At 71.9% G+C, this 111,299-nt stretch carries 114 protein-coding genes, 1 tRNA gene and 1 pseudogene (1 of these 116 running past the window's edge); 47 read left to right on the top strand and 69 right to left on the bottom strand.

Going from position 1 to position 111,299, the window contains the following annotated elements:
* The 3 genes in view from ACFFCA_RS03205 to ACFFCA_RS03195 are tightly spaced (at most 48 nt apart) and all read right to left on the bottom strand, a layout consistent with a single transcriptional unit that may run on beyond the window.
* Positions 1-1,057: the 5' end (the start) of an ABC transporter ATP-binding protein gene (locus ACFFCA_RS03205; protein ID WP_375481741.1), read on the bottom strand. The gene continues 2,714 nt to the left of window position 1, outside the view; only the first 1,057 of its 3,771 coding nucleotides appear in the window; its start codon is at positions 1,055-1,057; the stop codon falls past the left edge of the window.
* A 48-nt stretch (positions 1,058-1,105) separates the two neighbouring features.
* On the bottom strand, positions 1,106-1,726 hold the full coding sequence (locus ACFFCA_RS03200; protein WP_375481739.1) for a uridine kinase: 621 nt from the start codon (positions 1,724-1,726) through the stop codon (positions 1,106-1,108).
* Positions 1,723-1,956, bottom strand: a complete 234-nt coding sequence (locus tag ACFFCA_RS03195) for a mycoredoxin (RefSeq protein ID WP_375481737.1) — start codon at positions 1,954-1,956, stop codon at positions 1,723-1,725. Before ACFFCA_RS03195 ends, ACFFCA_RS03200 begins: the two co-directional genes overlap by 4 nt.
* Positions 1,957-2,080: 124 nt before the next feature.
* Between ACFFCA_RS03195 and ACFFCA_RS03190 the strand changes: the two genes are divergently transcribed.
* Together ACFFCA_RS03190 and ACFFCA_RS03185 are read left to right on the top strand one after the other, a co-directional pair.
* On the top strand, positions 2,081-4,087 hold the full coding sequence (locus tag ACFFCA_RS03190) for an ATP-dependent helicase (RefSeq protein ID WP_375481735.1): 2,007 nt from the start codon (positions 2,081-2,083) through the stop codon (positions 4,085-4,087).
* Positions 4,084-4,509 (top strand): ASCH domain-containing protein, encoded by a 426-nt coding sequence (locus ACFFCA_RS03185; protein ID WP_375481733.1) that lies wholly within the window; start codon positions 4,084-4,086, stop codon positions 4,507-4,509. The genes ACFFCA_RS03190 and ACFFCA_RS03185 overlap by 4 nt, the downstream gene beginning before the upstream one ends.
* Here the strand turns inward: ACFFCA_RS03185 and ACFFCA_RS03180 are convergent.
* A complete protein-coding gene (locus ACFFCA_RS03180; protein WP_375481731.1) occupies positions 4,499-6,121 on the bottom strand; it encodes an MFS transporter in 1,623 nt (540 codons plus the stop codon). The two genes, ACFFCA_RS03185 and ACFFCA_RS03180, sit on opposite strands and share 11 nt — an antisense overlap.
* 177 nt (positions 6,122-6,298) lie before the next feature.
* On the opposite strand from ACFFCA_RS03180, the gene ACFFCA_RS03175 reads away from it, so the two are divergent.
* The 3 genes and pseudogenes from ACFFCA_RS03175 to ACFFCA_RS03165 all read left to right on the top strand — a co-directional run bounded on the left by ACFFCA_RS03175 (position 6,299) and on the right by ACFFCA_RS03165 (position 7,378).
* Positions 6,299-6,658 carry a hypothetical protein gene (locus ACFFCA_RS03175; protein ID WP_375481729.1) on the top strand — a complete coding sequence of 120 codons (360 nt, stop codon included), beginning with the start codon at positions 6,299-6,301 and terminating at the stop codon, positions 6,656-6,658.
* Between the two features lie 184 nt (positions 6,659-6,842).
* Positions 6,843-7,139, top strand: a pseudogene (locus ACFFCA_RS03170) (WhiB family transcriptional regulator); the annotation flags it as partial.
* Between the two features lie 59 nt (positions 7,140-7,198).
* Positions 7,199-7,378, top strand: coding sequence for a hypothetical protein (locus ACFFCA_RS03165; protein ID WP_375481805.1), 180 nt, complete (start codon positions 7,199-7,201; stop codon positions 7,376-7,378).
* A 72-nt stretch (positions 7,379-7,450) separates the two neighbouring features.
* Here ACFFCA_RS03165 and ACFFCA_RS03160 read toward each other — a convergent pair whose 3' ends face one another.
* The 3 genes from ACFFCA_RS03160 to ACFFCA_RS03150 all read right to left on the bottom strand — a co-directional run bounded on the left by ACFFCA_RS03160 (position 7,451) and on the right by ACFFCA_RS03150 (position 10,240).
* Positions 7,451-7,681, bottom strand: coding sequence for a hypothetical protein (locus tag ACFFCA_RS03160; protein ID WP_375481803.1), 231 nt, complete (start codon positions 7,679-7,681; stop codon positions 7,451-7,453).
* A gap of 76 nt (positions 7,682-7,757) precedes the next feature.
* Positions 7,758-9,062, bottom strand: a complete 1,305-nt coding sequence (locus tag ACFFCA_RS03155) for an ABC1 kinase family protein (RefSeq protein ID WP_375481797.1) — start codon at positions 9,060-9,062, stop codon at positions 7,758-7,760.
* Between the two features lie 86 nt (positions 9,063-9,148).
* A complete protein-coding gene (locus tag ACFFCA_RS03150) occupies positions 9,149-10,240 on the bottom strand; it encodes a hypothetical protein (RefSeq protein WP_375481727.1) in 1,092 nt (363 codons plus the stop codon).
* Positions 10,241-10,514: 274 nt separating this feature from the next.
* On the opposite strand from ACFFCA_RS03150, the gene ACFFCA_RS03145 reads away from it, so the two are divergent.
* Positions 10,515-11,063, top strand: coding sequence for a M48 family metallopeptidase (locus ACFFCA_RS03145; protein WP_375481725.1), 549 nt, complete (start codon positions 10,515-10,517; stop codon positions 11,061-11,063).
* 12 nt (positions 11,064-11,075) lie between these two features.
* On the opposite strand, the gene ACFFCA_RS03140 is transcribed toward ACFFCA_RS03145, so the two are convergent.
* Entirely contained in the window at positions 11,076-12,434 is a 1,359-nt protein-coding gene (locus ACFFCA_RS03140) for a zinc-dependent metalloprotease (protein ID WP_375481723.1), read from the bottom strand.
* A gap of 101 nt (positions 12,435-12,535) precedes the next feature.
* On the opposite strand from ACFFCA_RS03140, the gene ACFFCA_RS03135 reads away from it, so the two are divergent.
* Together ACFFCA_RS03135 and ACFFCA_RS03130 are read left to right on the top strand one after the other, a co-directional pair.
* A complete protein-coding gene (locus tag ACFFCA_RS03135) occupies positions 12,536-12,757 on the top strand; it encodes a hypothetical protein (protein ID WP_375481721.1) in 222 nt (73 codons plus the stop codon).
* Positions 12,758-12,779: 22 nt separating this feature from the next.
* The gene (locus tag ACFFCA_RS03130) at positions 12,780-13,871 is read left to right on the top strand and encodes a PDZ domain-containing protein (RefSeq protein ID WP_375481719.1); all 1,092 of its coding nucleotides are present in this window, start codon (positions 12,780-12,782) and stop codon (positions 13,869-13,871) included.
* Positions 13,872-13,934: 63 nt separating this feature from the next.
* On the opposite strand, the gene ACFFCA_RS03125 is transcribed toward ACFFCA_RS03130, so the two are convergent.
* A complete protein-coding gene (locus tag ACFFCA_RS03125; RefSeq protein ID WP_375481717.1) occupies positions 13,935-14,456 on the bottom strand; it encodes a PPA1309 family protein in 522 nt (173 codons plus the stop codon).
* A 151-nt stretch (positions 14,457-14,607) separates the two neighbouring features.
* Between ACFFCA_RS03125 and ACFFCA_RS03120 the strand changes: the two genes are divergently transcribed.
* The gene (locus ACFFCA_RS03120) at positions 14,608-17,568 is read left to right on the top strand and encodes a UPF0182 family protein (protein WP_375481795.1); all 2,961 of its coding nucleotides are present in this window, start codon (positions 14,608-14,610) and stop codon (positions 17,566-17,568) included.
* On the opposite strand, the gene ACFFCA_RS03115 is transcribed toward ACFFCA_RS03120, so the two are convergent.
* Positions 17,554-18,393 carry a hypothetical protein gene (locus ACFFCA_RS03115; RefSeq protein WP_375481715.1) on the bottom strand — a complete coding sequence of 280 codons (840 nt, stop codon included), beginning with the start codon at positions 18,391-18,393 and terminating at the stop codon, positions 17,554-17,556. The genes ACFFCA_RS03120 and ACFFCA_RS03115 overlap by 15 nt on opposite strands.
* Positions 18,394-18,516: 123 nt before the next feature.
* Positions 18,517-19,167 carry a pyridoxamine 5'-phosphate oxidase family protein gene (locus ACFFCA_RS03110; RefSeq protein ID WP_375481713.1) on the bottom strand — a complete coding sequence of 217 codons (651 nt, stop codon included), beginning with the start codon at positions 19,165-19,167 and terminating at the stop codon, positions 18,517-18,519.
* A 137-nt stretch (positions 19,168-19,304) separates the two neighbouring features.
* Between ACFFCA_RS03110 and ACFFCA_RS03105 the strand changes: the two genes are divergently transcribed.
* From ACFFCA_RS03105 to ACFFCA_RS03095, 3 genes are all read left to right on the top strand, one after another.
* Complete coding sequence (locus ACFFCA_RS03105) at positions 19,305-19,703, top strand: ATP-binding protein (protein ID WP_375481712.1); 399 nt, start codon at positions 19,305-19,307, stop codon at positions 19,701-19,703.
* Between the two features lie 82 nt (positions 19,704-19,785).
* On the top strand, positions 19,786-20,175 hold the full coding sequence (locus tag ACFFCA_RS03100) for a DUF805 domain-containing protein (RefSeq protein ID WP_375481710.1): 390 nt from the start codon (positions 19,786-19,788) through the stop codon (positions 20,173-20,175).
* Positions 20,176-20,294: 119 nt separating this feature from the next.
* Complete coding sequence (locus ACFFCA_RS03095; RefSeq protein ID WP_375481709.1) at positions 20,295-21,485, top strand: peptidase S8; 1,191 nt, start codon at positions 20,295-20,297, stop codon at positions 21,483-21,485.
* 85 nt (positions 21,486-21,570) lie between these two features.
* Here ACFFCA_RS03095 and ACFFCA_RS03090 read toward each other — a convergent pair whose 3' ends face one another.
* The gene (locus ACFFCA_RS03090; RefSeq protein ID WP_375481708.1) at positions 21,571-23,934 is read right to left on the bottom strand and encodes an FUSC family protein; all 2,364 of its coding nucleotides are present in this window, start codon (positions 23,932-23,934) and stop codon (positions 21,571-21,573) included.
* Between the two features lie 38 nt (positions 23,935-23,972).
* Between ACFFCA_RS03090 and ACFFCA_RS03085 the strand changes: the two genes are divergently transcribed.
* Entirely contained in the window at positions 23,973-24,368 is a 396-nt protein-coding gene (locus tag ACFFCA_RS03085; RefSeq protein WP_375481706.1) for a hypothetical protein, read from the top strand.
* Here the strand turns inward: ACFFCA_RS03085 and ACFFCA_RS03080 are convergent.
* On the bottom strand, positions 24,356-25,099 hold the full coding sequence (locus ACFFCA_RS03080; RefSeq protein ID WP_375481704.1) for an SDR family oxidoreductase: 744 nt from the start codon (positions 25,097-25,099) through the stop codon (positions 24,356-24,358). The genes ACFFCA_RS03085 and ACFFCA_RS03080 overlap by 13 nt on opposite strands.
* Before the next feature lie 62 nt (positions 25,100-25,161).
* On the opposite strand from ACFFCA_RS03080, the gene ACFFCA_RS03075 reads away from it, so the two are divergent.
* A complete protein-coding gene (locus ACFFCA_RS03075; protein WP_375481702.1) occupies positions 25,162-25,938 on the top strand; it encodes an SDR family NAD(P)-dependent oxidoreductase in 777 nt (258 codons plus the stop codon).
* Positions 25,939-25,955: 17 nt separating this feature from the next.
* On the opposite strand, the gene ACFFCA_RS03070 is transcribed toward ACFFCA_RS03075, so the two are convergent.
* The 10 genes from ACFFCA_RS03070 to ACFFCA_RS03025 form a co-directional block, all read right to left on the bottom strand.
* Positions 25,956-27,512 carry an MFS transporter gene (locus ACFFCA_RS03070; RefSeq protein ID WP_375481700.1) on the bottom strand — a complete coding sequence of 519 codons (1,557 nt, stop codon included), beginning with the start codon at positions 27,510-27,512 and terminating at the stop codon, positions 25,956-25,958.
* A gap of 83 nt (positions 27,513-27,595) precedes the next feature.
* On the bottom strand, positions 27,596-28,252 hold the full coding sequence (locus ACFFCA_RS03065; protein WP_375481699.1) for a hypothetical protein: 657 nt from the start codon (positions 28,250-28,252) through the stop codon (positions 27,596-27,598).
* 5 nt (positions 28,253-28,257) lie between these two features.
* The gene (locus ACFFCA_RS03060; protein WP_375481697.1) at positions 28,258-29,727 is read right to left on the bottom strand and encodes an FGGY family carbohydrate kinase; all 1,470 of its coding nucleotides are present in this window, start codon (positions 29,725-29,727) and stop codon (positions 28,258-28,260) included.
* The gene (locus tag ACFFCA_RS03055) at positions 29,724-30,785 is read right to left on the bottom strand and encodes a 2-hydroxyacid dehydrogenase (RefSeq protein ID WP_375481695.1); all 1,062 of its coding nucleotides are present in this window, start codon (positions 30,783-30,785) and stop codon (positions 29,724-29,726) included. Before ACFFCA_RS03055 ends, ACFFCA_RS03060 begins: the two co-directional genes overlap by 4 nt.
* The gene (locus ACFFCA_RS03050; protein ID WP_375481693.1) at positions 30,785-32,047 is read right to left on the bottom strand and encodes a sugar ABC transporter permease; all 1,263 of its coding nucleotides are present in this window, start codon (positions 32,045-32,047) and stop codon (positions 30,785-30,787) included. The genes ACFFCA_RS03055 and ACFFCA_RS03050 overlap by 1 nt, the downstream gene beginning before the upstream one ends.
* The gene (locus ACFFCA_RS03045) at positions 32,044-32,895 is read right to left on the bottom strand and encodes an ATP-binding cassette domain-containing protein (protein WP_375481691.1); all 852 of its coding nucleotides are present in this window, start codon (positions 32,893-32,895) and stop codon (positions 32,044-32,046) included. Before ACFFCA_RS03045 ends, ACFFCA_RS03050 begins: the two co-directional genes overlap by 4 nt.
* A gap of 81 nt (positions 32,896-32,976) precedes the next feature.
* Complete coding sequence (locus ACFFCA_RS03040; RefSeq protein ID WP_375481689.1) at positions 32,977-34,086, bottom strand: sugar ABC transporter substrate-binding protein; 1,110 nt, start codon at positions 34,084-34,086, stop codon at positions 32,977-32,979.
* Positions 34,087-34,241: 155 nt separating this feature from the next.
* Complete coding sequence (locus tag ACFFCA_RS03035; protein ID WP_375481687.1) at positions 34,242-34,874, bottom strand: histidine phosphatase family protein; 633 nt, start codon at positions 34,872-34,874, stop codon at positions 34,242-34,244.
* Entirely contained in the window at positions 34,871-36,358 is a 1,488-nt protein-coding gene (locus ACFFCA_RS03030) for an FGGY-family carbohydrate kinase (protein ID WP_375481685.1), read from the bottom strand. Before ACFFCA_RS03030 ends, ACFFCA_RS03035 begins: the two co-directional genes overlap by 4 nt.
* A gap of 124 nt (positions 36,359-36,482) precedes the next feature.
* Positions 36,483-37,280, bottom strand: a complete 798-nt coding sequence (locus tag ACFFCA_RS03025) for a DeoR/GlpR family DNA-binding transcription regulator (protein WP_375481683.1) — start codon at positions 37,278-37,280, stop codon at positions 36,483-36,485.
* A gap of 176 nt (positions 37,281-37,456) precedes the next feature.
* Here ACFFCA_RS03025 and ACFFCA_RS03020 point away from each other — a divergent pair, with 176 nt between their 5' ends.
* Together ACFFCA_RS03020 and ACFFCA_RS03015 are read left to right on the top strand one after the other, a co-directional pair.
* On the top strand, positions 37,457-39,100 hold the full coding sequence (locus tag ACFFCA_RS03020; protein ID WP_375481681.1) for a sodium:solute symporter family protein: 1,644 nt from the start codon (positions 37,457-37,459) through the stop codon (positions 39,098-39,100).
* A 12-nt stretch (positions 39,101-39,112) separates the two neighbouring features.
* Positions 39,113-39,409, top strand: a complete 297-nt coding sequence (locus ACFFCA_RS03015) for a hypothetical protein (protein ID WP_375481679.1) — start codon at positions 39,113-39,115, stop codon at positions 39,407-39,409.
* Here the strand turns inward: ACFFCA_RS03015 and ACFFCA_RS03010 are convergent.
* The 10 genes from ACFFCA_RS03010 to ACFFCA_RS02965 form a co-directional block, all read right to left on the bottom strand.
* Positions 39,406-40,587: an acyltransferase gene (locus ACFFCA_RS03010; protein ID WP_375481677.1), complete on the bottom strand. Its 1,182-nt coding sequence runs from the start codon at positions 40,585-40,587 to the stop codon at positions 39,406-39,408. The two genes, ACFFCA_RS03015 and ACFFCA_RS03010, sit on opposite strands and share 4 nt — an antisense overlap.
* Positions 40,584-42,023 carry a class I adenylate-forming enzyme family protein gene (locus ACFFCA_RS03005; protein ID WP_375481675.1) on the bottom strand — a complete coding sequence of 480 codons (1,440 nt, stop codon included), beginning with the start codon at positions 42,021-42,023 and terminating at the stop codon, positions 40,584-40,586. The genes ACFFCA_RS03010 and ACFFCA_RS03005 overlap by 4 nt, the downstream gene beginning before the upstream one ends.
* Positions 42,020-43,366, bottom strand: a complete 1,347-nt coding sequence (locus ACFFCA_RS03000; protein ID WP_375481673.1) for an MFS transporter — start codon at positions 43,364-43,366, stop codon at positions 42,020-42,022. Before ACFFCA_RS03000 ends, ACFFCA_RS03005 begins: the two co-directional genes overlap by 4 nt.
* 97 nt (positions 43,367-43,463) lie before the next feature.
* The gene (locus tag ACFFCA_RS02995) at positions 43,464-44,522 is read right to left on the bottom strand and encodes an alpha/beta hydrolase family esterase (RefSeq protein ID WP_375481671.1); all 1,059 of its coding nucleotides are present in this window, start codon (positions 44,520-44,522) and stop codon (positions 43,464-43,466) included.
* Positions 44,523-44,611: 89 nt separating this feature from the next.
* Positions 44,612-45,370 carry an SGNH/GDSL hydrolase family protein gene (locus ACFFCA_RS02990; protein ID WP_375481669.1) on the bottom strand — a complete coding sequence of 253 codons (759 nt, stop codon included), beginning with the start codon at positions 45,368-45,370 and terminating at the stop codon, positions 44,612-44,614.
* A gap of 137 nt (positions 45,371-45,507) precedes the next feature.
* On the bottom strand, positions 45,508-48,744 hold the full coding sequence (locus ACFFCA_RS02985) for a TIM-barrel domain-containing protein (RefSeq protein WP_375481667.1): 3,237 nt from the start codon (positions 48,742-48,744) through the stop codon (positions 45,508-45,510).
* Positions 48,741-50,012 (bottom strand): ROK family transcriptional regulator, encoded by a 1,272-nt coding sequence (locus ACFFCA_RS02980; protein WP_375481665.1) that lies wholly within the window; start codon positions 50,010-50,012, stop codon positions 48,741-48,743. Before ACFFCA_RS02980 ends, ACFFCA_RS02985 begins: the two co-directional genes overlap by 4 nt.
* Positions 50,013-50,058: 46 nt before the next feature.
* The gene (locus tag ACFFCA_RS02975; protein ID WP_375481663.1) at positions 50,059-50,535 is read right to left on the bottom strand and encodes a DUF4440 domain-containing protein; all 477 of its coding nucleotides are present in this window, start codon (positions 50,533-50,535) and stop codon (positions 50,059-50,061) included.
* Positions 50,532-51,737 carry a cysteine desulfurase-like protein gene (locus tag ACFFCA_RS02970; RefSeq protein WP_375481661.1) on the bottom strand — a complete coding sequence of 402 codons (1,206 nt, stop codon included), beginning with the start codon at positions 51,735-51,737 and terminating at the stop codon, positions 50,532-50,534. Before ACFFCA_RS02970 ends, ACFFCA_RS02975 begins: the two co-directional genes overlap by 4 nt.
* Before the next feature lie 56 nt (positions 51,738-51,793).
* Positions 51,794-53,794 (bottom strand): carboxypeptidase regulatory-like domain-containing protein, encoded by a 2,001-nt coding sequence (locus tag ACFFCA_RS02965; RefSeq protein WP_375481659.1) that lies wholly within the window; start codon positions 53,792-53,794, stop codon positions 51,794-51,796.
* A gap of 468 nt (positions 53,795-54,262) precedes the next feature.
* Here ACFFCA_RS02965 and ACFFCA_RS02960 point away from each other — a divergent pair, with 468 nt between their 5' ends.
* Positions 54,263-54,580: a hypothetical protein gene (locus tag ACFFCA_RS02960; protein WP_375481657.1), complete on the top strand. Its 318-nt coding sequence runs from the start codon at positions 54,263-54,265 to the stop codon at positions 54,578-54,580.
* Between the two features lie 10 nt (positions 54,581-54,590).
* Here ACFFCA_RS02960 and ACFFCA_RS02955 read toward each other — a convergent pair whose 3' ends face one another.
* The 9 genes from ACFFCA_RS02955 to ACFFCA_RS02915 form a co-directional block, all read right to left on the bottom strand.
* The gene (locus ACFFCA_RS02955; RefSeq protein ID WP_375481655.1) at positions 54,591-54,926 is read right to left on the bottom strand and encodes an STAS domain-containing protein; all 336 of its coding nucleotides are present in this window, start codon (positions 54,924-54,926) and stop codon (positions 54,591-54,593) included.
* A 57-nt stretch (positions 54,927-54,983) separates the two neighbouring features.
* The gene (locus ACFFCA_RS02950; RefSeq protein ID WP_375481653.1) at positions 54,984-55,301 is read right to left on the bottom strand and encodes an STAS domain-containing protein; all 318 of its coding nucleotides are present in this window, start codon (positions 55,299-55,301) and stop codon (positions 54,984-54,986) included.
* A gap of 63 nt (positions 55,302-55,364) precedes the next feature.
* A complete protein-coding gene (locus ACFFCA_RS02945) occupies positions 55,365-56,036 on the bottom strand; it encodes a 3-oxoacid CoA-transferase subunit B (protein WP_375481651.1) in 672 nt (223 codons plus the stop codon).
* Positions 56,033-56,725, bottom strand: coding sequence for a 3-oxoacid CoA-transferase subunit A (locus ACFFCA_RS02940; protein WP_375481650.1), 693 nt, complete (start codon positions 56,723-56,725; stop codon positions 56,033-56,035). The genes ACFFCA_RS02945 and ACFFCA_RS02940 overlap by 4 nt, the downstream gene beginning before the upstream one ends.
* Positions 56,722-57,921, bottom strand: coding sequence for a 4-carboxymuconolactone decarboxylase (gene pcaC / locus ACFFCA_RS02935; RefSeq protein ID WP_375481648.1), 1,200 nt, complete (start codon positions 57,919-57,921; stop codon positions 56,722-56,724). The genes ACFFCA_RS02940 and pcaC overlap by 4 nt, the downstream gene beginning before the upstream one ends.
* Entirely contained in the window at positions 57,918-59,132 is a 1,215-nt protein-coding gene (locus ACFFCA_RS02930; RefSeq protein ID WP_375481646.1) for a lyase family protein, read from the bottom strand. The genes pcaC and ACFFCA_RS02930 overlap by 4 nt, the downstream gene beginning before the upstream one ends.
* 4 nt (positions 59,133-59,136) lie before the next feature.
* Positions 59,137-59,724: a protocatechuate 3,4-dioxygenase subunit alpha gene (gene pcaG / locus ACFFCA_RS02925; protein ID WP_375481644.1), complete on the bottom strand. Its 588-nt coding sequence runs from the start codon at positions 59,722-59,724 to the stop codon at positions 59,137-59,139.
* Entirely contained in the window at positions 59,721-60,497 is a 777-nt protein-coding gene (pcaH, locus tag ACFFCA_RS02920; RefSeq protein WP_375481643.1) for a protocatechuate 3,4-dioxygenase subunit beta, read from the bottom strand. The genes pcaG and pcaH overlap by 4 nt, the downstream gene beginning before the upstream one ends.
* Before the next feature lie 59 nt (positions 60,498-60,556).
* Positions 60,557-61,318: an IclR family transcriptional regulator gene (locus ACFFCA_RS02915; protein WP_375481641.1), complete on the bottom strand. Its 762-nt coding sequence runs from the start codon at positions 61,316-61,318 to the stop codon at positions 60,557-60,559.
* A 94-nt stretch (positions 61,319-61,412) separates the two neighbouring features.
* Between ACFFCA_RS02915 and ACFFCA_RS02910 the strand changes: the two genes are divergently transcribed.
* Positions 61,413-62,609 (top strand): 4-hydroxybenzoate 3-monooxygenase, encoded by a 1,197-nt coding sequence (locus ACFFCA_RS02910; protein ID WP_375481639.1) that lies wholly within the window; start codon positions 61,413-61,415, stop codon positions 62,607-62,609.
* 22 nt (positions 62,610-62,631) lie between these two features.
* Here ACFFCA_RS02910 and ACFFCA_RS02905 read toward each other — a convergent pair whose 3' ends face one another.
* A complete protein-coding gene (locus tag ACFFCA_RS02905) occupies positions 62,632-63,354 on the bottom strand; it encodes an SDR family oxidoreductase (RefSeq protein WP_375481637.1) in 723 nt (240 codons plus the stop codon).
* A gap of 84 nt (positions 63,355-63,438) precedes the next feature.
* Here ACFFCA_RS02905 and ACFFCA_RS02900 point away from each other — a divergent pair, with 84 nt between their 5' ends.
* Positions 63,439-63,888, top strand: a complete 450-nt coding sequence (locus ACFFCA_RS02900; protein ID WP_375481635.1) for a MarR family winged helix-turn-helix transcriptional regulator — start codon at positions 63,439-63,441, stop codon at positions 63,886-63,888.
* A 46-nt stretch (positions 63,889-63,934) separates the two neighbouring features.
* Here ACFFCA_RS02900 and ACFFCA_RS02895 read toward each other — a convergent pair whose 3' ends face one another.
* Positions 63,935-65,053 (bottom strand): 5-methyltetrahydropteroyltriglutamate--homocysteine S-methyltransferase, encoded by a 1,119-nt coding sequence (locus ACFFCA_RS02895; protein ID WP_375481633.1) that lies wholly within the window; start codon positions 65,051-65,053, stop codon positions 63,935-63,937.
* A 396-nt stretch (positions 65,054-65,449) separates the two neighbouring features.
* Here ACFFCA_RS02895 and ACFFCA_RS02890 point away from each other — a divergent pair, with 396 nt between their 5' ends.
* Positions 65,450-66,385 (top strand): family 43 glycosylhydrolase, encoded by a 936-nt coding sequence (locus ACFFCA_RS02890; RefSeq protein ID WP_375481631.1) that lies wholly within the window; start codon positions 65,450-65,452, stop codon positions 66,383-66,385.
* 60 nt (positions 66,386-66,445) lie between these two features.
* Positions 66,446-67,471, top strand: a complete 1,026-nt coding sequence (locus ACFFCA_RS02885; RefSeq protein WP_375481630.1) for a hypothetical protein — start codon at positions 66,446-66,448, stop codon at positions 67,469-67,471.
* Between the two features lie 119 nt (positions 67,472-67,590).
* Here the strand turns inward: ACFFCA_RS02885 and ACFFCA_RS02880 are convergent.
* Positions 67,591-67,664, bottom strand: a tRNA-Met gene (locus ACFFCA_RS02880).
* A 170-nt stretch (positions 67,665-67,834) separates the two neighbouring features.
* On the opposite strand from ACFFCA_RS02880, the gene ACFFCA_RS02875 reads away from it, so the two are divergent.
* The 7 genes from ACFFCA_RS02875 (at position 67,835) to ACFFCA_RS02845 (ending at position 75,348) form a co-directional block, all read left to right on the top strand.
* On the top strand, positions 67,835-68,236 hold the full coding sequence (locus ACFFCA_RS02875; protein ID WP_375481628.1) for a molybdopterin-binding protein: 402 nt from the start codon (positions 67,835-67,837) through the stop codon (positions 68,234-68,236).
* 14 nt (positions 68,237-68,250) lie between these two features.
* On the top strand, positions 68,251-69,051 hold the full coding sequence (gene modA / locus ACFFCA_RS02870) for a molybdate ABC transporter substrate-binding protein (RefSeq protein ID WP_375481626.1): 801 nt from the start codon (positions 68,251-68,253) through the stop codon (positions 69,049-69,051).
* Positions 69,052-69,104: 53 nt separating this feature from the next.
* The gene (modB, locus tag ACFFCA_RS02865) at positions 69,105-69,875 is read left to right on the top strand and encodes a molybdate ABC transporter permease subunit (RefSeq protein WP_375481624.1); all 771 of its coding nucleotides are present in this window, start codon (positions 69,105-69,107) and stop codon (positions 69,873-69,875) included.
* The gene (locus tag ACFFCA_RS02860) at positions 69,845-70,939 is read left to right on the top strand and encodes an ABC transporter ATP-binding protein (protein WP_375481622.1); all 1,095 of its coding nucleotides are present in this window, start codon (positions 69,845-69,847) and stop codon (positions 70,937-70,939) included. The genes modB and ACFFCA_RS02860 overlap by 31 nt, the downstream gene beginning before the upstream one ends.
* A gap of 31 nt (positions 70,940-70,970) precedes the next feature.
* Positions 70,971-71,210, top strand: coding sequence for a MoaD/ThiS family protein (locus ACFFCA_RS02855; protein ID WP_375481620.1), 240 nt, complete (start codon positions 70,971-70,973; stop codon positions 71,208-71,210).
* Between the two features lie 143 nt (positions 71,211-71,353).
* On the top strand, positions 71,354-75,064 hold the full coding sequence (locus ACFFCA_RS02850) for an alkaline phosphatase family protein (RefSeq protein ID WP_375481618.1): 3,711 nt from the start codon (positions 71,354-71,356) through the stop codon (positions 75,062-75,064).
* Complete coding sequence (locus ACFFCA_RS02845) at positions 75,061-75,348, top strand: acylphosphatase (protein ID WP_375481616.1); 288 nt, start codon at positions 75,061-75,063, stop codon at positions 75,346-75,348. The genes ACFFCA_RS02850 and ACFFCA_RS02845 overlap by 4 nt, the downstream gene beginning before the upstream one ends.
* 38 nt (positions 75,349-75,386) lie before the next feature.
* On the opposite strand, the gene ACFFCA_RS02840 is transcribed toward ACFFCA_RS02845, so the two are convergent.
* On the bottom strand, positions 75,387-75,797 hold the full coding sequence (locus tag ACFFCA_RS02840) for a PPOX class F420-dependent oxidoreductase (protein ID WP_375481614.1): 411 nt from the start codon (positions 75,795-75,797) through the stop codon (positions 75,387-75,389).
* A gap of 52 nt (positions 75,798-75,849) precedes the next feature.
* Here ACFFCA_RS02840 and ACFFCA_RS02835 point away from each other — a divergent pair, with 52 nt between their 5' ends.
* The gene (locus ACFFCA_RS02835) at positions 75,850-76,455 is read left to right on the top strand and encodes an NADPH-dependent FMN reductase (RefSeq protein WP_375481612.1); all 606 of its coding nucleotides are present in this window, start codon (positions 75,850-75,852) and stop codon (positions 76,453-76,455) included.
* Positions 76,456-76,492: 37 nt separating this feature from the next.
* Here the strand turns inward: ACFFCA_RS02835 and ACFFCA_RS02830 are convergent, their stop codons facing one another.
* Entirely contained in the window at positions 76,493-76,915 is a 423-nt protein-coding gene (locus tag ACFFCA_RS02830) for a CoA-binding protein (RefSeq protein ID WP_375481610.1), read from the bottom strand.
* An 86-nt stretch (positions 76,916-77,001) separates the two neighbouring features.
* Here ACFFCA_RS02830 and ACFFCA_RS02825 point away from each other — a divergent pair, with 86 nt between their 5' ends.
* Genes ACFFCA_RS02825 through ACFFCA_RS02815 form a run of 3 tightly spaced genes read left to right on the top strand, consistent with a single transcriptional unit; the run spans position 77,002 to position 78,021 of the window.
* On the top strand, positions 77,002-77,520 hold the full coding sequence (locus tag ACFFCA_RS02825; RefSeq protein ID WP_375481608.1) for a YbaK/EbsC family protein: 519 nt from the start codon (positions 77,002-77,004) through the stop codon (positions 77,518-77,520).
* A gap of 26 nt (positions 77,521-77,546) precedes the next feature.
* Entirely contained in the window at positions 77,547-77,786 is a 240-nt protein-coding gene (locus tag ACFFCA_RS02820) for a hypothetical protein (protein ID WP_375481606.1), read from the top strand.
* 31 nt (positions 77,787-77,817) lie between these two features.
* On the top strand, positions 77,818-78,021 hold the full coding sequence (locus tag ACFFCA_RS02815; RefSeq protein WP_375481604.1) for a hypothetical protein: 204 nt from the start codon (positions 77,818-77,820) through the stop codon (positions 78,019-78,021).
* Positions 78,022-78,033: 12 nt separating this feature from the next.
* On the opposite strand, the gene ACFFCA_RS02810 is transcribed toward ACFFCA_RS02815, so the two are convergent.
* Positions 78,034-78,873, bottom strand: a complete 840-nt coding sequence (locus tag ACFFCA_RS02810; RefSeq protein ID WP_375481602.1) for an inositol monophosphatase family protein — start codon at positions 78,871-78,873, stop codon at positions 78,034-78,036.
* An 87-nt stretch (positions 78,874-78,960) separates the two neighbouring features.
* Here ACFFCA_RS02810 and ACFFCA_RS02805 point away from each other — a divergent pair, with 87 nt between their 5' ends.
* Both ACFFCA_RS02805 and ACFFCA_RS02800 read left to right on the top strand, forming a co-directional pair.
* A complete protein-coding gene (locus ACFFCA_RS02805; RefSeq protein WP_375481793.1) occupies positions 78,961-80,079 on the top strand; it encodes an aminotransferase class I/II-fold pyridoxal phosphate-dependent enzyme in 1,119 nt (372 codons plus the stop codon).
* Entirely contained in the window at positions 80,076-80,516 is a 441-nt protein-coding gene (locus tag ACFFCA_RS02800) for a PaaI family thioesterase (RefSeq protein WP_375481600.1), read from the top strand. Before ACFFCA_RS02805 ends, ACFFCA_RS02800 begins: the two co-directional genes overlap by 4 nt.
* A 15-nt stretch (positions 80,517-80,531) precedes the next feature.
* Here ACFFCA_RS02800 and ACFFCA_RS02795 read toward each other — a convergent pair whose 3' ends face one another.
* Entirely contained in the window at positions 80,532-81,374 is an 843-nt protein-coding gene (locus tag ACFFCA_RS02795; protein WP_375481598.1) for an MOSC domain-containing protein, read from the bottom strand.
* Between the two features lie 60 nt (positions 81,375-81,434).
* Between ACFFCA_RS02795 and ACFFCA_RS02790 the strand changes: the two genes are divergently transcribed.
* Complete coding sequence (locus tag ACFFCA_RS02790; protein ID WP_375481596.1) at positions 81,435-82,463, top strand: XdhC family protein; 1,029 nt, start codon at positions 81,435-81,437, stop codon at positions 82,461-82,463.
* On the opposite strand, the gene rsgA is transcribed toward ACFFCA_RS02790, so the two are convergent.
* Together rsgA and aroA are read right to left on the bottom strand one after the other, a co-directional pair.
* Positions 82,453-83,448, bottom strand: coding sequence for a ribosome small subunit-dependent GTPase A (gene rsgA / locus ACFFCA_RS02785; protein WP_375481594.1), 996 nt, complete (start codon positions 83,446-83,448; stop codon positions 82,453-82,455). The genes ACFFCA_RS02790 and rsgA overlap by 11 nt on opposite strands.
* A gap of 3 nt (positions 83,449-83,451) precedes the next feature.
* Complete coding sequence (gene aroA / locus ACFFCA_RS02780; RefSeq protein ID WP_375481592.1) at positions 83,452-84,744, bottom strand: 3-phosphoshikimate 1-carboxyvinyltransferase; 1,293 nt, start codon at positions 84,742-84,744, stop codon at positions 83,452-83,454.
* Positions 84,745-84,832: 88 nt separating this feature from the next.
* Here aroA and ACFFCA_RS02775 point away from each other — a divergent pair, with 88 nt between their 5' ends.
* Positions 84,833-85,879 carry a response regulator transcription factor gene (locus tag ACFFCA_RS02775; protein ID WP_375481590.1) on the top strand — a complete coding sequence of 349 codons (1,047 nt, stop codon included), beginning with the start codon at positions 84,833-84,835 and terminating at the stop codon, positions 85,877-85,879.
* A 36-nt stretch (positions 85,880-85,915) separates the two neighbouring features.
* On the opposite strand, the gene ACFFCA_RS02770 is transcribed toward ACFFCA_RS02775, so the two are convergent.
* Positions 85,916-87,862, bottom strand: a complete 1,947-nt coding sequence (locus ACFFCA_RS02770; protein ID WP_375481589.1) for a Xaa-Pro dipeptidyl-peptidase — start codon at positions 87,860-87,862, stop codon at positions 85,916-85,918.
* 106 nt (positions 87,863-87,968) lie between these two features.
* Entirely contained in the window at positions 87,969-88,727 is a 759-nt protein-coding gene (locus ACFFCA_RS02765; protein WP_375481587.1) for an SOS response-associated peptidase, read from the bottom strand.
* 124 nt (positions 88,728-88,851) lie between these two features.
* Here ACFFCA_RS02765 and ACFFCA_RS02760 point away from each other — a divergent pair, with 124 nt between their 5' ends.
* A complete protein-coding gene (locus ACFFCA_RS02760) occupies positions 88,852-89,364 on the top strand; it encodes a general stress protein (RefSeq protein ID WP_375481585.1) in 513 nt (170 codons plus the stop codon).
* 30 nt (positions 89,365-89,394) lie between these two features.
* Here ACFFCA_RS02760 and ACFFCA_RS02755 read toward each other — a convergent pair whose 3' ends face one another.
* Complete coding sequence (locus ACFFCA_RS02755; protein ID WP_375481583.1) at positions 89,395-89,793, bottom strand: VOC family protein; 399 nt, start codon at positions 89,791-89,793, stop codon at positions 89,395-89,397.
* A gap of 153 nt (positions 89,794-89,946) precedes the next feature.
* On the opposite strand from ACFFCA_RS02755, the gene ACFFCA_RS02750 reads away from it, so the two are divergent.
* Positions 89,947-90,585: an alpha/beta family hydrolase gene (locus tag ACFFCA_RS02750; RefSeq protein WP_375481581.1), complete on the top strand. Its 639-nt coding sequence runs from the start codon at positions 89,947-89,949 to the stop codon at positions 90,583-90,585.
* Positions 90,586-90,594: 9 nt separating this feature from the next.
* A complete protein-coding gene (locus ACFFCA_RS02745) occupies positions 90,595-91,077 on the top strand; it encodes a cation:proton antiporter regulatory subunit (protein WP_375481579.1) in 483 nt (160 codons plus the stop codon).
* Positions 91,078-91,101: 24 nt separating this feature from the next.
* On the opposite strand, the gene ybaK is transcribed toward ACFFCA_RS02745, so the two are convergent.
* The gene (ybaK, locus tag ACFFCA_RS02740; protein WP_375481577.1) at positions 91,102-91,578 is read right to left on the bottom strand and encodes a Cys-tRNA(Pro) deacylase; all 477 of its coding nucleotides are present in this window, start codon (positions 91,576-91,578) and stop codon (positions 91,102-91,104) included.
* A gap of 134 nt (positions 91,579-91,712) precedes the next feature.
* On the opposite strand from ybaK, the gene ACFFCA_RS02735 reads away from it, so the two are divergent.
* Both ACFFCA_RS02735 and rsrA read left to right on the top strand, forming a co-directional pair.
* On the top strand, positions 91,713-92,396 hold the full coding sequence (locus tag ACFFCA_RS02735) for a sigma-70 family RNA polymerase sigma factor (protein ID WP_375481575.1): 684 nt from the start codon (positions 91,713-91,715) through the stop codon (positions 92,394-92,396).
* The gene (rsrA, locus tag ACFFCA_RS02730) at positions 92,393-92,662 is read left to right on the top strand and encodes a mycothiol system anti-sigma-R factor (RefSeq protein ID WP_375481573.1); all 270 of its coding nucleotides are present in this window, start codon (positions 92,393-92,395) and stop codon (positions 92,660-92,662) included. The genes ACFFCA_RS02735 and rsrA overlap by 4 nt, the downstream gene beginning before the upstream one ends.
* A 3-nt stretch (positions 92,663-92,665) precedes the next feature.
* On the opposite strand, the gene ACFFCA_RS02725 is transcribed toward rsrA, so the two are convergent.
* Entirely contained in the window at positions 92,666-93,643 is a 978-nt protein-coding gene (locus tag ACFFCA_RS02725) for a D-alanyl-D-alanine carboxypeptidase family protein (protein ID WP_375481571.1), read from the bottom strand.
* Positions 93,644-93,748: 105 nt separating this feature from the next.
* Between ACFFCA_RS02725 and ACFFCA_RS02720 the strand changes: the two genes are divergently transcribed.
* Entirely contained in the window at positions 93,749-94,411 is a 663-nt protein-coding gene (locus ACFFCA_RS02720; RefSeq protein ID WP_375481569.1) for a response regulator transcription factor, read from the top strand.
* Positions 94,411-95,496 carry a sensor histidine kinase gene (locus ACFFCA_RS02715; protein WP_375481567.1) on the top strand — a complete coding sequence of 362 codons (1,086 nt, stop codon included), beginning with the start codon at positions 94,411-94,413 and terminating at the stop codon, positions 95,494-95,496. The genes ACFFCA_RS02720 and ACFFCA_RS02715 overlap by 1 nt, the downstream gene beginning before the upstream one ends.
* A 15-nt stretch (positions 95,497-95,511) precedes the next feature.
* Here the strand turns inward: ACFFCA_RS02715 and ACFFCA_RS02710 are convergent, their stop codons facing one another.
* The 3 genes from ACFFCA_RS02710 to ACFFCA_RS02700 are packed head-to-tail and all read right to left on the bottom strand — an operon-like array spanning position 95,512 to position 97,954.
* Positions 95,512-95,976: a tRNA (cytidine(34)-2'-O)-methyltransferase gene (locus ACFFCA_RS02710; protein WP_375481565.1), complete on the bottom strand. Its 465-nt coding sequence runs from the start codon at positions 95,974-95,976 to the stop codon at positions 95,512-95,514.
* Positions 95,977-96,002: 26 nt separating this feature from the next.
* Positions 96,003-97,727: a monocarboxylate uptake permease MctP gene (gene mctP / locus ACFFCA_RS02705; RefSeq protein ID WP_375481563.1), complete on the bottom strand. Its 1,725-nt coding sequence runs from the start codon at positions 97,725-97,727 to the stop codon at positions 96,003-96,005.
* Positions 97,724-97,954: a DUF3311 domain-containing protein gene (locus tag ACFFCA_RS02700; protein WP_375481561.1), complete on the bottom strand. Its 231-nt coding sequence runs from the start codon at positions 97,952-97,954 to the stop codon at positions 97,724-97,726. The genes mctP and ACFFCA_RS02700 overlap by 4 nt, the downstream gene beginning before the upstream one ends.
* A 148-nt stretch (positions 97,955-98,102) precedes the next feature.
* On the opposite strand from ACFFCA_RS02700, the gene ACFFCA_RS02695 reads away from it, so the two are divergent.
* The gene (locus ACFFCA_RS02695) at positions 98,103-99,617 is read left to right on the top strand and encodes a sensor histidine kinase (RefSeq protein ID WP_375481559.1); all 1,515 of its coding nucleotides are present in this window, start codon (positions 98,103-98,105) and stop codon (positions 99,615-99,617) included.
* Positions 99,618-99,704: 87 nt separating this feature from the next.
* Here ACFFCA_RS02695 and ACFFCA_RS02690 read toward each other — a convergent pair whose 3' ends face one another.
* Entirely contained in the window at positions 99,705-99,956 is a 252-nt protein-coding gene (locus ACFFCA_RS02690; protein ID WP_375481557.1) for a WhiB family transcriptional regulator, read from the bottom strand.
* A 307-nt stretch (positions 99,957-100,263) separates the two neighbouring features.
* Positions 100,264-101,214, bottom strand: a complete 951-nt coding sequence (locus ACFFCA_RS02685; RefSeq protein ID WP_375481555.1) for a diacylglycerol/lipid kinase family protein — start codon at positions 101,212-101,214, stop codon at positions 100,264-100,266.
* 54 nt (positions 101,215-101,268) lie between these two features.
* Between ACFFCA_RS02685 and ACFFCA_RS02680 the strand changes: the two genes are divergently transcribed.
* Positions 101,269-101,685 carry a hypothetical protein gene (locus ACFFCA_RS02680; protein ID WP_375481553.1) on the top strand — a complete coding sequence of 139 codons (417 nt, stop codon included), beginning with the start codon at positions 101,269-101,271 and terminating at the stop codon, positions 101,683-101,685.
* Between the two features lie 30 nt (positions 101,686-101,715).
* Here the strand turns inward: ACFFCA_RS02680 and ACFFCA_RS02675 are convergent, their stop codons facing one another.
* The 4 genes from ACFFCA_RS02675 to sodN form a co-directional block, all read right to left on the bottom strand.
* Positions 101,716-102,522, bottom strand: coding sequence for a SigB/SigF/SigG family RNA polymerase sigma factor (locus ACFFCA_RS02675; RefSeq protein ID WP_375481551.1), 807 nt, complete (start codon positions 102,520-102,522; stop codon positions 101,716-101,718).
* A gap of 31 nt (positions 102,523-102,553) precedes the next feature.
* The gene (locus ACFFCA_RS02670; protein WP_375481549.1) at positions 102,554-102,958 is read right to left on the bottom strand and encodes an ATP-binding protein; all 405 of its coding nucleotides are present in this window, start codon (positions 102,956-102,958) and stop codon (positions 102,554-102,556) included.
* A gap of 96 nt (positions 102,959-103,054) precedes the next feature.
* Positions 103,055-103,681 (bottom strand): histidine phosphatase family protein, encoded by a 627-nt coding sequence (locus tag ACFFCA_RS02665; RefSeq protein ID WP_375481547.1) that lies wholly within the window; start codon positions 103,679-103,681, stop codon positions 103,055-103,057.
* 22 nt (positions 103,682-103,703) lie between these two features.
* Positions 103,704-104,099, bottom strand: a complete 396-nt coding sequence (gene sodN, locus ACFFCA_RS02660; protein ID WP_375481545.1) for a superoxide dismutase, Ni — start codon at positions 104,097-104,099, stop codon at positions 103,704-103,706.
* Between sodN and ACFFCA_RS02655 the strand changes: the two genes are divergently transcribed.
* Positions 104,077-104,514, top strand: coding sequence for a S24 family peptidase (locus ACFFCA_RS02655; RefSeq protein ID WP_375481543.1), 438 nt, complete (start codon positions 104,077-104,079; stop codon positions 104,512-104,514). The genes sodN and ACFFCA_RS02655 overlap by 23 nt on opposite strands.
* A gap of 263 nt (positions 104,515-104,777) precedes the next feature.
* Positions 104,778-105,872, top strand: coding sequence for an NADP-dependent malic enzyme (locus ACFFCA_RS02650; protein WP_375481791.1), 1,095 nt, complete (start codon positions 104,778-104,780; stop codon positions 105,870-105,872).
* Positions 105,873-105,881: 9 nt separating this feature from the next.
* Here ACFFCA_RS02650 and ACFFCA_RS02645 read toward each other — a convergent pair whose 3' ends face one another.
* The 4 genes from ACFFCA_RS02645 to ACFFCA_RS02630 all read right to left on the bottom strand — a co-directional run.
* Complete coding sequence (locus ACFFCA_RS02645) at positions 105,882-106,421, bottom strand: LysM peptidoglycan-binding domain-containing protein (RefSeq protein WP_375481541.1); 540 nt, start codon at positions 106,419-106,421, stop codon at positions 105,882-105,884.
* 107 nt (positions 106,422-106,528) lie between these two features.
* Positions 106,529-106,705, bottom strand: coding sequence for a DUF6104 family protein (locus ACFFCA_RS02640; protein ID WP_375481539.1), 177 nt, complete (start codon positions 106,703-106,705; stop codon positions 106,529-106,531).
* A 26-nt stretch (positions 106,706-106,731) separates the two neighbouring features.
* Positions 106,732-107,727, bottom strand: a complete 996-nt coding sequence (locus tag ACFFCA_RS02635; protein ID WP_375481538.1) for a Gfo/Idh/MocA family protein — start codon at positions 107,725-107,727, stop codon at positions 106,732-106,734.
* A gap of 101 nt (positions 107,728-107,828) precedes the next feature.
* The coding region (locus tag ACFFCA_RS02630) for a multifunctional oxoglutarate decarboxylase/oxoglutarate dehydrogenase thiamine pyrophosphate-binding subunit/dihydrolipoyllysine-residue succinyltransferase subunit (RefSeq protein ID WP_375481535.1) at positions 107,829-111,299 on the bottom strand (3,471 nt) is incomplete at its 5' end.

Genomic DNA, 111,299 nt, shown 5'->3' with positions numbered 1-111,299 from the left:
ACCGCAGGTCGCCGAGCACGGGGGCGTCGGCGCCGAGCTCGACGGCGTCCGGGGCGTCGGCGATCGCGGTCGGGGTGCTCACGACCGAGAAGATCCGCTCGACCCCGGCCCGCGCCTGCTGGCCCACGGTGAGCACCGCGGCGAGCTGGCGGGCCGGCGACACGAACTGGCCGACGTAGGTGCTGAACGCGAGGAAGGTGCCGAGCGAGATGTGCCCGTGCAGGGCCAGCAGCCCGCCGAACAGCAGGATCGCAACCTGGGCGACGGTGGGGATGGTCTCCAGCAGCGGTTGGTAGCGGGCGTTAAGGCGGGTGGCGCGCATGCGGGCGCCGTAGAGGTCGCCGGCCGCGGCGGCGAGCCGTTCGAGCTCGCGGGTCTCCTGACCGAAGGCCTTGACGACCCGGACGCCGGTGACGCCCTCGTCGACGATCTGGGCGACGTCGCCCTCCCGCTGCTGGCCGTCCCACGTGGCCGGGAACACCCGCCGGCGCATCCGGTAGGACACGACGAACAGCGCGGGCATGACGACCAGCGCCAGCACGGCCAGCGGCGGCGAGAGCACGAACATGACGACCAGCGCCAGCAGCATCATGAGCACGTTGCCGGTCATCAGCGGCAGGAACTGCAACAGGCCCTGCACGAGCGCCGAGTCGGAGTTGGCACGCGAGACCAGCTGCCCGGTCGGCATCCGCGACAGCGAACGCTGGTCCATGGTCAACAGGTGGTCGTGCATCAGGTTGCGCAGGTCGAACTGCACGTCCAGGGCGAGCCGGCCCCCGCGGTAGCGCCGCACGTAGGCCAGCGCGAACGTGACGGCGGCCGCGGCGAACAGCACCACCAGCCAGGGCCACAACGCGTCGCGCTGCCGGACGACCACGTTGTCGACGATCTGCCGGCCGACCAGCGGCACCGAGATCTGGGCGGCGCTGCCCAGCACCGCCGCCACGAAGGCGAGGATCAGGTTGGTGCGGTGGCGCATGAGCTGGCGCCACAGCAGGCGGACCCACCCGGCGGCCTCCGCCCCCGGCTCCACCGTTCGCCCAGGATCGTTAGCCACGTTAACTAAGGGTACGTGGGTGGTGCGACAGCGGTTCGCACGATCGGGTCACAGGCCGCGGACGGCGGGACGCGCCGGATCCTCGACCTTGACGACCACGTCGGCGGTCGCGATCGGCTGCACCTCGTCGTCGTAGTCGACGTACGCGGCCAGCGTCCAGGCGTCCTGCTCCGGGGTGCGCCGGGCCCGGGCGGCGGGGGACGCGGTCAGGTGCACGACCTGGTCGAAGGGCAGGCCGTGGCCCAGCAGCAGGCTGCCGCTGACGACCAGCACCGTCCCCGGCTCCGCGTCACGCGCCGGCTCGCGGGTGGAGCGGTTGGTGGCCGGGTCCCGCAGGGACGGCAGGTAAGAACCGGACGTGACCAGCGGGTCGAGTACCTCGCGGCGCAGGGCCACGGTGTCCAGCCAGGCCCGGTAGGACTCGAGATCCTGGTGCCCGTACTCCAGGCGCAGCGAGGCATCCCGCCAGAACGTCTCGGCCCGCACGTGCACGCCGGGCCGACCGCGCACCCGCAGCGCAGCGACCAGCTCGTCCCCCCACGCGCCCGGCTCGGTGGACGGGTCGCCGTCGAGCGCCACCCGCAACGCGCCCGGGGAAGCGGTGAACCGGTCGGCCAGGCGGTCCACGACGGCGTCCCGCGCCAGCGGGACGTACCCCGGCGGCCTCAAACGGCGAGCTTGGCCTTGACCTGTGCGACGCTCGGGTTGGTCAGCGCCGTGCCGTCCTCGAAGACCACGGTGGGCACCGTCCGGTTGCCACCGTTGGCCTGCATGACGATCTCGGCGGCACCCTCGGTGCGCTCGATGTCGACCTCGTCCCACGCGATGCCCTCACGCTGCAGGCCGCTCTTGAGCCGCGCGCAGAACCCGCACCACGTGGTCGTGTACATGGTCATCATCGCCGGTGTCACCTCTCGTCGGAACTGTCCCGTGTGGCCAACGCCGCGGCGGAGCGCGCCATTCCGGCCCCACGAGGCGCCCGGTCGCCGTAACTGTCCGGGGCCGCTGGCAGTATCGGTGGACGTGGCTGACGGGGGAGCGGACCAGATCCTGGCGGGCCTCGACCCCGAGCAGCGCGAGGCGGCGGCCGCGGTCCGCGGCCCGGTCTGCATCCTGGCCGGCGCCGGCACCGGCAAGACGCGCGCCATCACCCACCGCATCGCCTACGCCGTCCGCAGCGGCGCGGTCGAGCCCAACCAGCTGCTGGCCGTCACCTTCACCGCCCGCGCCGCCGGCGAGCTGCGCACCCGCCTGCGCACGCTCGGCGCCCACGGCGTGCAGGCCCGCACCTTCCACGCCGCGGCCCTGCGCCAGCTGCAGTACTTCGCCCCGCGGGTGCTCGGCGGCGGCATGCCCGACGTCGTCGACAACCAGCTGCGCCTCGTCGGCAACGCGGCCGCCCGGCTGCGGATGCGCGTCGACCGCACCGAGCTGCGCGACCTCACCGGCGAGATCGACTGGGCCAAGGCGGTGCTCGCCACCCCGAAGTCCTATCCCGCGCGGGCCCGGGCGGCCAGCCGCGAGACGACGTCGACGCCCGAGACCATCGCCAAGCTCTACGCCGAGTACGAGGCCACCAAGACGCGCTCCGGCCAGATCGACTTCTCCGACCTGCTGCTGATCATGGCCGCGGCGATGGAGGAGCACCCCGACGTCGCCGAGCAGATCCGCAGCCAGTACCGCCACTTCGTGGTCGACGAGTACCAGGACGTCTCGCCGTTGCAGCAGCGCCTGCTCGACGCCTGGCTGGGCGACCGCACCGACCTGTGCGTGGTGGGCGACGCGAACCAGACCATCTACTCCTTCGCCGGCGCCACGCCCGAGCACCTGCTGGGCTTCCGTCGCCGCTTCCCCGACGCGGTGCTGGTGCGCCTGCACCGCGACTACCGGTCCACGCCGCAGGTCGTCGAGCTCGCCAACCGGCTCGTGGGCGGCGGCGAGTCCGGCGTCACCCTGGTGGGTCAGCGCGACGAGGGCCCGATCCCCACCTTCGCCGAGTTCGACGACGAACCCGCCGAGGCCGCCGACGTCGCGGCGCGGTGCAAGGCGCTCGTCGCCGCCGGTACGCCGGCGGCCGAGATCGCGATCCTGTTCCGCATCAACGCCCAGTCCGAGGTGTACGAGGCGGCGCTGACGCGCGAGGGCGTGCCGTACGTGCTGCGCGGCGGCGAACGCTTCTTCGACCGCGCCGAGGTCCGCGAGGCCCGGTTGCTGCTGCGCGGCGCGGCGCGCAGCGGCGAGGTCGGCGACGACGCGCTGCCCGACGCCGTCCGTGGTGTGCTCGGCAGCCTGGGCTGGTACCCCGACAACGCCCCTCCCGGCGGCGCCGCCCGCGAGCGCTGGGAATCGCTCGCCGCACTCGTCACCCTCGCCGACGACCTGCTGGCCACGGTGCCGGACGCGACCCTCGAGACCTTCGTCGGCGAGCTCGACCAGCGCGCGAACGCGCAGCACGCGCCGACCGTGCAGGGCGTCACGCTGGCGTCGCTGCACTCGGCGAAGGGCCTCGAGTGGGACGCGGTGTTCCTCGTCGGCCTCACCGACACCACCGTGCCCTACCAGCACGCCACGACGCCCGAGCAGATCGCCGAGGAGCGGCGGCTGCTCTACGTCGGCATCACCCGCGCCCGCGAACGCCTGGCCCTGTCCTGGGCGCTGGCCCGCAGCCCGGGCCAGCGACGGGGCCGCAAGGCCAGCCGGTTCCTCGACGGTCTGCGCCCCGTCACCGGAGCCCGGGTCTCGCCGAAGCGGGCGAAGTCTCCGCGTCCCGAGGCGGCCGACGCCGAGCTGTTCGGCCGGTTGCGCGAGTGGCGCAAGCTGCAGGCCACGGCGCAGAGCGTGCCGCCCTACGTGGTGTTCAGCGACGCGACCCTCGTCGCCATCGCCGACGCCCGCCCGAAGAGCCGCGCCGGTCTCGGCCAGATCAGCGGCGTCGGGCCGACCAAGCTCACCCGCTACGCCGACCCGGTGCTGGCGGTCCTGGCCGGCGCCGACCCGGCTGCCGTCGATCCGGTGGAGGTCGTGACATGACGGACGGAACCCTGCGCTTCGGCTACGACGGCGACGGCGGGCTGGGGGACCGGCTCGTGGACGCCGTGGTGCGCGGGGACAAGACCGCGACCTCCTCGCTGGCCGTCGAGTACCTGTCGGGCGAGCCCCTACCGCGCGTCGGGGAGGTCCTCGCCGTGCTGGACTCGGCCGGCCGCGAGCGGGCGACCGTGCGTACGACGGCGGTGACGATCACGCCGCTGCACCTCGTCGGCGACGACGTCGCCTTCGCCGAGGGCGAGGGTTACGCCGACGCCGCCGACTGGCGCCGCGGGCACGAGCGGTTCTGGCTCGACATCGTCGACCTGATCCGGGCCGACGCCCACGACCCCGCCTGGGAGCTGCGGGACTCGGAGCCGGTCGTCGTGCACCACTTCGAGGTCGTGTCACCCGTTACGGGCTGACCGCCTCGTCGTCGGGTAGTGCATCGTCGTCGGGTAGTGCATCGTCGTCGGGCAGCGTCGCATCGTCGGGCAGCGTCGCATCGTCCGGCAGCGCGGCCGGTTCGCGCACGAGGGCGGCGACCGCCCCGGCGGCGAGCGTCAGCACGACGGCCACGAGCAGGGCGAGCCGGACGCCGTCCAGGAACTCGGCCACGAAGGGCCGGAACGCCTCGGTGCGGACGAGCTTCTTCAGGTCGAACCCACCGCCACCGCCGCCGGTCTGCAGCACGCTGATCGCCTTGTCGCGGCCGCCGACGAACTTCAGCAGGAACGGGTCGAGCTTGTCCACGGCCGCGGTCAGGTGGGAGTTCACGATCGCGCCCAGCGCAGCCACGCCGACGACCGCGCCCAGCTGCCGCGCGGTGTTGGTGGCCGAGGCCGCCATCCCGGACCGACGGGCCGGGATGTGGGTGAGCACGGCCGAGGTGAGCGGAACGACGGTGATGCCGAACCCCAGGCCGGCGAGGGCCAGCGCGAGGGCCAGGAGGCCGAACGTCAGGCCGGACCCCGCGCCCAGTTCGGCGCGCGCCAGCAGCATGCCGGCGGCGCCGAGCACGCACCCGACCACCGTCGGCGGGCGCGCGCCCGCGCGGGCCACCCAGGGCCCGGCCACGACGCCGCCGACGGCGATCGCCACGGCCATCGGCGCGAACATGCCGGCGAGCCGCTGCCCGGAGTAGCCGAGCCCGATGTCGAGGTACAGCGCGGTGAAGAAGAAGATCGCGAAGACGCCGAAGTAGACGGCGAAGGCGGCGAACAGCGACGACGACACGATCGGTGTCCGCACCGCCCGCAGATCGAGCATCGGGGTGCGAGCCCTGAGCTCCACGGGCACGAAGGCGACCAGGCAGAGGCCGCCGGCCACGAACAGCGCGACCACCCACCAGGTCGGGTAGCCCTCGTACTCGCCGGAGATCGCCGCGAAGATGATCGCGCCCAGTCCGGCGGCACCGAGCAGCACCCCGGCCACGTCCACCGCCCCGGGTTCCGGGTCGCGGCTCTCGGGCACGACCAGGGCCACGGCGACGAGCAGGACGAGCGCGACGACGAGGTTGAACCAGAACACCGAGCGCCAGCCGTCCGCGCCGACCAGCAGGCCGCCGACGACCGGGCCGAGCGCGAGGGCGAGCCCGGACACCGCCGACCAGGCGCCGAGGGCCCTGGCTCGTCGGCCGCGCTCGGGGTAGAGCTGCCGGATGACGGACAGGGTTCCGGGTTCGCACGCCGCGGCGCCGAGCCCCATGACCGCACGTCCGCCGATCACCAGCCCGATGCTCGAAGCGACCGCGCACAGGACCGAGCCCACCGCGAACACCACGATGCCGGCGAGCATCACCCGGCGCCGTCCGAGGCGGTCGGCGAGCATGCCGCCGAGCAGCATCAGGCTGGCGAACACGAGGGCGTAGGCGTTGATGACCCACTGCAGCGGGATGACGCCGGCCGAGATGTCGGACTCGAGATCGCCGAGCGTGACGCTGACGACGGTGGTGTCGAGGAAGGTCAGGAACAGCACGGCCAGGACGGCGCTCAACGCCGCCGGCCGGGAGGCGCGGAGGGCGCGGACCTCGATCACGTCGCACAGTGTGGCGCAGGCGGCGCGACGGCGCCGGACGGAGCGGTCGTTGCGACGGCAAACGTCTCGTCGGTTCCTGCCCGATAAATGAGTTGCGGCCCGTCAGCGGTCGCCGATAATCTTCGGCCACACATTCCGGGACGGGCGCCTTCGTGCGCTCACGAGAGCAGAGAGGCGGTGACCGACGTGGAGATCGTGAATCCGACCCAGGTCGCGACGCCCTCTGCCTGCATCGCCGGCAGCGGACTGCCCCTGGCCGCCTCGCTGAAACTGGCCGCCTCGCTGAAACTGGCCGCCTCGCTGACGCTGGCCGCCTCGCTGACGCAGCGCCCGACGTGGGCCGCCGTCTCGCTCGCCGAGGGTGGCAGTGGCATGCCTCGCGTCCGCATCAATCCGTTCCACAACTACACCGACGTCCCGTCCGCGGACGGTCGTGGCGGCAGCGCCGTCAGGAACCACGACGTCACCACGATGCCGGCCGCCGCAACGGCCGCAGCCGCCAAGCAGGGCGCCCCGCCTCGAGGAGAACCACGCTGACCGTCGTCAGCGACCGGCACTCCTCGAGGCCGCGGCTCCCTACCTGGGAACCGCGGCCTCGTTGTTTGTCCGGACCTGTCGTGAGACCGGAGCCCATGTCAGACCCGCAGTCCAGCATCACCCGTTACCAGCACACCGAAGAAGGAGGTGACCCGACGTGTTGACCAGCTGCACCGATGAGCTCGTGCTCGACCCGATCGCGGTCGACGCGCTGGACCCGCTCTCGAAGCAGTGTCCGGACGACCTGCCCTGCCGGGTGGAGAACGCCGAGCTCTGGTTCGCCGAGACCCCGGCCGAGCTCGAGCGCGCGAAGTCGTTCTGCCACCAGTGCCCGGCCCGCCTCACCTGCCTCGAAGGCGCCATCGAGCGTCGGGAGCCCTGGGGCGTGTGGGGCGGCGAGATCTTCGAGCGCGGCACGGTCATCGCCCGCAAGCGGCCGCGCGGACGCCCGCGCAAGGCCGACAGCACCGAGGTCGCGGCGGGATCGCCGCGACACCGGTCCACCACCGAACTGCACACCAACTGTCAGGGAGCATCGAGATGTACACCATGCACGAAGCCCTCGCCCGCGAGCGAATGCACGACGGGCAGCGACGCAGCCGGGAGGCGGGCGTGGCCCGCGAGCTGGCCGCCCAACGGCGCTGGCGCCGCCTGTCGCGTTTCGCACGCGCCGCCGAGCGTCGCCACGGGCGTCAGGCCGACTGGGCACTCGCCCGATGAGTCCGACCCGGTCGCCGGATCAGCCGATCCGGTGGCCGGGTCGTGCTGCGTCGCGGGGCCGTCCCAGGCCGCTCACCACCACTGCTGGTCGAGCTTGGCCTCGATCGACCGGACGAAGCGCCGCGTACACGTCGGGCAGACCCACCGGGGCCGCGTTCCCTCGCTGGTCTCGATCATGTCCGCCGACCAACCGAGCGGCGGGTCACCGTCCGTCCGAGGGTCCGCCACCGACCCGCACAGCGAACAGGACGGGGGAGTGCCGCCGCAGACGTCGGCACCGACGGTTTGTTCGAGACTGCTCATTCTTGTCATTCCAGCGTGGCTCGCCGTCCACGTAAAGGCCCCATAGGGGTGGGATCGCCGGCGCCCCGGGCTGCGCTCAGTCGTCGGTGAACCCGGGCGACCACTGCTCGGCCAAGGCCCGGTAGGGCGCGGTCGCGCCCAGCTGGCAGAGCACGCCGATCGAGCCCAGCGTCACGCGGTGGATCAGGAAGTAGTCGGGCGGCAGGTTGAGCAGGCGGCCCACCCGGGCCTGCTCGCTGCGCGGGTCGCCGATGCGCGCTGCCTGCTCGCGCATCCACTCACGGGTGAAGGTGAAGGTCGGCTCCCGCAGCGGTTCGAGGATCGGGCCGAGGTAGTCCATCACCTGGTGGGCCGTGATATCGACGTCGGGACGCACGAAGCCGAGCCCGCGGAGCACGGCCAGCGCTCCCTCCTCGTCGCCGTCGACGGCCAGCCGGGTCAGCCGGCCCAGCGCCGGCGGGTACCCGTCGGGCAACCGGGCGACGGCGCCGAAGTCGATGACCCCGAGCCGACCGTCGGCCAGCATGCGGAAGTTGCCGGGGTGCGGGTCGGCGTGCAGCAGGCCGGCGCGGCTGGGGGCGGAGTAGTGCAGCAGCGCGAGCAGCGAGCCGGCGCGGTCGCGTAGCTCCTGGTCGCCGTCGCTGATCACCGCGGAGAGCTGGGTGCCGTCCATCCACTCGCTGACGACGGCCTTCGGGGCGCTGGCCACCACGCGTGGCACAGCGATGTCCGGGTCGTCGGCGTAGGCGGCCGCGAAGGCACGCTGCGACTCGGCCTCCAGGGTGTAGTCGAGCTCCTCGAGCACCCGGTCCTTGAGCTCGGCCAGCAGCGGCTTGACGTCGAGCCCCGGTGAGATCCGGCCGAAGAGCCAGGCGAAGCGGGTGAGTTGTGACAGGTCGGCCATCAGCGCGGGGCCGGCGCCGGGGTACTGCAGCTTGACGGCCACCTCGCGGCCGTCGCTCCACACCGCGCGGTGCACCTGGCCGATGCTGGCCGCGGCAGCCGGGGTCTCGTCGAAGTCCTGGAAGCGGCTGCGCCAGCTCGTCCCGAACTGCTCGTCCAGCACGGTGCGCACGGTGGCCGCGGGCATCGGCGGTGCGGCCTCCTGCAGCTTGGTCAGGGCCGCACGGTAGGGCGCGGCGTGCTCCTCGGGCAGCGCGGCCTCGAACACCGACAGCGCCTGGCCGAACTTCATGGCGCCGCCCTTGAGCTCACCGAGAACGTTGAACAGCTGCTCGGCGGTGCGGGCCTGCAGGTCGGCCTGGACCTCCTCCTGAGAGCGCCCGCTGATCCGCCGGCCCAGGCCGAGCGTGGCTCGTCCCGCGACCCCGAGGGGCAGCGAGGCCAGCTTCGCGGTGCGCGACCCCCGCCGCTGCGGGATGTAGGGCCGATCGGAGCGCTGGCGGCGTTCGGGGCGCTGGGCCCGCCCGCGTCCGGGACGGCCGTCGTCGCCGGCCGGGTGATCAGTCACTGCCCCATTCTGCCCAACCGCCCGAGCCCGCAGTCGCAGGCCGGGTGCGGCGACCACGAACGGCGCCGCGCGCGCCAGTCCGGGGGGTGCAGCTCGAGGGTGCCGTCGATGCTGGCGGGGTCTGCGCCGTCCAGGAAGGCCAGCACCTGCAGGGCGGCAGCGCCGACGGCGAGGGTCGAGACGATGACGTCGCTCGGGTGCCCGTACCGCCGGGGAACGGCCAGTTGCGCCGACAGGACGGGCCACGCCGGGTCGCGATCACGACGGTGCAGGTCGGCGCAGCGCAGGCAGCTGGTCAGCCCCGGCAGCACGAGCGGGCCGACCACGGCGTGGTCTACGCCCACCGCGAGGCGCAGATGCGCCGCGCGGTCCGCGTGCAGGGCCGCCCGCCGGTCGTCGTCGACCGGACCGGCCTGGGCGAGCACGGTCAGGTCGGGGACCTCGTCCGGGGGCAGCGGCGTGACATCGGCGTCGGGCGCGGCTCGCAACACCGCATCGACGGCGGCCACCTGCAGGTCGGTGCCCTCCGCGCCGGGGTCGACGCCGCCGGGTACGGCGTGCAGCAGTCGGACCGTGCCGTCGACCGCACAGCGCACCCGCCCGACCCCGGCTGCGGCCAGCAGGGCGGCGAGGTGGACGGTGGCCGCCGTGTTCCCGGCCACCACCACGGAGCAGTGCCGACGGGCGTGCAGCAGCTCCGCCGCGCTCTCGCCGTGACGGACGGCCAGGGCCGCGAGCTGGCCGGCCAGGCGAGGCGTGGGCGGCGTGCGCAGGCCGTCGTCCACACCGGTCCGGGTCCACAGGAACCCGTCGTCGACGAGGGTGTCGAGCGCCTCCAGGACGTCGGGCGCGAGCTCGGGCAACGCGACCTGCGGTCCGTGAACCGGGCCGCCGAGGCCGACCGGGTCGTGGCCGATCGGTTCGTGGCCCGTGACCAGGTGGCGGACGACCGGTCCGGGCAGGTTCTCGACCACGGCACGGCGGTGTCCGAGCTCCAGGTGGATGGAGTCCGCCGTCCGCCAGAGCAGTCGGGCGGCCGGGCTGAGCTGGAAGCCGGCCGGGGCCGCGGCCGCGTCGGATCGGGTCACGCCGCACATCGTGCCGGGTCGCAGCACCGTCCGGGCCGTTGTCCACAGGCCGATCGAGGGCGGGCCACCACGCAACATTCCGATCACGCACCGTCACCAGGGATAACCCTAAAGTCAATATTCACATCTGTGGACAGCGGTGTGTACAAGTCGGACACCTCGGGCGTCCGGGTTCCCCGCGGTGTCGGAAGGTGTGGCTAGCGTGTGCACCATGCGCCGCGGGGGAGATGTCGTGCGCAGCGGAAGAGATGTCGTGCGCAGCGGAGGAGATGTCGTGCGCAGCGGAGGGGAAGTCGTGCGCGGCGACGACGGGGACCGGGTCGAGGTGCGCCGCAGCGCCAAGCGCCGACGTACGGTCTCTGCCTATCGCGACGGTGAACGGGTCGTCGTCCTGATCCCGGACGGGTTCACCGCAGCCGAGGAGCGGGAGTGGGTGTCGCGGATGGTGGCGCGTGTCGATCGCGCGGCCGGGGATGCGCGCGGCGACGACGCGGAGCTCACGCGGCGGGCCGTCGAGCTGTCGACGCGTTACCTCGACGGGCGGGCCCGCCCCGCCCGGGTGCGCTGGGTCGCCCCGATGCGCAGTCGGTGGGCGTCGTGCACGCCGGACGACCGGACCATCCGGATGTCGCGGCGCCTGCTGGCCATGCCGGGGTGGGTGCAGGACTACGTGCTGCTCCACGAGCTGGCCCACCTCATCGAGCCGGGGCACGGACCGCGTTTCTGGGCACTGTTGGCCGCCTACCCGCGCACCGAGCGGGCACGCGGTTTCCTCGACGGCGTCAGCGCCGCGGCACAGCGTCCGCTCGCCGACCAGCGCTGATCGGGAGACCCGTCAGACGTCGCCTGGCTTGTCCCTCGGCTCGTCGTCGGACTCGTCCTCGGGCTTGCCCTCCGGCCCGTCTCCCGGCTCGTCCGTGGGCTCGGCGCCGGCCCCGGAGTCACCGAGCAATGCGCTGAGGTCGTCGGGGGCGACGAAGTCCTCCTCCGACATGATCTTGTCGCTGAACCCGAGCGGGTCGTCGAGGTCGTCGGTGGTGGGCAACAGGTCCGGGTGCACCCAGATCGCGTCGCGGGGGCCGACGCCCCGCTTCTCGGTGACGCTCGACCACAGGGCCGCGGCGTCGCGCAGGCGGCGGGGGCGTAGCTCGAGCCCGACGAGGGTGGCGAACGTCTGCTCGGCCGGGCCACCGGAGGCACGGCGGCGCCGGGTGGCCTCGCGCAGTGCGTCGGCACCGGGCATCCGGTCGGACGCGGCGGCGGCGACCACCGTGTCGACCCAGCCCTCGACCAGGGCCAGCAGCGTCTCCAGCCGGCGCAGGGCCTGCTGCTGCTCGGGCGTCTCCTGCGGCGCGAACAACCCGCCACCGAGCGCGTCCTGGATGCCCTGGGGGTTCATCGGGTCGATGGTGCGCATGGCCTCCTCGAGGGAGGACATGTCCAGGGTGATGCCGCGCGCGTAGGCCTCGATCGTGTCCAGCAGGCGCTGGCGCAACCACGGCACGTGACCGAACAGGCGCTGGTGCGCCGCCTCGCGCAGGGCGAGGTACAGGCGCACCTCGTCGGCGGGCCGCTCGAGGCCCTCGCCGAAGGCGGCGATGTTGGCCGGGACGATGGCGGCGACCCCGGCGGGGCCGATCGGGATGCCGATGTCGGTGGCCGACACGACTTCACGGGCCAGCCCGCCGAGCCCCTGGCCGACCTGCGCGCCGAACATCAGGCCGCCGACCTGCTGCATGATGCCGGCCAGCGGGTTGCCCTCGCCCCCGAGCATCTGTAGCTGGTCCTCGGGGATCGCCGCCGACATGGCCTCGACCACGCGGGACGCGACCGGTTCGCACAGCGCGGACCAGACCGGCAGGGTCTTGTCCAGCCACTCGGTGCGCGACCACGACTCGATCGTCTGCACCCCGGAGGGGAAATCGGTGACGTCGTCGAGCCACAGATCGGCGAGACGGACGGCTTCCGAGACACCCAGCCGCTCGGCGGGGCTGACGATCGCGTTGCCGCCGCCGCCCTGCGCGATGGTCGTGGCGGCGAGCTGCTTGGCGAGGTCCCAGTTCACCGGACCGCCGGACCAGGACAGCATCTTCTGCAGTTCGGCGAAGAACGGCATGCCACCCATCGGGTTCTGCGGGTCACCGTCGTCGCCGGAGTCGCCGCCGCGTCCGAAACCGAAACCGAAATTGCTCATGGGGTCCACGGTAGTAGCGACGAACACCCCCTGTGCGCGGTTCCGGAGCAGCCCCGCGTTGCGCCCAGGGCGAACGGCCACTCGCCGGTAGCGTCGCGCCCATGGGCTGGGCTCTCTGGTTGGCCGTGCCGGTCGCGGTGACCGTGCTGGCCGCGCTGTGGTCCTGGCTGCGCTCCCGGCCGCGCCGGTTGCCGGACACCGCCGAGTCGATGCGGGCGCACAGCGCCTACCTCGACGCCCTGGGCGCGACGACCCGGGCCGGGACGCCGCCGGTGCCCGCGTCCCCCGAGGCGGTTGCGCCCCGGGCCGACGAGCCCGGCTGACCGCCCCGGTTACGCTGCCCGGGTGGCTCGCCTACCGCTGCCCTCGGCCGAGCGCGTTCCGGGTGGTCGTGCCTGGGCCGCGCTGAGCCGCCGCGTCCGCACCCTGGTCGTGGCCGGCGTCGTGTTCATCGTGCTGTTCGTGCTGGCCCTGACCCTGCCGGTGCCCTACGTGATCCTGTCGCCGGGTCCCACGTACAACACCCTGGGCAGCGACGAGCAGGGCAACTCGATCATCAAGATCGTGGGACGCACCCCGAACCGCACCGACGGGCACCTCAACCTCACGACGGTCAGTGTGACCACGCAGTCCATCAGCGCCTTCCAGGCGTTCGCGGGCTGGCTGGAGCACGACGAGGTGGTCGTGCCGCGCGCGTCGGTCTATCCGCCCGGCACGTCGCAGAAACAGACCGACCAGCAGAACACGCAGGACTTTCTGAGTTCCCAGGACAGCGCGACGCAGGCGGCCCTGTGCGAGCTGAAGTACCCGCGCGGGTTCGGCGTGGTCGGTGTGCTGGGCAAGGGCCCCTCGGACGGCAAGCTGCGCTCCGGCGACCGGCTGGTGTCGGTGGCGGGCCGGCCGGCCACCAGCGCGAAGGCGTTGACCGCAGTGCTGAGCACCTTGAAGCCCGGCACCCCGGTTCCGGTGGCGGTCGTGCGTCAGGGCAAGAACGTGACGACCGACGTCACCGTGACCACGCCGCCGAAGAACGCGAAGGGCGCACGGCTGGGCATCACCGTCGCAGACACCTGCCTCGCCCCGTTCACGGTCGACCTCGGGCTCGGCAACGAGATCGGTGGGCCGTCGGCCGGCCTGATGTTCGCGCTCGGCATCATGGAGAAGGTCGGCAGCGTCGACCTGACCAAGGACCGCTTCATCGCCGGCACCGGGACGATCGACGGCAGCGGCAAGGTCGGTCCGATCGGCGGTATCCAGCTCAAGATGATCGCGGCGAAGCGGAAGGGCGCGAGCGTGTTCCTCGCACCTGCGGGCAACTGCAGCGACGTCCGCAAGGCGACGCCGAAGGGTCTGGACGTGGTCAAGGTCGATTCGCTGCACGGCGCGGTCCAGGACCTGCTCGCCATCGAGAAGGGTCAGCCCGTCCCGCACTGCTGACGCGCGTCGGCAATGCCTCGTCGCGAGCCGTCAGCGCAACGTCGTAGCAGCGTCAGCGCGACATCAGCGCAGTGTCGCGAGCAACGCCTCGACGAGGTTGGGGGCCAGGTCGGCACCGGTCAGCCGGTCCTCATCGGCCTCCGCGGAGCCGTCGACCGAACGCAGGCGCAGCAGCGCCGCGCTCGACCCGTCGCGCAGCACGCCGACCGCGAGGCGGGCCTCGCGACGCTCGGGGTGCGCCGCGGCCGCGTCGGCATCGCCGTCGGCCACGGACGCCTCGGCCGACGGCGGCAGGATGACGATCTCCTGCGTCACCGCGCACCCGACGACGGACGCCGGCCACTCCAGCCCGGCCAGCACCTCGTCCAGCGGCTGGTCGGGCAGGTCCTGCTGCTCGATCGGCGTCAGCGTCTGTGGCGGCAGTCGGTCGATGCCGAGCCGTGCCGCGGTCTGCGGATCGTCGATCGCGAACTGCCCCGAACTCACCAGGGCGAACAGCGCGGGGCCGCGGTCCCAGCCGGCGGCGTGCACGTGCTGCTCGATCTCCGCCGTGGCCTGCTCGAGGACGCTGAGGAATTCGCTCATCGGGAAAGTGTGGTGGACGCCGGGAGGACGTGTCCGACCACCCCGACAGGAACCACGTCGACGGCCGGTACGTTGACTCGGAAGTGTCCCCGGGTAGCGATACCGGTACCCGTGATCAGCCTGTGACCCACCGAGGAGTTCGCCCGTGGCGATGCGGCAACCCATCCCGTCCGTGCTGTTGTCACGGCGGGCGAAGATCGCGCTGTCGGTCGTCGCGATCCTCATCGTCCTGCTGATCCTGCTCGTCAAGTTCGCCGGCGTCTACGTCAACTACCTCTGGTTCGGCTCCGTCGGCCATCGCAACATCTACGCCACGATGTTCTGGACGAAGGTGGTGCTGTTCTTCGTCTTCGGTGCGCTGATGGCGCTGATCATCGGCGGAAACCTGGTCGTCGCCTACCTCATCAGGCCGCCCTTCCGGCCGATGTCCCCGGAGCAGCAGAACCTGCAGAACTACGCCCTGATGATCGAGCCGCGTCGCAAGCTCGTGCTCATCGGCATCTCGCTGGTCGCGTTCGTCGCGGCGGGCGCGGCGGCGCAGGGTCGCTGGCAGCAGTGGCAGCTGTTCCTGCACGGCGGGTCGTTCGGGCAGAAGGACCCGCAGTTCCATCTCGACATCGGCTTCTACGCCTTCGACTACCCCGCGTACCGGATCCTGCTCAGCTTCGGCTTCAGCGCGATCATCTTCGCCCTCATCCTCACCGTCGCCGTGCACTACCTGACGGGTGCGATCCGGCTGCAGACGCCCGGCCCGAAGATCACGATCGCGGCGCGGCGGCAGATCACCGCGCTGGTCTTCGTCTTCATGGCGCTGAAGGCCGTGGCCTACTGGCTCGACCGCTACGGGCTGGTGTTCTCCGACCGCAGCAAGTTCACCGGGGCGTCCTACACCGACGTGCACTCGGAGTTGCCGGCCAAGACCATCCTGTTCTGGATCACCATCGTGCTGGCCATCGGGGTGCTGGCGAGCATCTGGCTCAAGAGCGCGCTGCTGCCGGGCATCGGTTTCATCGTGCTCATCATCTTGTCGATCGTCATCGCCGGCATCTACCCGGCCATCGTGCAGCGGGTGTCGGTCAAGCCCAACGCCAGCGACAAGGAAGCGCCCTACATCGGACGCAACATCGACGCCACCCGTGACGCGTACGGCATTCAGACGGAGAACGCCGCAGGTACGACCGGCTCGGTCAAGTACGTGCAGTACTCGGCCACGGCCAAGCCGGCGGCCGGCGCCGTCACGACGTCGAACACGACAGTCGACAACATCCGCATCCTGGACCCGAACGTCCTGGGCCCGACGTTCACCAACTTCCAGAAGATCGCCCAGCCCTACGGCTTCAGCAACAAGCTCAACGTCGACCGGTACACCGACCCGCAGGGCGCCGTGCACGACTACGTCGTCGGTGTCCGGCAGCTCGAGCCGGCCAACCTGGGCGGGAACCTCAACAACTGGATCAACCAGTACACCGTGTACACGCACGGCTACGGGTTCGTCGCCGCGCAGGCCGACCAGGACGTGACCAACGGCGACATCCCCTACTCCGAGGGCAACATCCCGCCGTCGGGCGACCTCGACCTGAACACCTCGACGCCACAGGTCTACTTCGGCCAGGGCATGAACCCGTACGCGATCGTCGGCGACAAGGACCGCAAACGCGAGTACGACGGGAACGCGGGCAACAACACCTACACCGGCAAGGGTGGGGTGTCGCTGTCCAGCCCGTTGGCCAAGCTCGCCTTCGCGACCAAGTACCGCGAGACCAACTTCCTGCTGAACGACGCGGTGAGCGCCAAGGGCGCCAAGGTCATCCTCAACCGCGACCCCAAGGCGCTGGTGCAGAAGATCGCGCCGTTCCTGACGCTCGACGGTGCGCCGTACCCGTTCGTGAACCAGAAGACCGGCCACATCATGTGGATGATCGACGGGTACACGACGATGGCCAACTTCCCGTACTCCGAGCGGCAGTCGCTGTCGAAGCTCACCGGTACGTCGTTGCGGCCCAACCAGCCCGACCGCCAGATCAACTACATCCGCAACTCGGTGAAGGCCACGGTCGACGCCTACGACGGCACCGTGAAGCTGTACGCCTGGGACAAATCCGACCCGATCCTCAAGGCGTGGCGCAAGATCGTCCCGGGGTTGATCACGGACAGGGACGAGATGCCGGCGGACGTGCTGGCCCACGTGCGGTACCCGCAGGACCTGTTCAACACCCAGCGCGCCCTGCTCGCCCAGTACCACATCAGCAACCCGGTCGCGTCGTACAACGGCAAGGGCCGGTGGGCCGTGCCCGAGGACCCGAACGCCCCGGGGGCCGACCAGCCGGCCTATTACGTGCTCGCGAGTCCGCCGGCCGGGTCGAGCACGACGGCCTCCAGCGGTGACGCCCAGTTCCAGCTGACGTCGCCGATGGTGGTGAGCAACGCGCCCAACCTCGCCGCCTACATCACGGCCGACAGCGACCCCGGGCCCAACTACGGCAAGTTGACGGTGCTCGAGGTGCCGGGCAAGTCCGCCGTCCAGGGGCCCAGCCAGGTGGCCAACGTCTTCAAGAGCGAGCCGGTCATCTCGCGCGACATCTCGTTGCTCAACTCCGGCCAGTCCACCGTGACCCACGGCAACCTGCTGACCCTGCCCCTGGGCGACTCCTTCCTCTACGTCGAGCCGCTCTACGTGCAGTCGACCAGCCAGAGTTCCAGCACCTACCCGACGCTGGGCCGCGTCCTGGTCACCTACGGCGACAAGGTGGGCTACGGAGCCACGCTCTCGGCGGCCCTGACCGACATCCAGAAGGGCCGGACGCCCGGTTTCTCGGTGAGCAACGATGCCTCCGGCTCCGAGTCGTCGACGCCGACGTCGGGCGGGTCGTCGTCGAGCACGCCGTCGTCGACACCGTCCTCGGGTACGCCGTCGTCCGGCACGACGACGGCGCCGACCGTCGCGTCGGTGCAGGCGCAGCTCAACCGCGCCTACGCCGCGCTGGCCAGCATCCCGGCGACGGACACGGTCAGGGCGGCCGCGGCACAGCAGAAGGTCAACCAGCTGGTGAAGCAGCTGATCGGCCTGGGCGGACTGCCTACGGCCACGCCGAGCGCATCACCCAGCAAGTAGGTCCTCGAGCGGTACCCGGGCGGCCTCTGCGGCCGGCCGGGTGACGAAGCACTCGGCGTGGAACCAGCCGTCGGCCTCCTTGCCGGCCGGGTCGAGGCCACGGTCGCGCACGGTCTCGACCGCGACGCGCTGTTCCTCGGCGTCGGCGAAGCGCCGTTGCAGGAAGGTGCGGCCCGGCACCTGCTCGGTGACGAGCCCGGCCCGGCGCAGCACCTGCTCGATCGGGGTGTAGTCGAAGACGCGCAGGACGAACACCGCCAACCAGAGGTCGTCCGGCCGGTCGACGGCGTCGAGGATCGCGTCGAACGTCGCGGCGCCGACGTAGCCCACGCCTCCGGTACAGGTGACGAGCCCGACGTCGCGCAGCCCGGCCCGTAGCGCGGGTGAGGCGGCGTCCTGTTCGAGGTTCTCGGCCCAGCCGTCGGTCACCAGGCCCACCTCACGGGCGTAGCCGATGGCGTGCGGCGCGGCGTCGAGACCACGGACGTCCAGCTGCGGGGTACGCCGGCGCTCCGCGAAGAAGGCCCGCTCCGACGCGATGAACGCACGAGGCGACAGGTCGGCCGCGGCGGCGGCCGTGGCCCGTGCGCTCATCTCGTCCAGCTCAACGTCGAAGCGCAGCAGTCCGCCGTTGATGCCGTAGGAGCAGCACAGGTCCAGGACGGGCCGGGTTCGCCCGCTGCGTGTCGACGCGCCCGCCAGCGTGCGCAGGACCGGCATCGCCTGCTGGGGGATCTGGTAGTCCAGTGGGCTCAGCTCCGCGAAGTACGCGCGGGGGTCGTCCCGGTCGTAGATCGAGGAGAAATCGGCCTTGGTGTCGGACATCAGGCTCTGGTCTGCGGACACAACGCTCCTGGGGTCGATCGAGACGACGACTGTAGCGCCGCTTACGGGCAGCTTCAGCATTGCTTGTCTCGGTAGACGACGCCAGTCGGGCCGGCTCGACCGTCAGGGGCGGTACAGCCGCTCGGCGTAGGCGCTGCCGTAGTACTGCTCGAGGTCGGCCAGCGACGCCGACGGCCGCTCCAGGGCCTGCGCGATGCGTGCGCGCGGAGCCACCGCATCGGGGCGCCAGGTGTCGGGCTGCCACAGGGAGGACCGCAGGAAGGCCTTCGCGCAGTGGTGGAACACCTCCTCGATCTCCACGACGACTGCGAGCACGGGCCGGTGTCCCTTCACGACCAGCCGGTCGAAGAACGGGGCGTCGCGCACCAGGCGGGCGCGCCCGTTGATCCGCAGGGTGTCGCCACGGCCCGGGATGAGGTACACGAGGCCGACGTGCGGGTTGCGCAGGATGTTGTGGAAGCCGTCCGCGCGGCGGTTACCGGGTCGTTCCGGGATCGCGATCGTGGTGTCGTCCAGCACCAGCGTGAACCCGGGCGGGTCACCCTTGGGCGAGACGTCGCAGCGGCCCTGCTCGTCCGCGGTGGCCACGAGACAGAAGGGCGAGGCCGCCAGCCAGTCACGGTCCAGCTCGGTCAGGCGGGTGCGTTCCTTGTCGCGGGCCGGAGCCGCGACCTCGCCCAGCAGCGCACGCAACTCCTCCTCGGAGCCGATCTCGGCGCGTGGGTCGGACGGGCGTCGGGAGTCATCGGTCACGAACGTCATCGTCGCACCGCTGTCACGAGCGAAACCCGACGTCGCGTCCGATCCGCCACTCTGGTGGTGCTTTGCGGTTGAAGGAGGCCGCCGTTGGGCACCACAGGGAGCATGGCAGCCCGAGCGGTGGACGGCTCGTGACCGGATCTTCGCCGGTCACGACCAGCATCGAACTCCCACCGTCCCTGGACGCCGCGGCTTTCGCCCGTCGCTACCTCGCCGACAACGCCGGCGATCTGGACGACGACCTGCTCTACGACGCCCAGCTGCTGGTCACCGAGCTGGTCGCGAACGCCGTGAAGCACGGTCAGCCGGCCATCACCTTGCAGCTGCGCCTGCACCCGCCGGGGATCGGGGTGTGGGTGCACGACGACGGCTCCTCGCTGCCTGTCGTCCCCGGCCAGGCCGCCCCCGACCAACCGCACGGGCGCGGGCTGCGCATCGTGTCGACGCTGGCCACCGAGTGGGGCGTCGAGACCTCGCCGGAGGTCCCCGGGAAGACGGTGTGGTTCCAGCTCCGCGGCGCGGACGCCTGACCGCAGTACGCGCAGGGCTCGCCTCGGCGCCGACGATCTGCCACCATCTGGCGACCACACCCCAAACTGAGGGATCGTCGCCATGAACATGGGCCAGGCAGTCAGCAGCGTCTTCCACAAATACGCCGTGTTCTCCGGACGCGCCCGTCGCTCGGAGTACTGGTACTTCTTCTTGTTCAACGTCATGGTCTCGGTCGTCATGGCCGTCATCGACGCGGTGATCGACTCGCGTATCCCTGGCCTGCTGGTCTCCCTGGCGCTGTTGCTTCCCGGCCTCGCCGTGCTCGTGCGCAGGCTGCACGACACGAGCCGCACGGGCTGGTGGTTCTTCATCGTGCTGGTCCCGATCGTGGGCGTCATCGTGCTCATCGTGTTCACCTGCCAGGACAGTCACGGCGACAACCAGTACGGGCCGTCGCCGAAGGCCATCGGTGGCCCGCAGGCCTACGGCCAGCCCGGATACGCGTCCTGATCGTCCCAACTGTCCGGTTCTTCCCAGGAACAACCTGACGGTAGAACCCTCTGGACGGGGGCACCGGGAGGCACGCACGGTAACCACGCGCACACAGCGCGGTACCGACCGGAGGCCCCATGATCTCAGTCCGCAGAGCCGTCACGTCCGCGCTGGTCGCGGGCAGCGGTGTCGTTCTCGTCGCCGCGGCGGTGTCCACCCCCGCGTCGGCGGCCCCCACGGGCGCCCACGGCAGCGAGCGCACCTGCAGTGCGACACCGGCGCGTGGACACGCCACCTGCTTCGCGCGGGTCGTGACGTCGGCGAAGAACACGCCGATGGCCGGCAAGCGCGCGGCGGCGTCCACGCCCAGCGGTTACGGCCCGTCCGACATCCGCTCGGCCTACAACCTGGCGTCGGCCTCCAGCGGCGGCAAGACCGTCGCGATCGTCGACGCCTACAACGACCCGACCGCCGAGGCGGACCTGGCGTACTACCGCTCGCAGTACGGGCTTCCGGCGTGCACCACGTCCAACGGCTGCTTCTCGAAGGTGAGTCAGACCGGCACGACGAGCTACCCGAAGACCGACGCGGGGTGGGCCACCGAGATCAGCCTCGACCTCGACATGGTGTCGGCCGCCTGCCCGGACTGCCACATCCTGCTCGTCGAGGCGAAGTCGACCTCGTTCTCCGACCTGGGTGCGGGCGTCAACTACGCCGCATCGCGGGGGGTGGCGGCCATCAGCAACAGCTACGGCGGCAGCGATTCCTCCTCGAGCAGCGCCTACAACCACCCCGGCATCGCAATCACCGCGTCGACGGGTGACGACGGGTACGGCGTCGAGTCACCGGCCAGCTTCGACAGCGTCGTCGCGGTCGGCGGTACCAGCCTGTCCAAGGCGTCGAACAGCCGCGGCTGGACGGAGCAGGCGTGGAGCGGTGCCGGCAGTGGTTGCTCGACGCTGAACGCCAAGCCGTCGTGGCAGACCTCGGCCACCCAATGCAGCGGCAAGGCCAACGCCGACGTGTCGGCCGTCGCCGACCCGAACACCGGCGTCGCCGTCTACGACTCGACCCCCTACCAGGGCGCGTCGGGGTGGCAGGTCTACGGCGGCACGAGCGCGTCGTCGCCGATCATCGCGAGCGTCTACGCCCAGGGCGGCAACCTGTCCGGCTACCCGGCCAGCTACACGTGGTCGCACACCTCGTCGCTGAACGACGTGACGTCCGGCAGCAACGGGAGCTGCTCGCCGGCCGTGCTGTGCACCTCGCGCACCGGCTGGGACGGCCCGACCGGCCTCGGCACCCCGAACGGGGTGGGCGCCTTCTAGGGATGTCATACCGACGACGGGGCCCCGGCAGCGCGCTGGGGCCCCGTCGTCGTGTCCGGGCCGTTCGGGTCCGGGTGCAGTCAGGTCACCGACGCTCGGGGGCGGCGCCGGTGGTGGGTCGGCCGATGAGGTCGACGGTGTCGTGGTCGCGGACGTCCATGCCCAGGGCGAGGGCGAGACGGGCGAGCGATCCGTCGAGCATGGTCAGGTCGCGCAGCGCGGACAGGGCCGACGGATCCGCGGTCACCGGCGACGTCCGAACCGCGATGTCGACGGACGCGGCAGCGCGCATGTAGACGCCCTGCTGACCCGTCTCGACGCGGCGCTCGATCGCCGCCGCGGACGCGCGCAGGTCGCGGACGGCGGGCCGCAGTTCCGGGACGTCGGACAGCTGCACGGTCTGCACCGCCTCGGCCATCGACCGGGCGTAGAACCGGGCGGCGGAGCTGACGGCGCGGATCTCGGCGAGCTGGGAGGAGTTACGGCCGAAGGTGGCGTGCCGCAACGGCTGGGCGGTGGCCTCGAGGGCGGCCCAGGACGCGTCGAGCGCGCGGATGGCCGGGCGCAGGTTGCGGGGCTCACCGCCGAGCAGGCGGTCGAGCGAGGCGTCGAGCAGGGTCGACAGCGCACGGAACCAGAGCAGCACGGCGGTCGTCAGGACGCGCTGCGGGCGCAGCGGCAGCACGACCAGCACGGTGACCACGACCGCGCCGACGCCGACCGCGGTCTCGGCCAGGCGCAGGACGAGCAGGTGCCAGCTGAACTCGCCGAGCTGGTAGTAGAGCAGCGACAGCATCATCGTGATGCCGATGACCATGAAGGTGTAGTTGACGCGGATCAGGTAGATGCCGAGGAACAGCACCACCAGCACGATCGGCAGCGCGGCCCACACGTTGCCACCGGTCACGTGCACGAGCAGGTCCCCGACGACGATGCCCACTGCGGTGCCGGCGACGCGGAACAACGCCTTGCGAACCTGCTCGCCGGTGTTGGTGGTGGCCATGAACGCCAGGAAGGCGGCCAGCACGGCCCAGTACAACCGGAACCCGTTCAGCGCGTCCCCGGCGACGACGGCGATGGTCGACGCGATGGCGATCTGGATGCTCGACCGCAGGTAGGGCGGCAACGTGGCGTGTTCGAAGCGCCCGCGGCCGGGAGTGGTCGACGCCTCCGCGCTCACTGGCACCGAGCCCGGGAGGAACCCGTTGGTGAGTTCCACGGCGGGCGTGTAGGTGGCGATCGTCCCACCACGCCGGCGGTCCTCGATCGCCGCGTGCAGCCGCTCCCGCGAGGACGCGTACTGCTCGATCGAGAGGGCGAGCCGCCGCACCAGGGTGGTGACCCGGTCACTCGAGCCGGAGCTGTCGCGCAGCGTCGCGGCCAGCGCCTGCGCCCGCGTCCAGTCGCCGGTGCGCGCCGCGGCCAGGGCCCGGATCGACGTGCCGCGCAGGTCGCTGTCGTCGGCGGTGAGCGCGTGGCCGAGTGCGGCCGAGAACCGGGCGCAGTTGGTGAGCGACAGTTCCGCCGTGAACAGCTCCTGCGCCTCCAGTCGCGCCGAGTTCGGCGAGGTGATCACCAGCTGCGCGTCCACGATCAGGGTGGACTCGTTGAACCGCACCAGCTGGCGACGGATCCGGTCCTCGTCGCGCCGGACGTCCCGCGGCCCCGGCGGTGACCGGTGGCCGGTCGGTGCCGCCGCGACGGCCTGCGCGCTGAGCTCGAGCAACCGATGGGCCCGGGCCCGCCAGGAGCGACGCATCCGGTCCAGGGTGCCCTCGTGGTCGGTGCGCAGGACCACGAAGCGGATCAGCAGCGAGGCGACGATGCCGAGGCCGACGTCCGCCGCCAGCCAGCCGAGGTCGCTCACCGTCAGTTCGCGGTGCAGGAAGAAGCCCAGGAACCCGCCGTTGAACGCGACCAGGCCCGACGCGAAACCCCGTGGGCCCCAGCGGCGGACGTAGACCGCGAGGGTCATCAGCACGACGAGGAACACCAGCGACGGGATGCGGTACGCACCGAGCGCCAGGCCGGTGGCCATCGCGCCGAGCAGCGGGAACGGCAGGATCAGCGTCGACACGAGTTGCTGCGCCGGCGTCGCGTCGTTGACCGCGAAACCGGCCATCATGGCCACGATGCCGCCGACGAGGATCTCCACGATGAGCAGTGCGTGGTTCGTCGCGCTGACGACGGCGGCGGGGCCCGCGCCCGCCGGCAGTTGCAGCGCGCCGGTCAGCCGCACGAAGCCGTAGACGAGCCCGACCGCGACGAGGATGCCGAGCACCGCCTGGCCAGCGGTGCGGAGCTGACCCAGTCCCGGGTCGGCCCCGGCCAGGCGGTCGACGGCGTCGCGGAGCCAGCGGCGCGCCGTCCGATCGGGCGGACGGTCGACGAGGGCATCGTCGCGGAGTCCCAGCTGTGCGCCGGGACGTGGGGACAGGGACCTCGACACTCGATCCATCATCCACCCCGCCGGTCTAGCGTCGGCACATGGACGAGACGACGCGGCAGCAGCTCGGCGAGGTGCGCGGCGGTACCGGGTCGGCGCCGGTACTGGCCGCGACCTGGCGGGCGCTGCTGGCACACGACCCCGACGTCGGCGTGGCCGCCGCCTTCGACCTGTTGGCGGGGGAGCCGCGGGTCAAGCCGTCGCGGTCCCTCGTCGTCGACCCCGGGGACGCCGCCCGCCGGCGGTGGGAGCTGCGGGTCGCCGCCGCGGTGGCGCTGCTGGGCGCGCCCGTCGTCGCCCGGGTCTTCGACGAACTGCGTGACGAGCTCGCCGCCGATCCGCACCTGGCCGCCGAGGCGCTGGCGGGTGTCGCGCCGAACCGGGCGCTCGACGCGCAGCAGCAGGCGGCGCTCGCCGCCCTGGCTCAGCCGGGCTGACGCGCCAGCCACTGGTCGAAGGTCTCGCTGCCGAGCACGGCGTCCGGGCCGGGCAGCAGCCCACCCGTCGCCATCGCGCGGCCGGCCTCGCCCGGAACCGGCACCGGCACGACGAGGCGGCGGGTGCCGCGGTGGCGCAGCAGGCGGCGGGCCAGGTCCGGCATCTCGTGGGTCTCCGGCCCGGCGAACTCCGGTGCCCTGCCCAGCGGAGCTCCCGTGGCGATCTCGACGAGCCGGTGCGCGACCTCCGCGGCGGCGACGGGAGCCGAGCGCATGCGTGGGACCGGCGCCACCGGGCCCTTGGTCTGACCCAGCAACTGGCCGGCGAACTCGTGGAACTGGGTCGCGCGCAGAACGGTCCAGGGCACCGGGCCGTCGGCCACGAGCTTCTCCTGCTCCAGCTTGCCGGCGTAGTAACCGTTCGGTACCCGGTCGATGCCGACGATGGACAGCGCGACGTGGTGGGCGACCCCGGCCCGCCCCGCCGCGGAGAGCAGGATCGGCGTGGCGGTGCCGAAGAACGCGACCGACTTCGCGCGGCTCGTGCCCACCGAATTGGTGACGTCGACGACCACGTCGGCCCCGGCGAGTGCCTCGTCCACGCCGGTGCCGCGCAGCACGTCGCTGCCCTTGGTGCGCGACAGGACGACGGTGTCGTGCCCCGCGTCGCGGGCCGCCTGCACCACGAGCCGCCCGACGAGACCGGTGCCACCGGCCACTGCGATCCTCATTGCTCGACTCTGACACGGGAACGGACGGAATACCCGGTCGGGGGCGCGCCGTTGGCCCGCGCATGACCCACAACCGTTACGAGTTCACCGACAAAGTCGTCCTGGTCACCGGCGGCGGCAGCGGCATCGGCCGGGCCATCGCACGTGCCTTCCTGGACAACGGAGCGCTCGTCGCGGTGGTCGGTCGGCGCGTGGACCCGCTCGAGGAGACACTGGAGGGCTTCGACGACGACCGCGTGCTGGCGCTGACCGCGGACCTGTCCGACCGCGACGCCGCAGGCTCGATCGTCGAGTCGGTCGTGGGGAAGTTCGGCCGTCTCGATGTCGTGGTCAACAACGCGGCCCGGTACGCACCGCAGGAGTTCACCGAGCTGGGTGCCGACGAGTGGGACGCGTTCCGGGCCACCAACATCGACGCGTTCGTCTTCCTGACCCAGGCCGCGCTGCCCGAACTCGAGCGCACGGGAGGGAACCTGGTCGCGGTGGGCTCGGTGTCCGGGCTGCGTGGCGATTGGGGCCAGGCCGCGTACAACGCCACCAAGGCCGCGGTGATGAACTTCGTCCAGTCGATCGCGCTGGACTGGGGAGCGCGCGGAGTCCGCCTGAACTCGGTGGCCCCCGCGTTCACGTTGACCGACGCGACGGCCGGCGTCGGCCGCGACGAGGCCTCGCTGCGGCCCTTCGTCAACCGCATCGCGCTCGGGCGACCGGGTGAGCCCGAGGACATCGCGCCGGCCGTGCTGTTCCTGGCCAGCGCCGACGCGGCCTACATCACCGGGGCGACGCTGACCGTCGACGGCGGCACCACGGCGTCCACCGGTCAGCCGCACGTCGAGTAGCGGCGCCCGTCAGCGGGTCAGCCGGTCGCGCGGCCGCGCAGCCGGGCGAGGACCGGGGGCGAGTGCAACGCCGGGCCGTCCCCGCCGAGCCAGTCGTCGATCTGTGGGGCGTGCCGTCGGGTGCCGCTGCCCAGGTAGACGGCCAAGGCGATCAGCAGGCCCAGGACGGCGATGAGCAGCGAGATGACCAAGGCCTCGCGGATGCCGGCCAGGCCGCCGATATGCGCGGCCAGCACGAGCAGCACCGGGGCGATGAGGAACGCTGCCTCGCTGCGCAGGAGCTCGATGAGCGCGAACGCCCGGCCGATCTTCTGCGACTCGACGCCCATCCCGGCGAGGAACAGCGCGGGCGCCACCGCCGATCCGGCGCCGAAACCGAGCAGCGCCGAGGCGATCGGGACGAGGACCGCCGGTGGCGCCGACCACGCGACAGGAAGCACGACGCCGATGCCGGCGATGACGGCCAGCAGGCCGGACGCGGCGAGCAACGGCAGGGCCGCGCGGGTGATGAGGTGCCGGAACAGGATCGAGGAGACCGCCACCCCGGCGACCAGGGGCAGCAGCTGCAGCCCGGCGGTCACCAGGCCAACCCCCCGCTGCTGCTGCAGCAGGGCGACGAGCGACAGGGCGGCCACGAACGCGCCGCCGCCGAGCATGGCGCCGATGGTGCCGGAGACGGGCAGGGCGCTGGACAGCGCACGCACCGGCATCAGCGGCTCCTCGCGGTGCCGGTACTCATAGACGATGAGGGTCAGCAGGGCGAGGACACCGACGGCGATGGGCCCCCAGAACCAGGGCGAGGCGAAGCCGACCGTGCCGGCCAGGGCACTGCCCAGGAACGGCAGGAAGGTAGCGGCCACGGCCAGCGGGAACACCGGCTTGTCGACGGGCAGCTCGGGGTTCATCGGCGGCCACGTCTCGTAGCCGAACCAGGCCGACACCCAGCCGAGGGCGCCGAGGACCGCGGCGCCGATCAGCAGCCAGCGCCAGGTGCCCGCTTGCGCGAGCACATCGCCGAGGAACGGCCCCAGGGCGATCGCGCCGAACAGGCCGATGTTGACGAACGCCACCGTGAGCGGCAGGCGGCTCGGTGGGAACCGCAGGATCAGCGGTGGCAGAGCAGCGACGAGCAGCAGCCCGGTGGCCATGCCCTGCAGGACGTGACCGATGACGTAGACCGGGGCGTTGGGGGCGAGCCCGGCCAGCAGCGAGGCCACGACGAACACGGCCTCGTAGGTCAGGAACAGGTGACGTTGCACGAAGCGCTGGGAGAGGTCCGCGGCCACCACCGCGCCGAGCGCGTAGCCGGCGTTCGACAAGCCGGACGCGACCTCGAGCGTGGTCGCCGAGGTGTGCAGGCTGGACCCGATCAGCGAGCTGACCGCCTCGGTGGCCGTCGTCAGCACGATGAACGGCGACAGGGCCAGCAGCGACAGCGCAACGGCGAGCGTGTACGGGGAGAAATAGCGGTGCCGCCAGTGCGTCACCTGGTCGGACGAGCCCGATGAGCCCGTCGCGGCCGTCGTTGGGTCGGCTGATGGCGGTACCCCGGCGGCGGTGATCGGTGTGGACACTGACGTGCGAACACCCGTGCGGGGCCTCTGCTTCCGCTTCGGCCGGACGGTGACCGATCGCACGCCGCCCGCCGGAGAACCGGTCAGCGGTGCAGCGCGGCCAACCAGCGCTGCACCGCAGGCCGGGCGAGTAGTCCGACCGCGTGCACGTTGCCGCCGATGACGACGACGAGCCGGTCACCGCGGTTGCGCTGGCTCTGCACGCCGAGCGGCGGCGGCACGCCGAACGTCGTGGGGTCGGGAATCACCGACGGCGGGGTCAGCACCGCCGCCAGCTCCGACCCGTCGGCCAGCAACACCGACACGACGAGCGCCTGGTGACGGTCGAGCACCACGGCACGGAACCGGCTCACGGTGCGCAGGGCACGCCGCGCGGCGGTCTCTACGCCCGCCGGTGCGTCGTCGACGGCGCAGCTGGCGCACACGCTGCGCGCGGCGGTGCCGGCCACGCCCTCCCACTGGCGTACCGAGGGCCGGGGAGTGGTGGTCGGCAGCTCGATCGGCGGGGGTGCCGGCGCCGACGGTCGGGCGGTCACCGTCGGATCGGCCGGATGCGCGTCGGTGGACGCGTGCCGGGTTGTGACGACGCCGACGACGACGAGCACGGCCGCGACGAGCACCGCGACGGCAGTCAGCACGCCGCGCCGTCGCCCCACCGGTGCGGTGTCGAGCAGGTCCGTCTCACCGTCCTGCGCGTCGTCGGCGTCGACGAACTCGATGCCCGGTTCGTCGTCGGACACGGGCGTCAGCCGCGCGCCGTCTGTTCGCCGGAGCGGAGCAGCTCGCGGGCCCCGACGAAGCGCTCGTAGGCGTCGTCGAAGTAGGCCGTCCGCTCGCGGTCGGGGGTGAAGGTCGTCCCGGTGCCGACCGCGGCCGCGACGGCCTGGTCGACGTCGTCGAAGCGCCCCAGGTCGGCCGCGCCGCAGATGACCGCCCCGCGTGCCCCGACCTCGCCCACGTCGGGCGTCGTGACCGGTACGCCGGTCGCGTCGCTGATGTTCTGGCACCACGTCGTGCTGGCCGAACCGCCGCCCGACAGCGCCAGCGAGTCCGGCAGGCCGGCGGCGGCGAGGCAGTCACGGACCACGAGCGTGAGCCCGTCGAGCACGCCGCGGGCGAGATCGGCCGGGGTGTGCCCGGTGTCCAGCCCGGTGACGGTGCCGCGCACGCGCGAGTCCAGGAAGGGACTGCGCTCGCCGGCGACCGACAGGTACGGGAGCACGAGCGGCGGCACGGTGCGCGTGGAGCCGCCGGCCAGCTCGACGACCGCACGTGCGTCGGCCAGGCCGAGCAGGCGGGCGGCCCAGTCCAGCACCTCGGTGCCGACCATGGTGGCGTAGGCGATGAGCCAGCGACCCGGCCCGGCGCCCGGCAGCGTCATGCCGTTGGGGGCGCGGTCCAGGCGCGGGTCGTCGGCCACCGTGCCGACGCACAACGTCGTGCCCAGCACGCCGAAGGACAGGCCGGTCGAGGTGGCGCCGGTGCCGATGGCCGTGGCCGGCACGTCGTAGGGCGCGATGCTCACCGGCGTGCCGTGGGCCAGGCCGAGCTGGTCGGCGACCGCGTCGAGCACCGGGGCGACGCGGTCCGCCCCGTCGACGACCTCGGGCAGCAGCCGCTCCAGGTCGGCGATGCCGAACAGGTCGAGCAGGGTGGGGTCGTAGGCACCTTCGGCGGCGTCGAAGAACGGGTTGGCGGCCTCGGTGGCCTCGAGCACGCGGCGTCCGGTGAGCCGCAGGTACACCCATGACCCGCAGCTCAGCAGCGTCGCCGCCGACTCCAGGGTCTCGGGCCGGTGGCGTTGCAGCCAGACGAGCTGGGCGTGGGCCAACCCCGGGGCGCCCTGGCAGCCGTTGCGGCGGAAGGCGGTGGTGAGGCGCCCGTCGCGTTCCCAGTCGCCGATGATGTCGGCGGCCCGGCTGTCGTTCCAGAGCAGCGCCGGCCCGGCGGGGCGGCCCGCGTCGTCCACGAGCCAGCAGCCGTCACCCTGCCCGGTGACCGAGACCAGCTCGACCGGGTCGGGGCTGCGGCCGGTGACGGCCGACAGGACACGTGCGGCGATCGTCCAGACCTCGTCCGGGTCCTGCTCGCGGGTGCCGTCCACGTTCCGGCGCACGACGCTGTCCTCGGCCTCGACGTCGGCCGCCCGCCACTGCTCGTCGAAGCGCACGGCCTTGACGCGGGACGTCCCGACGTCCAGGCCGATGACGCTCATGACCGCTGGGCGGCGTGCTGCTGCCAGTCCGGGTTGGCGCAGTGCTCGAGCACCCCGTCGCGGAGGTAGGTGGCGACCTCGTCGGCCACCCGCGCCGCCGACTCCGATGCCACCTGCTTCGACGCGCCCGCGAGGTGGGGAGTGGCGATGACGTCGGCCCGTGCGACGAGCGCGTCGCCGGCCACGGGTGGCTCGGGGTCGAACACGTCGAGCGCCGCTCCGGCGAGATGGCCGCTCTCGAGCGCACCCCGCAACGCGTCCTCGTCGACGAGCCCGCCGCGTGCGGTGTTGACGAAGTACGCCCCGGGCTTCATGGCCGCGAACACGTCCGTGCCGAACATCTTGCGGGTGTCGTCGGTGAGGCGGGCGTGCAGCGAGACGATGTCGCTGCGGGCGAGCAGTTCGTCGAGCCCGACCGGCTCCCACCCCTGGTCCCGCAGCGACTGCTCGTCGGCGAACGGGTCGTGGATCAGGACGTTCGCACGGAACGCGCTGACCAGCTCCGCGACGCGACGGCCCACCGCGCCGGCACCGACGATGCCGACGGTCGAACCGCGCAGCTCCGGGCCGGTGCGGTCCTGCCGGAAGAAGGTCGGGTCCCACTGGCCGGCGGCGAGCGCGCGGGAGCCACTGGCGATCCCCCGTGGCAGCGCGAGCATGAACCCCAGTGTGAACTCCGCCGCGGCCCCGAGGTTGCGCCCCGGCAGGTAGACGACGGGAACGCCCCGCTCGGTGGCGGCAGCGAGGTCGACGTTGACCGGCCCGCCGCGGGTGATGCCCACGACCTTCAGGTCGGTCGCCGCGTTCAGGACGGATCGCGTCACCGGCCCGAGGTGGGTCAGCAGCACGTCCGCGTCCTGCGCGAGGCGCGCGACGGCCGCCGGGCTCCCGGACGCCTCCGTAACCCCCTCGACGGGGCCGAACGGGTCGTCGGGCCACTCGGTCTGCAGGCCGGTGACGTAGGTGTCGCGCCCGATCGACTTCTTCGCAGCCAGGCCCAACGCGTCCGGTGTGATGAAGCGATCGCCGACGCACAGCACCCTGATGCGTTCGGCCATCACGCCGCCCCGTGGGCCGCACGCGAACGGCGGGCCAGGGAGTCGACGAGGACGGCGACCGCGAGCACGGCACCGGTGATCATGAAGCGCAGCGACGACGACAGGTTCAGCAGGGTCAGCCCGCTGGCGATGGCCTGGATGACCAGCACGCCGAGCAGCGCCGAGTAGGCGTTGCCGCGCCCACCGAACAGGCTGGTGCCGCCGATGACGGCGGCGGCGATCGCGTTCAGGTTGACGTCACCCGTGCCCGCCGACTGGCTGGAGGACGCGAGCCGCGCCGCGCCGAGGATGCCGCCGATGGCAGCGAACAGCGAGCAGAGCATGAAGCAGCTCAGGTAGATGCGGTCGACCTTGATGCCGGCACGGCGGGCCGCCTCGCGGTTGCCGCCGACGGCGGTCACCGAGCGTCCCCACTTGGTGCGGGTGAAGGCGTAGTGCATGACGATGACCAGCGCGGCGAAGACGCCGAACATCCAGGCGACGCCGCGGTCGCGGTCGAGGTACCAGACCACGAACTCGAGCACGACGAGCACGGCAACGCTCTGGGTGATCAGCACGCTGAGCGGCTTGGCCGACAGACCCGCACTGCGGCGGCGCGTGATCGTGCGCAGGCCGGAGGCGAAGATGCCGGCGGCGACGACCGCGGCGAGGATGTAGGCGACGACCGGCGGCATGAAGTTCAGCTGGCCGAAGTTGGTGACGGCCGAGCCGTAGGGCAGGTTGATGGAACCCTTCTGCCCGAGCAGGTTGAGCTGCAGGCCGAGGAAGGCCAGCAGCCCGGCGAGGGTGGCCACGAAGCTCGGCATCCCGAACCGGGTGAACAGCACGGCGTACACCGCACCGATGACCAGGCCGGACACCGCCGCGATGACGATCGCGAGCAGCACCGGCGCCCCGTGGTTGACCCACAGCACGCCGAGGATGGCCGAGGACAGGCCGCTCACCGAGCCGACGGACAGGTCGATCTCGCCGAGCATCAGCACGCACACGATGCCCAGCGAGATGACCCCGACCGAGCAGCTGTCGAACAGCAGGTTGACCAGGTTGTTCGCGGACAGGAAGACGGTGTTGAGGGCCTGGAAGACGATGCAGATGATGACCAGGCCGACGATGACCGGCAGGGCGCCGAGGTCGCCGGCACGCACGCGGCGGCCGAAGTTGCGCACCGCTCCGCCGACGCCCTGCGTGACCGCGACCCGCTCGTCGCTGCGGTCGAGCAGGGTCGGCGGCGGCGTCGCCTTGTTGGTGGTGACGTCGGTCATTTCTGAACCTCCACGTGGTCGTCGGGTTCGCCGGGATCGGACTCGGCCGCCGTCGAGCCGGCACGCCGGGCCGAGCGGCGCGACACCGAGTTGTCGGACGCGCCGGTGATGGCGCTGACCAGGGCCTCGTTGGAGGCGTCCGGGCCGAATTCGCCGTTGTTGCGCCCCAGGCGCAGGACGACCACCCGGTCGGCGACGGCGCGGACGTCCTCCATGTTGTGGCTGATCATGATGACGCCGAGGCCGCGGTCCCGGACCCGCTCGATCAGGTCGAGGACCTCGGCGGTCTGGGCGACGCCCAGGGCCGCGGTGGGCTCGTCCAGGATGATGATCTTCGGGTCGAGCAGCAGCGAACGGGCGATCGCCACCGTCTGTCGCTGCCCGCCGGACAGCGACGCGATGGGGGTGCGCACGCTCGGTATGCGGGCCGACAGCTCGTTGAGCAGCTGCCAGGACCGCTGCTCCATCTGGACCTCGTCCAGGTGCAGCGGCTCGAGCTCGTGGCCCAGGAACAGGTTCGCGACGACGTCGAGGTTCTCGCAGAGGGCGAGGTCCTGGAAGACGGTGGCGATGCCCAGGCCGAGGGCGTCGCGCGGGTTCGAGATCGTCACGGGGGCGTCGTGGAAGCGGATCTCGCCGCCCGCGTCGGGGGTGTGCACGCCCGCCAGCACCTTGACCAGCGTGGACTTGCCGGCGCCGTTGTCGCCGACCAGCGCGACGACCTCGCCCTCGTGCACGTCCAGCTCGATGTCGGTCAGGGCGGACACGGCACCGAAGGTCTTGGACACCCCGTGCAGCGACAGCACCAACGCGCCGCGCTCGGTGGGCTTCTCGGTGGTAATGCTCATCGACTCACTCCGTTCGTGGTGCCGAGCAGGGGTGGGTGTCCGCGTCCCCGCCGGGGCACGGCGGGGGCGCGGACACCGGTTCTAGGAGATGCCGAGCTTGCTGCAGCCGGCCGCGTAGCGGCCGCCGCACAGCTGCGACGCGGTGGCGATCGGCTTGCCGGCCACCTTCTTGTCGATGACCTCGGCCTTGAGGTTCTTCGCCGTGACCAGCGTCGGGGTGAACAGCTGGGTCGGCGTACCGAACAGCACTGCGTCGGCCTTGGGCTTCTTGCCCTGGATCAGGCCGTACGCCACCCGGGCCGCTGCGGCGGCGACGATCTCGCTGGGCTTGGAGATGGTGTTGTACTGGTCGCCCGCGATGATGAGCTGCAGTCCGGCCGTGGTGGCGTCGTTGCCGGTCACCGGCGGGACGGGGCTCACGCCCGCCGCCTTCAGCGCGGCGATGGCGCCGCCGCCCGTGCCGTCGTTGGCGGCGACGATGCCCTGGATCTGCTTGCCGAAGCGGGAGACCTGGCCCGACACCCACTGCTGGGCCTTGGACGGGTCCCAGTCCGGCGTGTCGTACTCGGCGAGCGTCTTGTAGCCGCCGGAGGCGAGACCCTCGTGGATGCCCTTCTTGATCAGGCCGGCGGCCGCGTCGGTCGGCGAGCCGTTGACCTCGAGCACGCCGCCCGAACTCGGTGACACGTTCTTGGCCTTCAGGTCCTGCACGAGCGAGGACGCGATGGCCTTGCCGATCGCCTCGTTGTTGAAGGAGACGTAGTAGTCGAGCTTGACCTTCGGGATGGGACGGTCGTAGGCGATGACCTTGACGCCCTGGCTCTTCGCCTGGCTCACGAGCGAGGCTGCGGCGGTCGAGTCGACGGGGTCGATGACGATGGCCTTGGCGCCCTGGGAGATGACGGAGTTGAACTGCTGCTGCTGCTTGGACGCGTCGGCGTCGGCGTTCTGGTACAGCGGCGTGCACTTGGGACAGATCTTCTTCAGCTCGGCGACGAAGCCCGGGCGGTCGTGCTGCTCGTAGCGCGTGGAGGCCTCGTCGGGCATGAGGAAGGCGATCTTGGCGCTCTTCGCACTGCCCTTCGAGCCGCTGCCGCCGCTGGACTTGGTCGAGCAGGCGGCGACGCCGCCCACCGCGACCGCCGTGACGGCGATCGAGCAGAGCAGGCGTTGCATTCGGCGGGTGATCATCGGTGCTCCTTCGGGTCGTGGCGGCCCGGACGGGCGGCCTTGCTCGTACGCGGTGCTGGGTCGTGTCGGGTCATGCTGGGTCGTGCTGGGTCGTGCTGGGTCGTGCTGGGTCGTGCTCGGTCGTGCTGGGTCGTGTCGTACGTCGGGCGCAGTCCTCACGGCGGCCCCACGGGTGCGTTGAGTCGCAGCAGGGCCGCCGGCCGGTCGGGATCGGCCGGCACGAGGACTTCGGTGACCGCGGCGTTCTCCAGCCGCGGGAACAACTGCCGGTACCGCTCGACGGGCAGGTCGAGCAGGGCGCACAGCGCCAGCCGCAACAGGGTGTTGTGGGCGACCACCAGCACCGTCCCGCCGGGGAACTGCTTGCACACACCGCGCAGCGCGGACTCCGCCCGGCGGGCCGCGTGGACCGGCGATTCCGACCCCGGGTACGGGTGGGCGGCGGGGTCGGCCCGGAACCGGTGCACCATGTCGGCGTCGAGGCTGAGCAGCTCGTCGACGGTGTGGCCCTCGGCGACGCCGAAGTCCACCTCGCGGAGGTCGTCGACGATCTCCAGCGGCAGGCCGAGCGCTGCGGCGCTGGGCCGCGCCGTCTCCAGGGCGCGGCGGACCGGCGACACCGCGACCGCGTCGAAGTGTTCGGTGCCGGCCCAGGCGGCGAGCTCCTGCGCCTGCCGTTTGCCGAACTCGGTCAGGTCGATGTCCGAGCTGCCGCCGGCGTAGCGGTTGTCGGCGTGCCAGATGGTCTCGCCGTGCCGGACCAGGACCAGCCGGGTGGAAGCAATCACCGGGCCACCTCGTCCTGTGGCGACGTGGTCGCCAGCACACTCGCCGCCAGGTCGTGGTCGAGCCAACCCCGGTCGGCGAGGCTCTCGACCAGCGCGCGGTAGCCCGGCTCGAGCGTGGCGGCGCGCTCGGCGTCCGGTTCGGAGCGCTCCACGACGTGGACCATCCGCTCGGCCGTGGCCGTCAGCTCGCCGGGTTCGGCGCCGGCGAGCACGGCCATCCCGAACGCGGCCTGCGACGAGGCCGGTCGCTCGGTCGGGCGGCCGAGGGTGTCGGTACGCAGCTGGTTCCACCAGGCGTTGCGGGTCGTCCCGCCGGTCAGGGCCACCGGGCCGGACGTCTCGGCGCCGCGGACCCGCAGGACGTCGTAGGCGAGCCGCTCCACGCGGGCGATGCCCAGGCACACCGCCGCGAAGCGGTCGACGTCGTCGTCGAGGGACGCGATGCCGAACCCCTCGGCGGCCGGGGCCACGAACGGGAAGCGCTCGCCGCGGCCGGCCAGCGGATAGGCGATGTCGGTGGGCAGAGCCCGTTGCGCGGCCTGCTCGGTGAGCCGGCCGAGGCCGGCGCCGTCGACACCGGGGAACGCCGCGTTCAGGGCCGAGGCGCCGGTGCTGGACGCGCCGCCGGGCAGCCAGCCACCGTCCGGGTGCCGGTGGCAGTACACCGCGCCGGCCGGGTCCTGCAGCAGCTGGTCAGTGGCGCCCTTGACGACGAGCGTGGTGCCGAGCGCGCTGCTCCAGCGGCCGGTGCGCAGCGCGCCGGCCGCGATCTGCGCGGCGCAGCCGTCGGTCATGCCGGCGCGGATGACCGTGCCCTCGCGCAGGCCGGTCTCGGCCGCCGCGGCGGCGCCGACCGTCGCGAGCACGGTGCCGGGCAGCACCAGGTCGGGCAGCAGGCCGGCCCGCAGGCCGAGCTCGTCGAACACCCCCTGCGGCCAGGCGACCGCGCGCAGGTCCGCTCCGGTCTTGAGCGCGTTGGAGGTGTCGGTGGCGACGGGTCGACCGGCCAGCCGGCCCACCAGGTGATCGGACTGGTGCACGATGCGGTCACGGCCGGCGAGGTCGCCGGAGCGCTGCAACCAGACGGCCTTCGGCAGGGCCCAGCTGGGCTGCATCCGGTAGCCGAGGGAGTCCCAGAGCTCGGCCCCGACGCGGGCGACCTCGTCGGCCTCGTCGGCGGCGCGGGCGTCGTCGTACATCAGCGCCGGCCCCGCCGCAGCGCCGTCCGGGTGCTCGACCAGCACCGTGCCGGACGTCGCGTCCACGGCCAGGGCGTCGACCCGGGCGCCCGGCCCGGCTGCGGACAGGGCACCGCGCACGGCGACGACCAGTGCGTCCCACCAGGAGGCCGGCGACTGGGTGTGTTCGCGGCCGGAGCGCGTGCCTGGCGTCAGCGCGGCCGCGGCCTCGCCGAGGACGGTTCCCGCGTCGTCGACGACCACGGCACGCACGCCCTGCGTGCCGACGTCGATGCCACAGAACACCCGTTACCCCCAGCTGCTATCTCAAGTTGAGTGATAGATATAACACTCATCTTGGGATAAGCAAAGGGGATGTTTCCCAGTCGTGACCTGGACGTTTCGAAGGGGGTCGTGCGAGGGGTGGAGCTCAGGACGCGCGGAGGACCTGGGCGACCTGGACGTCGTCGCACCGGCTGCGCAACATCTCGAGGTCGGAGTCGTCGATCCCGTCGTCGGTGATGACGGTGTCGAATTCGCCTACGTCGCAGAGCATGTGTGGGGCAGGGCGGCCGAATTTCGCATGATCGACCAACAGGACGCTGCGGGCCGCGTTGCGCATGAAGGCCCGTCGGGTCATCACCGTGGCCTCGGAGCGGTGCAGGCAGCGCCCGTCCATCACGGCGGTCGTGGACATGAAGAACAGGTCGGCGTGCATCGCGTCGATCGCATCGACCGTCTGGAGTCCCTGACAGGATTCCTGCCGGGAATGGTAAGTCCCGCCGAGCAGGTGCAGGTCGACCGACGTGGTGTCGCCGAACGCGCGCAGGGCAGGCAGGAAGTTGGTCGCGACGGTCATCGGCGAGTCGGCCAGCACGTGCGGCACGAGGCCCAGCACGGTGGTGCTGTCATCGAGGAAGATGGTCTGGCCGTGGCTCAGCAGCTGCGCCGCGACATCGCACATCGCCGCCTTCTCCGCGCCCATCGAGGTGGCGCGCTCGCGCACGCCGGCGTCGACCAGCGCCGAGGGGTTGGCCGTCGCGCCCCCGCGGATCTTGCTGATCCAGCCCTCGGCCTCGAGTGCGTCGAGGTCGCGATGCATGGTCATGAGGCTGACGTCGAACTCGCGCACCAGATCGTCGACGCGGGCGAACCCGGCGTCGAGCACGCGCCGCCGCACCAGCTCGCGCCGTGCGGCCGGCCCGCGTTCGACGCCCGGCTCACTCATCGTTCCATCGTTCCGTACGTCGGTGAGCGTGGTCCAGCGCGGGTCGCCGCGCGGTCCGCGCGCCTCCAGCCATCACCCCGACGCTTTGTCATGATTCCGCCGGACGTGTGATCACGGCCGCGACACCAGGTCATACCAGGGTCAACCACACCCGTTCATTCCTTGGAGGGCGCGTCATGCTGCGGCTTCACCCGAGTGTTCTCGACATCGTGCTGCTGGTCATCTACTTCGTCGCCATCCTGGGCATCGGGCTGGCGGCACGGCGGTCGGTGGGCACCAGTGCCGACTTCCTGCTCGCCGGCCGCTCGTTGCCCGCGTGGGTCACCGGCCTGGCGTTCGTCAGCGCGAACCTCGGCGCGACCGAGATCCTGGGCATGGCCGCCAACGGCGCGCAGTACGGCGTGGCCACGGTGCACTACTACTGGGTCGGCGCCGTCCCGGCCATGGTGTTCCTCGGCATCGTGATGATGCCGTTCTACTTCCGCGCGAAGGTGCGCTCGGTGCCCGAGTTCCTGCGCGTCCGGTACAACGACTCGACGCACGTGCTGAACTCCGTGGTCTTCGCGGTGTCCGCGGTGCTCATCGCCGGTGTCAACCTGTACGCACTGGCGATCGTGCTGCAGAGCCTGCTCGGCTTCAACCTCTACGTGGGCATCGTCATCTCGGCCGTGTTCGTGCTGGTCTACATCGGCGCCGGCGGCCTCTCCAGTGCGATCTACGGCGAGGTGCTGCAGTTCTTCGTCATCCTCGCCGGCCTCATCCCGCTGACGGTCGCGGCCGTCAAGAACGTCGGCGGCATCGGCGAGCTCAAGCACAAGGTCTCGGCGTCCGTGCTGGGCAACAACGGCATCCACGCCTGGCAGGGCACGGGCATCAACGCGCACCCGCAGAACCCGATCGGCGCCAATTTCATCGGCATCATCCTGGGCCTGGGCTTCGTGCTGTCGTTCGGCTACTGGACGACGAACTTCGCCGAGGTGCAGCGTGCGCTGTCGGCGAAGGACGAGTCCGCCGGCCGGCGCACGCCGCTGATCGCCGCCTACCCGAAGCTGTTCATCCCGGCCATCACCGTGATCCCCGGGCTGGTGGCGCTGGTGACGTTCAAGGACTTCGGCAAGGGCAACATGACCTACAACGACGCGATCCCCGCGCTGATGGGGCGATTGCTGCCCTCAGGAGTGCTGGGCATCGCGATCACCGGCCTGTTCGCGTCGTTCATGGCCGGCGTCGCCGCGAACGTCAGCTCGCTGAACACCGTGGTCACCTACGACCTGCTCGAGCCGTACCTGCGCAAGGGCCGCAGCGACCGCTACTACCTCAACGCCGGACGCCTGGTCACGGTCGGCGGCATCGTCATCGCGGTGTTCACGGCGATCCTCGCGTCGCACTTCAACAACATCATGACCTACCTGCAGTCGCTGTTCAGCATCTTCAACGCCCCGATCTTCGCCACCTTCATCCTGGGCATGTTCTGGCGCAAGACGTCGGCGTGGGGCGGCTTCTGGGGGCTGCTCGCCGGCGTGGTGAGCGGGTCGGTCACGTTCCTGCTGTTCCAGAACGACGTCTTCCACGTGGCGTCGGCGATCTACGCGACGTTCATCCAGGCCGGTGTCGCGTTCGGCGTCGACATCGTCGTCACCCTGGGCGTCACCGCCTTCACCACGCGGCCGGACCCGGCCACCCTCGGCGACATCGTCTACAGCCGGCGGCGGGGCAAGCCGCGCGAGAAGGCCCAGGCCATGCCGTGGTGGCAGCGCCCGGTCGTGCTCGGCTCCGGGGCCCTGGCCATCGGTGTCGTCCTGAACATCATCTTCGCCTAGGAGGGATCGGCCATGGCCGCGAAGGAGATCGACGAGTCGACCTCGAGTCGCATCTCGAAGCTGTTCGACATCCGGTTGATCGTGGGCGGGCTGCTCACCGTCTACGGCGTCATCCTGGTCATCAAGAGCTTCACCGACACCGATGCGCAGATCCGCAAGGGTGCGGGGCTGCACCTCAACCTGTGGACGGGTATCGGGCTGCTGGTGGTCGGGCTGTTCATGCTGGCCTGGATGCGCCTGCGCCCGCTGGAGCCGTTGAAGCCGGACGACCTCGGCGACGACGGCCCGCACGAGTCACGCGCGAACTAGGAGCGCTGGCTCGCAGCTGGTGTTTTGCGGCCCGGCAGCGTCGTCCGCGCCATCGGCCGGCCGGCGAGCACGAGGCTGAGTGGGCTGCGCCGCAGTACCTCGGCGATCAGCGCCGAGCCGACGACCGCGAGCACGTAGACGACGATGGAGCGCCACGGGTTCGGCAGCTGGGCCGCCCACGGGTCGCGGTACTGCACCACCAACCAGATGACGAGCGGGTGCGCGAGGAACACCGCGAACGAGCGGTCCGAGGCGACCGTGACCACCTTGCGCACCGTGCGGCCCTGAGGGACACGCACGTACCGCCGGCCGATGACCAACAGAGCTCCAATTACCGCCGTGACCCAGAAGAGCATGATGGGCTGAAGCACCGCCGATGCTTTGCTGACGGTTTCACCCCGGGCCACCTGCCACAGGTAGTAGGTGACGGTGATCGCTGCCGCCACCACGAACGCGGCGACGACCGCACGGGCGTGCGCGTCGAGCCAGGTGCGGACCGTGTCGATGTGCCACGCGACCACGGCACCGAACAGGACCCAGAACCCGTAGTTCCAGAACAACGCGCTCTCGTGCGCGTTGAACGCTGCGGCCCAGCCGGTGTACGGCCCATACCACTGGATCCGGGCGAGCAGCACCGCCTGCACCAGGACGGCAACCACGAGCAGCGCGACGTGATGACGGGCGGTACGGCGGATGAGCACGGCGATGAGCGGGAACAGCAGGTAGATCTGCAGCGAGACGAGCAGGAAATAGAGGTGGTAGTAGGACGTGCCGTAGGCCAGGTCGCGGACGACGCCCCACGGCCAGGCAGGTGTGCCGAACCTGATGCGGTCGATCCAGCAGTAGAACAGCGACCACAGCACGTAGGGGATGCCGACGAGCTGCAGACGGCGACGCCAGAAGTGCGGCACGTCGATGCGGCGACGGCCGTAGTTCAGGGTCAGGACGAAACCGGTGAGCCAGAAGAAGGCCTCGCGCGTGAAGTGCAGCATGATCAGGAAGCCGCCGGCCGTCTCGCCGCCGCTGCGGGTGGAGATGGAGACCGCGTGCACACCGATGACGCACGCGAAGGTGAGGACGCGCACCACGTCCAGCTCGTCGACGTGCTTCGGCCGCGTCGCTGTCCCCGTACCCTTGCCCGTCGCGGCCGCTGTGCCGGTCGGCGCCGCAGGGTTCATGTGCGCGACCGACGGCCCGCGTGCCCCGTCGCGGTCGGCACGGCCGCGCGACGGATCTTGCCCGTCGGCGTCCGCGGCAGGTCCTCGACCAGGTGGATGTCCACCGGCCGTTTGTGCCGGCTCAGTTCGCGCTCCGCGCGAGCGGCGAGGTCGGCGGCGAGGTCGTCCCGGTCCCCGTCCGCGTGGCGACGGACGACGTAGGCGACGGGGACCTCGCCCAGCGTGTCGTCCGGCCGGCCGATCACGGCGATCTCGGCAACGCGGTCGTCCTTCCGCAGCACGTCCTCGATCTCGGCCGGGTACAGGAGCTCGCCTCCCCGGTTGATCTGGTCGTCGGACCGGCCGGCGATGTAGAGCTCACCGCCGTCGGCGAAATAGCCGTCGTCGCCGGTGTCCAACCAGCCGTCGGCGTCGAAACGCTCGGCAGCGCGGCCGCCCTCGTAGCCACGGATCACACCGGGACCGCGGATCCAGATGCGGCCGATGCCGTCGGTGCCGACGCCGCGGACCTGCACGTCGGCCCCGGCCGGTCGGCCCACCGACCCCGTCGGTGTGGACGCGTCGAGCGCGCCGGCGGTGATCTGGCTGCCGGCCTCGGTCATCCCGTAGCTCTCGATCAGCGGCACCTCGAGGACGCTCTGGAGCCGGTCGCGGACCGTGCGGGGCAGCGGCGCCGACGCGGAGCGGATCAGCCGCAGCGTCTCCGGCCCCCGCTCAGGCAGTTCGCGCGCCAGGATGCCGAGCATGGCGGGCACGGCGTTGATCCAGGTGATGCGGCGTTCGGTCATCAGGTCCCAGAAGCCGGTGCGGTGGAAGCGGTCGTCGAGCACCAGGGTGGATCCCGTGACGAGGGTGCCCAGCACCGCGACGACCTGCCCGTTGATGTGGAACAGCGGGAGCGGGTTGTACCCCCGGTCGCCGGGACGCAGCTCGAGGTTCGTGGCCACCGCGTTCGCCGTCGCGAGCAGTTGAGCCGTGTCGAGCCGGACGATCTTCGGCGTACCCGTCGAACCCGACGTTTGCATGAGCACGCCGCCCGTCCCGCCCGTCGCCGGGTCCGAGTCGCCCGCCGCGTCCAGCTCCGACGGGTGCAGGACTGCACGGCCCGACCATCGGTCCGGCCGGTCGGAGACCACGAGGTCGCAGCGCAACGCCTCGACGTCGCGCCGTTGCGCGCTCACGGGTGCGTGCGGATCGAGTGGGGCCGACAGCCGACCGGCGGCCATGACCGCGAGGTGGGTCACGGCGAGATCGACGGCGTCCTCGATGTCGAGGGCGATGCGCGCGACCCCCGGTCTGGTGGCCAGCCCGCCTGCGACCCCGCGGAGGCGATCGTCCAGCTCTCGGTACCGCACGCGGCGCGCGCTGCGTGCGTCCTCGAGGAAGGTGTCCTCCGGGCGTGCGGCAGCCACCAGGGCGGTGAAGCTGTCGGTCACGCGGGTTCGCCCTCGCGGTCGGCGGGGGTCGGGGTGTCCGGCAGATCGATGAGCTGGGTGGTGCTGATGAATCGGACGCTGACGAGCCCGATCACGAGCAGGACGGCCGAGAAGGCCAGCGCGACCGAGTAGCCGAACTGGCCCGCGAGCAGCCCGAACACGGGCGCGGCAATCACGCCGGCGACGCCGAACCCGGTGTTGACCAAGCCGCTGGCGGCCCCGCTGTGGTCGGGGGCGACGTCCATCGGGATGGTCCACAGCGGTGAGTTGCACAGCTCGAGGAACAGGAACGCGACGGTCAGGCAGATGGTGACGCCGACGAGGCTGTGCACGAACAGCACCGGGAGGATGAACACCGCGGAGCCGGTCAGGCCGATCAGCAGGCCGGCCTTCCGCGCCCGCCCCAGGCTGTTGGTGCGGCGCAGCAGCGTGTCCGAGAGCGACCCGCCGATCCAGTCGCCGGCGACGCCGCCCAGCAGGACGACGGAGGCGAACACCGACGACGCACCCAGGGCCAGGCCGAAGTGCGACGAGAAGAACGACGGCATCCAGGTGAGGTAGACCCAGAGCACCCAGCCGTAGCAAAAGTCCGTGATCGTGACCGGCGCGAGGCGACGGGCGAGCTTGCGCCACGGCGGCTTGCGGTGGACGGCCGCTCCGTCGGCGCCGCTGCGCAGCTCCGACAGCTCGAGCCGGTTGACGTCCGGGTGGTCCCTCGGCCGGTCGCGGAAGTAGCCGAACCAGAGCACGCCCCAGACCACGCCCGTCAGTCCGGCGACCAGGAACGAACCGCGCCAGCCGACGTGGGGCAGCGAGATGAGCCCGGCGACGGCGAGCGGGGCCAGCGCGTTCGACAGCCGGGATGCGGCGTGGACGACGCCCTGGCCGAAACCTCGCCGGTCCTCCGGCAGCCAGGCCGCCATCGCGTGCGTGGCGGTGGCGAACGCCGCGCCTTCGGACAAGCCGAGCAGGAAGCGGACGGCCAGCAGCATGACCAGCCCGGTGACGAGCCCGGTGAGGATGGTGAACAGGCCGCACAGGGCGGCGACCACGCCGAGGGCCCGGCGCGCGCCGAACCGGTCACCGGCCCGGCCACCGAAGGTCTGCAGCACCGCGTACGGCAGGGCGAACGCGGAGGTGGCCAGCCCGAACTCGAAGGACGTCAGGTGCAGGTCGCCCACCAGGCCGTGCGGGCCGGCCGTCGCGATGTTGACGCGGTCGAAGTACAGGATGGCGTACAGCGCGCACAGCAACAGCAGGACGCGTCCGCGGACCCGGTGCCGGAGCGGGCTGGCGTGCTCGACGTGACGCTCGGTGGGGTTGGCGACCTGGTCGGCGGTCACGTCAGATGCGGGGTGTGGGTCGCGGACGCGTGATCGGCATCTCTCAGGGATACCCCAGCACCGACCGCCACAAGCTGTGGATTGTGTTCGAGCATTGTCAACGATGCCGCGACATCACGAACTGCTCGATCAGGGTCGCGAGGGCGATCGACCCGTCGACGCGGGTGGCGCCGCGGTAGTGGCCGCTGGCGGGCCAGCTGTGCCGGACGCCGGAGTACACGATGCGGCGCACCGCGGTCCCGGACCCGCAGCTGCGCCAGTCGACGACGTCGGCCAGCTCGTGCTCGACAGTCCGCGAGCTCGACGTGCAGTGGTCACGGCGGCGGAACGCGATGGCGGTGGCGTCCAGGAGAGGCACCGGTGGCGAGCTGTGTTCCGCCGAAGGCTCCTGGGTGTCGGCGTCGCCGACGGCGACTAGGGCCGAGATGGGTGCGGCCGGCGGGTCGCAGCCGTCACCGTCCACGGCCGCCATGGTGGCGACGGCGGCATACAGGTCCGACCGGCCGCAGGCGAGCGTGAAGGCAAGCTTGGCGCCGTTGCTGTGGCCCACGAGGTAGGTCCGATCGGCATCGGTGTGCCATGCGGTGCGCGCGTCGCGGGTCGCCGCAGCGACGAACCCTTCGTCGTCGAGCTTGCGCTGTGCGGCCTCGTGACAGCAGCTGTGGGCCGCGTCCACGTCCCACGACTCGTGATAGCCCACCGGGTAGACGGCTACCGCCTTGCCTTGCGAGACCAGCGGCAGAAAGCCGGTGCGCTCGCTTTCGAGGCCGGACGAAGAGTGGTAGCCGCTGAGTACGACGAACAGGGGTAGCGCCGCTCGTGCCCCGTGCGCAGCCGACGGCGCAGCAGCGAGGTACGCGCGCACCACCCCGTCCCAGCGCACCGTGCGCACCGAGAAGGCGACGCCGGGATAGGTCTTGCGCAGGGTGGCCAGCGTGACCGTCGACGCCGCGAACATCGACGCGCCGGTGACGTCGGTGTACGGGGTGACAGCCGGTGCCTTCGTGCCGGCGCTCGAGGTGGGCCGCGGGGAGACGGTGGGGCCGGATGACGCCGGCCCCCGCGTGGGGCTGGCCGAGCGCGTCGCGCCGGCGCGCGGGGACGAGCTGGACGACGAGCACGCCGCGGTGACCAGGAGCGCGATAACCGCGATCACCGCGAGCGCTGCTGGCGTGGTCCGGCGGGACGGTCCGGGGCGGGGGTGCACCCTTCCAGCATGCCCCGCGTTCGGCGGGGACCGACGGGTCACCCGTCGTCGGGGTCGTCGGCGCTGCGGAGGTCGGCGGTCACCCGCTCGGCGATGTAGCGGTACCCGGCGTCGTTCGGGTGGTCCGGAACGCGCCCCTCGTACGCGGGCGCGCTCGCCGGCGTCATCCAGTGCTCGGCGATGGGGTCCAGGTAGCGCACGTGCTCGTCGCGGCACGCCTGGCGCAGGCCGAGGTCGATGCCGACGACGTGCCCCGCCAGCGGGAACCGCGCGGGTATCGGGCCGAGCACGACGAGCCGGGCTCCGGCGAAGCGACGTTCGGCGGCACAGATCGTCGCCTCGGCCGTCGTCGTCTCGAGCCGGGGTGGCGCGTGGCGGTCGTCCCGGCCGCCCTGAATGAGGACGAGGTCCGGTGCCGGGCGGACCGGGATGTGGTGCAGCCGCTGCAGGAAGGTCCCCTGGTGGCGCGCCCCCGGGTCGACGAAACCGGTGCCGGGAACTCCGTACACGCGGGCTCTCTCGCCCAGCTGCGCGGCGACCTGCCGGGCGTACCCGTCCTGCGGATCGCTGGCGCCTACCCCTGCGGTGTACGACGCGCCCAGCACGATCATGTGGTGCGTCAGGGCCGGGTGATCGGTCGGCGCCGCACACGGTGCCGATGCCGAGTGCGTGCGCGCCGCGGCGAGCTGCGAGGAACCGTGCCTGCCGGCGACCGTGACCCACGTCCCGATCGTCGCGGCGAGCGCGACCGCGACGGCGGCCGCGATCCAGACGCGGCGGTGGGCCCTGGCTGACATGCCGGCCCTCCGGTCTCGCCAACGTGTCCGTCCTCAACGGTGCGAGGCACAGTGAACACGCGTCGGATCACGGAACGTTCACGATCTCAGCCAACCCGCATGTTCGGCGGGGGACGCGGTCGCGTCCCCCGCCGGGGTCAGCGGTAACTGACGCGGAGCTGGTCCCGCACGCTGCGCGCCGGCGCCCGCACCGTCAGGGTGTCGGTGCTGCGATGCCACGTCCAGTACTTCGCCGAGACCTTCCGTCCGTCGATCGAGACGGTGGTGGGGGCGTGGGCGTTCGTGAAGTTGACCGCCCAGGTGCGTGTCGCCGGCTGACCGCGGAACGACCCGACCGTCGGCGCAACGGTCACCGCATTGCCCTTCAGGGCGATGCGGGTGGTCGCGTGGCGCGGTGAGGTCGACGTGCCGTCGTCCTCGTACAGCGTGCTCGACCCCTTCGCGCCCTGCGCGACCGTGACGCTGGCCGCCGTCAGCGTGTTCTGCACGTCGTTGCTCACGTCCTTGGTGCGGGTGGTGACGATGCCGCCCGAGCGGACGAACACCGGCATGGACCCGAGGCCGGTGGTGATCTTCGCGGTCGTGCCGCCGCGGTAGGTCTTGCCGGTGAACCAGTCCGTCCAGCTGCTGCCGGCCGGGAACCACACCGAGGTGGTGGTGGTCGTGCCCGGTGTGGTGACGGGCGCGACGAGCATGTCCGGGCCGTAGAGGTACTCGGAGTCGGCCTGGGCGTACGCCTCCTGCTGCTCCGGGTACTGCAGGTACAGCGCCCGGGTGATGGGCATGCCGGTCGCCCGCGCCTGCTGAGCCAGCGTGTAGGTGTAGGGCATCAGCTTCTCGCGCAGGTTGAGGAACTTCTCCGCGGAGTTCTTCGCGTCGGTGCCGTACTGCCACGGCAGGCGGTCGCTGTGGTTGGAGTGCAGGCGGTCGATGGGCTGGAAGGTCCCGAACTGCACCCACCGGGCGTAGAGGTCGTCCGACAGCTTGGTCGACCCGGGCTCGCTGCCCGTCGTCTGCGTCCCGCCGGTGTGGCCGCCGATGTCGTGGCTGATCGACGGCAGCCCGGTGGCCGCCGACTCACCCGGGGTGTAGCCGACCTCGTAGGCCAGGGTCTGCCAGTCGGAGATGGTGTCGCCGGTGAAGTGCAGCGTTGTGCGCTTGTCGGCCCAGGGGCCGGTGGGCACCGGCGTCGCGTTGCCGTACCCGCCGTCCTCCAGCGTCCCGTAGGCACGCGAGAAGGCGAAGCCGCGGTCGACCGTCTTGTCGGTGTAGTCGGCGTAGGCCTGGTTGACCCACGCGTCGCCCGTGACGCCGGGCAGCGACGAGGTCGAGCCGTCGCAGCACCAGTCCATCCACCACAGATCGTTGCCGTCGGCCTGCATCTGGTCGTGCAGTGCGAGATAGGCCTTGAGCTGGTCCGGGTCGCCGAAGTCGAAGACGTAGCAGTTCGTGGCACCGCCGCCGCACGCTCCCGGCTTGAGCTTGCCCTTGGCGATCTGCTGCGCCTTGGCGAACTGCGGGTCGGACTCCTCGATGCTGGGGTGCAGGTTGAGCGCCGTGTGCAGGCCCTGCGCGTGCGCCCACGCGAAGTACGCCTTGGGGTCCGGGAACTTGCTGGGGTCGATCTCCCACCCGTTCCACTGGTTCGGCACCTTGAAGTCGGTGTCGGTGACGAGCACGTCCAGCGGGACGCCCTCACTGCGGAACTTCGGCAGGATCGTGTTCTCGTAGTCCGCCGCGGTGCGGTCGTAGTACTCCGAGTACCAGGTGCCGTACGCCCAGCGCGGCAGCAGCTTCGCCGGCCCGGACAGCGTCGACAGGTCCTGCAGGGCCTGCGCGTAGTCCTTGCCGTAGCCGAACACGTAGCCGTCCTGGTAGGGCTTGCCGTCGTGCGTCGGACGCTGCGTCACCGTGCGGGTTCTCGTGTCGTAGACCGCCGAGGGTGTGTCGTCGATGAGGGACCAGCCGTCCTGGTAGAGCAGGCCCGGGTTGGTGGGCGCCGACCCGTCGACCTGGTCCATGCTGCGGCGGTAACCACCGAGCGCTGCGTGCGGGTCGAGGACGGGGGAGCCGACGCGGGCCGCCGCGACGGTGTCGACGTTGACGTTGCAGCTGTCGTCGGTCGGGCAGCCGAGCGTCACCGAGTCGGTGCCCTTGGTGATCTGCACGGGGACCGAGATCGTGCGCCAGGCGTCCCAGCTGCTCGTGGGCGCCAGCGTCACCGTCGTCGGCTTCGCGGAACCGACCGCGACGGTCATCGTCCGCGACTGCACGGCCTGTGCCCCGGCAGCCGAGTTGGCGTAGCGCAGTTGCAGGGCGTACCGGCCGGTCCTCGGCACGCCGGTGACGCTCAGCTGGTCGGCGGCGCCGGCCTTCTCCAGCCCGCCCACGAACCCGTCACCGGAGTAGTTGTTGTGGTCGGAGGCGAGCTTCGCGCCACCCTGCAGCGCGCCGCTCTCGGCCTCGCAGACGGTGCCGAACGCGCACGGCGTGACGGTGGGCGCCGCGACGCCGGGGTAGTCGGCGCCCTGGGTCAGGACGGCCACGTTGTCGACGTTGACGTCACCGGAGTCTGTAGCGGCGCGGGAGATCGTCACGGTGTGCGTGCCCGCCGACAGTGCCAACGACGCGCGCGCGACCTGCCAGGTGTCCCAGTCGGCGGTCGGCGGCAGGCTCAGCGTGGTCGGGGTGCCGCCGTCGGCGGAGACGCTGAGCGTGCGCGTCTCGATCTTGCCGTCGCCGCCCTGGTAGTTGGCGTAGCGGGCGGCGATGTCGTAGGTGCCGGCGGCGGCGATCGTCGTGGTGAAGGTGAGTGAGTTGCCGGTCTGCTCGAAGCCGGCCACGAAACCGCGCCCGCTCGAGCCGGTGTGGTCGGTCGCGAGTTTCAGACCGGACAGCGTCAGGTCCTCGGCCTCGCACCGCACGCCCGCCGCGCACGTCTTCGGCGCCGACTGGGCCCAGGGTGCGGCCGTGACACGGTGCCCGCCGTCGTCCACGGACACGAGCAGGTTCTTGCTCGTGAACGGCCCGGAACCGACCTTGTAGCGCAGGCTCACCGCGTCGGTGTCGATGCGCAGCCACCCGCCGCTGACCTTCGAGACGAACCGCGTGCGCGGGAACGCGTTGCGGCCCACGACGTTGAAGGTGCCGGCGTTCAAGAAGTGCTTGTCGCCGGCGTACTCGGTGCGGATCAGCGTCGGGGACAGGACCTCGAAGCGGGCGTCGCCCGAGACGACGGCGCGACCGGCCGCGGAAGCGGGTGTCGCGCCGGACGCGGACGGCGTCGTGACAGCCGCCGCCACCCCTGCGCAGAGGGTGGCGACGGCCACCGCGGCCAGCAGGCGGCGGGCGCGGACGGGGCGACGGGTCTTCACGATGGCACTCCTCGAAGGGCGGGGCGGGTCAGTGGTGCGCGGAACGGGTCGGGACCGGGAGGCGGGGCGGACCGCAGGGCGGCGGCCTGTGAGCGGTCGGCGAAGCGGTGCGGTTCGGTCAGCACGACGGTCAGCGCCCCGACGAGCGAGGCACGCTCGCCGAACGGTGACACGCTCAGCTCGGTCGGTGGCCCGAACGGCAGGGCGTCCAACTCGCGTCGGATCGGGTCGACGAGCAGGTCACCCAGCGCTGTCAGCTCGCCGCCGAGCACCACGCGGGCCGGGTCCAGCACGACGACCACGTCGGTCAGCGCCCGAGCCAGCTCGGCGACACCGACGTCGACAACGCGACGCACGGCGGGGGAGGAGTGTGCGTTTCCGACGAGCTCGGCGAGGGAGCCGGCGACGCCGCTCCCGGCGAGGCGGCGCAGCATGCCGTCACCGCCCGCGTAGAGCTCGAGGCAACCGCGACGACCGCACCAGCACGGCTCGCCACCGGGGCGGGCGGTCACGTGACCGAACTCGCCGGCGTAGCCGTTGCGTCCGCGCACGATCGTCGTGCCGCGGGCGGAGCCGAGCCCGATGCGGCTCGCGACCTTGACGAACAGGACGTCGCCGCCGTCGGCGGGCGGGCGGGCGACGGCCTCGCCGAGCGCGCCGAGGTTCGCGTCGTTCTCGGTCACGACCGGGATGCCCCACCGGGTGGCCACCGTGTCGGCGAGGGTCGACTCGTTCCAGCCCGGCAGCACCCCGGGCACGGCCAGCCGGCCGCTGTCGGTGGCCACCGGGGCGGCGATGCTCACCGCGGCGCCGACCAGCTCGTCGGCGTCGATGCCGGCCTGCTCGACCGCTTCCTCGATGCTGCGCAGGACGATGCGCGTGCCGCTCGCCGCGGTGTGGTCGTGCGGCACGTCCACCCACCGTTCGGCGAGCACGCTGTGCGACAGGTCGCCGACCGCCACGGCGACGTGCCGGACGCCGATGTCGACCGCGATCGCCGTCCCGGCCGACGTGTCGAGGGCGACCTGGGCGGGTGGGCGGCCCTTGCCGCCGTCGCCCGCCTGCCGGCGCTGCGCGATGAGGCCCCGCTGCGCGAGCTCGCCGAGCACGCTGGACACCGTTGCCCGCGACAACCCGGTGTGGTGGGTCAGCTCGCTCCGGGTCGCCCAGCCGCTGCGCCGGAGCACCTGGACGACCCGGGCCCGGTTCGCCGCGCGGAGGGCGCCGCTGGTGGCGTGGACGGTACGGCGCTGCGCATTGTCGGACAAACCCGGACGTTGCACCCGGATACCGTCGTGCACCGAGCGCGTTCCGTCAATACTTCGACAGAATGTCGGATTCTGTCGGGCGGCTGACCGGCGGCAGCAGCCCCGGCCGGTCGTCGTCCCATGCGGCGGCGCTGATGCGCCAACCCGCACCGGTGCGGACGAACTGCAGCGACTTCGTCCCGGACCCCGGACACGGCTCGCCGTGCATCCGCCCGGTCTTGGTGTAGCGGCCGAACCAGTGCGCGACATCGCCGAACACGTCGACGCGACCGTCTCCCGCGGCCTCGGCGAAGTCGGTCAGCGTGCCGTCGACCAGCAGCTGCTGCCTCGGGGCGAGGAAGGACTCGACGTCGTGGACCGCCGGCTCCTGCCCGCACGTGCGGACGATGATCGCGGCCGGGAGCAGGACGGCGCGCAACGCGTCCACCCGGGTCGGCGCGCCCGGGCCGGAGGTGAACGCGGCGAAGAAGCACTGCACCAGGCGCAGGATCGCGTCGACGTCGCGGTCGGTGTCCGTGGTCATCGCGGTGAGCCGCCGAGGAAGTCGCCCAGGCCCGTCAGCAGGCGGTCGACGTCGGAGCGGTCGTTGTACGCCGAGATGCCGACCCGCAGCCCGCCGGCCTCGAGCCCGAGCCGCCGGGCCGGCTCGTAGGCGTAGAACGTGCCGGCCGGCGCGTTCACGCCCACGTCGGCCAGGTGGCGGTAGGCGTCCTGCGCGGACCGGCCCGCGAACGTCATCAGCAACGTCGGCGTGCGGCGTCGGGCCCGTGAGTGGACGGTGACGCCGTCGAGGCCGGCCAGCGCGCGCTCGACGTACTCCGACAGCGATCGCTCGTGCGCCTCGGCCGACTCCATCGCGGCGAGCACGCGCTCACGGCGGCCGCCAGCCATGGGGGTGAGCCCGGCGATGAAGTCGACGGCCGCGGTCGTCCCGGCCAGCAGCTCGTAGGGCAGCGTCCCGAGCTCGAAGCGCTCGGGCACGGCGTCGCTGGAGGGCAGCAGCTTGTCCGGGTGCAGCGTCTCGAGCAGGGCGGGGTCGGCCGCCACCACACCGCAGTGCGGGCCGAAGAACTTGTACGGCGAACAGGCATAGAAGTCGGCGCGCAGAGCCGCGACGTCGACGCCCGCGTGCGCGGTCAGGTGCACCCCGTCGACGTAGAACAGCGCTCCTGCGGCGTGCACCACCTCGGCGATGGCCGGCAGGTCGGGACGGGTGCCGATGAGGTTGGACGCTCCGGTCAGGGCGACCAGGCGGGTCCGCTCGCCGACCACCGCGCGTACCTGCTCGACGTCCAGTTCGCCGCTGTCGGGCTCGAAGTCGGCGAAGCGGACGGTCGCGCCGGCCCGCTCGGCGTGGATGACCCACGGGCGGACGTTGGCGTCATGGTCGAGGCGGCTGACGACGATCTCGTCGCCCGGCCCCCACGACGCGGCCAGGGTGCGGGCGAGGTCGAAGGTCAGCTGGGTCATGCTGCGGCCGAAGACGATGCCGCGCGGATCGGCGCCGAGCAGGTCGGCCATGGCCGCCCGGGCACCCTGCACGAGCTGCTCGGCGTTGCGCTCCGCCGGGGTCACCGATCCGCGGTTGGCGATCGGCAGGACCAGCGCGTCGTGGATGGCGCGCGCCACCGGCTCAGGGGTCTGGGATCCGCCCGGGCCGTCGAAATGGGCGGTGCCGGCCCGCAGCGACGGGAACTGGGCACGCACGGACTCGACGTCGATCATGCGACCACTCTGTCACTCGCGCCGACGACACCCCTGCCCACCAGCACGGCCCGGGGTCACCGGTGACGCGGGCGCCTCGAGGCGAGGAGGGTTCCGACGCCCAGGGCGAGCAGCCCCAGCGCACCGGCGAGCAGGGCGGCCAGCGGTCCGCCCGTCGCCGCCAGCGGTGAGCTGCCGGTGCCGCCCGGCCCGGCGCCCGCGCCGACGGGCGGCGGTGTCCCCGTCCCGCTCGTCGGCGGGGTGGTGTCGGTCGGCGGGGGCGTCGACGGTGGCGTGGTCGCCAGGCGGGTCAGCGTGAAGTCCACCCCGCCGCGCAGCTCGCCGGCGGCCGTGATGCTCTCCGTGCGGCTCGAGACGCCGTCGATGCGGTACCCGGCCGGTGGGTGCACCGTGATGGTGTACGTCCCGGCCGTGAGGTCGCCGAGGGCGAAGACGCCGTCGGTCCCGGTCCGGGCGTCGCGGTCGCCACCCGGGCCCGCGACGGTGACGGGCACGTCCGCCACCGGCCGGCCGTCGGACGTGACGGTCCCGGCGACGCTGCCCACCTTCGTCAACGTGAAGTCCTGGCCGGTGCGGTCGGTCGTGTCCACCACGACGCCCTCCCGGTCCTGGGCCGGCGCGTAGCCGTCCGGTGCGGTGGCCGAGATCGTGTAGGTGCCGGCAGGTACGCGCTCGAACTGATAATCGCCGGCCGTGTCCGTCACGGTGTGCGTCTCGTGACCGTCGGCGTCCGTGAGCGTGACGGGCACCGTGGCGAGCGGGCCGTCGGGGCCGGCGACGGCGCCGCTGACGCTGGGCTGCTCGAGCAGCGTGACGTCCTGATCCGGGACGGTGCGTCCCGCGACGATCTCGAACTGCGGCAGCGCCGTCGGGGCGGAGTAGCCGTCCGGCGGGGTGACGGCGATCTGGTACGGGCTACCGGGTCGGTTGTCGTCGAACAGGTAGCGGCCCGTCTCGTCGGTCGTGGTGGTCGTTTCGTGCCCGTCCGGGGCGGTGAGGGTGACGGTGACGTCCGGTACCCCGGCGCCGCCGCTGGTGACGGCCCCACCGACGGGTTCGGGGACGACGTCGCGCAGGGCGAAGTCGGCGACACCGTCGCCCGCGGACAGGTCGACAGCCCGGCGGGCGGCCCCGTCGACGGTGCATCCGTCGGTCGGTGTGGTCGGCGCCTCGACGGTGACCGTGTACCCGGGCTCGGCGGTGTAGCCGGGGAAGGAGTAGTTGCCGTCGGCGTCCGGTTGCGTGCTGGTCAGCTCGTCCCCGTCCGGGGCGAGCAGGCGCACCGTGGACGACCCCGCCCGGCACTGCGTGGTCCCGGTGACCGTGCCGGTGACGTCGTTCGCCCTCGACGCGAACCAGAGCTGGTAGACGGGGAACCCGGCACGCCGGGTGAACACGAACGTCAGGCTCGACAGTGCGCGGTCGGGCTCGAACCAGTCCGACGCGCCGTCGGTGTCGGCCGCGGCCGCGTTGCCGCGCAGCGTCGCCGTGCCGGCGTTCCAGCTCGGGAAGTCGGTGTCGCCGGCGTAGTTGAACGCCCCTCGCTCCCACCGGTCGACGTCGCTGGTGGGCACGACCTGCCCGTCCGCGTCACGGGCCTCGATGCGTACCTGGTCGGCGTCGACGTCGCCGAGCACGAAGCTCCATCCGGCGGCCGGCGTCGCCCCGGCGAAGGAGAAGGTCGTGGTCGACGGGGACGTCGCGTTGTCGGCGTAGGGCCGCAGGTTGAGGTAGGCGTTGTCCCGGCTCGAGCCGTACCGCGCCCCGGGCGGGGTCGCAGCGCCCAGGTAGGTCGACGCGCCGGTGGGCAGCTGGATCGGGCTACGGGAGTCCGAGGTCCACTCGGCAGCCGGGAAGCCCCGCGCCGGCAGTTGCATCGTGCCGCGGAAAGCGTGGGTGCTACCCGCCGGTGCGCTCCAGGTCGCCCACCCGGAGGAGGCCGGCGCGGCGGCCGTCGAGGACGGTGCCAGCACAGCAACGGTGGCCGTCGCGAGCCCGGCCGCGATCAGGACGCGCAGCGCGGAGACAGGGCGGGGGCATGACAGGAGCGCACGCATGGCACACACAACTCCACCTGTGACTGGGCCGGCCCCCGCCCGTGCATCGTGGCACGTTTCGCCCCGTTTGCCCATGCGGCACCCGCGGCCAGAACCCGCAGGAGCTCGCCCCCCGCGATGGCATCTTCGGCAGATGCAGCCCCTGCGGGTCCGTCCGTCTACCTTGCCGCACCCGGGGTGTTCTGCAAGTTGAAAGTGCAACAGTGTGTCTCAAGTTGCACATCCGGTTGAGCGGCGCATCCTGGTTGGAGGCGGTGGCGCCACTTCCTCCACCCGGGCGACCCGCCAGTGGGCGCCCCGCGACTCGTCTCCCCCCGTGACGAGACGCGGGGCAGCCTCGCCCCGGTGAGTCCTACGCCGGGACAGGCGTGATCGGGACGGCACACCGGTTAGTTGATCTTCGGTTCGCGGCATCCCGTCTGCACGGCGACGACGCCTCACGAGCTCCACGACGACGGGACGAGGGCCATGGCTGCACCTGCCGCCCCACGACGGATCCGGCCCACCGGTCGGGACGTCCGCCAGCACCTGATGGGCCTGACCGGTGGGCAAGAGGTGCGGGTGGTCCGTCAGGCGTACCGCATCCGTCAGGACGACACCGACGAGGTGTCGGTCTTCGCCAACGCCCGCGACTACTGGGTGGCGGCGCGGATCGGCGACCGCGTCTCGGTGTGGGCGTGCGGCAACGCGGCCGCCGCGGACGACAAGGCCGAGCGGCTGGCCGACGGCGAGGGCTGGACGTGGGCCGGCGGCGTCACGGACAGCACGGCCGTCGCCGCGGTCTGAGCGGCCCGGGTCAGGGCGTCGGGTTCGTCGGCGCGTCGACGAAGGTGAAGACTTTCTCGACCCCGCACACGCGCAGCACGTTGTGGACGCGGCGGTTGGCGCCGACGAGGGCGACCGCCGAGGCAGCCGGCCCGAGCTGACGCAGTTGCAACAGCAGCGCCACGCCCTGCGAGTCAAGGACCGTCGTGTCGGTCATGTCCACCACCACCTCGGACACCGTGCCGACGGACTCGAGTTCGGCGAACGTCACCGCGTCCACCGCGTGGGAGTCGATCTCGCCGGTCAGAACGACGCGCAGCGTTTGCTCGAGCTTGCTGATGGACACGGTGCCGGGTGAGGTCTGCATGCGCTGCTTTCCGCGTGTGGGTTGGGCGATCCGAGACGGGTGCCGCTCCGGCGCCGGTCAGACGTCGGTGTCGTCGATCACGAACTGGTCGAGCAGCGCAGTCAGCTCGAGCATCCGACGTACGCGGTCACTGGGGTTGCGTAGCCGCAACTGCGAGGTGCGGTCCCGGGCCAGGTCGTCCCGGGCACGCACCAGCATGCCCAATCCGACCGAGTCGATGAACGTGACCTCGGACAAGTCCAGGACGACGGCGGAGAAGCCGGCCTGGGCCTGGCTCAGAGCGGTGAGGTAGACGTCGTACGCGGTCTCGACGTCGAGCTCGCCGGACGCGGTGAGCAGGGCGTGGGCACCTTCGTCCTGCGTGGTCACCTTCATGCGCAACCTCTACCCAAAGTCGGGTCTCTCGGAGCAGGGGCGAGTGGTGCGGTGCTGTGTCGGTCAGACGGCGGGGAGCCCGAGCCGCCCCTGCAGCTCGGCAGCGGTCGAACCGTAGGTCTCGACAATCGAGACGCCGTCAGGGCCCGTCGTGAACACACCGTGATCGGTGTAGACGCGATCGACGCAGCCCACCCCGGTGAGCGGGTAGGAACACCTGTCCACCAGCTTGGGCGAACCGTCCTTCGCGAACAACGTCATCATGACGTAGACGGATCTCGCGCCGATGGCAAGATCCATCGCCCCGCCGACCGCAGGGATCGCCCCCTCGGCGCCCGTGTGCCAGTTCGCGAGGTCGCCGCGGAACGAGACCTGGAACGCGCCGAGCACACACACGTCGAGGTGGCCGCCACGCATCATCGCGAAGCTGTCGGCGTGGTGGAAGTACGCGGCCCCCGGCAGCTCGGTCACCGGGACCTTGCCGGCGTTGGTGAGGTCGGTGTCGACCGCGTCGCCGGTCGCGGCCGGGCCCATGCCCAGCATCCCGTTCTCGGTGTGCAGCACGACGCCTGCATCGGGCGCCAGATGGTCGGCCACGCCCGTCGGTTGACCGATGCCGAGGTTGACGTAGGCGCCGCGGGGTATGTCGGCGGCGACGCGCTGCGCGAGCTCTGCGCCCGTCAACGTCCGGCGGTCGACGTGCTCGGTGGCAGGGAGCGCCCGACCCGTGCTCACCGAGCACCTCGGACGGACAGCTGCCGGGCCTCGGCCTGCACGACCCGGTCGACGAAGATGCCGGGCGTCACGACGGCCTCCGGGTCCAGCAGGCCGGTGTCGACGATTTCGGACACCTGGACCACGACGGTGGTGGCGGCGGTGGCCATGACCGGCCCGAAGTTCCGGGCCGTCTTGCGGTACACGAGATTGCCCATCCGGTCGCTGCGGTGGGCCGCGATCAACGCGACATCGCCGCGGATGGGGTACTCCAGTGCGTACTCGCGCCCGTCGATGACGCGCGTCTCCTTGCCCTCGGTCAGCGGCGTCCCGACTCCCGTGGGGCAGAAGAACGCGCCGATCCCCGCTCCGGCGGCGCGGATGCGCTCGGCGAGGTTCCCCTGCGGGACGACCTCGAGCTCGACCCGTCCGGAGCGGTAGAGCTCGTCGAACACGTAGGAGTCGCTCTGTCGCGGGAACGAGCAGACGACCTTGCGGACGCGGCCCGCGGCCAGCAGCGCGGCGATGCCGACCTCGCCGTTGCCTGCGTTGTTCGACACGATGGTCAGCTCCTTCGCGCCCTGCCGGATCAGCGCCTCGATCAGGTCGAACGGCATGCCGGCGAGCCCGAAGCCGCCGACGAGGACGGTGGAGCCGTCCGCGACGCCCGCCAACGCGGCGTCGACGTCGTCATGGATCTCGGCACTCATGGTGTCCCGCCGTCCTCGTTCGCGCCAGCCTCGTCGATCTCGGCGAGCACGGCGGACGCGACCCGGAACGCCGTGTTGGCGTCGGGCACGCCGCAGTAGATCGCCGTCTGCAGGAGCACTTCCTTGATCTCGTCGCGGGAGAGCCCGTTGGTGAGCGCGCCGCGCACGTGCATGGCCAGCTCGTCGTGATGTCCCCGGGCGACCAACGCCGTGAGGGTGATGATCGACCGGCTGCGGCGGTCGAGCCCCGGACGGGTCCAGATGGTGCCCCAGGCGTACTGCGTGATGAGGTCCTGGAACTCGCGGGTGAACGGGGTGGCGTTCGCGATCGCGCGGTCGACCCAGGCGTCGCCGGCGACGGCGCGCCGCATCTGCAGGCCGGCGGCACGTGCCTGCGCCGCGGTACCGGACGCGCCGACCGCGGCGAGGTCGCCGGCGGCGATGAGCGCGGCGACGGTGACCGGGTCCTCGGCCGGGGCCAGATGGGCGACGGGCAGCTCGACCACGCGCGCGCCGTCGACCGCGGACGCGATCTCGTGCAGACCGCGCATCGGCGTGACCTGGTCATGGGTGCCGCCGACGAGGGTGCAGGGTGTGGCGATGCCGCCGAGCCGGTCACGCACGTCGAACGAGGCCAGGGCCTCGCACGCCGCGGCGTAACTCTCGTCGTCCGTCGCCGCGAGCGCGTCCAGCAGACCGCTGCTGAGGGCCGGCTCGCGGGCGGCGAAGCCGGGGCCGAACCAGCGGCCGGCTGACGGCTCGACCAGGACTGACGTGCCCCCCTGCCGGACCGTCGCCGCCCGCTCGAGCCACGATTCGGGTGTGCCGATGCGGGCAGCGGTGCAGGCCAGCGTCGCCGACCGCACCCGGGCGCCGTGCTCGAGCAGGAGCGCGAGCCCGACGGCTCCGCCGAACGAGTCGCCGGAGTAGGCGAAGTCGGCAGCCGGCCCGTACGCGGCGTCGACCGCCGCCACGACGCCGGACGCGACGTCGCCGACCGAGAACGGGCCGCTGCTCGGTGTTCCCCTGCCGTGCCCGGGCAGCTCCCAGCCGACGATCTCGAACCGGTCGGCGAGCTCTGCGGCGCAGCGTCCCCACAACGACGCGACAGACGTGCCCAGGGACGGCCCGAGCACGAGCAGCGGGCGGCCGGGGCCGGCCGTCGACAGGCGCACGATCGTGATGTGCGGGGTCATGCCGGCGCTCCGAGCCAGGCGCGAGCGCGAGCCAGCGCGGTGTCGATCAGCTCGTCGTCGTCACCGACCACTGCGTCGTCGGTGACGTCCACGCCCAGCGAGCCGCGCTCGGCGTCGATGCCGGGACGCGCGGCGGCGAGGTTCCTCGCCGCGGCCGCCGCGTCGATGTCCAGCCCGATCAGCAGCTCGGCCGCCTGGGACGCGGCGGCGAGCGCGTGCCGGGCCAGCAGCTGCAACGGCTGCCACTCGACGTGCCACGCGCCGTCCGGCCGCTCGTCGCGTACATCCGCTGCGGCGAGGTGCACCAGGGACCCCAAAGCGGGAGCGGTCAGCGCGGCACGTCGGATCAGGATCGAGAGCACCGGGTTCGACTTCTGCGGCATGGTCGACGACCGGCCGCGACCGTCGGCGGCCGCTTCGGTCAACTCTCCGATCTCGGGACGGGACAGCGTGAGCACGTCATTGGCGATGCGTCCGCAGGCGGTGGTCACCCCCACCAGGGCGTCGGCGATCGCGGTGACCGGGGCGCGGGCCGTCTGCCAGGGTGGGCCCGGGACCAGGGCGAGCCGACGGGCGAAGGCCTCGGCCAGCAGCGACGGCGTGGTGCCGGCGTCGGACGCGAGTGTCGCCGCGCCCGACCGGTTGCCCGCCGCACCGCCGAACTGCACGGGCAGCACGAGGGCGTCGAGCGCGTCCGCCGCGTCGAGCAGGCCCTGCGTCCAACCCGACACCTTGGCCCCGACGGTGATGGGCACGGCCGGCCGGCCCAGGGTGCGGCCGGCCATCGCCACGTGACGGTGCTCGTCGACGAGGTGCACCAGCGCCGCGAGCTGGGTGGCGAGCGCGCGGCGCAACTCCCCGCGGGTGTCCCGGGTGAGCAGGACCAGAGCCGTGTCGAGCACGTCCTGGCTGGTCAAACCCTTGTGGAGCCAGCGTGCGGCGTCGGCGTTGCGTGACGTGAGGCGGCCGCGGAGCAGCTCGAGCACCGGCAGGACCGGGTTGCCGCTGGCCTCGGACCGTTCGGTCAGCAACGGCAGGTCGGTCGCGTCGACCAGGTCGGCCAGCTCGTCGTGGGCCGACGCCGGCGCGATCTCGGTGTCGACGAGGGCGGCCAGCCAGGCCCGCTCGACGGCGACCAACGTCTCGACGAGCGACCGGTCGGAGAACAGCTCACCCGCGCGGTGGTCGCCGGGCCAGAAGAGCGTGCTCACCGGGTCACCGGCCGCCGCCGCCGGAACGGTCCGGCGGCAGTGGATTCGACGCCGCGTGGTCCAGGAACACCGTCTCGTGCTCGCCCTGCAGCACCACGTCGAAGCGGTACCCCTGGTCGTCGGCGGTGGTGACGAGTGTCGGGCGGCGATCCGCGGGCAACGCCGCCAGCAGCGGATCGGCGGTGAGGGCCGCCTCGTCGTCGGGCAGGTAGGCGCGGGTGAACAGTCGGTCCAGCAGGCCTCGGGCGAACACGACGACCGCGAAGAACGGCGCGCCGCCGTCGACCGCGCCCGGCCGCACCGTCGAGAACGAGTAGGTGCCGTCGGCGGCCGTGGCCGCGCGACCCCACCCGGTGAACGTCCAGCCGTCACGACGCAGCGAACCCGGTTCCGCCACGGGACGGCCTGCGGCGTCCGGCTGCCAGATCTCCAGCACGGCGTCCGGTACCGGGTCGCCGGCGCCGTCGAGCACCCGCCCGTGCAGCCGGATCGCACCCGCCGTGGCCGGCGGCACGAGGTCCGGCCCGCCGGCGTAGGGCAGGGCGTAGCCGAAGAACGGGCCGATGGTCTGACCCGGCGTGGGGATCGTCATCGTGACTCGTCCTCCGGCTCGGTCCAGGTGCGTGCGCTGCCGGTCAGGACGATGTCCCACCGGTAACCGGTGCACCATTCCTCGCGGGTCACGTCGTGGTCGTACGTCGCGATCATGCGCTCGCGCGACCGTGGATCGGTGACGGAGTTGAAGATCGGGTCGAACGGGAACAGCGGGTCGCCGGGGAAGTACATCTGGGTGATCAACCGTTCGGTGAAGTCGGTACCGAACAGCGAGAAGTGGATGTGCGCCGGTCGCCACGCGTTGGCGTGGTTGCGCCAGGGATAGGGGCCGGGCTTGACGGTGACGAAGCTGTAGCTGCCGTCGGGCCCGGTGATGGCACGCCCGGCACCGGTGAAGTTGGGGTCCAGGGGAGCCGGGTGCTGGTCGCGCTGGTGGGCGTAGCGGCCCGCGGCGTTGGCCTGCCAGATCTCCACGAGCTGGTTCGCCACGGGCCTTCCGTCGCCCGTGAGCACCCGCCCCGTCACGATCATCCGCTCACCCAGCGGCGGCCCCGCGTGCTGCACGGTCAGGTCCGCCTCGTCGTCGGCTACGTCGCGGTGCCCGAACACCGGAGCCCACAACTCGACGCCCTCGGGATCGGCGGTGACGAGGGGACGTGTCGGGTGACGCAGTGCGCTGCTGCGGTACGGCGGGTAGTCCAGGGCCGGCTGCGGGCCGTCGGTCCGGCCGGCCAGCTCGCCGATCTCGGCATTGATCGCGGCCTGGGTGGCGACCGCGCCACCCGAGGTCGTCGTGCTGGTGCTCGCCATGGCCAGAAACCTAGTTTCCCGGGCGCCGTCCGGCGACACCCGGCTCCTGCTGAGCGGGATCACGGGTCGACCAGGCTCCGACCGATGCCGCGCGCCGCAACCAGCAACGCCGACAGCAGACGCGGGCGGTGCCGCCCGAGCTCCGGCACGACCAGCCCGAGCGCAGCGACGACCGGACCGTCGCCGTGCGGCCCCCGCACGACGGGAACGGCGATCGAGCTCGCGCCGAGTGACATCTCCTCCGATGTCGTGGCGTACCCCTGCTCACGCACCCGGCGCAGCTGATCGCGCATGCGGCCGACGTGGGTGACCGAATGGGCGGTGACCCGGGTCAGCGACCGCAGCACCTCGTTGCGGACCTCGGTCGGGGCGTGGGCGAGCAGGACCTTGCCGACCCCGGTCGTGTGCAGCGGCAGCCGCCCGCCCGGGGTGTTCAACACCGCCACCGAGGAGTTGCCGGCGATCCGGTCGACGTAGAGCGCGTGGTGGCCGTCGCGCACCGCGAGCTGGACGGTGGCCCGGGTCGCCGCGTAGATGTCCTGCAGGAACGGTGCCGCAACGTCCCGCAGGCCGGTCTGCACCGGGGCGAGCAGTCCCAGCGTCCAGAGGCGCCGGCCGACGACGTACCGGTCGCCGGTACGGGCCAGCACGTCGACGGCCACGAGCTCGCCGATCAGGCGGTGCGCGGTGGACAGCGGCAGCGTCGCCCGGGCCGCGATCTCCGTCGCGGTCAGGCTCCGGTGGGACTCGTCGAACGCGTCCAGCACCGCGACGGCGCGGGAGAGCACCGTGCGTCCCGGCTCCGTTGCGTTGCCCGCCACGCCCCGCCTCCTCGGCTCGCCCGCCGGATCGATGATCCCACTGAGCGGCAGGAACCGGTCGACCGGCCGGACGCGGGATGGCTAGCGTCCTGGCATGGCAACGCCCGCAGTGGAAACGACCCAGGTGGCGATCGTCGGCGGTGGTCCGGCCGGGTTGATGCTGTCGCACCTGCTGCACGTGGCCGGGATCGAGTCGACGGTGGTCGACAACCGAACCCGGCTCGACATCGAGCGGACCGCCCGGGCCGGCATCCTCGAGGCCGACAGCGTGCGGCTGCTGACCGAGTCCGGCGTGTCCGACCGGGTGCTGCGCGAGGGCGAGCGTCACGACGGCATCTCGCTGCGCTTCGACGGCCGGCACCACCCCGTCGACTTCCGCGAGCTGGTCGACGCGTCGGTCTGGCTGTACCCGCAGACCGACGTGTTCGTCGACCTCGCGGCGAGGCGCGGGAGCGACGGCGGTGACGTGCGCTTCGGCGTCACCGACACCCGGTTGCTGGATCCGACCGGTGACCGGCCCGGTATCGCGTTCACCGATGCCGGCGGCGACGCTCGCGAGGTCCGGGCGCGTGTCGTCATCGGCGCCGACGGGTCGCACAGCATGTGCCGTCAGGCGATCCCCGAGCAGCAGCGCCGGCAGTTCACGCGCAAGTACCCGTTCGCCTGGTTCGGCATCCTCTGCGAGGCGCCGCCCAGTTACCCGGAGCTGGTCTACACCAACTCGCCGCGCGGGTTCGCGCTGATCTCGCAGCGCACGCCGACCGTGCAGCGGATGTACTTCGAGTGCGACCCCGACGAGGACGTCGACGCCTGGAGCGAGGACCGCATCTGGTCCGAGCTGCAGGCCCGGGTGGCGGGCGAGGACGGGTTCGAGCTCAACGAAGGCCCGATCACCGACAAGGCGGTGCTCCGCTTCCGCAGCTCGGTGTGCGAGCCGATGCGGTTCGGCAACCTGCTCCTGGCCGGCGACGCCGCGCACACCGTGCCGCCCACGGGCGCCAAGGGTCTGAACCTGGCGCTGGCCGACGTGCGCGTTCTCGCCGAGGTCCTGGAGCAGGCGTTGCGCACGAACGACGACGCGGCCCTCGACGCCTACGGCCCCCGCGCCCAGGCTCGGGTGTGGGCGGCGCAGCATTTCTCCTACTGGATGACGTCGATGCTGCACACCGTCCCGGGCGGCACCGCTTTCGACCGCGGTCGCCAGCTCGGCGAGCTGCGCAGCGTCGTCGGCTCGCGGGCCGGCTCGACCTACCTCGCCGAGGGGTACACGGGATGGCCGCGCGACACGTGACGCGTGCCGCGGACGTGCCTGATCAGCCGCGAAGCAGCGCGAGCGCGCTCTCGAGCTCACGGTCGTCGTGGACGGGGACGGTGCGGCTGCCGGCGACGCCCTGCAACGCGGCGGTGGCGACGGTTCCGACCTGGTCGGCGGTGATCTGTCCGTCGTTGCCGGCGCGCGTAGCCACCTGACCGAGCAGAAATGCGAAGACGCGGCGTTGTTCGGCGTATTCGGCGGCAACGACACGCTGCATCATCAGGATCGCGGCCTGCTCCATGCTGACCAGGCCGCTGCCGGGAACGGGTTGCAGGGCCGAGTCGCCGACAACCAGGATGTACGCGCCGCCGGCGCCCAGGCGCGGGAGGAACGCGCGCAGGACGGCCGCGTGGGCGGTCGCGAGACCGATGAACGCCTCGGCCCAGTCGGTTTCGCTCATCTCGGCCAGCGGTCCGCCTGCCCACCAGCCGCCGATGGGCGCGACCACCGAGTCGACCTGGCCGAGACGGCGCTCGATCTCGCCGGCGAGCTCGACGGCGCCGGCGAAGGTCGTGTAGTCGTGTTCGAACAGGTGCAGACGGTCGTCCTCGACGGGACCGAGGGCGTTGCGGAGTTCGGCGCTGCGCCCGGCGCTCCGGGTCGGCACGAGAACCTCGGCGCCGGTGGCGAGCAGTTGGCGGACCACGCCCTCGCCCACGCCACCGGTTCCGCCGGGGACGACGACGCGATGTCCTTGCAATACCAGCAGGTTGTTCGTCACAGGGCTTCCTCGTCCGTCGGGTAACTTGCGTTGGTGACACCAACGTACGCTTGATTGTTGGTCGTCCCAACGTAAGATGGCCTGGTGCCCGAACCCGCGAGACCGCCGGCCCGTCTACGAGCGTTGCTGAGCTGGCAGGCCAACAAGGTTGCGACGGTCGGGACGCGGCTGACCGCGCAACAGATGCCACTGTCGGCACGAACGGACTTCGCGGTCCTTGCAGCGCTCGACGAGTTCGGCACGATGAGTCAGGCCGACCTCGGCCGTCGACTGGGTCTCGACCGCAACGACGTGAGCGTGGTCGTCACCCGCTTGGAGGCCGACGCGAACGTGCAGCGGGTACCGGATCCGGCCGATTCACGGCGTAACCGCGTCGTCCTCCGTGCACGGGGCAGGCGCTACCTGGACGAGCTGCAGGAACGTGCCGACCTGGTTCAGGAGTCGCTGCTCGCGCGACTCGGGACCCGTGAGCGCGAGCAGCTCAGGTTGCTGCTCGATCAGGTACTGGACGAGCATCCCGGGTGGAGTGCCTGACCTCGCCCCGACGGTCCGGCACCCCGATGCGGGACTGAGCCCGGGCTCAGCCCCAGACCTCCTGGGCGACCTCGACGATCAACGCCAGCTTGGCGAACTGCTCGTCGCGGGTGAGGTCGTTGCCCTCCACCGTCGAGGAGAAGCCGCACTGCGGTGACAGGCACAGCTGCTCGAGCGGGACGTAGCGCGCCGCGTCGTCGATGCGCCGCTTCAGGTCGGCCTTGGACTCGAGCACCGGTGACTTGGAGGTCACCAACCCCAGCACCACGAACTTGTCCGGCGGGACGAACCGCAGCGGCTCGAACGTGCCGGAGCGGGCGTCGTCGTACTCGAGGAAGAACCCGTCGACGTCGAGCTGCGTGAACAGGGCCTCGGCGACGAAGTCGTAACCACCCTCCGCCGCCCACGAGGAGCGGTAGTTGCCGCGGCACATGTGCGTCGTCACCGCGAGGCCGTCGGGCCGACCGGCCAGTGCCGCGTTGATCTGGCGGATGTAGCGCTCGTGCTGGTGCTCGGCGTCGCGGCCCTGCGCCGCGATCTCGGCGCGTTGCGCCGGGTCGTTCAGATAGGCCAGGCTCGTGTCGTCGAGCTGCAGGTAGGTGCAGCCCAGAGCCGCGATCTCACGCACCTGGTCGGCATAGGCGGCGGACAGGTCGTCCCAGAACGCGTCCTCGTCGGGGTAGACCGCGGGGTCGAGCGAGGCCGGGCCGCCGCGGTAGTGCACCATGCTCGGCGACGGGATGGTCAGTTTCGGCGTGCCGGTGGTGACGGTCGACTGCAGGAAACGGAACGCGTCGCCGAAGATCGGGCCGTCGATACCAAGCTTGCCGTCCACCCGCAGCGCGGCCGAGGTGAAGTCGTTGTCCCCGGCGGTGTTGCGCATGTGCACCTTGATCATCTCGTCGGTGCGGGACACGCCCTGCAGCGCGTAGATGAAGTCCATGTGCCACGACGTGCGACGGAACTCGCCGTCCGTGGCGGTCTGCAGGCCCACGGCCTCCTGCTGCTGCACGACCTCGCGGATGGCGTCGTCCTCGACGGCGCGCAGACCGTCGGCGTCGAGGTGGCCTTGCCGGTGCTGCTCGCGCGCGTCGAGCAGGCCCTGCGGGCGCAGCAGGCTGCCGACGTGGTCGGCACGGAACGGCGGTGTCGTGCGCGGGGTCATCGCTCTCCCTCGGTACGGGTCGGTCGGGTCGTTGTGCAACACGTCTCGCACGGGACGTCCTACCCCGATCGAGAGGTCAGGAGCGTCCGTCCACGCCACCCGTGAACCTCCGGTCCCCTCGGACGTCCGACCGGCCTCGTCGCCCAGGTTGACCGATTGAGGCCAACTTTCGACCCATTTCTTGTTGAGGTGGGCGCGTAGCGCGAATTGTCGGACGAGATCGTTCGGACGAGGAGACGTTGCGTGAAACGAATTCGGTCGGGCCGCACCACGTGTGCTGTCGTCGTCATACTGACCGTCCTGTGCGGGTTGCTGGTCGGCGTCAGCGCGGCGGGGGCGAGCCCACGACCCGTCGGTGCTGTATCGTTGCGTGGTCACTCGCCGACCACGACGATCGTGGACGGCGACGCAGCCGGAGCGACCCTGCGTTTCGACACAGCGGGCAACGCCATCGACGCCCACGACGGTGGAACGGTGCGCTTCGGCGACACCTACTACCTGTACGGCACCTCCTACGGCTGCGGGTTCACCTGGCAGGGGCCGGGTTCGCCGTTCTGCGGGTTCCGCGTCTACTCCTCGACTGACTTGAGCCGCTGGACGGACCGGGGCGCGTTGTTCGACGCCCACACGCCGGCCTGGCAGCAGGCATGCAACGGATCGACCTACGGCTGCTTCCGGCCGCACGTGGTCTACAACGCCCACACCCGTCGCTACGTGCTGTGGTTCAACAGCTACGACAACACCGTCGACTATCACGTGTTCACCGCCGCCCGTCCCACCGGGCCGTTCGTCGAGGCGCCGAAGCCGACGCTGGCCATCAACAAAGCGGCGTCGCCGACCGGGGCCGACAACGGCGACGAGAACCTGTTCGTCGACCACGACGGGACGGCCTACCTCGCCTACACCGACTGGATCGGCGGGGGTGACCTGGTGGTGGAGCAACTGGACCGGACCTACACGTCCGGCACCGGACGCTTCGTCCGCCTCAACACCCGCAGTACGGAGGCCCCGGGCCTGTTCCGGCGGGGTGCCCGGTATTACCTCACCTACTCCGACCCCAACTGTGGTTACTGCGGCGGTACCGGTACCTCCTACCTGACCGCGAGCTCCCCGCTCGGCCCGTGGACCGGCTCCGGCACCACCCCGGACATCTGGCGGGTGGCGGACGGTGGACTCACGGTGAACGGCGGCGACATCGGGCTCAGCAAGGCCGGTCCGGACTGGACCGACTACACGATGAGCTTCGACACCACCCCCCTGCAGACGGGTGACGGCGGCACGTACGCCCAGGCCGGGTGGGTGTTCCGGGCCGACGGCACCGGAACCGGCTAGGCGTGGCTGCTCGGCAACTACCCCTACCCGGGTGCGACGTCGGGCAGCCTGACCAAACTCGTGTACGAGAACGGGCAGGTCGTCAGCACCACGGTCGTGCCCACGCCGTTCCCGATCGTCGGCGGCGATACCTACCACGTCGCCACCACCGCATCCGGGTCGACGATCCGTACCACGATCAACGGCGTCCTCGTGGACAGCACGTCTGACTCCACCTTCGGTGCCGGGCGGGTCGGCTTCCGGGAAGGTGACAGTGACGGCGAGAGCGCCCGGTTCGACAACGTTAGGGTCACCGCGCCGGACGGCCAGGTGCTGCTGTCCGACGACTTCTCCGGCGACCTGAACCAGTGGGCCCGTCCGGCCCCGATCGTCAAGGGCACGTCGATCTCGGCAACGTCGTGCGGCGGGCAGCCCGACGACGTCGCGACCCTGTCCGGTCCGAACGGCCCGCTCTACCTGTACACCTCCGACCGGTGGAACAACGGCGTACACAACCAATCGCCGGCCACCACCTACTGGGAACCGCTGCGGTTCACCGCCGACGGGGCGATCCGACCGTTGACGTGCGCCAGTACCTACCGGGTGGCTCTGCCGACCGGTGGCCCGGTGCGGCCCGCCACCGATCCCGGGTTCCACTCCTACTGCGACATCGGCGGCACCGTCGAGCGCATGCAGAGCTTCACTGCCACCCGCGGCGGCGTCCTCCGCGGCGTCGACGCCACCTTGTTCCAGGCCCGCCCCGCCGACCAGAACACGACCGGTCAGCCCGACCAGCCGCTGACTCTCCGCCTGGTCCGCCTGCAGCCCGACGGGACACCCGGCCGGACGTTGGCGACCCGCGCGGTGACTGCGCCGCAGGTGAGCTGGTCGCCGTCGTGGCTCGGGCTACCCGCCCACGTCCGCGTGCACCGCGGCGAGCAGTTGGCGGTGATCCTTTCGTCCACGACCGGCACCGGCTGTTACGGAGTCGCCTACTCCGACGACGGTCCCGCGGCGCTCGGACAGGAGTCCTACAGCTCCGACGGCGGCACCACGTGGCGCGTCGAGACCGGACGCCGGCTGCACGTGCGAGCCGTCATCCGCTGAACGTCGACCGCGACGGTGCCCGCAGCGGTCGGCGCTTCGAGTACGACGCTCCCTGACGACATCAGCCCCGCACCGGGAACGGGCGGGGCTGATCTCGAACTCTGCTGACGCGTGATTTGTAGCGGGGGCAGGATTTGAACCTGCGACCTCTGGGTTATGAGCCCAGCGAGCTACCGAGCTGCTCCACCCCGCGTCGGTGAAACCCACTCTACTGATCCGGGTCGCCTGCTCCAAATGCGCCCCGACGCACGCCTCCCGTCGCGGCGGGCGGTGCTGGTCGACCACCGCGTGCTACGGGCGCAGCTGCGTCCACTCGTGCCACGTGCAGGCGCACCTGCGGTGGTCTGCGGGTAAGGTCGCCGCATGCCGAGCTATCGCATCCGGGACGCGGCCGAGCTGCTCGGCGTCAGCGACGACTCGCTGCGACGGTGGGCCGACAGCGGCCGGGTCGCCACGTCCACCGACAGCGCAGGCCGCCGCGTGGTCGACGGTGCGGACCTCGCCGAGTTCGCCCGCGCCACCGCCACCCCCGTCCCCGAGGTCGGCCCCATCGACCGCGAGTCCGCCCGGAACCGCTTCGTCGGGCTCGTCACGCGCGTGCTGCGCGACGGTGTCATGGCCCAGGTCGAGGTGCAGTGCGGGCCGTTCCGGGTCGTGTCGCTGATGAGCCGCGAGGCCGCCGACGAACTGGGCCTCGAACCTGGGGTTACCGCAGTCGCGTCGGTCAAGTCCACCAACGTCGTCGTCGAGGTTCCGAAATCGTGAGAGGTCGAGTGAGCATGAAGCGTGTCGTCCTGGGGTTGTCCGCGGTGCTCCTGCTGGTGGCCGGGTGCTCGTCCAGCGGGAGCGGTGGGAAGTCGTCCGCCCCGGCGAGCGCCGCCGCGTCCGGCTCCGGGTCGTCGAGCACCGCTCTCTCGGGCAGCATCACCGTGTACGCCGCCGCGTCGCTCACCGAGGCCTTCGGCACGCTGAGCAAGCAGTTCCAGGCCGCCCACCCGGGCACCACGGTCAAGACCACCTACGGGGCCAGTTCCGACCTGTCCACGCAGATCAGCCAGGGCGCGCCGGTCGACGTGTTCGCCTCGGCCTCGACGAAGAACATGACCTCGCTCGGGTCGGCCGCGCAGAACCCGACCAACTTCGTCAGCAACACCCTCGAGATCGCGGTGCCGCCGTCGAACCCCGGCAAGGTCAGCTCGGTGAACGATCTCGCCAAGTCGGGAGTCAAGGTCGCGGTCTGCGACCCGGCCGTGCCGTGCGGTGTGGTCGCCGCCAAGGTCTTCACGAACGCCAAGATCAAGGTCAACCCGGTGGCGCGCGAGAAGGACGTCAAGTCGACCCTTGCCATCGTGCAGTCCGGGGAGGTCGACGCCGGCCTCGTGTACGTCACCGACGTGCGGGCGGCCGGCGCGAAGGTCAAAGGCGTCACCATCCCGAGCAGCGTCAACGCCAGCACCGAGTACCCCATCGCGACGTTGAAGTCGGCCAAGAACGCGGCGCTCGCGTCCGCGTTCGTGGCGTACGTGCTGTCCGCGACCGGCAAGAAGGTGCTCACCGCGGACGGCTTCAGCAACCCGTGAGCCGGGCCCGGGCGCGTGCCCGGGCCGCGGGCGGGCTCGGTACGCCGCTGATCGTGGTTCCGCCCGCCGTCCTGGCGGTGCTGTTCCTGCTGCTGCCCACGGTCGGCCTGCTCGTACGCACGCCGTGGCGCCGGCTCGGCTCGATCTACCGTCACCAAGGGGTCTGGACGGCCCTGCGCCTGTCCATCGAATCGTCGCTCGAAGCCACCGCCGTCGCCCTGCTCGTCGGCGTCCCGCTGGCCTGGGTGCTCGCCCGCCTCCGGGTGCCCGGCATGGGCATCGTGCGGGCGGTGGTGACCGTGCCGCTGGTGCTGCCGCCGGTGATCGGCGGCGTCGCGCTGTTCAACGCGTTCGGGCGCAAGGGCATGCTCGGCGGGTTCATCCGCGCCGTGTTCGGCCAGGACCTGCCGTTCACCTACGTCTCGGTCGTCGTCGCCCAGACCTTCGTCGCCATGCCCTTCCTGGTCGTCACGGTCGAGGGCGCGTTCCGCACGGCCGACCGCGGTCTGGAGGAGGCAGCGGCCACGCTCGGAGCCGGCCGCTCCCGGATCTTCCTGCGGGTGACCCTGCCGATGGTGCTGCCGTCGATCCTGGCCGGGGCGGTGCTGTGCTGGGCGCGGGCCCTCGGGGAGTTCGGCGCCACGCTGCTCATCGGCGGTAACCGACCCGGCATCAGCCAGACCTTGCCCACCCTGGTGCTCAGCGTGTTCAGCGACCAGCCGTCGGACGCGCCCGCGCTCAGCCTGCCGCTCATCGCGGTGGCGCTGATCGTGCTCGGGGTGATGCGCGACCGGTGGCTGCGCCCGATCGCGACCGCAACATGACGGACGGAGGCGCGGGACTGCTGGTCGACGGCCGGGTCCGGCGCGGTGCGTTCGACCTCGAGCTCGCGGTGGGGGCCGAGCCGGGGGAGGTCGTTGCCGTCCTGGGGCCGAACGGTGCGGGCAAGTCCACCCTGCTGCGCATCGTGGCGGGGCTGTTGTCGCTCGACACCGGCGAGGTGCGGTTGGACGGAACGGTGCTGGACGACGGGCGCCGCTTCGTCGACCCGCAGCGCCGCCGCGTGGGCGTCGTGTTCCAGGACCACCGCCTGTTCCCGCACCTGCGCGTGCTCGACAACGTCGCGTTCGGGCCGCGGTCCCGCGGCGAACGCGCCACGACGTCGCGCACGGCGGCGCAGGCCTGGCTCGACCGCCTCGGCCTGTCGGAGCTGGCGCGTCGCCGTCCCCGCGAGCTCTCGGGAGGTCAGGCCCAGCGCGTGGCGCTCGCCCGCGCCCTCGCCGGCGAGCCACGGGTGTTGCTGCTCGACGAACCGCTGGCCGCGCTCGACGTGCAGACCCGCGCCGAGGTCCAGGGCGAGCTGCGCGAGCACCTCGGCGCCTTCGCCGGGCCGACGCTGCTCGTCACCCACGACCCGATCGAGGCCCTGCTGCTGGCCACCCGCATCGTCGTCCTCGAACGCGGTCGGTTCGTGCAGCAGGGCTCACCGGCCGAGATCACCAGCCGGCCGGTGACGCCGTACGTCGCCAGGCTCGTGGGGATGAACCTCTACGTGGGGCAGGCGTCGGCCGGACGGGTCTCGCTCGACGACGGCGGCACGCTGGTCGCGTCCGACGCCCACGACGGCCGGGTGCTGGCGGCGGTCCGACCGTCCGCCATCACGGTGCATCGCGCGCGCCCGACCGACACCAGCGCACGCAACGTCTGGAACGGCACGGTCGCCACCCTGGCTCCGCTGGGCGACCGGGTGCGGCTCGGCGTCGACGGCGCCCCGCCGGCCGCGGTGGACCTCACCGCGGCGACCCTGGCCGAGCTGGCGCTCGCCCCGGGCCAGGAGGTCTGGCTGTCGGCGAAGGCGACCGACGTCACCGTCTACCCGGCGCCCTGAGCGCGGACGGCCGATCTGGCACGCTGGACGGATGCCCGCGCGCGTCACCGTCCGCTACTGGGCCGGGGCGAAGCGCGCCGCCGGCCGCGCGCAGGAACCCTTCGAGGTCGACACCCTCGCCGACCTGCGAGCGGCACTGCGGGCCCGGCCGGCCCTGGCCGCGGTCAGCGAGGTCGCGGCGTTCCTCGTCGACGGGGTGCAGGCCCCGGACGACACGCCCCTGCGCGACGACGCCGAGGTCGATGTGCTGCCGCCCTTCGCCGGGGGGTGACCACAGGGGGATCGGCGCACGGGGGATGAGCGCGGGCGGTCCGACACGACACGCGACGTTCACCGCCGGCTCATTGACGACGCCCAGCGCGCAGGCCAGGCTGACACGGCTGCCCACTTGTCACCATTCGTAGGGATCTGCCCGTGCTGCGTCGCCGTCTCGCCGGTCTGTTGTCGTCCACCTTGCTCCTGGGAGTCACTGCCGGGGCCGTCGCCGTCGCGACGCCCGCCGATGCGGCCCCGGCAGTCGCGAAGCACCACCCGGTGGTCATGTTCAGCTCCGACGGCATGCGCCCGGACCTGATGCAGCTGTTCGCCCAGGGCGGCTCCATGCCCACCTACGACAGCCTGATGCGGACCGGTGCCACCGGCGACAACGGGCTGACCCAGGGCTTCCCGCCCAACACCGGCCAGGGCTGGTACACGCTGGCCACCGGCGCCTACCCGGGCGTGCACGGCAGCACCAACAACACCTTCTACGACACCCGGCAGCCGTTCACGAGCTCGACCTCGTTCTCCTTCCACGGCAACGGCTCGGGCCCCGGCACCGACCCGACGAGCGTGCTCGAGGCGCAGTCCGTCGCCTCGTCGGCCGAGCTGGCCGGCAAGAAGGTCGCCCAGCTGGAGTGGACGGGTGGCCTGAACGCCAACATCAACGGCCCCACCGTCGACTACGACACCAATTACTCCAAGCGCGGCGTCCTCGAGTACCCGCAGAACGCGACGAAGCAGGCGTCCGCGGCGAAGTTCGGACTCGCCTACGAGACGGCGTCGTTCACGCCGGCGAACGGCTGGACGAACGTGCCCACCGGCTCGTTGGCCCCGCAGCAGACCACGCTGACCGTCGCCTCGACGTCGACGGCCGTCAACCCCGACCGCGTCTTCGACCTGTACGCGTACTCGACGAACGGGACGGCCTACAACCGCGTGATCGTCGTGCCGTCCGGGGCCGGCAAGGACGGCGCGAAGTCGGTCGGCACGCTCGTGCCCGGCCGGTACAGCGCTATCAAGCTCACCGGTGCCGACGGCCTCACCGGCACCGCCGCCGGCGAGAGCACCGGCTTCTACGTCAAGATCATGACGATGGCGAAGGACCTGTCGCGGTTCGGCCTGTACTTCACCTCACTCACCCGGCCGAACGCCCACTGCGCCACGGCCGCCTGCGCCAAGCTGCCCACCGGCGCGACCGGCGAGGACCCGCTGGCCAAGTACATCGCCGACCACCTGCCGCCCGCCGTGTTCGGCGACTTCGCCCCCGTCGAGGCGGGCCTGATCGACGAGGACACCTGGTACCAGCAGACCGTCGACCTCAACCAGGCCTACGACCACGCCGTCTTCGACTACGTCCTGAAGACCCTGCAGCCCGACACCGACGTGCTGCTGGCCGGCACCGACCAGACCGACGAGGTCAGCCACCAGATGCTGGGCCTGATCACGCCCAAGGCGCCGGACGGCACCCGAAACCCCTACTACGACCGTGTCGCAGGTGCCGGCGCGCGTGACCACCGCACCGCGCAACGGCTCGGCTACATCCGCGGCGCCTACCACTCGGCCGACGACCGGCTCGGCCTCGTCCGCTCGCTGATCGGCTCGGACGCCGACATCCTGGCCAGCAGCGACCACGGCTTCGCACCGCAGTGGTACGCCATCGACTCGGCGCTGCCGCTCAAGCAGCTCGGGCTGCAGGACGTCGAGCAGACCGGCAACTGCCGTCCGGCGAGCACCGGCACCACGATCGCCAAGTCGTGCGAGGCCGGAGGCACGGCCCAGATCTACCTGAGCGTGAAGGGTCGCTCGCCGGACGGCGTGCTCGACCCGTCGCAGTACACCGCGACCGTGAACAAGATCGTCGCCGCGTACAAGAACCTCAAGGACCCGACGACCGGCAAGTCCATCGTCGAGGCCGTGTTCACCAAGGCCCAGATGGCGAACGTCGAGGGCAGCGACTCGCTCAACCCGACCCGCACCGGCGACGTCGTCGTGGTGTCGAAGGTGCCGTACGAGTTCGACGGCGCCACCACGGGCACGCCCGTCGCGCCGTCGCTGTTCTTCGGCCAGCACGGGTACCTGCCCGACGACGTCGACCTGGCCCACAACGTCAACATGCACGCGACGTTCGTGGCCGGCGGCCCGGACGTCAGGCACGTGCCGTCGGTGCGGGGCGTGCGCGCGGTGGACCTCGCGCCGACGCTGGCGGTGCTCGGTGGCTTCGACCCGCCGCTGCAGGCGCAGGGCTCGGTGCTGACGTCCGTCCTGAAGGGCGGTGGCAAGTACCGCACCGGTCAGGTGCTCGGCATCAACGACGTGCACGGGAACATCACCGGCAAGGGGCTCTCCTACACCGACCCCTACACCGGTGTGAAGGACTCGGCCGGTGGCATCGCGACACTCGCCACGTACCTGACGCAGGCCCGCAGCACCGAGAAGAACACCGTGACGGTGCAGGCCGGCGACATGGTCGGCGCGAGCCCGCCCGAATCGGCCCTGCTGCGCGACAAGCCGACCCTCGACGCGCTGAACTTGATGGGCATCGACGTGGGCACCCTCGGCAACCACGAGTTCGACCGCGGCGTGCCCGAGCTTTTGAAGCAGGTGCAGGGCGGGACGTCCACGGTCGACCCCAAGACCACGTTCGCCGGGGCGAACTACCCGGTCGTCGACGCCAACGTCATCAGCAACAGCACGGGCAAGCCGCTGCTGCCGCCGTACGCGATCAAGAAGGTCGGCGGCGTGCGGGTGGCGTTCATCGGTGCCACCACCATCACCACCCCGTCGATCGTCACGACCGGCGGCACCGACGGCGTCCACTTCGTCGACGAGGCCACGGCGGTCAACAAGTACGTGAAGGCCCTGCAGAAGAAGGGCGTCCACTCCTTCGTCGTCGTGGTGCACGAGGGCGGGACGCAGAGCAGCTACCCGGTGGGCACTGTGAATGACCGCATCCACGACATCGCCGCCGCCCTGGACCCGGCCGTCAAGCTGGTGATCAGCGGGCACAGCCACACCGTCATCGACACCCGGGTCGGGCACGCGCTGGTCATTCAGGCGTCGTCGTTCACCCGCGCCTACGACGACGTACACCTGCTCCTCAACGCGAAGGCCGGCACCATCGCTGCTGCGTGGGGTTCGGTGCAGCCGGTCTGGAACACCGACCCGCCGGCGTCGACGGACCCAGCAGGGGCGACCGTCACGCCCGACCCCGCGGTGCAGAAGGTGGTCGACGCCGCCGTGAAGGCCACGAACCCGGTCACCCAGAAGGTGATCAACACGGCGGCCGCTGACGTGCCGTCGCAGCGGGAAGGCGGTCAGACCGCGGCAGGGGAGTCGCCGGCCGGTGACCTGATCGCCGACTCGCAGCAGGCGTTCGCCAAGACGCAGCTGGCCTTCGTCAACACGGGCAGCGTGCGGGCCGGACTGCTTGCCGGTCCGGTCACCTACGGCGACCTGTTCACGATGCAGCCGTTCCAGGACGACTACGTGGACACGTTCTCGCTGACCGGAACCCAGGTGTGGGCGCTGCTGAACCAGCAGCTCGCGGCGGGCACCGGCGGCATCATGCAGGTGGCCGGGCTGCACTTCACCTACACGGGCACGCAGGGCAGCGGGCACATCACCGGCGTGTGGCTCGGCAAGGCGGGTGACAACTCGCACCCCATCCCGAACGACACCTCGGCCTCGTTCACCGGCACGGCCAACTCGTTCATGGTCGGCGGCGGGGACGGGTTCACGGTGCTGGAGAAGGCGAGCAACATCGTGCAGCGGCCGGAGGCCGAGCTGCAGCCGCTGCTCGACTACGTCGCCGCCTTGCCGACACCGTTCACGTACACGACGGACGGACGGATCCGGCAGGGGTGAGCGACGAGACGACGCGGGTGCGCCTCCTGGCGTTGGTGCAGGGGCACGTGCAGGGCGTGGGCTTCCGCGACTGGACCCGCCGCACCGCGACGTCGCTCGACCTGACCGGCCGGGCGAGCAACCTGTCCGACGGTCGCGTCGAGGTGGTCGCGGAGGGGCCACGTACCGCGTGCGAGCAGCTGCTGGCCGCGTTGCGAGGAGGCCACACCCCGGGCCGCGTGTACGAGGTGTCCGAGCAGTGGTCCGAGGCCGGCGACGACCTGCACGGCTTCACCGCCGGCTGATCGCCGCCAACGGTCAACAGGCAGCGCTGAGCGGGCGGTCAGCCCGAGACGTTCGGCCCCGCCCGCTCGATCGCGAAGCGGATGACCACCCGGCGCTCGCGTTGCATGGCGGCCCGGTAGTCGTCCCAGTCGGGGTGCTCACCCGAGATGTCGCGGTAGTAGGCGACGAGCAGGTCCATCGCCTCGGGCAGCTCGACGATCTCGGCGGTGCCCTCGACCTGGACCCACTGACCGAAAAACCCGTCACCGAAGGCGCACATCGACACGTGCGGGTCACGCCGGACGTGTTTGACCTTCATCGCCGTCTCGCGGGTGGAGACGACGACCCGCCCCTGGCCGTCGACGGCGGCCACGACCGGCGACATGGCGGGCCGGCCGTCCTGGCGCACGGTTGCGAGCACCGCGCGATGGTTCGAGCGCAGGAATGTGCGAGCCTCGTCGGCGTCCATGTCGTCCTCCCGGTTGCGGGTGTGCCCTCGTCCCGACCCTAGAGTGGTGGCGATGAATGGCGAGAGTGCACCGGGCGTGGAGCTGCCGCTCGTCGTGGGGCTGGGCGGCTCACCCGGCACCAGCTCCGTGACCAACCAGCTGATGCTCGCCTGCCTGGCCAAGGCCGCCGACCTCGGCACGCGCACGGAGGTCTTCAGCGGCGACGAGCTCAGCACGCTGCCCATCTACGGAGCGACAGCCACGTCGGCGCACAACGACCTCGCGGACCGTGTCGTGGACGCGGTACGACGTGCCGACGCGGTGATCATCGCAACGCCGGGTTACCACGGTGGCATGTCCGGGCTGGTCAAGAACGCCATCGACCACCTCGAGGAGCTGCGTACCGACGACCGGCCCTATCTCGACGGGCGTGCCGTGGGCGTGATCGTCTCGGCGGGTGGCTGGCAGGCGGCCGGGGCGGCCCTGGTGTCGGTGCGCTCGGCGATCCACGCCCTGCGCGGCTGGCCCACGCCCTTCGGTGTCACCGTGAACTCGGCCGAGCAGCGACCCGACGAGCACGGGCACTTCGACGAGCGCGTCGACGGCGCGCTCGGCATCCTCGCCGGCCAGCTCGTCGAGTTCGTCGGCTGGCGTCGTGGCGCGTGGCCGAGGTCGTGACACGGCGTGTCACAACGGAGAGGTCAGGCGGTCCGGGTCACGCGGCGCTGGGCGCGTTCAGGCCGAGCCGGCGCTGCTCGACGATAAGGCACCGGTTCTCGACGTAGAGCAGGCCGGCGTCCTCGGCGATGGTGCGCGCCTCGTCGGAGGTGATGTGCAGCTGCAGCCACAGCGCCGTGGCGCCCGCCGCCACCGCCTGCCGGGCGACGTCGGGCGTGTGCTCGGACGGGCGGAACACGTCGACCAGCCCGACCTGTTCCGGTACTTCCGCCAGGGTCGGGTAGGCCGGCAGCCCGAGGATCTCGCCGCCGCGGGGGTTGACCGGGACGATCCGCCACCCGTGCTCGATCATGTGCTCCGGAACGTAGTGGGCGGGTTTCGCGGGGTCGTCGCTCGCCCCGACCACGGTGATGGTGTCGTAGCGCCGCAGGATCTGCTCGACCTTCGTGTCGGTGTCCATACCGGCCACGATACGTTTGTCCGTGAGCAACGCTTGCGGAGCGAGCAGGCGGCATGGCGCCCACGGGCGGCCGAACGGAGTGAGGCGTGAACGGACCCGGGACTCTCGACTGGGCGCCCGCCGGCCCTGACCTCGTCGCCGAACCCGTGGCCGCGGCGCTGGGCGGCCTGACCGCTTTCGCGGCGTCCATCGACCCCGATCTGGCCGACACCGCCGAATTCTGCGCCCGGTACGGCGTGGAGCTCGCCGACTCGGCCAACTGCGTGATCATCGCCGGTCGTCGTGGTGAGGTCACGCGCTACGCGGCCTGCGTGGTGCTGGCCACGACCCGCGCCGACGTCAACGGCGTGGTGCGCAAGCGCCTCGACGCCCGCAAGGCGTCGTTCGCCGCGATGGACGACGCGGTCGCCCTCACCGGCATGGAGTACGGCGGGATCACGCCGATCGGCCTGCCGCCCGACTGGCCGGTACTGATCGACGCCGCGGTGCTGACCCGTAGCTCCGTGGTCATCGGCAGTGGACTGCGACGCTCCAAGATCGCGCTGGCCCCCGACGTGCTGGCCGGGCTGCCCGGCGCTGAGGTGATCGAGGGCCTCGCCGGCTGATAGACCCGGCTGATAGACACGGTGTCATGAGTGCACCCCGAACCATCACGTGTGGCCAGTGCGGCGGGACCGCTTTCGCGCCGGGCTACCTCGGCAGTTCCGGACCGGATGACCGCGGTACCTACGAGCGGTGGTACGAGGGTGAACTCGAGCTGGGCATGATGGGCGGCGTCAAGCACGCGTCGTCCCGCGCTCGGTTTCAGGTCGTCGCGCAGTGCTGTCAGCAGTGCGGGCATCTGGAGCTGTTCCGCGACGCCCAGGACTAGACGGTCGGCCCACCTGGGTAGTCCTTCAGGCATGAGCGCACCCGAGAACCCCGGCCGGCACGACGATCCCGCCGGCGCCGATCCCGCCGGCAGTGGGTCCGTCGACGACGCGTCCGTCGACGACCTGCCCGGTGACACCGGCGAGCCGCTGGACGCCGACGAGGGCGAACCCGCGGTCGAGCCGTTCGGCGGCGACGACGACATCCGGTCCGGCCAGTACGGCCCGGGCGAGTAACGCGGCCCGCGCTCAGCTCGAGGGCGCGAGCGCGCCCAGCACCGCCTCGTGCAGCAGGCCGTTCGTCGCCACCGCGTTGCCGTTCAGCACCCCGTCGACGCCGTTCAGGCCCGTGAAGCGACCGCCGGCCTCGGTGACGATCGGCGCCAGGGCCGCCATGTCGTACAGGGCCAGCTCGGGCTCGGCGGCGATGTCGACCGCACCCTCGGCGACGAGCATGTAGGACCAGAAGTCGCCGTAGGCGCGGGTGCGCCACGCCTGGCGGAGCAGCCCCGTGAAGCCGCGGTGGCGGTCGCCCCACGCCTCGTCGCCACCGAAGGAGGAGTACGAGACGCTCGCGTCGTCGACCGACGCGACACGCGACACCGCCAGGCGTCGCGGCGGCGCACCGAACACCGAGACCCACGCGCCCCCGCCACGCACCGCCCACCACCGACGGCCGAGGGCGGGCGCCGAGACCACTCCGACCACGACCTCGTCGCCGTCCATCAGGGCGATCAACGTGGCCCACACCGGCACACCGCGCACGAAGTTCTTCGTCCCGTCGATGGGGTCGAGCACCCAGCGTCGCGAGCCGCGACCGACCGAACCGAACTCCTCGCCGAGCACCGCGTCGTCGGCGCGTTCGGCGGCGAGCCGCGCACGGACGGCCTGCTCGACGGCGGTGTCGGCGTCGCTGACCGGTGTCAGGTCGGGCTTGGTCTCGACGACGAGGTCGGCCGACCCGAAACGGGCGAGGGAGATCGCGTCGGCGTCGTCGGCCAGCAGGCGGGCGAGCGCGAGGTCGGCGGCGTGATCGGTGGCAGGGTCGTCGGCAGGGTCGGCGGCTGGGTCCTCGGCACGGGCGGGCACCCGTGCAGGCTAACGGTGGGTAACGTCGCCCCCGTGACGTCCCTCGGCACGATCTCGCTCCGCGGACAGGTCCCGCCGTTCCACGTCATGCGCGTGCTGGGCGCCGTGACGGCGCGTCGCGAGGCCGGCCTGTTCGTCGCCGACCTGTCGGCCGGTCAACCGTCCACGCCGGCCCCGGCGCCGGTGCGGGCCGCTGCGGCGCACGCCCTGCAGCAGGACCGCATCGGGTACACGTCCGCGCTCGGCATCCCGCCGCTGCGCCGGGCCATCGCCGCCCACTACCGCGACCGCGCCGGGCTCGACATCGACGCCCGCAACGTCGTGGTCACGACCGGCTCGTCGGGCGGCTTCCTGCTCGCCTTCCTGGCCGCGTTCGAGCACGGTGCGACGGTGGCCATGGCGCGTCCGGGTTACCCGGCCTACCGCAACATGCTGGCCGCGCTCGGCTGCCGGGTGGTCGAGCTGCCGTGCGGGGCGTCGACCCGCTTCCAGCCGACCGTCGCCCAGCTCGACGCGCTGGGCGCACCGCCCGACGGGCTGGTCGTCGCCAGCCCGGCCAACCCGACCGGCACCATGGTGGGGCCCGAGGAGCTCGCCGCCCTGACGGCGTGGTGCGACGCGCACGGCACCCGGTTGATCAGCGACGAGATCTACCACGGGATCAGCTACGCGGCTGCGCCCTCGTCGGCCTGGCAGTACTCGCGATCACCGCTCGTCGCAAACTCCTTCTCGAAGTACTTCTCGATGACCGGCTGGCGCATCGGTTGGCTGCTCGTGCCCGACGAGCTGCTCGACTCCGTCGACCGGCTGACCGCCAACTTCACGATCTGCCCGCCGACGCTCTCGCAGCATGCGGCGTTGGCCGCGTTCGACGCCTACGACGAGCTCGATGCCAACGTGGCGCGGTACGCGCGCACGCGCTCCGCCCTGCTGCCGGCCCTGCGCGCGGTCGGCCTGGACCGGCTGGCGCCCGCCGACGGCGCCTTCTACGTGTACGCCGACGTGTCCCGCTGGACGCGGGACTCGGTGACCTTCGTCCGGCGGCTGCTGGACGACACGGGCGTGGCCGTCGTGCCCGGCGTGGACTTCGACACCCGCGACGGTGGCTCGTTCGTCCGGATGTGCTTCGCCGGTGAGGAGTCGGAGATCCTGCAGGCGGTCGACATCATGGGCGGCTGGCTGGTCGGGGCAGGCGCGACGCGATGAGCGAGCCGCACCCGTCGCACTGGTTCCGCGAGATGGTCGAGAACGGCGGCCCGCGGCCGCCGGCCGTCGACACGCTGGGGTTCCGCCTGCTGTCGGTCGACGACGTCAACGGTGCGGTCGAGGGCACCTTCGAGGCGCGGCCCGAGTTCGCAAATATGCTGGGCGGCGTCCAGGGCGGGTTCCTGGCCGCGATGCTCGACGCGCTGATGAGCTGCGCACTGCTGGCGGTGCTGCCGGCCGAGCACTTCGCGCCGACCTTGCAGCTGAACCTCAACTACCTGGCCGTGGCGCCGCTCGGCACGCTCACCGGCCGCGGGCAGGTGGTACGTCGCGGCTCGTCCGTGGCGTTCCTCGCCGGCGAGCTCCACGACCCGGAGGGCACGACGGTCACGACGGCCACCGCCACGGCTCGCATCATCCGCGTCCGGCGCGACTGAACGTCACGCGGACGTTCAGCGCGGCGGCCCGTCCGGCGCCGGCTCGGCGTACAGCACCTCGACCTCGTCGCCGACGCGGATCGTCGCACCGGGGGAGTCGGGCACCAGGCTCATCCCGAACCACGTCGCGCCGTCCCACCGGCGATGCCGAGCCAGCGTCGCGATCGGCTCCTTGCCACGAGCCGCGGTGTCGGCGTCGGTCGTGGTCATCACGCACCGGTCGCACCCCTTGACGGCCCGGAACACCGCGTCGCCGATGCGCACCGACCGCCACCCGTCCTCGGCCCACGGCTCGCTGCCTCGCACGACCACGCTGGGCCGGAAGCGGACCATCGGCAGCGGGCCCTCGTCGCTGCGCGGTCCCTCCAGGATCAGGTCGTTGAGGGCGTCGAGCGATGCCGTCGTGGTCAGCAGCAGCGGGTAGCCGTCGGCGAAGGAGACGTAGTCGTCGGGCCGGGCGAACCTCGGGTTCGGATGCCGGCGCGTCGGGTCGTCGAGGTAGACCAGCCGGGCGGGGACCCCCAGCAGGTCGCCGAACCAGCCGTGGTCGTCGGCGAGCGTGGCCTGCAGCTCGCTCTTCCACACCCGCACGTCGACGAGCGGACCGTCGGCCGGGGCAACGTGCAGCGGCGCGGCGTCCGGGCCGGCGAACTCCAGGCCGCCGTCCGCGCGCAGCGTCGGTGTCACCAACAGCATGCGCGGGTACTCGCGCGCGGTGATCAGCGCGCCGTCGGCGTCCACGACCAGCCAGCGGCGGTCACCGGCCAGGCCCCACGGCTCGACGATCGACTCGGTCAGCGCCTGGCCGCGCAGCGATTTCACCGGGAAGCGGTTGATCTCGTCCAGGGTCAGGGCCACGGGCCCAGAATAGAGGCGCTACCCGACCCCGCCGCGCCGCCGTTGCGAGACGATGGGTCCGTGTACGACATCGCTGAACAGGTCCCCAGGTGGCTCGACGCCGGTCTCGACGTCCTCGTGGCCCAGGTGGTGGCCACGCGTGGCTTCAGCTCGCGCGACCCGGCGGCGGCCGCCGCGTGGACGCGCGACGGCGCCGAGCAGGCCGGGCAGGTGCTGCCGGGCATCCGCACCGCCGACCTCGTCGGTCGCGAACCGGGGCTGCACGAGATCTCGATCTCCGACGAGGACGCCGGGCGGGCCGGGCTGTCGTGCGGCGGCACGGCCGACGTGCTCGTGCAGCCCGCGTCGGCCCTCGGGGTCGACGTGTGGGACCGGCTGGTCGCCCGCGAGCCTGTCCTGATCGTGACGGCGGTGCGCACGGGCACGGTGGGTTCGGCGGGCACGGTGGGCTCGGCGGGCACGGTGAGCACCTACACCCCGCAGACGGTCCGGGACGCGCCCGGCGGCCAGATCCCGCGGCTGTTCGGACGTGGGGTCAGCGCCACCGCACTGCTGGGCGACGACGCGGTGGTGTCGCTGTGGCCGGTGCCGACGCTGGTCGTGGTCGGCGACGGCCTCATCGCCACCGCGCTCGCCGACACCGCCGCGCTGCTCGGATGGTCCGCGGAGGTCATCACCGACGTCGACGACGCCGTGCGGGCTGCCGGGCGCCGGTACCCCAGCGACGCCTACGTCGTGCTCTCGCACGCACGCGAGGTCGACGGCCCGGCGCTGGCGGCGGCGCTGGCGGGACGGGCGGGCTACGTCGGCGCCCTCGGGTCACGTCGCACGCAGGCCGCCCGCCGCCAGTGGCTCACCGCCCACGGTGTCGCGCCCGCCGACCAGGACCGCATCCACGGCCCGGCCGGTCTCGACATCGACGCGCACACCCCTGCCGAGATCGCGATCTCGATCGTGGCCGAGATCCTGGGCAGCCGCTCGCAGTCCTCGGGCGGTGCCCTGCGCGACCGACCCGGCCCGGTCCACACGGCCGGTGTCAACGCCCCGCCGCCGCGTTACCCCAGTTCCTCGCCGGCGGTCAGCGGCTGACGAGCAGCTGCCGGAACGCGGCGAGCCGGTCCGGCGTCGAGTGTCCTTCCGCGACCCACGCATCGAGGGTGCACCCGTCCTCGGCGGCCAGGTGCTCGCACCCGCGCGGGCACCGGTTCGCGCCGTCCTCGAGGTCCGGGAACGCCCACAGCAGGTCGTCGGGGCTGACGTGCGCCAGCCCGAAGGACCGCACGCCCGGGGTGTCGACGACCCAGCCGTCGACGTCCGGCAGTCGCAGGGCCACGGCCGACGACGACGTGTGCCGGCCCTTGCCGATGGCGCTCACCCGGCCGGTGGCGCGGTCGGCCGTCGGCACGAGCGCGTTGATCAACGTGGACTTCCCGACGCCCGAGTGCCCGACGAGCACGGACACGTGGCCGGTCAGCAGGTCCCGCACCTCGTCCAGCGGGCCGCCCCGTCGCATGACGACGGACGGCACGTCGAGCGCGGCGTACCGCTCGATCACCGGCTGCGGCGGGGCGAGGTCGGACTTCGTCAGGCACAGCACGGGTTCGATCCCGGCCGCCAGCGCCGCGACCAGACACCGGTCGATGAACCCGTACGACGGTTCGGGGTCGGCCAGCGCCGAGACGATGAGGAGTTGGTCGGCGTTGGCGACGATGACGCGCTCGTGCTCGTCGGAGTCGTCGGCGGTGCGGCGCAGCACGGTGTCGCGCTCGTCGAGGCGGACGATGCGCACCAGCGCGTCGGGGGAGTCATCGATCGTGCCGACCACGCCGACGCGGTCGCCGACGACGATGCTCTTGCGGCCGAGCTCCCGGGCCCGCATGGCCATGACCTCGGTGCCTCCGGTGGCCTGCGGCTCGTCGGCCAGCACGAGGTAACGCCCACGGTCGACCGCGACGACCATCCCGTCGACCGCGTTCTCGTGCGCCGGCCGCTGCTTCGACCGGGGCCGGGTGCCGCGGGGGTTGGCGCGGGAGCGGACGTCGTCCTCGTCGAGCTCACGCGGACGCCGGGCCACGCGTCACCCGCCCGCCGACGTCGGGCCGAGCAGGCCCGACCACATGCCGGGGAAGTCCGGCAGGGTCTTGGTGGTGGCCCCGATGTCGTCGACCTCGACGCCCACGACGGCCAGCCCCAGGACCGCACCGGCGGTGGCCATGCGGTGATCGGCGTAGGCGTGCCAGGTGCCGCCGTGCAGGCTCCGCGGGCGGATGGTCAGGCCGTCGGCGTGCTCGACGACGTCGCCGCCCAGGCCGGTCAGCTCGGCGTAGAGCGCGGCCAGCCGGTCGGTCTCGTGCCCGCGCATGTGCGCCAGCCCGGTGAGCACCGACTCGCCGTCGGCCAGCGCCGCCAGGGCGGCCAGGGTGGGCGACAGCTCGCTGACGTCGCGCAGGTCGGCCACCAACGGGGCGATGCGGCCGGTGCCGGTGACGACCAGTGCGTCCCCGTCGACCGTGACCTCGGCGCCCATCGCGGCGAGCAGGTCGCGCAGCGCGGCCCCGGGCTGGGTGGTGTGCTCGGGCCACAACGGCACGCGGACGGTGCCGGCCGTGACCAGGGCGGCCGCGAGGAACGGGGCGGCGTTGGACAGGTCGGGCTCGACGACGTGGGTGCCCGCCGCCGGGGTCCCGGGCGCGACCTGCCAGACGCCGGGGGTCGGCGAGGCGGCGTCGAGACCGGCCGCACGCAGCACGTCGAGGGTCATCTCGAGGTGCGGCTGCGACGGCACCGGGTCGTCGCCGACGTGGGTGATCTCGAGACCCTTGTCGTAGCGGGCTCCCGACAGCAGCAGCCCGGAGACGAACTGCGACGAGGCGGTGGCGTCGATCCGCACCGCGCCGCCGGGCACCGACCCGCGGCCGCGGACGGTGAACGGCATCCGTCCCGTCCCGGCGTCGTCGATGTCGGCGCCGGCCTGGCGCAGCCCGTCGAGCAACGTCGTCATCGGGCGCTCGCGGGCGTAGGCGTCCCCGTCGACCGCGACGTCCCCGTCGGCCAGGGCCGCCAGGGGCGGGACGAAACGCATGATCGTGCCCGCCAGCCCGGTGTCGACGCGCCCGCCGTGCAACGAGCCGGGCTCGAGGATCCAGTCGGCGCCGTCGTCGCGCACCACGACGCCGAGTGCCCGCAGGGCCGCGGCCATCAGCTCCGTGTCGCGCGCCCGCAGCGGAGCCACGAGGCGCGACGGCCCGTCGGCGGTGGCGGCCAGCACGAGCAGCCGGTTGGTGAGCGACTTCGAACCGGGCAGCACGATCCGGGCGTCGACGGGGTCCGTTGCGAACGGCGCCGCCCAGTTCGCCCCTGCAGTCGCCATCGGATCAGGGTATTCGGTACCAGGGCGCGCGGCGCACAGTTCTCGTGCGGGGCTTTCGCGCTCGCGCCCGGTCGGTCACCATGGCGGCGTGACGACGACGTACCGGCGCCCGCTGGCCGAACGCCTCGACGCGGCCACCGCGCACTGTGCCGACCTGGAGAGCCTCTCGCGGGCGGTGTTCGACACCGTGGCTCGCGACATCTCGTTCGCCTTCGCCTGCCTGGCCTCGACCGACCCGGCCACCGAGCTGATCGCGCGGGCTTTCAAGTCCCACCCGCTCGCCATCGGCGAGGAGGGTTTCGCCGCGGCCGAGTACGGGGGGCCGGACGTCAACCAGTTCGCCGAGCTCGTGCGCCGCCCCGTGCCGGTCGGCGCACTCTCGCACGACACCGGCGGCCACCCCGACTCGTGCCGTCGCATGCGCGAGTTCATGACGCCGCGCTTCGGGTTCACCGACGAGCTGCGGTTGGCGTGCCGTGCCCGCGACACGACCTGGGCGGTGCTGGCGCTCTACCGCGGGCCCGGCGAGGATGCCTTCACCCCGCGCGACGCCGAGGTGCTGGGCGCGGTGCACGAGACGATCGCCGTCGCCGTGCAGCGCACCCTGTTCACCGGACCCGCCGCGTCGCCCGGGGCGGGCGGGGCGGCCGTGCTGATCGTCGACGCCGACGACCGGCTCACCGACGCCACCGCGGCGGCACGCGAGCAGATCGAGGAGCTGGCGGCCTGGGACGAGGGCGTGCTGCCGACGAGCGTCACCGCGGTGGCCGCCCAGGCGCGTTCGACGGCACAACCGGCCACCACTCGCGTGCTGAGCCGCACCGGTCGCTGGCTCGCGCTGCGGGCGATGCCCCTGGACGCGACGTCCTCCGGTGCCGGGTCGGACCGGCGTTCGGTGGTGGTGACCGTCGACGCGGCCCCGGCGGCCGCCGTCGGCGAGCTGGCGCTGGCCGCCCGGGGCCTGACGGCCCGCGAGCAGGACGTCACCCGGCTCGTGCTGCAGGGCGCGTCGACGAAGGACATCGCGGCGGCCCTGCACCTGTCGCAGCACACCGTGCAGGACCACCTGAAGTCCGTCTTCACCAAGCTGCAGGTGAACAGCCGCCGCGAGATGATCGCCCGCCTCGTCCTCTGACGGGGCTGGGCCTCTGATGCAGCTGGACCTCTGAGCTCAGCCGAGCGGCACCTGTCGTGGCCGGGCGATCCGCGCGTGGGCCACGACAGCGGGTGCGCGACCGGTGGTCGCCGGCTTGTCCGAACCCGCCGGCAGACCCGTGACCCGCCCCTTGCCGCCGAAAACGAACGGTAGCGACAGAGCGCTGCGCGTCGGGTCGACCGTCACCGTCGCACCGGTCGGCGTGGGCGAGGTGTACTCGTTGTCGCTCTGGGTCAGCACCAGCGCCACCCGGTGGCCCTTCGCGAACACGGCGTCGGTCGTGTCGATGGGCACGGTGATCGTGTACCACCGGCCCGGCGTCAGCGGGGTCGTCCGGCGCAGTGACGTGTGGTGGGCCGCGTCGAGCCAGCCCCGCGTGATGATGTCGGTGTCTGAGGTGACGTAGTCCTGCGCGGTGTCGAAGTAGCAGGCGTCGTCGACCGCCGTCGACTCGCCCCAGCACGACTGCGTCGTCAACGTCGAGATGCCCTCACCGGGCGAGAGGTAGTCGACCCGCCGCTGGGTGCCGTAGTCGACGAGCCGCGCCGACAGCTCGGTCGTCGGCCGGTCGACCTTGATCCGCAGCGTCACCGACGGCGAACCCGCGATGTGCACCGCCCGCGTCAGGGCGCCGCTCTCGAACACCGCCCGCCCGGCGACGCTCGACTGCGGCGAGGCCACGGCCTGGTCCTCGGTCAGCGACGGCGCGTCGGTGAAGGTGCGCGGCGCGCTGCCGCCGAGCCTCGACAGCGACGTGCCGAAGGTCGCGGTCAGGCCGGGCCAGCTCGCCTGTGTCGTCCAGGTGCCGTCGGCGCGCTGCACGTCGGCCTGCGGCTTGTTCATGATCCCGTTCGGCAGGCCCTGCAGCCAGCGGTCGAACCACTGGTGCAGCGTCCGGACCCAGACCCCGCGCCGGTAGTCGAAGGGGTCGACGTGTCCGTCCTGGCTCAGCCAGATCTTGCGGGGCACCCCGTTCCTCGCTAGCCGCGGCCACCACTGGCCGAACTGGTTGGTGGTGACGTTCTGGTCGTTGAGGCCGTGGACGAGGAACACGCTGGCGCGGACCTTCGAGGCGTCCGGGCGGTAGTCACGTGCCTGCCAGAACGCGTTGAAGTTCCCGGTGGCGTCGTCGCTCGCCGCCTGCTCGGCGGCGTACCGGCTGTCGCAGACGCCCTTGGGCCGGCCGCCCGTGTAGGTCGCCAGGTAGTCGACGTAGTCCGTCGAGCGCAGCACCCCGCCGAAGCGGGTGTAGTCGTACCAGCTCGAGATGGCCGAGATCGGCACGACGGTGCTCAACCCGCGCACACCGGTGGCGGCGACGCCGTTCGCGATCGACCCGTCCCACGACTTGCCGATCATGCCGACCTTGCCGGTTGTCCAGTTCGCCGTGACCCGGTCGCCGGCCGAGTCGTAGCCGGGCACGCGGCCGTTGAACCAGTCGATGGCCGCTTTGGCGCCCAGTACCTCGTAGCGGCCGCCGACGTCCCCGCAGCCCGTCGATCGGGCGGTGCCGACGAGGTCGACACCGGCCACCGCGTACCCGCGCGGCACGAAGTAGTTGTCGTAGAACAGCGGCAGCTTCGCGATGGTCCCGTCTGCCTGGTAGGTCTTGAGTTCCGATTCGTTGCCGCGCCCGCAGCAGGTGAAGTACGGCGATGCGTCCATGATCACCGGCACCTTGACGTGCTGCCGGGCCGCCTCGGCCGGCCGGATGATGTCGACGGCGACGCGGTCGTCCTTGCCGTCGCCGTCGCTGTCGAACGGCGCCCGCACGTACACGGTCTGGTGGATCGCGTTCGCGTACGAGTAGGTCGGCACGGTCGAGGTGCCGTGCACGTAGGGCCGGTGGTCCGGGGACGCGCCCGCGGTCTGCGCTCGGCCGACCGCGACGGCGGCCAGGGTGGCGACGAGTGCGGCGACGACCGCGAGGACCGTCAGGGGACGCAGGGTGGAGACGCGCACGGCGGTGGCCTTTCGACACAGGACGGGCGACACAGGGCGGGCGACACAGGGCGGGCACAGGATGAAACAGGCGAAACCTACCTGTGTGTCGGCGCAGAGACCAGGGTCAGAGCTCGAGCGCTTGCTGCACGGGCTCGGCGATGGCCGGGGTCGAGGCCGGCGCGATGAGGTCCGGGCCGTCGTTGTTCACGTTGCCCACGGCCTTGCCCACCTCGTAGGGCTCGAGGCGGGCGGGGTCGAGCTCGTCGAGCAGCTGCTGGGCCACGGCGACGTCGCCCGTCGAGCAGTCCAGCCAGCGCTCGCGCAGCGCCCTGGGCAGGACGACGGGGTTGCGGTCGTGGATCTCGCCCAGCAGGTCCGTCGCCTGCTGGGTGATGATCGTGTACGAGCAGAGCCAGCGCTGCGGGTCGTCGTCGGCGCGGGTGCGGTCGCGCCACAGCTCGTAGAGCCCGGCGAAGGCCAGCAGCTCGCCGTCCGGATCGTGCAGGAAGTACGGGACCTTGCCGCCGTCGACCTGTTTCCACTCGTAGTAGCCCAGGGCCGGCACCAGGCAACGACGTGCCGCCGCGGCCTTCGCGAACGCCGGCTTGCTGGTGACCGTCTCGATCCGGGCGTTGATCATCCGGGCGCCGCCCCTGGCGTCCTTCGCCCAGCTCGGTACCAGCCCCCACCTCGCGGTGCGCAGCAGGTGGACCGCGGCTGCGTCGTCGTCGCTGCCGGGCGGGCGGCGTTCGACCACGATCCGCGTGGAGTCGGTCGGCGCCACGTTCCAGGACGCCGCGGGCGGGCCGTCGAGCGTTTCCTCGACGTCGAACTCGAGCGTCAGATCGGGGTCCGAGGCAACGCTGACGTAGCGACCGCACATGCCTCCAGTATCCGCCGTGGCGGTTGGGGGTGCCTCTCGAGCGGCACACAGGATGCTCACGGTCCCGGCACAGCCGGCGCGGGCATCGTCAACGGTGTCAGGACCCCACGAGGAGTTGATCGCCATGACCGCATTCGCGCCCAGGACCGTCCCGTTCCAGGCCCCGCCGCGGTTCGACGCCACCTACCTGGCGTGGAACACGGTGGCCAGCTTCGACGACTACGCCGATGCCCAGCGCGCCGTCGACACGCTGTCCGACGACGGGTTCCCCGTCGAACACCTGGACATCGTGGGCTCGGACCTGCGTCTGGTCGAGCGGGTCACCGGCCGGCTCACCAAGGGACGCGCCGCCGGCGCCGGTGCCCTGAGCGGGCTGTGGTTCGGCCTGTTCATCGGCCTGGTCCTCGGCATCTTCAGCGAGGGCCCGTGGGCCGGTCTGCTGCTCGTCGGCGCCGCGATCGGCGCGGTCTGGGGTGCCGTGTTCGGCTACCTCGGCCACGCCGCGACCCGCGGGACGCGTGACTTCGCATCGGCCCGCACCCTGACCGCGGCGCGGTACGACATCGTGGCCCGCAACGGCTACGCCGACGCCGCACGCAGCGGCCTCGACACCGGCGGGCTGCGCACCGCCGTCTGAGGCGGCCCGGGGGAGCCCCGCCGGCCGGTCTCAGCCGGCCGGCGGGGCGAAGAACTCCAGCGCGATGTTGTCGGGGTCGCGGAAGGACAGCCCGGAGCCGTAGTGCGCGTCCACGACGCCGCCGTGCTCCACACCCAGCTCGTCCAGCTTCGCCACCCAGCTGTCGAGCTCGGCCCGATCGGCGCAGGCGAAGGCGACATGGTCGAGTCCGGTGTCCGTCTCGTCGAAAGTGCTGCCGCCCCGGCCCGCCGGGTGGGTGTGCAGGCCGAACAACTGGCCCCCGCCGAGCGCGAACACGGTGTGGTGGAAGTTGCTGATCGACTCGTCCTCGTCCAGCACCGCGTCGGAGCCGAACAGGGCGCGGTACCACTGGGTGCTCCGTTCGAGGTCGGTGACGGTGACGGCGACGTGGGCGAGGGAGGGAAACATCGACGGTTCCTTCGGACAGGGATGCGGGACGGCTGCTGACCGCTCCAGTCTCGACGCGCTCTGCGGGCCGGTCGCCCGCCGTCCGGTGGGGACGCCGCCTACCCGGCCGGTGGGGTCGGCCCGGGGAGGTCGATCGCGGGGCATGCTGGGCGCGTGCCCCGCACCGAGCTGACCGTCGCGACGGCCGCCGGGCCGGCGGCCGTGGAGCTGAGCCGGCCACCCGCGGCGTCGGCGCTGGTGCTGCTGACCCACGGTGCGGGCGCCGGCGTGCAGACCGTCGACCTGCTGGCGGTCCGTGACGCGCTGGTCGCCGTCGGGGTCGCCGTCGGCCTGGTCACCCAGCCGTACCGCCTCGCCGGGCGCGGCGCGCCGCCGGCGCCGGCGCGGCAGGACCCGGCCTGGTCGGAGGTCGTGGCGGCCGTCCGGCGTCGCCGCGGCCTCAGCCGCGTCCCGCTCGTGCTCGGCGGGCGGTCCAACGGAGCACGGGTGGCGTGCCGCACCGCCCGCACGACCGGGGCCGGCGCGGTCGTGGCCCTCGCCTTCCCGCTGCACCCGCCCGGGCGTCCCGACCGCAGCCGGTTGCCCGAACTGCAGGACGCCGGCGTCCCCGTCCTCGTCGTACAGGGCGATCGCGACCCCTTCGGCATGCCGCCGCCGGGCGACGGCCGCCGGGTCGTCGTCGTTCCGCGCGGCGACCACGGCCTGAAGCAGGACCCGGCCGCGGTGGCCCGCGCCGTGACCGCCTTCGTCACCTCCGTTCTGGGGGAGTACAAGACGGCCCATTCTGATTAGGCTCGTCATATGGCCGTACGCGTGACCACGGAGGTCGTGCCCGGAGTCGGCCTGCGCCACGACCTCACGCTGGACGAGGGGCACAGGCTCGGCGTCGTCGTGCGTCGCGACGGGGGACACGACCTGGTCGTTGCCGGCGAGAACGGGTCCGAGGTCTCCGTGCGCCTCGGCCAGGCCGAGGCCGACGCCGTCGCCGAGCTGCTCGGCGGCCCGAAGGTGGTGAAGCGGCTGACGGCCCTGCAACGGGCCGCTGCCGGCGTGCTGACCGAGCAGCTGCCGATGCCGAAGCATTCGCCGTACTCGGGTCGTCCCCTCAGCGACACCAGGGCCCGTACACGCACCCGCGCCTCCATCGTCGCCGTTATGCGCGGCGGCGCGACCCAGCCCTCGCCCGCGCCGGACTTCGTCCTCGAGGGCGGCGACCTCGTCGTGGCGATCGGCACCCGCGAGAGCCTGGACCAGCTCGCCCACATCCTGGACGGGACAGGATGAGCCTGAACGGAACCGGCTGACGGTTCACCCCGTCGAGATGTCGGCGACCAGCGCGGACGTGACCCCGATGAGGTCGCCGGGCGCCAGTTCCACCTGCAGCCCGCGCTTGCCCGCGGAGACGAAGACCGTGTCGAACAGCCCCAGCGACTCGTCGACCACCACCCGTAGCCGGCTCTTCTGGCCCACGGGCGAGATGCCGCCCACCACGTAGCCGGTGGCCCGTGCGGCTGCGGCCGGGTCGGCGAGCTCGGCCCGCTTGCCGCCGAGCGCGGCGGCCAGGGCCTTCACGTCCAGCCGTGCGGCGACCGGCACCACCGCGCACGCCAGCGCTCCGTCGACCGAGGCGATGAGGGTCTTGAACAGCCGCTCCGGTTCGACGTCGAGGGCGGCGGCGGCCTCCTCGCCGAAGGCGGTGGCCCGGGGGTCGTGGTCGTAGGGATGCAGGGTGAAGACGATCCCCGCCGCGGTGAGGGCCGAGGTCGCGGGGGTGCCGGTCGCCACGGCGCTCAGATTAGCCGCGGTCCCGATCCGGCGACGGTCCCGATCCGGCGGCGGTCCCCAGCGGATTCCGGGTCGTCCGGAATGCGACCCGGGCCGGCGCCGTTCCACCAGGAGCCAAGGAGAGGATTTCTGCGATGGCGTTGTCGGTGCTGGAGCGACCCGTGAACGGTCGCACGCTAGGCTCGACCCCGGAACTGCGGAGCGATCCGCGCGAGGGGAGCACGGTGGCTGAGGAGACGGTCGAGGCTCGGCGAGCCCGCTTCGAGCGGGATGCGCTCCCCTTCCTCGATCAGCTGTACGCAGCGGCGATGCGCATGACGCGCAACCCCTCCGACGCCGAGGACCTCGTCCAGGAAACCTTCGTCAAGGCGTACGCGGCGTTCCACCAGTTCACCGAGGGCACCAACCTCAAGGCCTGGTTGTACCGCATCCTGACGAACACCTTCATCAACAACTACCGCAAGAAGCAGCGCCAGCCCCAGGAGTCCGGTAACGAGGACGTCGAGGACTGGCAGCTCGCGCGGGCCGAGTCGCACACCTCGAGCGGGCTGCGTTCCGCCGAGATGGAGGCGCTCGACCACCTCCCCGACTCCGACGTCAAGGACGCCCTGCAGGCCCTGCCCGAGGACTTCCGACTGGCCGTCTACCTGGCCGACGTCGAGGGCTTCGCCTACAAGGAGATCGCCGAGATCATGGGCACTCCGATCGGCACCGTCATGTCTCGACTGCACCGCGGACGCAAGCAGCTGCAGAACCTGCTCGCCGACTACGCCCGCGACCGCGGTCTGATCCGCACCGGCGCGGGGAGCGAGTCGTGAACTCAGGGATGGGCTTCGGGCCCGGCAACATCGACTGCAACGACGTGTTGAGCGAGCTGACGATCTTTCTCGACAACGAGACCGACGTGGCGACCAAGACCCGCATCGCCCAGCACCTCGACGCCTGCAGCCCGTGTCTCGAGCAGTACGGCCTCGAGAAGGACGTCAAGGCGCTGATCGGTCGCTGCTGCGGCGGCGACCGGGCCCCGGAGACGCTGCGGGCCCGGATCTCGGTGCGCATCACCGAGATCACCGTCGTCGAGTAGCGGTCACCCGCCGGCCGCAGGGCCGACTGTGCGCGCGAGCTGGCGCGCGGCCTGCAGCCCGGCCGTGATGTCGTGGCGCCCGTGCTGGCCCAGCACCACCCCGAGCATGTCGGTCACCCGCCCGCGCGCCACGCGCCACGTGCGGAACATGAAGCAGCCACCTGCAGCGTCGTCCGACCCGGTCTTGGTGCCGATGAATCCCTCACGGCCGAGCAGGGCGTCGGTGTTGCGGACCGAGCCGGCCACCGGGACCCGGTAGCTCGTCCGTGACACCAGATCGGCGAACACCGCGTCGCCGGCCACGGCGCCCGCGAGGGTCAGCTGGTCACGCGCGGTCGACACCGTGCGCGGGTCGTAGCCGCTCGGATCGGTGTAGCGCGTCTGGGCCATGCCCAGGGACCGCGCGACGGCGTTCATGCGCACGACGAACCCGGCCGTCGTGCCCCCGATGCGCCGCGCGAGCAGGACGGCGACGTTGTTCGCCGACGGCAGCAGCAACGCCGCCAGCGCCTGCCGTTCGGTGATGTGTTCGCCGGTCTCCACCCGCACCACCGACTCGTTGCGGGCCCGTCGGGCCCGGTAGTCCTGTTCGTCCGCGGCCGTCACGGTGTAGACCGGCCCTTGCTCGCCGTCGCGCAGCGGCTGCGCGCGCAGCACGACGTAGGCCGTCATGACCTTCGCGAGGCTGGCGATCGGCGCGGCGTTCTGGCCGGGACTGCTGCGGACGGTGACGGGGACACCCGCACCGCCGAGGCGGTACGCGGCCTGGCCGGATACCGGCCACCCGTCACGACCCAGGTAGGCACGGCGCAGATCACTGGTGCGGACCCGGTGCACCACCAGGGCGGCCACCCCGCCCGCGACCAGCAGCCCGACGACCAGCGCCGCCGTCAGTACGACGCGGCGCGAGCTGCGCGGCGTCGAGGACGGCGTCGGGGAGGGTGAGGCGGGCAGGTCTGGTCGGGGCAGCGTCGTGGTCATGCGGCCCACCGTGTCGGGCGGCCGTTATCGTCGACGTTCCGCCGACGCTTATGGCCCGCTTATGCCGCGTCGGCCAGGCTGCTCCGGGACGGGGGAGGGACGGGCGTGCGCGTACTGCTGGCCGACGACGAGCGGCTGCTCGTTGACACCGTCGCCGACGGCCTGCGCAAGCTCGCCATGGCCGTCGACGTCTGCTACGACGGCGAGGCGGCGATCGAGCGGCTCGGGGTGAATCGCTACGACGTCGCGGTGCTCGACCGCGACATGCCGCACCGGACGGGCGACGAGGTGTGCCGGTGGGCGGTGCAGTCCGAGGTGCGGGCCCGGATCCTCATCCTCACGGCCGCGGCGGGCATCCGCGACCGCGTCGACGGTCTGTCGCTCGGTGCCGACGACTACCTCACCAAGCCGTTCGCATTCGCCGAGCTCGCCGCGCGCATCCAGACGCTCGCCCGCAGGCCCTCGGTCGGCGCCGCCCCGGTGCTCGAGCACGACGGGATCGTCTTCGACATCCCCAGGCACCGCGCATTCCGCGACGGCCGCCTGCTCGACCTGACCCCGAAGGAGTTCGCCGTCCTGGGCGTCCTGGTGCGCTCGGCGGGCTCGGTCGTCAGCGCCGAGGAACTGTTGGAGAAGGCCTGGGACGAGTACGCCGACCCGTTCACGAACGCCGTGCGGGTCGCCGTCATGACCCTGCGCAAGAAGCTCGGCGACCCAGCGGTGGTGCACACCGTGCCGCGGGTCGGCTACCGCCTGGGCGCCGGCTGATGCGGCTGACCGCCCGGCGCCGGGTACTCATCGCCCTGCTCGTCACCTGGCCGTTCGCGTTCGTGTGGTTCGGGTGGATGGCGCTGATCGCGTACGCCCTCACCGAGCACTACCGCACCGGTTACGCCAGCTGCGGCGGCGGCCTGAACATCATCAACCTGCCGGGTGTCATCAACGGCTGCGACAGCGTCTTCAGCCCCGGCGTCGCGTACGTCGAGCTCGTCGTCATGGCGGCGATCGCCGCTGTCGTGGCGTACGCGATGGCCCGGTGGGTGCTCGCGCCCGTGCGGGCGATGGCGGAGACCGTCGACCGCCTCGGGCCCACCAGCCTGGGCCTGCGCCTGCGTCAGGGCGGCCCGGCCGACGAGACCCGTCACCTGGCCGACGCCGTGGACGCGATGCTCGACCGGGTCGCGGAGGGTTACGAGGCGCAGCGTCGGTTCGCCTCGACCGCCTCGCACGAGCTGCGCACGCCGCTGGCCACGCAACGCGCCCTGATCGAGGTCAGCCTCGGCTCCGCCCTGTCGGCGGACCAGCTCGAGCTGGTGTCGCGTCAGCTGCTCGCCACCAACGAGCGCAACGAGCGGCTCATCGACGGTCTGCTGACGCTGGCCGAGACCGAGCGCGGCCTGATGTCGCAGCAGGTCCAGCCGTTCGACCGGATCGTCCGCGACGCCGTCGAACTGCAGGCCGCCTACGCCAAGGAGCGCGGTGTCGAGCTGCGCACAGAGCTGCACCCGGTAGCAGTGCGCGGCGAGCTCCCCCTGCTGGAGCGGCTGGTGGCCAACCTCGTGCAGAACGCGATCAAGTACAACGTCGAGGACGGGTGGGTCGACGTCGCCCTCGACACGTCCGGCGTGCTCACCGTGGTCAACTCCGGGCCGGTCGTGCCCGCCGACCGGGTCGCGTCGTTGTTCGAACCGTTCCACCGGATGAGCGGCGAACGGCTCGATCACGGAGGAGGCGTGGGGCTGGGGCTGACGATCGCCCGGTCGATCGTCGCCGCGCACGACGGGGCCGTCGACGCGCGCGCGAACCCCGAGGGCGGGTTGACCGTCGACGTGCGCCTGCCCGGCGCGCGGTGATCGCTCCCGACCCGGTCAGACGCCGCCCGCGAAACCGAGCTGGCGCCAGGCCTCGTACGCGGCGATCGCCGCCGCGTTCGACAGGTTGAGCGACCGCCGGGCCGCCAGCATCGGGATGCGCACCTGCTCCGTGACGTGCGGGTCCGCCAGCACCGCCGCCGGCAACCCCTCGGGCTCGCCCCCGAACACCAGCACGTCACCGTCGGCGTAGGAGATGTCGGCGTAGGACGTGTCGGCGTGGCTGGTGAACGCGAACACCCGCGCGCGGCCGACGGCGTCCCACAGCGCATCGATCGACGGATGCACGGTGACCACGGCGAGGTCGTGGTAGTCCAGACCTGCCCGCCGCAGCTTCGCGTCGTCGAGGTCGAAACCGAGCGGTTCGACCAGGTGCAGGTGCGCGCCGGTGGCCGCGGCGAGCCGGATCGCGTTGCCGGTGTTGCCGGGGATGCACGGTTCGACGAACACCAGGTGGAGCACGCCCGCGAGCCTAGCGGCGCGAGGAGCTACGCCGTCCGCTCGTGGCCGGACATCGTCCGCTCCTCGGCCTCGACCAGCTCGGGCGACGCCGAGTCGGAGTAGTAGTCGTCGGCCTCGGTCTCGTCGGTGCCTGCCGGCGCCTTGACGAGCCGCAGGACCACGGTGAGCACGACGGCCACCACGATGTTGAGCAGCAGCGCCGTGATCGCGATGTAGACCGTCGTGTCCGTGCCGGGGAACTTGGCCAGCGACGACCCGAAGTGCCGCATGCCGTCGACGGTGGTCACCGGCTTGCCGTCGACCAGCTTGGTCGTCGCGTTCGGCACCTTCTGCCGGTAGGCGGTGATCGTGCCGTAGACCATGCCGGCCGCCCAGCCGAGCAGCAGCGCCCAGCGGTGGAACCAGCGCGTGTACAGGCCGGCGACGATGGCCAGGATCGTCTGCAGGATCCAGACCCCGCCCAGCAGCTGCAGGTTGATCGCGTTCTGCTTGTCCATGCCCAGGACGAACAGCAGGGCGCCGAACTTCACGAGCAGCGAGACGATCTTGCTGACCTGCGCCTCCTCGCGCGGGGCGGCATCAGGGCGGAAGAACTCGCGGTAGATGTTGCGGGTGAACAGGTTGGCCGCGGCGATGGACATGATCGCGGCGGGCACGAGCGCACCGATGGCGATGGCCGCGAAGGCCACACCCGCGAACCAGGACGGGAACGCGTACTGGAAGAAGTGCGGCACGGCGAGCTGCGCGTTGGCCTTGCCGTCCTGGCCGAAGACGTTCATGTGGCCCTGCTTCACCTCGTAGATCGCGGCGAAGCCGAGCAGGGCCAGCAGGGCCAGCATGAGCGAGTACGCCGGCAGCAGCGCGGCGTTGCGGCGGATCGTCATGCGGCTCTTGCTGGCCAGCACGCCGGTCATCGAATGCGGGTACATGAACAGCGCCAGCGCCGAGCCGAAGGCCAGCGTGCCGTAGGCCCACGTCGTCTTGTCGCCGGTGATCAGCGCGCCCGTCGGCGGACCCCCGGGCTTGCTGGGTGCCGACAGCTTGGCGTCCGCGGCGTGGAACATGTCGCCGAAACCGATCTTGGCCGCGACGTAGATGACCGCGACCACGATCACGACGTAGATCAGGGTGTCCTTGACGAACGCGATCAGCGCGGGTGCCCGCAGGCCGGAGGAGTAGGTGTAGGCGGCGAGCACCGCGAAGGCAATGATCAGCGGCAGGTCGCGGACGAACGCGTTGCCCGAGCCGCCCAGGCCCATCGTGTCGAGCACGGCCTGGATGCCGACCAGCTGCAGGGCGATGTAGGGCATCGTCGCGATGATGCCGGTGATCGCGATCGCCAGGGCCAACCCGCGGCTGCCGTAGCGCCCGCGGACGAAGTCGGCCGGCGTCACGTAGCCGTGCCGGTGCGCGACGCTCCACAGCCGTGGCAGGAAGATGAAGATGATCGGGTACGCGACGATCGTGTAGGGCACCGCGAAGAAGCCGCTGACCGCGCCGGTCGCGAACATCGCCGCCGGCACGGCCACGAAGGTGTACGCCGTGTAGAGGTCGCCGCCGAGCAGGAACCAGGTGATCCACGTGCCGAAGCCCCGGCCGCCGAGACCCCACTCGTCCAGGCTGTTCATCGACGCCGACCGGCGCCAGCGCACGGCGAGGAACCCGCCGGCGGTCACGATCACGAAGAAGAACAGCACGACGCCGAGTTCGACGCCGTTCACGTCGCCGCCGGCGGCGAGAGCGGCGCTCATCGCTGACCCCGCGCCCGCTTGATGACGAGGTAGGCCGCCCACGTGAGCGCCGGCGTCAGGAACACCCAGAGAATCTGGTACCAGTAGAAGAACGGGAACCCCCACACCGTCGGCGTCCGACGGGAGTAGGTGGGTACCAGCGCCAACGCCACCAGCGGGATGCCGAGCAGCACGGCAACGGTGATCTTGGTGGCGGCCGGCAGGGGGCCGGGACGACTCGTCGGCATCGTGTCTCCTCCGCAGACTCTCAGGGCACGACGGACCTTAGTACGGTTCGCCCGTCTTGCGGCGACATCGGGCGGTACCGGGGGAGATTGCCGGGTCGCCGGACGCGCCGTCGGGGCGTTCACACGTTGCGATGGCAGGCTGACGGTGATGTCCGCGCTCACCGAGACCCTGGCCGCCCGCACCGCGCTCGACGAGGGGCAGGTCGACCACATCGCACGCCTGGTGGGCGAATGGCAGCTGCTCTCGGACCTCGCGTTCGCCGACCTGCTCCTGTGGGTGCCCGTCGCGGTCCCCGCCGCCGAGGCCGGCAGCGTGCCGGCGTTCCTCTGCGTCGCGCAGTGCCGGCCCACTACCGGCCCGACGGCCTACCAGCACGACCAGGTCGGCGTCCTGCAGGTCGGCAGCCGGGTGGCGCCGCTGCGCGTGGCCTACAACGAGGCGCGGATCTTCCGTGAGGTCGACCCCGACTGGGACGGGGACCTGCCCATCCGGCGGGAGGCCGTGCCGGTGCGTTACGGCGACGACGTCGTCGCCGTGATCGGTCGCGACGCGAACCTGGCCAGTGTGCGTACCCCCAGCCAGCTCGAGCTGGTCTACCTGCAGAGCGCCGCCGACCTCGCGGGGATGGTCGCCGACGGCACCTTCCCGGCCGCCGACTCGCCGATGGAGGAGGGCGCCGGGCCGCGTGCCGGTGACGGCCTGGTGCGCCTGGAGCCCGACGGCACCATCATCTACGCCAGCCCGAACGCGCTGTCGGCCTTCAACCGGCTCGGGGTCACCGGCAACGTGCTCAGCGAACCCATCAACGCGCTCACCAGCACCGTGGCCGACGACCCGTTCCACGCCGGCGACCTGGCGGCCGCCGTCAGTGCCGCGATCGACGGCGGTCACCCGGCGAGCATCGAGATCGACGGCGGGGGAGCGACCATCCTGTTCCGCGCCCTGCCCCTGCGCCCGCGGGGCGAGACGCTGGGCGCGCTGCTGCTGATGCAGGACGTCACCGAGTTACGGCGGCGGGACCGGCAGATCCTGTCCAAGGACGCGACCATCCGCGAGATCCACCACCGGGTGAAGAACAACCTGCAGACCGTCGCGGCGCTGCTGCGCCTGCAGGCCCGCCGGGTCGCGGTGCCGGCCGCGCGTACCGCGCTCGAGGAGTCGATGCGCCGGGTGCAGTCGATCGCGCTCGTGCACGAGACGCTCTCGGTGTCGATCGACGAGGCCGTCGACTTCGACGAGATCGTGGACCGGCTGCTCGGGATGCTCTCCGACGTGATGGGTTCCGCCGAGCGGGTCGAGGCCACCCGCGACGGCACGTTCGGCGAGGTCCCGGCCGAGATCGCCACCGCGCTCGTGCTGGTCATGACCGAGATCGTGCAGAACGCCATCGAGCACGCATTCCCGGACGAGCGGCGCGGGACGGTCACCGTGCGGGCCGTGCGCGAGCGCGGGCAACTCACCGTCGTGGTGAGCGACGACGGGGTGGGCCTGCCCGACGGGTTCTCGGGCGTCAAGTCCGACCGGCTCGGACTGCAGATCGTCAATACGTTGGTGTCGGCCGAGCTCAGCGGAACGGTCGAGTTCCGCCGGCTCGGGGCGGACGGGGGGACCGAGGCCGAACTGCGCCTGCCGCTGTCGCCACGTAAGTCGCGTCAGTCCTAGCAGGTCGCGCCGGCGGTGTCGGGCCCGGTGAAGTGCCCGGTCGCCGGCCCGGTCGCGGGCCTGGTCCGTCCGTCCTGATGGTTCGGGTCAGGCCAGCCGGGCGCGGGCCCGGGCGTTGCGACGCTTCAGGGCGCGGCGTTCGTCCTCGGACAGCCCGCCCCACACGCCGGCGTCCTGGCCGGATTCGAGGGCCCAGGTCAGACATTCCTGAATGACCGGGCATCGCCGGCAGACCATCTTGGCCTGCTCGATCTGCAGCAACGCAGGCCCGGTGTTCCCGATCGGGAAGAACAGCTCCGGGTCCTCGTCACGGCAGATTGCTCGGTGCCGCCAATCCATGCGTTTGATCTCCTCACTCGGCGTGTGACCGGGCTGTACGCCCGTTCGACCACGCTTGTGAATCCTTTCACGAGCCGGCCCGCGGTTCAAGCAATCGCCGGTGCGCTCTCGCGCACACTCGCCGACTCGCTGATCCTTGGGAGCCCGTGACGCGTGTGGTTCGTGGATGAGCGTGCTGCTCCTCCGACTGCGCAGCGTCGCGGGGCTGGCGGTGCTGCGCAAGTCGGCCCTGGCGACGTTACGCGGTCTGCCGGTCCCGGTCGAGGGCTTCAGCCCTGGCCTTCCCGGACCGGATAGTGCCGTCCACTCAGCTCTCCGGCCCCGGATCCTCGGGCGCGACGACGACCTCCAACGCATTGGGGACTGTACGGAACGTCACCTTGGTGGCCCGGATGTGCAGCGCGTCGCCGTCGACCTGGAAGGCGATGGGCTCGTCGGCGATCACCGTCACACCGTCGAGGTCCTGGGCCACGAACGCCCCGCGGCGGCCGATGCGAGGGCGGTTGCCGGACAGCCGGGCCATGCTGAACAGGATCCCCGGCGCGCTCATCCGGCGCCGCGCGTACACGCCGAGCCCCGTCCCGAAGTCGACGTCGGGGGTGGGGTGCAGCGGGCGGTTGCCCACGTAGGTCCACGGGTCGGCGTTGGTGACGACGGCGAAGTACACGTCGTCGACCCGCGTGCCGTCGGGCAGCTCGACGTGCAGGGTCGGGTGCCGGCGGTCGGCGCGCAGGAATTCGTGCACGCCGACCCGGGCGTAGAGCGTGTGGGTGGAGCGCCGGCCCTGGCGGCGCTTGCGCTCGACGCCGTGCACGATGGCGGCGTCGAAGCCGAGCCCGGCCGCGAAGCAGAAGTACCGGTCGTCGGCCTGGCCCATGCTGACCCGGCGCCGGGTACCGGCCCGCAGCCCCTCCAGCAGCGACCCGGTGGCCTCGATGGGGTCGTTCGGCAGCCCGACCGCCCGGGCGAACACGTTGGTGGAGCCCGCCGGGACGACGCCGAGGGCCGGGATGCGGTCGTGCACGCCGTCGGTGAGCAGGCCGTTGACAACCTCGTTCACCGTGCCGTCGCCGCCCAGCGCCACGACGACGTCGGTGCCGTTGCGCATCGCCCTGCAGGCCAGGGCGGCGGCGTGGCCGCGGTTGGCGGTGACGACCACCTCGAGGTCGGCGAGGCCGCCGAGGGCGTGGGCGAGCACGTCGCGTTCCCGGGCACTGGTCGCCGTGGCACGCGGATTCGTGACAACGAGAGCGCGCATCGGGCCAGCCTACGGGCCGGACGGGGTCCGGCAGGGCGTGGCTACGCTGGGTTGGTGCAGACGCCCGTGGACCGCGCCACCTGGCGTGCCGCGCCCGTCCCCATTCGGGTGGCTGCCGTCATCCTCGCCGTGGAGGCGCTGGGCCTGACCGGCCTCGGGCTGTTCGAGATCGTCAGCACGGTCACGGGCCACCCGGACAGCGTCGCCCGCGCGCTGCTGGGCGCCCTGCTGGCCCTGCTCGCCGCGCTGGCCCTGCTGTTCGGTGCGCGCGGGCTGGTGCGGCTGCACGCGTCGGCCCGTTCGCCGATGGTGGTCCTGCAGCTGCTCGCCATCCCGGTGTCCTACAGCCTGGCCTTCCAGGCCGGCCGCGTCGAGTACGGCGGGCCGATCCTCGTCGCCGCCCTCGCGGTGCTGTACCTGCTGTTCACGCCACCGGCGCGCGAGGCGCTCTACCGCGACCCGCCGCGCTGACCGCTCCGCCGCACGGGCCGCAGGCCGGTGTCAGGACTTCCGGCGGCGCTGCTCGACCTCCGGCTCGGGCGCGCCCAGGCTCTCGCGCATGCGCTTGAGCCCGCGGGCGACCAGCCGTGACACCTGCATCTGCGAGACGCCGACGATGGCGGCGATCTCGGTCTGGGTCTTGTTGGCGATGAAGCGCAGCAGCAGGATCTCGCGCTCGGCCTCGGGCAGGTTGGCGATCACCTTGCGCAGCATGGCGCGCTGCTCGACCTGCTCGAAACCCTCGTCGATGGTGCCGAGCATCGGGTGCTCGGGTACCGACTCGCCCGGCGCGGCGAGCACGTCCAGGGGCACGCCCGAGTACGCGCGGGCGGCGTCGAGCGCCTCGAGCACGGTCTCCTCGTCGATCTCGATGCGCGCCGCGAGCTCCGGCACCGTGGGGGCGCGGCCCAGTTCCTGGCTGAGGTCGGCGCGGGCCGCGTTCAGGGTCGTCTGCAGCTCCTGCGCGCGCCGGGGCACGTGGATCAGCCAGCCCGTGTCCCGGAAATGCCGCTTGATCTCACCGAGGATCGTGGGCGTCGCGTACGTCGAGAACTCGAGCTTGCGCTCCGGGTCGAACCGGTCGATGGCCTTGATGAGCCCGATGGCCCCCACCTGCACGAGATCGTTCATGGGCTCGTTGCGGCCGGAGAAACGGCGCGACAGGTACACGACCAGCGGCATGTGCAGCTCGACGAGCTGATCGCGCAGCGACCGTCGGCGCGGGTCCTCGCCGGGCAGCTGGTGCAACTCTGCGAGCAGCGCACTGGCCCGGCCGTGGTCCCGGCTCGGTCGGTCGGTAGAGGTCACGTGCTCGCCCGGTTCGCCTCGTAAGCCCTGCTCACGCTTGCGCTGCCTCGCGGGCCTTGACCACGGAGATCGTCAGCTGGTCGTGGTTCTTCACGACGTCCACCTCGCTGGCCAGGGCGCCCAGGACGGTCCAGCCGAAGCCGTCGCGGTCCGGCTCGGACTCGTCGCGGGTGGACACCGACGTCGAGACGCACAGGCGACCGGTGGCCAGCTCGAAGCGGGCGGTCAGCCGGGAGTCGGCGGTGGCGTGCGGCAGCAGCAGCGAGCAGGCCTCGTCGACGGCGAGCCGCAGGTCCTCGATGTCGTCGATCGTCAGCTCGCACCGGGCGGCCAGGCTGGCGGCGGTCAACCGCAGGGTCGAGACATACGCGACGTCGGCGGGCGCTCCCACCTCGACGATGTCGCCGTCGACCCGACTCGGAACCGGTGCGCTCATGTCTTTCCTTCGTCTGTCGGGTCTGCGGGGGACGTCTATCGGTTCAGCGGGACAACAGCGTAGGTGCGGAGGTGCGACGAGCCGGAGCGGGGTCGGTCACGCGACCGGGTTGGGCAGGTTCCACCGGAGGAGAGCCGGTACGGAGTGCTCGGCTCCCAGCACCGACGGCGCCGCCGTCCCCAGCAGCAGACTAGCGCCGCCCGCGGCGGGCAGGTTGATCCACCGCGCACCCAGTACGCGGCTGAAGTGGCCGTGTCCGAACAACATCACCGGCCCTGTCGTGAGATGTCGGGATATGCGCTCCAGGAGACGGTCGGCCCGGGCCTGCACGTCGGCGACGCTCTCGCCGTTCGGGCACCCCTCGGTGAACACCGTCCAGTCGGGATCGGTCTCGTGGATCTCGTCGGTGGTGATGCCCTCGTAGTCGCCGTAGTCCCACTCGGCGAGGTCCTCGGTGATCTCGTCGACGTGGACGCCGGCCAGCCGCGCGGTCTCGAGCGCGCGCGTGCGCGGCGAGGACAGCACCTGCACCGGCCGCACCGCGGCGAGCATGTCGCGCAACGCCTCGGCCTGGCGCTCACCGTTCTCGGTGAGCGGCACGTCGGTGAGGCCGGTGTGCCGTCCCGAGACACTCCACTCCGTCTCGCCGTGGCGCACGATCCAGATCTCGGCGGAGTCGCCGAAGGCCGGCTCTGCAGGAGAGCCGGCCTTCGTGGTCGTCATACCGGGTTTCCGGACGGCGGTGTCAGGCCGCCTTGGTCTCCCAGAAGATCCGGTCGATCTCGGCGATCTGGTCGAGCAGTTCCTGGCCCTGGGCCGGGTCGACCTCGCCCTTGCCGCCCGCGGCGCCGGCCTGCTTCGTGGCCTTGTTGAACAGCTCGTGCAGCTGCGGGTACTTCTCGAAGTGCGGCGGCTTGAAGTAGTCGGTCCACAGCACCCACAGGTGGTGCTTGACGAGCTCTGCGCGCTGCTCCTTGATGATCAGTGCGCGGGTCCGGAACACCGGGTCCTCGTTGCCCTGGTACTTCTCCATGATGGCCTTCACGGACTCGGCCTCGATGCGCGCCTGGGCCGGGTCGTAGACCCCGCACGGCAGGTCGCAGTGGGCGTGAGCCACGGTGGACGGACGGATCAAGCGCATAGCCTTCCTCCAAGGTCGTGTTGCCGTAGGGCAGTCAGATTTCCGACCCTACTCCCGGATCGATGCCCGTCTGGAGGTGCCGTCAACCATGATGTGGCGTGATCGATTGCCCCTACGGGTGGTCGAGGTGTCCGGCCCGTCGATGGTCCCGACCCTGCACCACGGGGACGTCGTCCTGGCCCGGCGTGCGGCGCGCGGTGACCGGGTGTCGGCGGGCCAGGTGGTGCTCGCCCGGTTCCGGTCGATGCCGGACCGGCTGGTCGTCAAACGCGCCGCCCACCCGGTCGACGGCGGGTGGTGGCTCGTGTCCGACAACACCTTCGCCGGCGGCGACAGCGAGGCGCACGGGGTGGCTGACGTCGAGGCGCGCGTCGTGCTCCGCCTGCGTGGGGAAGGGCCGCGGCTGCTGGCCTGACCGGCGTCGTCGCCCCGGGAGGGGCCCCTGCGCGCTCTGTGCCACACTCGAACGGCGGGCGAACCCCGACCTCGACGATCTGCGCCACGACCTGGCCGGGACCACGTACGGGTATCGCGGATACCCACGTCAGCTGGGGAGCAGAGGCAGTGGCCTTCGACGTGCGCGCATCGGACGCGCCCATCACGCAACGGCACGAGGACGTCTCGCGCGAGGACGTCTTCCGCGCGCACGAGGGCGGCAAGCTGGCCCTGCGCAGCACCATGCCGCTGACCGACCGTCGCGCGCTGTCGCTGGCCTACACGCCCGGTGTCGCCGACGTGTGCAGTGCCATCGCCGACGACGAGTCCCTGGCCCGGCAGTACACGTGGCGCTCGCGGCTGGTTGCGGTGGTCAGCGACGGCACGGCGGTGCTCGGCCTGGGCAACATCGGCGCCGCGGCGGCACTGCCCGTCATGGAGGGCAAGGCCGCGCTGTTCAGTGAGTTCGCGGGCATCAACTCGGTGCCGATCGTGCTGGCCACCACCGACGTCGACGAGATCGTCGACACCGTGCGGCGGATCGCACCGTCCTTCGGCGGCATCAACCTGGAGGACATTTCCGCGCCTCGCTGCTTCGAGATCGAGGCCCGGCTGCGCGATGCGCTCGACATCCCGGTCTTCCACGACGACCAGCACGGCACCGCGATCGTCACCCTGGCCGCCCTGCGCAACGCAGCCACCGTCACCGGACGCACGCTCGCCGACCTCCGCGTGGTGGTGTCGGGTGCGGGCGCCGCCGGTGTCGCGTGCACCAGGATCCTGCTGTCCGCGGGCATCGGTGACATCGCGGTGGCCGACTCGAAGGGCATCGTGCACTCCGGCCGCGAGGACCTCTCGCCGGTCAAGGCCGAGCTGGCGCGGATCTCCAACCGGGCGGGGCGTACGGGGTCGCTGGTCGACGCGCTCGACGGCGCCGACGTCTTCCTCGGGTTGAGCGCCGGGGCCGTCGAGGAACAGGCAATCGCGCGGATGGCCCCGGACGCGATCATCTTCGCGCTGGCCAACCCGACCCCGGAGGTCGACCCCGAGGTCGCCCACCGTCATGCGGCGGTCGTGGCCACCGGCCGCAGCGACTACCCGAACCAGATCAACAACGTGCTCGCGTTCCCGGGTGTCTTCGCAGGCGCGTTCGACGCCGGGGCGCGCGCCATCACCGAGAACATGAAGCTGGCCGCGGCGCGGGCGCTCGGCGACGTCGTCGTAGACGCGCTCGAGCCGACGCACATCGTGCCGACGCCCTTCGACCCTCGGGTGACGCCGGCCGTGCGGTCGGCGGTCGCCGACCAGGCACGGCACGACGGGGTTGCCCGCGCCTGACGCGGACGCTCAACTCCCGGCGGAGACCGTCATCTGGTCGCCGTGCAACGACACGACGATCGTCTGCCCCGGGAAGATGAGGTTCGGGTTGCGGCCGATGACGCTCTTGTTCCAGTCGTAGACGCGACCGACGCCGCGCTGGTTGAACCACTTCGCGATCAGGGTGAGGTTGTCGCCCTTGCGCACGCGGTACTTGACGACCTTGCTGGACGCCGCCGGTTTCGAAGCCGAAGTCGAGGTCGGCTTCGAGGCTGGCTTCGACTTCGTCGGCACCGTGCTGACCGGGGCTATGGTGGCCGGGGTCGTGGTGGCCGGGGTCGAGGTAGCGGCCGACGTGGCGGGGGAGGACGCAGCGGTCGAGGACGCGGCGCTGCTCACCCGGCCCACCTCGCTGCCCGGTGGTTGCCTGGCCGCTCGGTCCGTCCCCGAGTCGTGGCCGGTGAGCGTCACGATCAGCGCCACGACGCCGGCGACGACCAGGGCCGCCACGAGTCCGGCCAGTGTCTTGGTGCGCGTCGGACCACGATCGTCGGCGTGTCCTGTTGCCATGTCTGATCCCCCCTGAGTAGGAGATGTACCCAGGACATCGACGTACACCACCGAAATTTAACGTGGCACAGCTCATCCCCTGAGGCCGGCCACGACCTGCGTGCGCGCTAGTCCTCGTCCTCGTCGTCACGTGCGAGCCAGGTGGCGAGCCGGTCGATCGCCGTCTCGAAGTCGGGGTGTGCGTCCACGAACGCCTGGAGACGCGCCCCGAGCCATTCGACGCTGATCTCCTCCTCGCCGCGACGCGACACCAGTTCCTCGATGCCGCGGTCTGTGAAGTACATGTCCGCCTCCGCGATCGTCGCCCGCCTCAGCCGTCGGCGAGGTAGCGCACGCCGAGCTGCCGGCGCGCCTCGTCCAGGGTCTCCAGGATGCCGATCGTGTCGGACAGCGGCACGACCGGGCTCTCGGTCTCGCCGGCGCGCAGGCACCGCGCGACCTCTTCGAGCTCGGCGCGGTAGCCGTTGCCCTCGATCGTCGGGGCGTCGATCTGCTCGTCGCCCGCGGACGAGTGCACCACGACCCGGCGCCCACGGTGGATCCGTGGCTCGAGCGCGATCCACCCGTCCGTGCCGGTGACGAGGGCGGCGAACGGGCTGTCGCCGGCGGCGCTGGTGTAGATCTGCGCGACGCGGCCGTCCGGGTACCCCCATTGCAGGGCGGCCGACAGGTCGGACCCGGTGGGTGACAGCGACCCGGTGGCCTGCACCGTGGCCGGTCGGCCCAGCCAGGTCCACGTGACCGCGGCCGGGTAGACGCCGAGGTCGAGCAGCGCGCCGCCGCCGGCGGCCAGGTCGAACAGCCGGTGCGACGGGTCGAACGTGAAGCGCTTCGACAGGTCGGCGCGGACGCCGATGACGCTGCCGATCGCGCCGTCGGCCAGCAGCTGGGAGACCCGGCGGACCAGCGGGTGGAAGCGCACCCACATCGCCTCCATGGCGAACAGTCCACGCGCCCGCGCCTCGGCGGCGACCTCGGCGGCCTGCGCTGCGTTGAGGGTGAACGCCTTCTCGACCAGCACCGGCTTCCCGGCGCGTAGACACAGCAGCGCGTGCTCGTGGTGCTGGGCGTGGGTGGTGGCGACGTAGACGACGTCGACGTCCGGGTCGGCGACCAGCTCGGCGTAGGAACCGTAGGACCGTGCCACCCCGTGTTGCCGCGCGAACGCCGCGGCCCGGTCGCCGTCGCGTGCGCCGACGGCCTGCAGGACGTGGCCGGGCAGCGCCGCGAGGTCGGCGCTGACGGTGGCCGCGATGGCCCCGGCGCCGAGCACGCCCCACCGCACCGGCTGGTCTGCTGCGATCACGCCGTCCTCCACCTCCCGTTGAGCGGCGCCTTACCGGCCGAGTGGCGCGTTGAAAGTCGCCACTCGGACGGCAAGGCGCCACTCAACGCGGACGAGACGGATCAGCCCTGGGCGAAGGCGTCGGCGACGATCTGCTTCTGCTGGGCCTCGTGCCTGGACTGCGACCCGACGGCCGGCGATGCCGACGCGCGGCGCGACACCGCGAGCAGCCCGCGCCCGTCGAGGTGCTCGGGCAGGTTCAGCGCCAAGAAGGGCCACTGACCCTGGTTCGCGGGTTCCTCCTGCACGTGCACGAGCTGGGCACCTGGGAAGCGGTCGAGCTCGGCGCGCAGCGCGTCGACCGGCAGCGGGTAGAGCTGCTCCAGCCGCACGACGGCGACGTCGGTGCGCCCGGACCTCTCGCGCTCCGCGGCGAGGTCGTAGTAGACCTTGCCCGAGCAGAGCAGGACCCGGGTGACACCGGACGGGTCGGCCCCACCGTCGGCGAACAGGGGGTCGGCCAGCACGGGCTGGAACGTGCCGCCGGTGAAGTCGTCGAGGTCGCTGACGGCCGCCTTCAGGCGCAGCAGCGACTTCGGGGTGAACGCGATCAGCGGACGACGTACCGGCGAGAGACCTTGCCGGCGCAGCAGGTGGAAGTAGTTCGCGGGTGAGGAGCACATCGCGACGGTCATGTTGTTCTCGGCCGCCTGCTGGAGGAATCGCTCCGGCCGCCCCGACGAGTGGTCGGGCCCCTGGCCCTCCTGCCCGTGCGGCAGCAGCAGGGTGACGGCCGAACGCTGGCCCCATTTGGCCTCGCCGGAGGAGATGAACTCGTCGATGATGGTCTGGGCGCCGTTGAAGAAGTCGCCGAACTGCGCCTCCCAGCAGACGAGCGCGTCGGCGCGCGCCACCGAGTACCCGTACTCGAACCCCATCGCCGCGAACTCGGACAGCAGCGAGTCGTAAGCCATGAAGTGCGCCTGGTCGGGGGTCAGGTCGTGCAGCGGCGTGTACTCCTCGCCGGTCTCGCGGTCGATCAGGGTGGCGTGACGCTGGGTGAACGTGCCGCGGCGGCTGTCCTGACCGGCCAGCCGCACGGTGCGCCCCTCCATGACCAGCGAGCCGAACGCGAACAGCTCGGCCGTGGCCCAGTCGACGTTGCCGGAGCTGGCCATCGCCACGCGCCGGTCGATCTGCGGCTTGAGCCGCGGGTGCATGGTGAAGCCCTCGGGCGGGTTCGCGTAGGCCTCGCCGATGCGCTTGATCGCGTCGAGCGGCACCGCGGTGGTGACCGACTGCGACGGCGTCTCGCGCTCGATCTCGGGCTGCGGCGCGGCCGTGTCGGAGGCGTTGCGCGTCTCGACGAACACCTTTTCCAGCTGGGCCTGGAAGTCCTTGAGCGCGTGCTCGGCGTCCTCCAGCGTGATGTCGCCGCGGCCGACGAGGGCCTCGGTGTACAGCTTCCGCACGCTGCGCTTCTTGTCGATGATGTCGTACATCAATGGCTGGGTGAACGACGGGTTGTCGGCCTCGTTGTGACCGCGACGCCGGTAGCAGACCATGTCGATGACGACGTCCTTGCGGAACTCCCGGCGGTACTTCACCGCGAGTTCGGCGACCCGCACGCAGGCCTCGGGGTCGTCGCCGTTCACGTGGAAGATCGGTGCGGAGATCATCCGCGCGATGTCGGTGGAGTACAGCGACGAACGCGACGACGACGGGGAGGTGGTGAAGCCGACCTGGTTGTTCACGATGACGTGCACCGTGCCGCCGGTGCGGTACCCACGCAGCTGCGACAGGTTCAGGGTCTCGGCGACGACGCCCTGGCCGGCGAACGCCGCGTCGCCGTGCATGAGCACGGGCAGGACCGAGTAGTTCTCCTGGCCCTGGTTGAGCTCGTCCTGCTTGGCCCGGACGATGCCCTCGAGCACCGGGTCGACGGCCTCGAGGTGGGACGGGTTCGCGGTGAGCGACACCGTGATCTCGCTGCCGCTGGCGGCGTGGAAGGTGCCGTCGGCGCCGAGGTGGTACTTGACGTCGCCCGACCCCTGGGCCGAGCCCGGGTCGATGTTGCCCTCGAACTCGTTGAAGATCTTCGCGTAGGGCTTGCCGACGATGTTGGCGAGCACGTTGAGCCGGCCGCGGTGCGGCATGCCGATGACGACCTCGTCCAGGCCCTCGTCGGCGGCCTGGCCGAGCACGGCGTCCATCAGCGCGATGACGGTCTCGGCGCCTTCGAGGCTGAACCGCTTCTGGCCGACGTACTTGGTCTGCAGGAAGGTCTCGAAGGCCTCGGCGACGTTCAGCCGGCCGAGGATGTGCAGCTGCTGGTCGCGGCTGGGTTGGCCGGACTTGAGCTCGATGCGCTGCTGGAGCCACGCACGCTGCTCGGGGTCGGTGATGTGCATGTACTCGACGCCGACGCGACGGCAGTACGCGTCCCGCAGCACGCCGAGGATGTCGCGCAGCTTCATCAGCTTCTCGCCGGCGAACCCGTCGACCGGGAACTCACGGTCGAGGTCCCACAGGGTCAGCCCGTGGCGGGTGATGTCGAGGTCGGGATGGCTGCGGACGGTGAACTCGAGCGGGTCGGTGTCGGCCATCAGGTGACCGTTGGTGCGGTAGGCGTTGATCAGCTCGATGACGCGGGCGTTCTTGCCGATCTGGCCCTCGTGGCTGAAGTCGCGATCGACGAGCCAGCGCACCGGCTCGTAGGGGATGCGCAGCGCGGCGAAGATGGCGTCGTAGAAGTCGTCGGCCAGCAGCAGCTGGTGGACGCGCCGCAGGAACTCGCCGGACTGCGCGCCCTGGATGATGCGGTGGTCGTAGGTCGAGGTCAGCGTCATGATCTTGCTGATCGCACGCTGGGCCAGCGACTCCTCGCTCATCCCGCTGAACTCGGCCGGGTACTCCATGGCCCCGACGCCGACGATCGTGCCCTGACCCTCCATCAGCCTGGGCACCGAGTGGTTGGTGCCGATGGTGCCGGGGTTGGTGAGGCTCAGCGTGGTGCCGGCGAAGTCGTCGGTGGTGAGCTTGCCGGCGCGGGCCCGGCGGATGATGTCCTCGTAGGCGTTCCAGAACTGCGCGAAGTCCATCGTCTCGGCCGACTTGATCGAGGCGACGACCAGCGAGCGGGCGCCGTTCTTGCCGGCCAGGTCGATCGCGATGCCCAGGCCGATGTGCTCGGGGGTGACGACGGCGGGCTTGCCGTCCACCTCGGCGAAGTGGCTGTTCATCACCGGGACGTCGGCCAGGGCACGCACCACCGCGTACCCGATGATGTGCGTGAAGCTGATCTTGCCGCCGCGCGAGCGCCGCAGGTGGTTGTTGATCACCACCCGGTTGTCCGCGATCAGCTTGGCCGGCACGGCCCGGACGCTCGTCGCGGTCGGGACGTGCAGCGACTGCTCCATGTTGGTGACGACGCGGGCCGCCGCGCCCCGCAGGGTCGCCGTCCCCGCGTTGTCGATCGTGTGCGTCGTCGGCGCCGTGCCCGCGGCCGGCGTGACGTTCTCGGCGGCGGGGGACTCGGCGGGGCGCCCCTCGGCGGGCCGGGCGGCCGGCGTGCTGCGTCCGCTGGTGCCCTG

Source organism: uncultured Jatrophihabitans sp., from assembly GCF_964252635.1.
Lineage (GTDB): Bacteria > Actinomycetota > Actinomycetes > Mycobacteriales > Jatrophihabitantaceae > Jatrophihabitans.
The sequence above is the reverse complement of the archived record's forward strand: the minus strand, read 5'-3'. Positions and strand labels throughout refer to the sequence as shown.

Excerpts from the sequence above, each read along its gene's own strand:
- ACFFCA_RS03015 (WP_375481679.1), top strand. The coding sequence starts at position 39,113 with ATGGCCGCGAAGGAGATCGACGAGTCGACCTCGAGTCGCATCTCGAAG.
- ACFFCA_RS02955 (WP_375481655.1), bottom strand. The coding sequence starts at position 54,926 with ATGCAGACCTCACCCGGCACCGTGTCCATCAGCAAGCTCGAGCAAACG.
- ACFFCA_RS02815 (WP_375481604.1), top strand. The coding sequence starts at position 77,818 with ATGAGCGCACCCGAGAACCCCGGCCGGCACGACGATCCCGCCGGCGCC.
- ACFFCA_RS02950 (WP_375481653.1), bottom strand. The coding sequence starts at position 55,301 with ATGAAGGTGACCACGCAGGACGAAGGTGCCCACGCCCTGCTCACCGCG.
- ACFFCA_RS02940 (WP_375481650.1), bottom strand. The coding sequence starts at position 56,725 with ATGAGTGCCGAGATCCATGACGACGTCGACGCCGCGTTGGCGGGCGTC.
- ACFFCA_RS02725 (WP_375481571.1), bottom strand. The coding sequence starts at position 93,643 with ATGACCACGACGCTGCCCCGACCAGACCTGCCCGCCTCACCCTCCCCG.
- ACFFCA_RS03080 (WP_375481704.1), bottom strand. The coding sequence starts at position 25,099 with ATGAGGATCGCAGTGGCCGGTGGCACCGGTCTCGTCGGGCGGCTCGTG.
- aroA (WP_375481592.1), bottom strand. The coding sequence starts at position 84,744 with ATGGCGACTGCAGGGGCGAACTGGGCGGCGCCGTTCGCAACGGACCCC.
- ACFFCA_RS02835 (WP_375481612.1), top strand. The coding sequence starts at position 75,850 with ATGAATGGCGAGAGTGCACCGGGCGTGGAGCTGCCGCTCGTCGTGGGG.
- ACFFCA_RS03025 (WP_375481683.1), bottom strand. The coding sequence starts at position 37,280 with ATGAGTGAGCCGGGCGTCGAACGCGGGCCGGCCGCACGGCGCGAGCTG.
- ACFFCA_RS02820 (WP_375481606.1), top strand. The coding sequence starts at position 77,547 with ATGAGTGCACCCCGAACCATCACGTGTGGCCAGTGCGGCGGGACCGCT.
- ACFFCA_RS03125 (WP_375481717.1), bottom strand. The coding sequence starts at position 14,456 with ATGAGCGAATTCCTCAGCGTCCTCGAGCAGGCCACGGCGGAGATCGAG.
- ACFFCA_RS02875 (WP_375481628.1), top strand. The coding sequence starts at position 67,835 with ATGCCGAGCTATCGCATCCGGGACGCGGCCGAGCTGCTCGGCGTCAGC.
- ACFFCA_RS02975 (WP_375481663.1), bottom strand. The coding sequence starts at position 50,535 with ATGACCACGGACACCGACCGCGACGTCGACGCGATCCTGCGCCTGGTG.
- ACFFCA_RS03120 (WP_375481795.1), top strand. The coding sequence starts at position 14,608 with ATGCGGCAACCCATCCCGTCCGTGCTGTTGTCACGGCGGGCGAAGATC.
- ACFFCA_RS03195 (WP_375481737.1), bottom strand. The coding sequence starts at position 1,956 with ATGATGACCATGTACACGACCACGTGGTGCGGGTTCTGCGCGCGGCTC.
- ACFFCA_RS03115 (WP_375481715.1), bottom strand. The coding sequence starts at position 18,393 with ATGTCCGACACCAAGGCCGATTTCTCCTCGATCTACGACCGGGACGAC.
- ACFFCA_RS02755 (WP_375481583.1), bottom strand. The coding sequence starts at position 89,793 with ATGTTTCCCTCCCTCGCCCACGTCGCCGTCACCGTCACCGACCTCGAA.
- ACFFCA_RS02745 (WP_375481579.1), top strand. The coding sequence starts at position 90,595 with ATGGCCGTACGCGTGACCACGGAGGTCGTGCCCGGAGTCGGCCTGCGC.
- ACFFCA_RS02830 (WP_375481610.1), bottom strand. The coding sequence starts at position 76,915 with ATGGACACCGACACGAAGGTCGAGCAGATCCTGCGGCGCTACGACACC.
- ACFFCA_RS03040 (WP_375481689.1), bottom strand. The coding sequence starts at position 34,086 with ATGATCACCCGCCGAATGCAACGCCTGCTCTGCTCGATCGCCGTCACG.
- ACFFCA_RS03185 (WP_375481733.1), top strand. The coding sequence starts at position 4,084 with ATGACGGACGGAACCCTGCGCTTCGGCTACGACGGCGACGGCGGGCTG.
- ACFFCA_RS03050 (WP_375481693.1), bottom strand. The coding sequence starts at position 32,047 with ATGACCGACGTCACCACCAACAAGGCGACGCCGCCGCCGACCCTGCTC.
- ACFFCA_RS03060 (WP_375481697.1), bottom strand. The coding sequence starts at position 29,727 with ATGAGCGTCATCGGCCTGGACGTCGGGACGTCCCGCGTCAAGGCCGTG.
- ACFFCA_RS02970 (WP_375481661.1), bottom strand. The coding sequence starts at position 51,737 with ATGATCGACGTCGAGTCCGTGCGTGCCCAGTTCCCGTCGCTGCGGGCC.
- ACFFCA_RS02715 (WP_375481567.1), top strand. The coding sequence starts at position 94,411 with ATGCGGCTGACCGCCCGGCGCCGGGTACTCATCGCCCTGCTCGTCACC.
- ACFFCA_RS03085 (WP_375481706.1), top strand. The coding sequence starts at position 23,973 with ATGGACGAGACGACGCGGCAGCAGCTCGGCGAGGTGCGCGGCGGTACC.
- ACFFCA_RS02910 (WP_375481639.1), top strand. The coding sequence starts at position 61,413 with ATGGCAACGCCCGCAGTGGAAACGACCCAGGTGGCGATCGTCGGCGGT.
- ACFFCA_RS02805 (WP_375481793.1), top strand. The coding sequence starts at position 78,961 with ATGCGCGTGCTGGGCGCCGTGACGGCGCGTCGCGAGGCCGGCCTGTTC.
- ACFFCA_RS03010 (WP_375481677.1), bottom strand. The coding sequence starts at position 40,587 with ATGAACCCTGCGGCGCCGACCGGCACAGCGGCCGCGACGGGCAAGGGT.
- ACFFCA_RS02685 (WP_375481555.1), bottom strand. The coding sequence starts at position 101,214 with ATGCGCGCTCTCGTTGTCACGAATCCGCGTGCCACGGCGACCAGTGCC.
- ACFFCA_RS03045 (WP_375481691.1), bottom strand. The coding sequence starts at position 32,895 with ATGAGCATTACCACCGAGAAGCCCACCGAGCGCGGCGCGTTGGTGCTG.
- ACFFCA_RS02965 (WP_375481659.1), bottom strand. The coding sequence starts at position 53,794 with ATGCGTGCGCTCCTGTCATGCCCCCGCCCTGTCTCCGCGCTGCGCGTC.
- ACFFCA_RS02760 (WP_375481585.1), top strand. The coding sequence starts at position 88,852 with ATGACCGCATTCGCGCCCAGGACCGTCCCGTTCCAGGCCCCGCCGCGG.
- ACFFCA_RS02700 (WP_375481561.1), bottom strand. The coding sequence starts at position 97,954 with ATGCCGACGAGTCGTCCCGGCCCCCTGCCGGCCGCCACCAAGATCACC.
- ACFFCA_RS02800 (WP_375481600.1), top strand. The coding sequence starts at position 80,076 with ATGAGCGAGCCGCACCCGTCGCACTGGTTCCGCGAGATGGTCGAGAAC.
- ACFFCA_RS03020 (WP_375481681.1), top strand. The coding sequence starts at position 37,457 with ATGCTGCGGCTTCACCCGAGTGTTCTCGACATCGTGCTGCTGGTCATC.
- ACFFCA_RS03100 (WP_375481710.1), top strand. The coding sequence starts at position 19,786 with ATGAACATGGGCCAGGCAGTCAGCAGCGTCTTCCACAAATACGCCGTG.
- modA (WP_375481626.1), top strand. The coding sequence starts at position 68,251 with ATGAAGCGTGTCGTCCTGGGGTTGTCCGCGGTGCTCCTGCTGGTGGCC.
- ACFFCA_RS03075 (WP_375481702.1), top strand. The coding sequence starts at position 25,162 with ATGACCCACAACCGTTACGAGTTCACCGACAAAGTCGTCCTGGTCACC.
- ACFFCA_RS02895 (WP_375481633.1), bottom strand. The coding sequence starts at position 65,053 with ATGACCCCGCGCACGACACCGCCGTTCCGTGCCGACCACGTCGGCAGC.
- ACFFCA_RS02840 (WP_375481614.1), bottom strand. The coding sequence starts at position 75,797 with ATGGACGCCGACGAGGCTCGCACATTCCTGCGCTCGAACCATCGCGCG.
- ACFFCA_RS02645 (WP_375481541.1), bottom strand. The coding sequence starts at position 106,421 with ATGGCAACAGGACACGCCGACGATCGTGGTCCGACGCGCACCAAGACA.
- ACFFCA_RS02855 (WP_375481620.1), top strand. The coding sequence starts at position 70,971 with ATGCCCGCGCGCGTCACCGTCCGCTACTGGGCCGGGGCGAAGCGCGCC.
- pcaC (WP_375481648.1), bottom strand. The coding sequence starts at position 57,921 with ATGACCCCGCACATCACGATCGTGCGCCTGTCGACGGCCGGCCCCGGC.
- ACFFCA_RS02640 (WP_375481539.1), bottom strand. The coding sequence starts at position 106,705 with ATGTACTTCACAGACCGCGGCATCGAGGAACTGGTGTCGCGTCGCGGC.
- ACFFCA_RS02690 (WP_375481557.1), bottom strand. The coding sequence starts at position 99,956 with ATGGATTGGCGGCACCGAGCAATCTGCCGTGACGAGGACCCGGAGCTG.
- ACFFCA_RS02990 (WP_375481669.1), bottom strand. The coding sequence starts at position 45,370 with ATGTCAGCCAGGGCCCACCGCCGCGTCTGGATCGCGGCCGCCGTCGCG.
- ACFFCA_RS03095 (WP_375481709.1), top strand. The coding sequence starts at position 20,295 with ATGATCTCAGTCCGCAGAGCCGTCACGTCCGCGCTGGTCGCGGGCAGC.
- pcaG (WP_375481644.1), bottom strand. The coding sequence starts at position 59,724 with ATGACGATCCCCACGCCGGGTCAGACCATCGGCCCGTTCTTCGGCTAC.
- ACFFCA_RS02665 (WP_375481547.1), bottom strand. The coding sequence starts at position 103,681 with ATGACGACCACGAAGGCCGGCTCTCCTGCAGAGCCGGCCTTCGGCGAC.
- ACFFCA_RS03140 (WP_375481723.1), bottom strand. The coding sequence starts at position 12,434 with ATGAGCAATTTCGGTTTCGGTTTCGGACGCGGCGGCGACTCCGGCGAC.
- ACFFCA_RS02695 (WP_375481559.1), top strand. The coding sequence starts at position 98,103 with ATGTCCGCGCTCACCGAGACCCTGGCCGCCCGCACCGCGCTCGACGAG.
- ACFFCA_RS02735 (WP_375481575.1), top strand. The coding sequence starts at position 91,713 with ATGGCGTTGTCGGTGCTGGAGCGACCCGTGAACGGTCGCACGCTAGGC.
- ACFFCA_RS03165 (WP_375481805.1), top strand. The coding sequence starts at position 7,199 with ATGTACACCATGCACGAAGCCCTCGCCCGCGAGCGAATGCACGACGGG.
- ACFFCA_RS02670 (WP_375481549.1), bottom strand. The coding sequence starts at position 102,958 with ATGAGCGCACCGGTTCCGAGTCGGGTCGACGGCGACATCGTCGAGGTG.
- ACFFCA_RS02960 (WP_375481657.1), top strand. The coding sequence starts at position 54,263 with ATGGCTGCACCTGCCGCCCCACGACGGATCCGGCCCACCGGTCGGGAC.
- ACFFCA_RS02650 (WP_375481791.1), top strand. The coding sequence starts at position 104,778 with ATGCCGCTGACCGACCGTCGCGCGCTGTCGCTGGCCTACACGCCCGGT.
- ACFFCA_RS02765 (WP_375481587.1), bottom strand. The coding sequence starts at position 88,727 with ATGTGCGGTCGCTACGTCAGCGTTGCCTCGGACCCCGATCTGACGCTC.
- sodN (WP_375481545.1), bottom strand. The coding sequence starts at position 104,099 with ATGCGCTTGATCCGTCCGTCCACCGTGGCTCACGCCCACTGCGACCTG.
- pcaH (WP_375481643.1), bottom strand. The coding sequence starts at position 60,497 with ATGGCGAGCACCAGCACGACGACCTCGGGTGGCGCGGTCGCCACCCAG.
- ACFFCA_RS03055 (WP_375481695.1), bottom strand. The coding sequence starts at position 30,785 with ATGGCCGAACGCATCAGGGTGCTGTGCGTCGGCGATCGCTTCATCACA.
- ACFFCA_RS03135 (WP_375481721.1), top strand. The coding sequence starts at position 12,536 with ATGGGCTGGGCTCTCTGGTTGGCCGTGCCGGTCGCGGTGACCGTGCTG.
- mctP (WP_375481563.1), bottom strand. The coding sequence starts at position 97,727 with ATGAGCGCCGCTCTCGCCGCCGGCGGCGACGTGAACGGCGTCGAACTC.
- ACFFCA_RS03160 (WP_375481803.1), bottom strand. The coding sequence starts at position 7,681 with ATGAGCAGTCTCGAACAAACCGTCGGTGCCGACGTCTGCGGCGGCACT.